Source organism: Bradyrhizobium sp. LA6.8 (assembly GCF_040547935.1).
In the GTDB taxonomy this organism is placed as follows: domain Bacteria; phylum Pseudomonadota; class Alphaproteobacteria; order Rhizobiales; family Xanthobacteraceae; genus Bradyrhizobium; species Bradyrhizobium barranii.
In genome coordinates this window covers 55,219-167,443 of the sequence record NZ_JBEPQQ010000013.1, presented here as the reverse complement: position 1 = coordinate 167,443, position 112,225 = coordinate 55,219, and the positions used below count along the sequence as shown (strand labels likewise).

Annotated in this window: 109 protein-coding genes and 1 tRNA gene (2 of these 110 running past the window's edge); 38 read left to right on the top strand and 72 right to left on the bottom strand. The window is 63.7% G+C overall.

Annotation, left to right across the window (positions count from 1 at the left end):
• From ABIA90_RS41365 to ABIA90_RS41330, 8 genes are all read right to left on the bottom strand, one after another.
• Positions 1–2,297 carry the 5' portion of a formate dehydrogenase subunit alpha gene (locus ABIA90_RS41365; protein ID WP_354121340.1) on the bottom strand. 652 nt of this gene lie to the left of the window's left edge, so the window shows 2,297 of its 2,949 coding nt (coding positions 1–2,297); its start codon is at positions 2,295–2,297; the stop codon falls past the left edge of the window.
• A gap of 12 nt (positions 2,298–2,309) precedes the next feature.
• Positions 2,310–2,519 (bottom strand): twin-arginine translocation signal domain-containing protein, encoded by a 210-nt coding sequence (locus ABIA90_RS41360; RefSeq protein ID WP_063985307.1) that lies wholly within the window; start codon positions 2,517–2,519, stop codon positions 2,310–2,312.
• Between the two features lie 28 nt (positions 2,520–2,547).
• The gene (locus ABIA90_RS41355; protein ID WP_354121339.1) at positions 2,548–3,327 is read right to left on the bottom strand and encodes a molecular chaperone TorD family protein; all 780 of its coding nucleotides are present in this window, start codon (positions 3,325–3,327) and stop codon (positions 2,548–2,550) included.
• Between the two features lie 119 nt (positions 3,328–3,446).
• Positions 3,447–4,100 (bottom strand): DUF3306 domain-containing protein, encoded by a 654-nt coding sequence (locus tag ABIA90_RS41350; protein WP_354121338.1) that lies wholly within the window; start codon positions 4,098–4,100, stop codon positions 3,447–3,449.
• Entirely contained in the window at positions 4,097–4,612 is a 516-nt protein-coding gene (locus ABIA90_RS41345) for a DUF3305 domain-containing protein (protein WP_071916335.1), read from the bottom strand. The genes ABIA90_RS41350 and ABIA90_RS41345 overlap by 4 nt, the downstream gene beginning before the upstream one ends.
• Positions 4,609–5,616 carry a DUF6352 family protein gene (locus ABIA90_RS41340; protein ID WP_259258912.1) on the bottom strand — a complete coding sequence of 336 codons (1,008 nt, stop codon included), beginning with the start codon at positions 5,614–5,616 and terminating at the stop codon, positions 4,609–4,611. The genes ABIA90_RS41345 and ABIA90_RS41340 overlap by 4 nt, the downstream gene beginning before the upstream one ends.
• Positions 5,613–6,152 (bottom strand): DUF6505 family protein, encoded by a 540-nt coding sequence (locus ABIA90_RS41335; protein ID WP_063985312.1) that lies wholly within the window; start codon positions 6,150–6,152, stop codon positions 5,613–5,615. The genes ABIA90_RS41340 and ABIA90_RS41335 overlap by 4 nt, the downstream gene beginning before the upstream one ends.
• Positions 6,149–6,856: a biotin/lipoate--protein ligase family protein gene (locus tag ABIA90_RS41330; protein ID WP_354121359.1), complete on the bottom strand. Its 708-nt coding sequence runs from the start codon at positions 6,854–6,856 to the stop codon at positions 6,149–6,151. The genes ABIA90_RS41335 and ABIA90_RS41330 overlap by 4 nt, the downstream gene beginning before the upstream one ends.
• A 211-nt stretch (positions 6,857–7,067) precedes the next feature.
• Between ABIA90_RS41330 and ABIA90_RS41325 the strand changes: the two genes are divergently transcribed.
• Positions 7,068–9,038, top strand: a complete 1,971-nt coding sequence (locus tag ABIA90_RS41325; protein ID WP_354121358.1) for a 4Fe-4S binding protein — start codon at positions 7,068–7,070, stop codon at positions 9,036–9,038.
• On the opposite strand, the gene ABIA90_RS41320 is transcribed toward ABIA90_RS41325, so the two are convergent.
• A complete protein-coding gene (locus tag ABIA90_RS41320) occupies positions 9,039–10,337 on the bottom strand; it encodes a c-type cytochrome (protein ID WP_354121337.1) in 1,299 nt (432 codons plus the stop codon).
• Positions 10,338–10,550: 213 nt separating this feature from the next.
• Between ABIA90_RS41320 and ABIA90_RS41315 the strand changes: the two genes are divergently transcribed.
• Entirely contained in the window at positions 10,551–10,790 is a 240-nt protein-coding gene (locus tag ABIA90_RS41315; RefSeq protein WP_071916339.1) for a hypothetical protein, read from the top strand.
• Positions 10,791–10,985: 195 nt separating this feature from the next.
• On the opposite strand, the gene ABIA90_RS41310 is transcribed toward ABIA90_RS41315, so the two are convergent.
• The 4 genes from ABIA90_RS41310 to ABIA90_RS41295 all read right to left on the bottom strand — a co-directional run bounded on the left by ABIA90_RS41310 (position 10,986) and on the right by ABIA90_RS41295 (position 13,813).
• A complete protein-coding gene (locus ABIA90_RS41310; RefSeq protein WP_085403297.1) occupies positions 10,986–11,201 on the bottom strand; it encodes a hypothetical protein in 216 nt (71 codons plus the stop codon).
• A gap of 421 nt (positions 11,202–11,622) precedes the next feature.
• The gene (locus tag ABIA90_RS41305; protein WP_354121336.1) at positions 11,623–12,459 is read right to left on the bottom strand and encodes a glycosyltransferase; all 837 of its coding nucleotides are present in this window, start codon (positions 12,457–12,459) and stop codon (positions 11,623–11,625) included.
• 162 nt (positions 12,460–12,621) lie between these two features.
• Complete coding sequence (locus ABIA90_RS41300) at positions 12,622–13,392, bottom strand: amino acid kinase family protein (protein ID WP_354121335.1); 771 nt, start codon at positions 13,390–13,392, stop codon at positions 12,622–12,624.
• A complete protein-coding gene (locus ABIA90_RS41295; RefSeq protein ID WP_354121334.1) occupies positions 13,295–13,813 on the bottom strand; it encodes an amino acid kinase family protein in 519 nt (172 codons plus the stop codon). Before ABIA90_RS41295 ends, ABIA90_RS41300 begins: the two co-directional genes overlap by 98 nt.
• Positions 13,814–14,615: 802 nt before the next feature.
• Here ABIA90_RS41295 and ABIA90_RS41290 point away from each other — a divergent pair.
• On the top strand, positions 14,616–15,893 hold the full coding sequence (locus ABIA90_RS41290) for a complex I NDUFA9 subunit family protein (RefSeq protein WP_354121333.1): 1,278 nt from the start codon (positions 14,616–14,618) through the stop codon (positions 15,891–15,893).
• Positions 15,894–16,323: 430 nt separating this feature from the next.
• Complete coding sequence (locus tag ABIA90_RS41285; RefSeq protein ID WP_354121332.1) at positions 16,324–16,542, top strand: hypothetical protein; 219 nt, start codon at positions 16,324–16,326, stop codon at positions 16,540–16,542.
• Positions 16,543–16,692: 150 nt separating this feature from the next.
• On the opposite strand, the gene ABIA90_RS41280 is transcribed toward ABIA90_RS41285, so the two are convergent.
• Complete coding sequence (locus tag ABIA90_RS41280; RefSeq protein ID WP_354121331.1) at positions 16,693–17,013, bottom strand: ABC transporter substrate binding protein; 321 nt, start codon at positions 17,011–17,013, stop codon at positions 16,693–16,695.
• A gap of 895 nt (positions 17,014–17,908) precedes the next feature.
• Positions 17,909–17,993: transfer RNA gene (locus tag ABIA90_RS41275), tRNA-Glu, on the bottom strand.
• Between the two features lie 486 nt (positions 17,994–18,479).
• Between ABIA90_RS41275 and ABIA90_RS41270 the strand changes: the two genes are divergently transcribed.
• On the top strand, positions 18,480–20,249 hold the full coding sequence (locus ABIA90_RS41270) for an amidohydrolase (RefSeq protein ID WP_354121330.1): 1,770 nt from the start codon (positions 18,480–18,482) through the stop codon (positions 20,247–20,249).
• A gap of 153 nt (positions 20,250–20,402) precedes the next feature.
• Here ABIA90_RS41270 and ABIA90_RS41265 read toward each other — a convergent pair whose 3' ends face one another.
• The 6 genes from ABIA90_RS41265 to ABIA90_RS41240 all read right to left on the bottom strand — a co-directional run bounded on the left by ABIA90_RS41265 (position 20,403) and on the right by ABIA90_RS41240 (position 27,060).
• Positions 20,403–21,350, bottom strand: a complete 948-nt coding sequence (locus tag ABIA90_RS41265) for an ABC transporter substrate-binding protein (protein WP_354121329.1) — start codon at positions 21,348–21,350, stop codon at positions 20,403–20,405.
• A 233-nt stretch (positions 21,351–21,583) separates the two neighbouring features.
• Positions 21,584–22,597, bottom strand: a complete 1,014-nt coding sequence (locus ABIA90_RS41260) for an ABC transporter substrate-binding protein (protein WP_354121328.1) — start codon at positions 22,595–22,597, stop codon at positions 21,584–21,586.
• A 582-nt stretch (positions 22,598–23,179) separates the two neighbouring features.
• Positions 23,180–24,022, bottom strand: a complete 843-nt coding sequence (locus ABIA90_RS41255; protein ID WP_354121327.1) for an enoyl-CoA hydratase-related protein — start codon at positions 24,020–24,022, stop codon at positions 23,180–23,182.
• A gap of 569 nt (positions 24,023–24,591) precedes the next feature.
• A complete protein-coding gene (locus ABIA90_RS41250) occupies positions 24,592–25,707 on the bottom strand; it encodes a DUF2336 domain-containing protein (protein WP_354121326.1) in 1,116 nt (371 codons plus the stop codon).
• Between the two features lie 388 nt (positions 25,708–26,095).
• Positions 26,096–26,824, bottom strand: coding sequence for a sulfite exporter TauE/SafE family protein (locus tag ABIA90_RS41245; RefSeq protein WP_354121325.1), 729 nt, complete (start codon positions 26,822–26,824; stop codon positions 26,096–26,098).
• A 47-nt stretch (positions 26,825–26,871) separates the two neighbouring features.
• A complete protein-coding gene (locus ABIA90_RS41240; RefSeq protein ID WP_354098148.1) occupies positions 26,872–27,060 on the bottom strand; it encodes a hypothetical protein in 189 nt (62 codons plus the stop codon).
• A 464-nt stretch (positions 27,061–27,524) separates the two neighbouring features.
• Between ABIA90_RS41240 and ABIA90_RS41235 the strand changes: the two genes are divergently transcribed.
• The 3 genes from ABIA90_RS41235 to ABIA90_RS41225 all read left to right on the top strand — a co-directional run bounded on the left by ABIA90_RS41235 (position 27,525) and on the right by ABIA90_RS41225 (position 32,078).
• Positions 27,525–30,629, top strand: a complete 3,105-nt coding sequence (locus tag ABIA90_RS41235) for an ATP-binding protein (protein WP_354121324.1) — start codon at positions 27,525–27,527, stop codon at positions 30,627–30,629.
• A gap of 763 nt (positions 30,630–31,392) precedes the next feature.
• Entirely contained in the window at positions 31,393–31,854 is a 462-nt protein-coding gene (locus ABIA90_RS41230) for a universal stress protein (protein WP_085403286.1), read from the top strand.
• A gap of 95 nt (positions 31,855–31,949) precedes the next feature.
• Positions 31,950–32,078, top strand: a complete 129-nt coding sequence (locus ABIA90_RS41225; protein ID WP_256376431.1) for a hypothetical protein — start codon at positions 31,950–31,952, stop codon at positions 32,076–32,078.
• A gap of 66 nt (positions 32,079–32,144) precedes the next feature.
• Here ABIA90_RS41225 and ABIA90_RS41220 read toward each other — a convergent pair whose 3' ends face one another.
• The 6 genes from ABIA90_RS41220 to ABIA90_RS41195 all read right to left on the bottom strand — a co-directional run bounded on the left by ABIA90_RS41220 (position 32,145) and on the right by ABIA90_RS41195 (position 35,804).
• Positions 32,145–32,711: a DUF1697 domain-containing protein gene (locus ABIA90_RS41220; protein WP_354121323.1), complete on the bottom strand. Its 567-nt coding sequence runs from the start codon at positions 32,709–32,711 to the stop codon at positions 32,145–32,147.
• A gap of 170 nt (positions 32,712–32,881) precedes the next feature.
• Positions 32,882–33,154 (bottom strand): hypothetical protein, encoded by a 273-nt coding sequence (locus tag ABIA90_RS41215; RefSeq protein ID WP_354121322.1) that lies wholly within the window; start codon positions 33,152–33,154, stop codon positions 32,882–32,884.
• Between the two features lie 244 nt (positions 33,155–33,398).
• Positions 33,399–33,665 (bottom strand): DUF3551 domain-containing protein, encoded by a 267-nt coding sequence (locus ABIA90_RS41210; RefSeq protein WP_071916356.1) that lies wholly within the window; start codon positions 33,663–33,665, stop codon positions 33,399–33,401.
• A 250-nt stretch (positions 33,666–33,915) separates the two neighbouring features.
• Entirely contained in the window at positions 33,916–34,584 is a 669-nt protein-coding gene (locus tag ABIA90_RS41205; protein ID WP_354121321.1) for a DUF2867 domain-containing protein, read from the bottom strand.
• Positions 34,585–35,475, bottom strand: a complete 891-nt coding sequence (locus ABIA90_RS41200; RefSeq protein ID WP_354121320.1) for a sigma-70 family RNA polymerase sigma factor — start codon at positions 35,473–35,475, stop codon at positions 34,585–34,587.
• Positions 35,476–35,495: 20 nt separating this feature from the next.
• Positions 35,496–35,804 (bottom strand): Rossmann-fold NAD(P)-binding domain-containing protein, encoded by a 309-nt coding sequence (locus ABIA90_RS41195; protein ID WP_038936396.1) that lies wholly within the window; start codon positions 35,802–35,804, stop codon positions 35,496–35,498.
• Positions 35,805–36,068: 264 nt separating this feature from the next.
• Between ABIA90_RS41195 and ABIA90_RS41190 the strand changes: the two genes are divergently transcribed.
• The 3 genes from ABIA90_RS41190 to ABIA90_RS41180 all read left to right on the top strand — a co-directional run bounded on the left by ABIA90_RS41190 (position 36,069) and on the right by ABIA90_RS41180 (position 38,913).
• Positions 36,069–37,481: a DHA2 family efflux MFS transporter permease subunit gene (locus tag ABIA90_RS41190; protein ID WP_354121319.1), complete on the top strand. Its 1,413-nt coding sequence runs from the start codon at positions 36,069–36,071 to the stop codon at positions 37,479–37,481.
• A 170-nt stretch (positions 37,482–37,651) separates the two neighbouring features.
• On the top strand, positions 37,652–38,389 hold the full coding sequence (locus tag ABIA90_RS41185) for an SDR family oxidoreductase (protein ID WP_354121318.1): 738 nt from the start codon (positions 37,652–37,654) through the stop codon (positions 38,387–38,389).
• Positions 38,390–38,415: 26 nt separating this feature from the next.
• Entirely contained in the window at positions 38,416–38,913 is a 498-nt protein-coding gene (locus ABIA90_RS41180) for a DoxX family protein (RefSeq protein ID WP_167768142.1), read from the top strand.
• A gap of 43 nt (positions 38,914–38,956) precedes the next feature.
• On the opposite strand, the gene ABIA90_RS41175 is transcribed toward ABIA90_RS41180, so the two are convergent.
• Positions 38,957–39,640 carry a TetR/AcrR family transcriptional regulator gene (locus ABIA90_RS41175; RefSeq protein ID WP_085403281.1) on the bottom strand — a complete coding sequence of 228 codons (684 nt, stop codon included), beginning with the start codon at positions 39,638–39,640 and terminating at the stop codon, positions 38,957–38,959.
• A gap of 211 nt (positions 39,641–39,851) precedes the next feature.
• Between ABIA90_RS41175 and ABIA90_RS41170 the strand changes: the two genes are divergently transcribed.
• The 6 genes from ABIA90_RS41170 (at position 39,852) to ABIA90_RS41145 (ending at position 44,848) form a co-directional block, all read left to right on the top strand.
• Entirely contained in the window at positions 39,852–40,685 is an 834-nt protein-coding gene (locus tag ABIA90_RS41170) for a sugar phosphate isomerase/epimerase family protein (protein ID WP_354121317.1), read from the top strand.
• 19 nt (positions 40,686–40,704) lie between these two features.
• Complete coding sequence (locus ABIA90_RS41165; RefSeq protein WP_354121316.1) at positions 40,705–41,778, top strand: Gfo/Idh/MocA family protein; 1,074 nt, start codon at positions 40,705–40,707, stop codon at positions 41,776–41,778.
• Between the two features lie 100 nt (positions 41,779–41,878).
• Positions 41,879–42,547: an amino acid ABC transporter permease gene (locus ABIA90_RS41160; RefSeq protein WP_354121315.1), complete on the top strand. Its 669-nt coding sequence runs from the start codon at positions 41,879–41,881 to the stop codon at positions 42,545–42,547.
• Positions 42,548–42,556: 9 nt separating this feature from the next.
• Positions 42,557–43,198 carry an amino acid ABC transporter permease gene (locus ABIA90_RS41155; RefSeq protein ID WP_354121314.1) on the top strand — a complete coding sequence of 214 codons (642 nt, stop codon included), beginning with the start codon at positions 42,557–42,559 and terminating at the stop codon, positions 43,196–43,198.
• 22 nt (positions 43,199–43,220) lie between these two features.
• Positions 43,221–44,063, top strand: a complete 843-nt coding sequence (locus ABIA90_RS41150) for a transporter substrate-binding domain-containing protein (protein ID WP_354121313.1) — start codon at positions 43,221–43,223, stop codon at positions 44,061–44,063.
• 26 nt (positions 44,064–44,089) lie between these two features.
• A complete protein-coding gene (locus ABIA90_RS41145; RefSeq protein WP_354121357.1) occupies positions 44,090–44,848 on the top strand; it encodes an amino acid ABC transporter ATP-binding protein in 759 nt (252 codons plus the stop codon).
• A gap of 53 nt (positions 44,849–44,901) precedes the next feature.
• On the opposite strand, the gene ABIA90_RS41140 is transcribed toward ABIA90_RS41145, so the two are convergent.
• From ABIA90_RS41140 to ABIA90_RS41105, 8 genes are all read right to left on the bottom strand, one after another.
• On the bottom strand, positions 44,902–45,699 hold the full coding sequence (locus ABIA90_RS41140; protein WP_354121312.1) for an adenylate/guanylate cyclase domain-containing protein: 798 nt from the start codon (positions 45,697–45,699) through the stop codon (positions 44,902–44,904).
• An 89-nt stretch (positions 45,700–45,788) separates the two neighbouring features.
• Entirely contained in the window at positions 45,789–46,001 is a 213-nt protein-coding gene (locus tag ABIA90_RS41135; protein ID WP_014497603.1) for a hypothetical protein, read from the bottom strand.
• 1 nt (position 46,002) lies between these two features.
• Positions 46,003–46,188: a hypothetical protein gene (locus ABIA90_RS41130; protein ID WP_354121311.1), complete on the bottom strand. Its 186-nt coding sequence runs from the start codon at positions 46,186–46,188 to the stop codon at positions 46,003–46,005.
• Positions 46,189–46,267: 79 nt separating this feature from the next.
• On the bottom strand, positions 46,268–46,480 hold the full coding sequence (locus ABIA90_RS41125; protein WP_063985337.1) for a hypothetical protein: 213 nt from the start codon (positions 46,478–46,480) through the stop codon (positions 46,268–46,270).
• Positions 46,481–46,546: 66 nt separating this feature from the next.
• Complete coding sequence (locus ABIA90_RS41120) at positions 46,547–46,819, bottom strand: hypothetical protein (RefSeq protein ID WP_354121310.1); 273 nt, start codon at positions 46,817–46,819, stop codon at positions 46,547–46,549.
• 368 nt (positions 46,820–47,187) lie between these two features.
• Positions 47,188–48,381: an adenylate/guanylate cyclase domain-containing protein gene (locus ABIA90_RS41115; protein WP_063986667.1), complete on the bottom strand. Its 1,194-nt coding sequence runs from the start codon at positions 48,379–48,381 to the stop codon at positions 47,188–47,190.
• A 126-nt stretch (positions 48,382–48,507) separates the two neighbouring features.
• Positions 48,508–49,092 carry a HutD/Ves family protein gene (locus tag ABIA90_RS41110; protein ID WP_354121309.1) on the bottom strand — a complete coding sequence of 195 codons (585 nt, stop codon included), beginning with the start codon at positions 49,090–49,092 and terminating at the stop codon, positions 48,508–48,510.
• A gap of 101 nt (positions 49,093–49,193) precedes the next feature.
• Positions 49,194–49,715, bottom strand: a complete 522-nt coding sequence (locus tag ABIA90_RS41105) for a hypothetical protein (protein ID WP_354121308.1) — start codon at positions 49,713–49,715, stop codon at positions 49,194–49,196.
• Between the two features lie 691 nt (positions 49,716–50,406).
• Between ABIA90_RS41105 and ABIA90_RS41100 the strand changes: the two genes are divergently transcribed.
• Positions 50,407–50,706, top strand: a complete 300-nt coding sequence (locus ABIA90_RS41100) for a hypothetical protein (RefSeq protein ID WP_354121307.1) — start codon at positions 50,407–50,409, stop codon at positions 50,704–50,706.
• Positions 50,707–50,766: 60 nt separating this feature from the next.
• Here ABIA90_RS41100 and ABIA90_RS41095 read toward each other — a convergent pair whose 3' ends face one another.
• Genes ABIA90_RS41095 through ABIA90_RS41085 form a run of 3 tightly spaced genes read right to left on the bottom strand, consistent with a single transcriptional unit; the run spans position 50,767 to position 52,850 of the window.
• Positions 50,767–51,612, bottom strand: a complete 846-nt coding sequence (locus ABIA90_RS41095) for an SDR family NAD(P)-dependent oxidoreductase (protein WP_354121306.1) — start codon at positions 51,610–51,612, stop codon at positions 50,767–50,769.
• Between the two features lie 10 nt (positions 51,613–51,622).
• Positions 51,623–52,174 carry a carboxymuconolactone decarboxylase family protein gene (locus ABIA90_RS41090; protein ID WP_354121305.1) on the bottom strand — a complete coding sequence of 184 codons (552 nt, stop codon included), beginning with the start codon at positions 52,172–52,174 and terminating at the stop codon, positions 51,623–51,625.
• A complete protein-coding gene (locus ABIA90_RS41085; protein WP_354121304.1) occupies positions 52,152–52,850 on the bottom strand; it encodes a TetR/AcrR family transcriptional regulator in 699 nt (232 codons plus the stop codon). Before ABIA90_RS41085 ends, ABIA90_RS41090 begins: the two co-directional genes overlap by 23 nt.
• A 168-nt stretch (positions 52,851–53,018) precedes the next feature.
• On the opposite strand from ABIA90_RS41085, the gene ABIA90_RS41080 reads away from it, so the two are divergent.
• From ABIA90_RS41080 to ABIA90_RS41060, 5 genes are all read left to right on the top strand, one after another.
• Positions 53,019–54,230 (top strand): ABC transporter substrate-binding protein, encoded by a 1,212-nt coding sequence (locus ABIA90_RS41080; RefSeq protein WP_354121303.1) that lies wholly within the window; start codon positions 53,019–53,021, stop codon positions 54,228–54,230.
• A 4-nt stretch (positions 54,231–54,234) separates the two neighbouring features.
• Positions 54,235–55,128, top strand: coding sequence for an MBL fold metallo-hydrolase (locus ABIA90_RS41075; protein WP_354121302.1), 894 nt, complete (start codon positions 54,235–54,237; stop codon positions 55,126–55,128).
• A gap of 11 nt (positions 55,129–55,139) precedes the next feature.
• The gene (locus tag ABIA90_RS41070; RefSeq protein WP_354121301.1) at positions 55,140–56,108 is read left to right on the top strand and encodes a Bug family tripartite tricarboxylate transporter substrate binding protein; all 969 of its coding nucleotides are present in this window, start codon (positions 55,140–55,142) and stop codon (positions 56,106–56,108) included.
• A gap of 31 nt (positions 56,109–56,139) precedes the next feature.
• Positions 56,140–56,679 carry a VOC family protein gene (locus tag ABIA90_RS41065; RefSeq protein ID WP_354121300.1) on the top strand — a complete coding sequence of 180 codons (540 nt, stop codon included), beginning with the start codon at positions 56,140–56,142 and terminating at the stop codon, positions 56,677–56,679.
• A 99-nt stretch (positions 56,680–56,778) separates the two neighbouring features.
• Positions 56,779–57,591: a class I SAM-dependent methyltransferase gene (locus ABIA90_RS41060; protein WP_354121299.1), complete on the top strand. Its 813-nt coding sequence runs from the start codon at positions 56,779–56,781 to the stop codon at positions 57,589–57,591.
• 10 nt (positions 57,592–57,601) lie between these two features.
• Here the strand turns inward: ABIA90_RS41060 and ABIA90_RS41055 are convergent, their stop codons facing one another.
• Complete coding sequence (locus ABIA90_RS41055; protein WP_354121298.1) at positions 57,602–58,567, bottom strand: GlxA family transcriptional regulator; 966 nt, start codon at positions 58,565–58,567, stop codon at positions 57,602–57,604.
• Positions 58,568–58,754: 187 nt separating this feature from the next.
• Here ABIA90_RS41055 and ABIA90_RS41050 point away from each other — a divergent pair, with 187 nt between their 5' ends.
• Both ABIA90_RS41050 and ABIA90_RS41045 read left to right on the top strand, forming a co-directional pair.
• Entirely contained in the window at positions 58,755–59,126 is a 372-nt protein-coding gene (locus tag ABIA90_RS41050; RefSeq protein WP_354121297.1) for a hypothetical protein, read from the top strand.
• A gap of 153 nt (positions 59,127–59,279) precedes the next feature.
• Positions 59,280–59,684 (top strand): hypothetical protein, encoded by a 405-nt coding sequence (locus ABIA90_RS41045; RefSeq protein WP_354121296.1) that lies wholly within the window; start codon positions 59,280–59,282, stop codon positions 59,682–59,684.
• Positions 59,685–59,777: 93 nt separating this feature from the next.
• Here the strand turns inward: ABIA90_RS41045 and ABIA90_RS41040 are convergent, their stop codons facing one another.
• The 17 genes from ABIA90_RS41040 to ABIA90_RS40960 all read right to left on the bottom strand — a co-directional run bounded on the left by ABIA90_RS41040 (position 59,778) and on the right by ABIA90_RS40960 (position 78,206).
• The gene (locus ABIA90_RS41040) at positions 59,778–61,340 is read right to left on the bottom strand and encodes a L,D-transpeptidase (protein WP_354121295.1); all 1,563 of its coding nucleotides are present in this window, start codon (positions 61,338–61,340) and stop codon (positions 59,778–59,780) included.
• A gap of 221 nt (positions 61,341–61,561) precedes the next feature.
• Complete coding sequence (locus tag ABIA90_RS41035; protein WP_071916378.1) at positions 61,562–61,780, bottom strand: hypothetical protein; 219 nt, start codon at positions 61,778–61,780, stop codon at positions 61,562–61,564.
• Between the two features lie 102 nt (positions 61,781–61,882).
• Entirely contained in the window at positions 61,883–63,076 is a 1,194-nt protein-coding gene (locus ABIA90_RS41030) for a CaiB/BaiF CoA transferase family protein (protein ID WP_354121294.1), read from the bottom strand.
• Positions 63,077–63,165: 89 nt separating this feature from the next.
• Positions 63,166–64,380, bottom strand: coding sequence for an ABC transporter substrate-binding protein (locus tag ABIA90_RS41025; RefSeq protein ID WP_038958996.1), 1,215 nt, complete (start codon positions 64,378–64,380; stop codon positions 63,166–63,168).
• A gap of 216 nt (positions 64,381–64,596) precedes the next feature.
• Positions 64,597–65,292 (bottom strand): ABC transporter ATP-binding protein, encoded by a 696-nt coding sequence (locus ABIA90_RS41020; protein ID WP_063985355.1) that lies wholly within the window; start codon positions 65,290–65,292, stop codon positions 64,597–64,599.
• Positions 65,292–66,044: an ABC transporter ATP-binding protein gene (locus ABIA90_RS41015; protein ID WP_028149572.1), complete on the bottom strand. Its 753-nt coding sequence runs from the start codon at positions 66,042–66,044 to the stop codon at positions 65,292–65,294. Before ABIA90_RS41015 ends, ABIA90_RS41020 begins: the two co-directional genes overlap by 1 nt.
• Positions 66,041–67,321, bottom strand: a complete 1,281-nt coding sequence (locus ABIA90_RS41010; protein WP_354121293.1) for a branched-chain amino acid ABC transporter permease — start codon at positions 67,319–67,321, stop codon at positions 66,041–66,043. The genes ABIA90_RS41015 and ABIA90_RS41010 overlap by 4 nt, the downstream gene beginning before the upstream one ends.
• Positions 67,318–68,265 (bottom strand): branched-chain amino acid ABC transporter permease, encoded by a 948-nt coding sequence (locus ABIA90_RS41005; protein ID WP_038936438.1) that lies wholly within the window; start codon positions 68,263–68,265, stop codon positions 67,318–67,320. The genes ABIA90_RS41010 and ABIA90_RS41005 overlap by 4 nt, the downstream gene beginning before the upstream one ends.
• Positions 68,266–68,384: 119 nt before the next feature.
• Positions 68,385–69,617, bottom strand: coding sequence for a branched-chain amino acid ABC transporter substrate-binding protein (locus ABIA90_RS41000; protein WP_208084893.1), 1,233 nt, complete (start codon positions 69,615–69,617; stop codon positions 68,385–68,387).
• A gap of 247 nt (positions 69,618–69,864) precedes the next feature.
• Entirely contained in the window at positions 69,865–70,992 is a 1,128-nt protein-coding gene (locus tag ABIA90_RS40995; protein WP_354121292.1) for a mandelate racemase/muconate lactonizing enzyme family protein, read from the bottom strand.
• Positions 70,993–71,040: 48 nt separating this feature from the next.
• Positions 71,041–72,078 (bottom strand): tagatose 1,6-diphosphate aldolase, encoded by a 1,038-nt coding sequence (locus ABIA90_RS40990; protein WP_354121291.1) that lies wholly within the window; start codon positions 72,076–72,078, stop codon positions 71,041–71,043.
• Positions 72,075–73,034, bottom strand: coding sequence for a sugar kinase (locus ABIA90_RS40985; RefSeq protein ID WP_354121290.1), 960 nt, complete (start codon positions 73,032–73,034; stop codon positions 72,075–72,077). Before ABIA90_RS40985 ends, ABIA90_RS40990 begins: the two co-directional genes overlap by 4 nt.
• Positions 73,031–74,104 (bottom strand): ABC transporter ATP-binding protein, encoded by a 1,074-nt coding sequence (locus tag ABIA90_RS40980; protein ID WP_354121289.1) that lies wholly within the window; start codon positions 74,102–74,104, stop codon positions 73,031–73,033. The genes ABIA90_RS40985 and ABIA90_RS40980 overlap by 4 nt, the downstream gene beginning before the upstream one ends.
• 6 nt (positions 74,105–74,110) lie before the next feature.
• Entirely contained in the window at positions 74,111–75,115 is a 1,005-nt protein-coding gene (locus ABIA90_RS40975) for a zinc-dependent alcohol dehydrogenase family protein (protein ID WP_354121288.1), read from the bottom strand.
• 8 nt (positions 75,116–75,123) lie between these two features.
• Positions 75,124–75,951, bottom strand: a complete 828-nt coding sequence (locus ABIA90_RS40970; protein WP_354121287.1) for a carbohydrate ABC transporter permease — start codon at positions 75,949–75,951, stop codon at positions 75,124–75,126.
• A gap of 4 nt (positions 75,952–75,955) precedes the next feature.
• The gene (locus ABIA90_RS40965; RefSeq protein WP_063986668.1) at positions 75,956–76,843 is read right to left on the bottom strand and encodes a carbohydrate ABC transporter permease; all 888 of its coding nucleotides are present in this window, start codon (positions 76,841–76,843) and stop codon (positions 75,956–75,958) included.
• Positions 76,844–76,904: 61 nt separating this feature from the next.
• Positions 76,905–78,206 carry an ABC transporter substrate-binding protein gene (locus tag ABIA90_RS40960; protein WP_354121286.1) on the bottom strand — a complete coding sequence of 434 codons (1,302 nt, stop codon included), beginning with the start codon at positions 78,204–78,206 and terminating at the stop codon, positions 76,905–76,907.
• A 192-nt stretch (positions 78,207–78,398) separates the two neighbouring features.
• On the opposite strand from ABIA90_RS40960, the gene ABIA90_RS40955 reads away from it, so the two are divergent.
• A complete protein-coding gene (locus ABIA90_RS40955) occupies positions 78,399–79,439 on the top strand; it encodes a LacI family DNA-binding transcriptional regulator (RefSeq protein ID WP_354121285.1) in 1,041 nt (346 codons plus the stop codon).
• A gap of 10 nt (positions 79,440–79,449) precedes the next feature.
• A complete protein-coding gene (locus ABIA90_RS40950; RefSeq protein ID WP_354121284.1) occupies positions 79,450–80,184 on the top strand; it encodes an SDR family NAD(P)-dependent oxidoreductase in 735 nt (244 codons plus the stop codon).
• Positions 80,185–80,194: 10 nt separating this feature from the next.
• Here ABIA90_RS40950 and ABIA90_RS40945 read toward each other — a convergent pair whose 3' ends face one another.
• Positions 80,195–81,631 (bottom strand): lipopolysaccharide biosynthesis protein, encoded by a 1,437-nt coding sequence (locus tag ABIA90_RS40945; RefSeq protein ID WP_354121283.1) that lies wholly within the window; start codon positions 81,629–81,631, stop codon positions 80,195–80,197.
• A gap of 353 nt (positions 81,632–81,984) precedes the next feature.
• Between ABIA90_RS40945 and ABIA90_RS40940 the strand changes: the two genes are divergently transcribed.
• Complete coding sequence (locus ABIA90_RS40940; protein WP_354121282.1) at positions 81,985–83,052, top strand: endo-1,4-beta-xylanase; 1,068 nt, start codon at positions 81,985–81,987, stop codon at positions 83,050–83,052.
• Positions 83,053–83,061: 9 nt separating this feature from the next.
• Here the strand turns inward: ABIA90_RS40940 and ABIA90_RS40935 are convergent, their stop codons facing one another.
• The 3 genes from ABIA90_RS40935 to ABIA90_RS40925 form a co-directional block, all read right to left on the bottom strand.
• Positions 83,062–84,015, bottom strand: coding sequence for a DUF6492 family protein (locus tag ABIA90_RS40935; RefSeq protein ID WP_354121281.1), 954 nt, complete (start codon positions 84,013–84,015; stop codon positions 83,062–83,064).
• A 95-nt stretch (positions 84,016–84,110) separates the two neighbouring features.
• Entirely contained in the window at positions 84,111–84,905 is a 795-nt protein-coding gene (locus ABIA90_RS40930) for a protein-L-isoaspartate O-methyltransferase family protein (protein WP_354121280.1), read from the bottom strand.
• Positions 84,902–88,372, bottom strand: a complete 3,471-nt coding sequence (locus ABIA90_RS40925; protein WP_354121279.1) for an ATP-binding protein — start codon at positions 88,370–88,372, stop codon at positions 84,902–84,904. The genes ABIA90_RS40930 and ABIA90_RS40925 overlap by 4 nt, the downstream gene beginning before the upstream one ends.
• 135 nt (positions 88,373–88,507) lie before the next feature.
• Between ABIA90_RS40925 and ABIA90_RS40920 the strand changes: the two genes are divergently transcribed.
• The 4 genes from ABIA90_RS40920 to ABIA90_RS40905 all read left to right on the top strand — a co-directional run bounded on the left by ABIA90_RS40920 (position 88,508) and on the right by ABIA90_RS40905 (position 97,206).
• Entirely contained in the window at positions 88,508–94,951 is a 6,444-nt protein-coding gene (locus tag ABIA90_RS40920; RefSeq protein ID WP_354121278.1) for a non-ribosomal peptide synthetase, read from the top strand.
• A gap of 142 nt (positions 94,952–95,093) precedes the next feature.
• Positions 95,094–95,264 (top strand): hypothetical protein, encoded by a 171-nt coding sequence (locus ABIA90_RS40915; protein WP_014497648.1) that lies wholly within the window; start codon positions 95,094–95,096, stop codon positions 95,262–95,264.
• 233 nt (positions 95,265–95,497) lie between these two features.
• The gene (locus ABIA90_RS40910; protein WP_354121277.1) at positions 95,498–96,229 is read left to right on the top strand and encodes a 4'-phosphopantetheinyl transferase family protein; all 732 of its coding nucleotides are present in this window, start codon (positions 95,498–95,500) and stop codon (positions 96,227–96,229) included.
• A complete protein-coding gene (locus ABIA90_RS40905; RefSeq protein WP_354121276.1) occupies positions 96,226–97,206 on the top strand; it encodes an LLM class flavin-dependent oxidoreductase in 981 nt (326 codons plus the stop codon). The genes ABIA90_RS40910 and ABIA90_RS40905 overlap by 4 nt, the downstream gene beginning before the upstream one ends.
• Here ABIA90_RS40905 and ABIA90_RS40900 read toward each other — a convergent pair.
• From ABIA90_RS40900 to ABIA90_RS40890, 3 genes are read right to left on the bottom strand one after another with little or no spacing between them, the layout of a single operon-like run.
• Positions 97,203–98,042, bottom strand: coding sequence for an ABC transporter ATP-binding protein (locus ABIA90_RS40900; protein ID WP_354121275.1), 840 nt, complete (start codon positions 98,040–98,042; stop codon positions 97,203–97,205). The two genes, ABIA90_RS40905 and ABIA90_RS40900, sit on opposite strands and share 4 nt — an antisense overlap.
• A complete protein-coding gene (locus ABIA90_RS40895) occupies positions 98,039–98,839 on the bottom strand; it encodes an ABC transporter permease (RefSeq protein WP_354121274.1) in 801 nt (266 codons plus the stop codon). Before ABIA90_RS40895 ends, ABIA90_RS40900 begins: the two co-directional genes overlap by 4 nt.
• Positions 98,840–98,843: 4 nt before the next feature.
• Positions 98,844–100,208, bottom strand: coding sequence for an ABC transporter substrate-binding protein (locus ABIA90_RS40890; protein WP_354121356.1), 1,365 nt, complete (start codon positions 100,206–100,208; stop codon positions 98,844–98,846).
• A gap of 83 nt (positions 100,209–100,291) precedes the next feature.
• Between ABIA90_RS40890 and ABIA90_RS40885 the strand changes: the two genes are divergently transcribed.
• Together ABIA90_RS40885 and ABIA90_RS40880 are read left to right on the top strand one after the other, a co-directional pair.
• Positions 100,292–100,486, top strand: coding sequence for a hypothetical protein (locus ABIA90_RS40885; RefSeq protein WP_354121273.1), 195 nt, complete (start codon positions 100,292–100,294; stop codon positions 100,484–100,486).
• Between the two features lie 83 nt (positions 100,487–100,569).
• Positions 100,570–101,409, top strand: coding sequence for a Crp/Fnr family transcriptional regulator (locus ABIA90_RS40880; protein ID WP_354121272.1), 840 nt, complete (start codon positions 100,570–100,572; stop codon positions 101,407–101,409).
• A gap of 188 nt (positions 101,410–101,597) precedes the next feature.
• Here ABIA90_RS40880 and ABIA90_RS40875 read toward each other — a convergent pair whose 3' ends face one another.
• The 3 genes from ABIA90_RS40875 to ABIA90_RS40865 all read right to left on the bottom strand — a co-directional run bounded on the left by ABIA90_RS40875 (position 101,598) and on the right by ABIA90_RS40865 (position 105,716).
• Positions 101,598–102,623, bottom strand: a complete 1,026-nt coding sequence (locus ABIA90_RS40875) for a histone deacetylase family protein (RefSeq protein WP_354121271.1) — start codon at positions 102,621–102,623, stop codon at positions 101,598–101,600.
• 128 nt (positions 102,624–102,751) lie between these two features.
• Positions 102,752–103,693 (bottom strand): SMP-30/gluconolactonase/LRE family protein, encoded by a 942-nt coding sequence (locus tag ABIA90_RS40870; RefSeq protein WP_354121270.1) that lies wholly within the window; start codon positions 103,691–103,693, stop codon positions 102,752–102,754.
• Positions 103,650–105,716 carry a PQQ-dependent sugar dehydrogenase gene (locus ABIA90_RS40865; RefSeq protein ID WP_354121269.1) on the bottom strand — a complete coding sequence of 689 codons (2,067 nt, stop codon included), beginning with the start codon at positions 105,714–105,716 and terminating at the stop codon, positions 103,650–103,652. The genes ABIA90_RS40870 and ABIA90_RS40865 overlap by 44 nt, the downstream gene beginning before the upstream one ends.
• Before the next feature lie 207 nt (positions 105,717–105,923).
• Between ABIA90_RS40865 and ABIA90_RS40860 the strand changes: the two genes are divergently transcribed.
• Both ABIA90_RS40860 and ABIA90_RS40855 read left to right on the top strand, forming a co-directional pair.
• Entirely contained in the window at positions 105,924–106,157 is a 234-nt protein-coding gene (locus ABIA90_RS40860; RefSeq protein WP_014497658.1) for a DUF6894 family protein, read from the top strand.
• Between the two features lie 9 nt (positions 106,158–106,166).
• A complete protein-coding gene (locus ABIA90_RS40855) occupies positions 106,167–106,343 on the top strand; it encodes a hypothetical protein (RefSeq protein ID WP_354121268.1) in 177 nt (58 codons plus the stop codon).
• 21 nt (positions 106,344–106,364) lie between these two features.
• Here the strand turns inward: ABIA90_RS40855 and ABIA90_RS40850 are convergent, their stop codons facing one another.
• Entirely contained in the window at positions 106,365–107,138 is a 774-nt protein-coding gene (locus ABIA90_RS40850) for an enoyl-CoA hydratase-related protein (RefSeq protein ID WP_354121267.1), read from the bottom strand.
• A gap of 128 nt (positions 107,139–107,266) precedes the next feature.
• Here ABIA90_RS40850 and ABIA90_RS40845 point away from each other — a divergent pair, with 128 nt between their 5' ends.
• Together ABIA90_RS40845 and ABIA90_RS40840 are read left to right on the top strand one after the other, a co-directional pair.
• Positions 107,267–108,856, top strand: coding sequence for a gamma-glutamyltransferase family protein (locus ABIA90_RS40845; RefSeq protein ID WP_354121266.1), 1,590 nt, complete (start codon positions 107,267–107,269; stop codon positions 108,854–108,856).
• Between the two features lie 91 nt (positions 108,857–108,947).
• Positions 108,948–109,184 carry a hypothetical protein gene (locus tag ABIA90_RS40840; RefSeq protein WP_071916403.1) on the top strand — a complete coding sequence of 79 codons (237 nt, stop codon included), beginning with the start codon at positions 108,948–108,950 and terminating at the stop codon, positions 109,182–109,184.
• Positions 109,185–109,240: 56 nt separating this feature from the next.
• On the opposite strand, the gene ABIA90_RS40835 is transcribed toward ABIA90_RS40840, so the two are convergent.
• The 4 genes in view from ABIA90_RS40835 to ABIA90_RS40820 are tightly spaced (at most 26 nt apart) and all read right to left on the bottom strand, a layout consistent with a single transcriptional unit that may run on beyond the window.
• Positions 109,241–110,527 (bottom strand): NAD(P)/FAD-dependent oxidoreductase, encoded by a 1,287-nt coding sequence (locus ABIA90_RS40835; protein ID WP_354121265.1) that lies wholly within the window; start codon positions 110,525–110,527, stop codon positions 109,241–109,243.
• 12 nt (positions 110,528–110,539) lie between these two features.
• Positions 110,540–111,271, bottom strand: a complete 732-nt coding sequence (locus ABIA90_RS40830; RefSeq protein WP_063985380.1) for an amino acid ABC transporter ATP-binding protein — start codon at positions 111,269–111,271, stop codon at positions 110,540–110,542.
• Entirely contained in the window at positions 111,268–111,921 is a 654-nt protein-coding gene (locus tag ABIA90_RS40825; protein WP_354121264.1) for an amino acid ABC transporter permease, read from the bottom strand. Before ABIA90_RS40825 ends, ABIA90_RS40830 begins: the two co-directional genes overlap by 4 nt.
• 26 nt (positions 111,922–111,947) lie before the next feature.
• A protein-coding gene (locus ABIA90_RS40820; RefSeq protein WP_354121263.1) for an ABC transporter substrate-binding protein crosses the window boundary here: on the bottom strand, positions 111,948–112,225 show its end. It continues 481 nt past the right edge of the window; the window shows 278 of its 759 coding nt (coding positions 482–759); the start codon falls outside the window, past its right edge — the gene reads right to left on this strand; it ends in the stop codon at positions 111,948–111,950.

Sequence of the window (112,225 nt, the reverse complement as noted above, 5' to 3'; positions counted from 1 at the left end):
CCCGACAGGTCGAGCGACCACGACACCACGTCTGGCTTGGTCGGGTTGATCTTGTTGATAACAGCCATTTCGGCTTCCGTGAGCTCCGTGTCCCAGCCGAGCTTCTTCAGGCTCGCCAGCGTGAATTCCGGATAGCCGTCCTCGATCGCCGAACCCTTCGAGTACGAGCCGTCCGCGAGCAGGCTGACCTTGCGCGTGGTGCCGTCGGGCAGCTTCTCTTCGCGCTCGACGCCAAAGCGCGGACGGAACGTGCCGCCACCGTCCATCACGTGCAGATTGGTGTTGTAGAGCAGCGGCGTGCCCGGATGCTTGACTTCAGGTGATCCCCAGCACGGCCAAGGCAGACCGTAATAGTCGCCGCCGACCTCGGGATCGTCCTTGGGCGCCCGCATCGTCAGCATGTCGAACTTCGCCTGGTTCTTCATATGCGCCTTGAGGCGCTCTGGCGATTGCCCGCAATAGCCGGTCGACCAGCTGCCGCGGTTCATCTCACGCAGCACATCCTCCGCCTCGGGCAGATTGTTCTCGACCTTGATGTTCTTGAACATCTTGTCGGCGAAGCCGAACTTCTTCGCCAGGAGATAGATGATCTCGAGGTCGTCCTTCGATTCGAAGATCGGCTTCACGACCTGCTCGCCCCATTGCAACGAGCGGTTCGAGGCAACGCGCGAACCCTTGCACTCGAATTGCGTGGCAACCGGGAGAATGTAGACTCCATCCTTGCGTCCCGCCTCGACCGAGAGCGAGGCCCAGGTCGTCGGATGCGGGTCGGCGATGACGAGCAGCTCGAGCGCCTTCAGGCCATTAAGGGATTCAGGAATGCGGGTGATGCTGTTGCTGGCGTGCCCCTGCACGAACACGGCCCGCACATTGTCCCTCTGCGCGATCCGATCTTTCGGCAGCGTCACCGCTTCGAACCAGCGGGTCAGCGGGATGCCGGGCGTTTCCATGATCTGCTTGGAGTCGAAGCGCGACTTCAGGAACTCATGGTCGACTTCCCAAACCCGCGACCAGTGCTTCCACGCGCCTTCGGCGAGCCCGTAGTAGAACGGCAGCGTGACGATATCGAGCCCGACATCGGTCGCGCCTTGCACGTTGTCATGGCCACGGAAGATGTTGGCGCCCATGCCCGCTCCACCGACATTGCCGGTCATCAGCAGTGCGATGCAACTGGCCCGCACGTTGGCGGTGCCAACGGTCTTCTGGGTCTGGCCCATGGCCCAGATCAGCGTTGCCGGCTTCTCGGTAGCAAACATCTTGGCGACGCGCTTGAGCTGCTCGCCGGGAATGCCGGTGACACGCTCGACTTCTGCCGGATTCCACTTCTCCACTTCTTTCCGGAGATCATCGAATCCATAGACCCGCTGTCGGATGAACTCCTTGTCTTCCCACCCGTTCTGGAGGATGTGCCACATCATGCCGTACAGCACCGGGATGTCGGTGCCCGGCCGCATCCGAACATATTCGGTCGCGTGTGCCGCGGTTCGCGTCAGGCGCGGGTCGATGACGACAAAGTTGGCCTTTTGAAGCTCCTTGCCCTCAAGCAGATGCTGCAACGATACAGGGTGCGCCTCGGCTGGATTGCCGCCCATGATGACCTGGGTCTTGGCATTGCGGATATCGTTGAAGCTGTTGGTCATCGCGCCGTAGCCCCAGGTGTTGGCCACGCCGGTAACGGTCGTTGAATGGCAGATGCGCGCCTGATGATCGGTGTTGTTGGTTCCCCAGAACGCGCCGAGCTTGCGGAACAGATAGGCGCCTTCGTTCGTCATTTTGGCCGAGCCGAGCCAATAGATGGAATCGGGCCCAGATTTCTCGCGGACTTCCAGGAGCTTGTCGCCGATCTCGTTGATCGCCGTATCCCAGGAGACACGCGTCCACTGCCCGCCCACAAGCTTCATCGGATAGCGCAGCCGCCGCTCGCTGTGCACGAGCTCGCGCACAGAAGCGCCCTTGGCACAATGTGATCCGCGATTGATCGGGGACTCCCAGCTCGGCTCCTGGCCGATCCACACCCCGTTCAGCACCTCCGCCGTCACGGTGCATCCAACCGAACAATGCGTGCAGACGCTCTTGCGAACGGTTGCTCCCGATGTGAGGGGACCTGCCACTGCTGCTTTCGCCTTGCGAACGCCGCCGACCGGCAGCGTGCTCACTGCGGCGAGAGCGCCGCCACCAAGGCCGGACCGGAGCAGGAAGGTGCGGCGGTCGAGACCATTGGTTTGCCCGGACAAACCTCCCGCGATTGATCCGCGTGAAGCGGATTCGGAACGCTGTTGTGTTCTCCTGATCAGCACGGCCGCCTCCTCTCAACCCGGATAGCGATTGACACGGTAGTACGCCTTCACATGATCGGTCTCCTTGTAGCGCGCCTTGCGTTTCTCATCGTCGGTCTCGCTGTCCGCCTGAGCAGGCGTGATCAAGGGCGTTGCCAGCGTCGCGCCCGCACCGACCGTGCCGATGCCGACCTTGCGAAGGAAATCGCGGCGTCCGACTGTCGTTCTCTGCTCGTCCCTCATCGCATCTCTCCTGGACCAGCGGCGCTGGTCAGTTGACGAACGTGAAAGCCTCGGATTCGATTTCCAGAAAATTTCGTCCAAGTGTTCCGACCGACCGGTAGAATTTGGCGTTTTCCGCCTTCTCCATGTCGTCAAACAAACGTCCCATCCAGCGGGACACATGCTTCTCGAAGAATGTGCGCTGTGCTTCCGTTGGCACCGGAAAGCGTGCCACCGCAAGGCCCGCCATGATCTCGCACAGCGTCGCCGCGTGATCCTCGGGCTCAAAATTGCTCTCGACCCGCTCAATGCCGAGCGCGGCGAGATCGTCGCGCAGGCGCGACAGCGGACGTTCGTGGAGAAAGCCCGTCAAGTAATAGGATGCGTAAGGCAGCAACTCGCCGCGACCCAGACCGACGAAGAGGTCAAAATATTCGCGCTCGACCTCGGATACGGCCGCTACCGATGCAGCTTCTGCAAGGGTTGCGTGGGCGCGTCCAAGCGGCGTCGCATCGCCATGCAGTTGCGCGATCTGCTCGAGCAATGCGGCCGACGGCGCGGACGAGAGCAAGGTTGCAAGCAGCGCGTATTCCTGCGCGCGCGCGGCATCGGTCGGATCAACCGCGTCGTCCGGCGCGGCCGGCTCGCTATAGAGATCGGGACGAAGCACTTTGCGCGACACACCCGTTGCGCCTTCGACCGCAATCACACGTTGCGCGGGCACCCTGTTCCAGTTCGACACCGAGGGCTGGGCAATACCGATTTTTCGGGCAAGCTCGGCAACGCCGCCCGCCGCATCGATGGCTCGTTCAAGGCCCGCATCGCGCATGCCGACCTCCCATCCAGGGGGCCAAGCGCTTGATTGCGTTTGCGTAACAAAGACTAGCCGCGTGTCCGGGAGCGGTCAATTGATAGCCATAGCCTGAGGCTATCGCATTTAGTCGCAGTCTACCGGGGCAACGCCCCGCCATGTGTGCGGTGCCGAAGGGGAGTCTCTTCATTCGCAGCTACGGGTTGCGATGCAGTAGAATTCGACGGCAGTTCCGCGGCTGCGAACTCGCCGAGCGGTCGAGGTTCCGTGATCGCCTTCACCGGATTTGATGATTGCTCGAAACCGGCCTCCGCGGGAGCCGATCGCGCGGCGTCTTCGGCAGCCTCGCGCGGATTGGGGAGGCCCTCGGCGGCCTCTACCACGCCCCCGACGACGCGGCGGACGAGAGCGTCAATTTGCTCGGCCGAATAGTCCAGCGGACCGAAGCCAGCCATGGCGTTCGGGTCGTTGAAGTCCCAGGCGTTTTCCGCCAACCCCACGAAATCGCGGATGGTGGGATCGGCGCTCCAGGCGCGACGGAGCGCCGCCCGGCTCAACTCCTGCGGGATGCCTTTGCGCAGGAAAGCCGTGATGTCGGTGGCAGCATCGATCGATTCAATCGGGGGCAAGTTCGACAGCTCCGTCTCCGGGGGAGCCGGCTCTGCCGCGGCCCGGTTGGACAGCGCCGGCCCATGCGCCTCAGCGGCTTCTTCAGGGGCTGGTTCAGCGTGACCGGCCTTCGCCTCTCGCTTGCGGCGCGCCCAGCGCGCCAGGAATTGCTCGTCGCTCATTCGTGCTCACCGTCGTGGTGACGCCGCGCAAGCGCCTCAGGATCGGCGCGGCGTCGCTCGCGCTTGACGAATTCCCTCTCGACGTGGTGCTCGGCGATGAAATTTTCAATCGCCTTATGCAGTATCTCAGGCATTGGCACCGCTTCGACCAGATTGGCACCTGCTTCCGTGAATGCCTCGCCTTCCGCTGGATCTGCGGTGACGGCCGAAACGGCATAGGGCCAGGCGCCCTCGGAGGGAGTCAATACGATCCAGATGCGGGGAGCGCCCGTGGCAAGATTGTCGCGGTAGCGCTCGGTTTCCGAGCGATAGAGATCGACCATGGCGTTCCCGGCATAAAAGAGCGTCAATCCCTCCTGCGCCCGTAGGACAGTCCACGGCATCATCTCCGACTCATCCGGCAAGACGCCGATGCCGCGCCAGACAAAATCAATCCATGGGGAATCCGCCTTGCGGCGCTCGACGACAACGCCGACTGGAATGCGCAACAATGGCAGCGCGCCGGGGCTCACGTTGCAGCCTCCAGGTGCTTGATCGGCAACCCCGTCAACAGATTCTGCGGCTTCATCTGCACCAGCTGATCGGAGGTCGTTGCAAGGATCAGGTAGACCGGCTCGCGCCCGACCGCATCAACGACCAGGCTGGAATCTGGAAAAGTGAGCCGGAACAGCGCCAGCACACGGCTTGCGGTGCGGTCGTCCAGCGCCTCTCCATGCCAAAGCTGGTCGCCCATCCGGGTGGCTTCAGCATCGAGCCCAACATACCAGGTGAGCTTCGCATCGCGCAGGGCGGTGAGCGGCTCAATTCCGACGGCAAATCCAAGCAAATGAGTAATCCAGCGCCCCATGGCCTCTGCCAGCGCAGCGGGGCCCCGCGTTCCGCCGGTGAAATCGAGCGCAAGATCGAACTGATCGCTGCGCTGCCAGTAGCTGTCGGCATTCCCCTCGCTGAGGACGTCGATCTCCGCGCCGGTTGTTGCCCCCAACATAGACATCAGCGACAACACGGGCGTTTGGCTTGGCCCGCCAATGATTTCCTCGTCGCCCAACAGCAGCAAGTGTTCGTGCGGCACGATACGCTGCGGCCGGAAGAACAGTTCGGCCGCGCGCAGCACGAACGGGTCCTCGCAGCCGTCAAGCGCATTTCGCAGGATCACGTGAACAAGGTGGTTCACAAACAGCGGCGGCAGGTTGACGTGACGTGAGCGAACCAATGCAAGATAGGCCGCTTCCAACGTGGGTTCGCGCAGCAGAAGCTTCCGAAATGCCAGTACGAATTGCCAGTTCTCCCGCGCATCCGCATCGGCGATCGCAGCTACCTCCTCCGCAGCGACTGCCCGGCCCGGGTCGGCGAGCAGCTCCTGGTGCAACCTGCGTTCGACCGCGCAAGCGTCGTCCGGCGGCATCAGTTCGGGGCGCACGAAGTAGGCCTTCAGGAACTCATCCGTGACCACGAGCCCGCCGCTCGCATTGTGATCGAGCAGATGGTGGCCGCAGGCGATCCAGAAATCCCTCATCGGCGCGACGGCTCCTCGCTCATATTCGCAAGATTGAGATCCTTGTCGGGCTCGGTGTCATCCTCCACTTCCATGAACGAGAACGCCTTGCCGTGACGCTGGCCCTCGCGCAGTTGCAATCTGCGGAATGACTCGCGGACCTCGCCATTGCTCGCCGAGCGGTGGACCGCGATCAGCGCGCTGATGGGATGCGTGCAGAGTGATTGCGCAAAGGCGACTTCCTCTTCAGCGGCAAGGCGCGCGGTTGCAAGGTCCGGCGCCCCGAACCGTTCGACCAGTTGTTTCGCAAGGAGCTCCACCAACGTCCGGCGATCGCCTTCAGTCGCGGGGACGATTTGCACCAGTGTCGACCAGCCCCAGGATTGCACGCCGAGGAAACCGCTTCGAAACGCCGAACGGTCCTTGCCGCTCAGCTTCGCTGCATCCCGATTACAAAAGCGGAAGGCGCCCGACACTGCCCAATCGCCGGGCTGCGCCGGCACGTCGAACACGAACGTGTCGGATGGATCGAGCGCGATGGTGCGCAAGAGCTTCACAGACGCGGTCCTCCGAGTATTGAATCGAACCATGACGGCGATAGCAAGCCCTTCTTCAGGTCGTGCCGATCGGTCCTGTTCGTCCCAATCCGGCGGGCAATAAGGTCACCGTTGTCAGCGATCACATATGTGGTTTGCCGCGCACGCGGCAACCGACTTAGAAACTCGCGTGCGATGCCGTCGAATCCATCGGCTTGCCAGGCGTCGAGAGCGCGCATCAGATGCCGCACAAAGCTCTCCGTCACCTGAATCGCGCCGGCCTCACCAAAACCCTCCTGATCCAGGGCGGAAGCGAGCGGATAAACGCCGGCTTCCCTGTCGCTCATCGCAACCGTCCGGATCATGGCACCGAACACCAGCCAGCGCGGCGGCTCGTCCTCCTTTGCGGACGAAGGCCAGCCGAGCCGCCCGCCACCAACGAGGCCGCCGTCAACACGGATCGCGTCCGGCCAGTCGATCGCGATCTCCTTGTTCGGCGGCGCATACACGCGCAGGGCGTCGGTCAGCGCCACCATCCCCGCATAGAAAGCGCGGCGCGCGGTACGCAACGGCTCGCCAGGTTCAAGGACGACTGCGAACTCGGCAAGATCGAACCGCCCCACGTAGGTCAGCGTACCTGCCCCACTCTCTTCGGCGATATGCATGGCATGGGCGAAAGAGTCACGACTTTCGCGCAGCCTCACCAGCGTGAATGGCGGAGGCAGATTGATTGGCTCCGTGACCGATGAGTGCCCAGGGGCTGTCGATGTCAGGCGGACCTCCAGCTTTCTTTTCTTCTCTTGTGAGAATAACTTAATCGACCAGGAGGGGCGACGCGAGTCCGCTCGCCATCGTTCCCGGACCTCTTCAGGAGGTGAAGGGCTGCGCATGCCTGATCCGCCGAACACGATCCTGATCTGCTCGTGCGAAGACACGATGCGCCTCGATACGGCCGCCGTGAAGCGAGGATGCCGCAAAAGCGAAATCGCCGAGTTCCGCCAGCTCTGCAGGGCCGAGCTCGATCATTTTCGCAACGCGGCGAAGGCGGAAGGACCGCTCATCGTCGGCTGCACCCAGGAGGCCCCACTGTTTGGCGACGAGGCGAAGGGGCGTTCGGGGAAACTGGATTTCATCAACCTTCGCGAGACGGCCGGCTGGTCGGTGGAGGGAACCAAGGCAGGCCCAAAAATGGCAGCACTGCTCGCCGCTGTGTCCGAGGCTGCGCCTGCTTTTCCATTTGTCACCCTATCGAGCGAAGGGGTGATCCTGATCTATGGTCGCGACGAACTTGCGGTCGAAGCTGGTCGATTGCTTGCCGATCATCTCGACGTGACGATCATGATCACAAAGCCGTCACAGATTCTGCCGCCGGCGACGACATCCTTTCCGATCGTCCAAGGAACGATCCGTAACGCCAAGGGCCATTTGGGGGCCTTCGAGTTGACGGTCGACGACTATGCGGCCCCCCGCCCCTCCTCGCGCGATACGCTCGTCTTCGAGGCTCCGTGCGACGGCCTGACTTCGCGCTGCGACATCGTCCTTGATCTCTCCGGCGGGAAACCGCTTTTTCCCGCGCATGACTTGCGCGACGGCTATCTCCGCGCGGATCCGCGGGACCCGGCCGCGATGCTGCGTGCGGTGCTCAGGGCACGCGACCTCGTCGGCAACTTCGACAAGCCGAAATACGTCAATTTCACCGCAGAGATCTGCGTCCATTCGCGCTCGAGGCTGACGGGTTGCCATCGCTGTCTCGATCTCTGCCCGACCGGAGCGATCACGCCACATGGCGATCACGTCAAGATCAACGCCGAGGTCTGCGCCGGATGCGGCCAGTGCGCCGCGGCCTGTCCGACGGGTGCAGCAACCTATGCCCTTCCGCCGCCCGATGCGCTGCTGCACAAATTGCGCGCAATGCTTTTGACCTACCGCGAAGCCGGCGGCTCCGGTGCGGTCGTGCTGCTGCACGACACCCAACATGGCAGCACGCTGATCGATGCGCTCGCCCGCCACGGCGACGGGCTTCCCGCCAATGTGCTGCCGTTCCCCGTCAACGAGGTGACACAGGTTGGATTGGAAGCGGTCGTGGCATCCTTCGCCTATGGCGCAGCGGGGATACGCTTTCTCCTCCGCGCAAGACCTCTGCACGACATCTCCGGGCTTTCTCAAACCATAACGATGGCTGATGCCATTGTTTCCGGATTAGGTTTTTCGGGGCGCCGGGTTGCGACTATCGAAACGGACGACCCGGACGTGCTGGGCGAAGTGCTGCGGTCGATTGAACCCGCGCCGGCCGTGGAGCGTCCCGCAACCTTCAAGACGGTAGGCAAGCGGCGCGACCTGCTTCGCTTCGCTCTTCACGAACTGCACCGCGTTGCGCCTGTGCCGACCGACGTCATTGCGCTGTCCCAGGGCGCGCCGCTTGGTACGGTTACCGTCAATACGGACGGATGCACTTTGTGCCTGGCCTGCGTGTCGGCCTGTCCCACCGGGGCTCTCCGCGACGATCCCGAACGTCCCGTGCTTAAATTCGTCGAAGATGCGTGCGTGCAGTGCGGATTATGCCAGAGCACCTGCCCGGAAAAGGTGATCACTCTGAAGCCGCAGATCGATTTCCGGGCCTCAAGGGCTCCGGCACGGATCATCAAGGAGGAAGAGCCGGCGCTTTGCATCCGCTGCAATAAGCCCTTTGGGGTAAAGAGCACGATCGAGAAGATCGCTGCGAAACTCGAGGGCCGACACTGGATGTATCCTGCGGGCGACAAGCGGCTGGACGTGGTCAGAATGTGCGCGGACTGCCGCGTCACCGCCATGAGTGAACAACAGTTCGACCCGTTCGCCGGCGTGCCCGAACGCGCTTCGCCTCGCACGACCGATGATTATCTCCGTGAGCGTGAGACCAAACGTTAGCTACTTGGCGGTGGCGCGCGCCAGGAAATCCGTAAGCGCCTTGCGATCCTTCGCGGATCCAATCCGCTGCTCCGGCATTTTTGTGCCAGGCGTATAGGCGTTCGGACCGAGTTCGAACAATTTTGACACGGTCTCGGGCGTCCACACGATGTCCATCGCTTTGAGCGCGTCGGAGAAGCGATAACCAGGCAGCGACGCGATCCTGCGGCCGTATAAGCCCGCAAGCGTGGGGCCGGCGCGCTGCGCGTCCTGCTCGGACAGGGTATGACAGGCAACGCACGCCCTGAACACCTCGGCCCCGTGATCTCCCGTATAGGCTGCAAGCGGATCGCGCGGCGTAGCTTGCAACGATGAGCCGATGGGGGCGCCGGTCAGCGCGTTCCAGCGCCGGATCCTGCCGTCGACGCCGCCCGTCAACAATGTTGCGTTGTCCGGCAGGAAAGCGACCGACCACACGGGCGAACCTGTATCGACCAGGCTTCGCGCGATGCTTCGCGCCTTTCGGTCGATGACCGCCACGACACCGCCAATTCCTGCAGCAGCGACCGACGTGCCGTCTGGAGAGATCGACAACGCGACAATCGGCGTCTGGCCAGCTTGCACCTCGCCGCTTTCCCGGCCCTCCGACGTCAGAAAGCGTAGCTTGCCATCAGCACCACCCGTTACGATCTCGCCGTCAGGCGCGACTGCCACGGCATTAAGGGGTGAGCCCAGCGTAATGACATTTGGGGTGCCACCCGCCAATGGCCAGATCCTCAGTTCACGATCGTAACCCACGCTCACCAGCGATCGTCCATCCGGCGTGAATGCGACGCCGTTGACGTTCTGCGCATGCCCTTCCAGCACCTGCTGCGCGCCATCGCCGAGCGACCAGATACGAACTGTATGGTCCCAGGAGGCAGAAGCCACTCTTGCGCCATCCGGCGAGACTGCAAGTGAAGCGATCGGCGCGCCATGGCCCTCGAAAACCTGATCCGGCTGCTGCCGGCCAGGCGTCCAGATCGCTACCTTCGCATCCGCTCCGGCAGTCACCATCCGCCCATCCTTCAGGAAGGCCACCGCGTTCACCGCATCGGAGTGAAAGCGAAGGACCTGCTCGGCGGATTCGGTCTTGAGCGACCATCGGATGGCGGCGGTGTCGAAGCTGCCCGACAGAACATTGTTGCCATCACTGGAAATCGCAATCGCCCGCACGGGCCCACCGTGACCTGTCAACTGCGCTGGCGCCGGCGCTGAATGCATCGCCAACAGAGCGGCAACGATGCAGAGACTGGTGCTGAGACGTGGGACCCAATTCATCTGCGGCTTACAGGTCGTTCGGGCATGTCGTCGGTGTTGACACGGCGTACGTGCACTCGCTCGGTCTCGTCAATGATTGAAGCCGTTATCCGGTTTCCATGCTGCACCGCAGGACGGGCATGGCTCCGCTACTCAATGCCGCAACGGCTGTTGTCGGCTTGAACCGGGTATAGCCTGAACCTATGCTTGATCTGACACGTCGAGGACGACGTCATGCAAATACGACCTAAAACGTATCTGCATTTCATTTCGTTGTGGCGATCACTTCGCGATGCGATACCGCCACACCATGACGATGTGCCCGCTGAAACGTCACCGTTCCTCATCTATACCGCGGCCGTGCTGATGCTTCTCTTGGCCATTCTGGAACTGGACGCTCATCGAGGCGAACTGGAATTGCTCGGCCTTTTGGGGAACGACTACCCGATTCCGCCCGCTTTCCTGGGCCCGTAGCCCCGCCTCTCGACCACGCTTTCGTTCGACCTCGCAGGCTCAAGCGCATCTATTTGCGAGCCTTGGCTGAACGGCCTGCTGCGCGGCCTTCTGCCTAAAGCGCGATGAGATTGGGATGAATCGTCATCGCGCTTTAGGTTGTTGTTTGAGCATGATCTTTTCGGAAAACCGCTGCGCACTTCTCCGGATCATGCCTTAGCGCTTGGAATCCCGCGGAAAGACCAATGACCGATCGTCAAAATCGTCGACCGGCAGCTTGTCTGCGCTTCGACCGCTTTGCATGCCCTGCAATGTCGACGTGCTTGATGTTCCGGCGCGCCCGACCGTTGCGTTCGAGTGTGATCGCGGGATGCCGGTCACAGCAGCAAGCAGACCAACAGCGGCGATGGAACAAATGATCAAAGGCTTCATGCGAAATCTCCTGTCCGCCAGAAATCCCCGCAGCGATCTGATTAGCGCGAAGCCTGACGTGGGGGTGTGAGCCGCCCCACACATCCCGGGATTCTTGCGCTCAGCGCCTGTCAGGTTCCTAGTTTGGAACCGTCAGAGCCGGCTTCATCCCCGGAGCGAGGTTCGTCGACCGCGCGGGGCGGCAAGGCTTGTTGGGCGCGATTTGTTTGGCGCGCTGGTCACGAACAATCTTCGGGAGGCGTTGCGAAACAGCACGTCAGGCACGAAAATCTCAGACCATCTATCGCACCAGTTTCGCACCAGAAACGATCTCACCGGAACACAACGAACACGACCGAACGCAGACCAAAACGCGTCCAGATCAACGAAGCCGACTTCGAAGCGGCCGCATTGGCACGGGGGCGGCTCAGTTTTCGGACAATCACATCTTGATCGCATTCGCGAAGAGCCTGTCACCCCACTCGTACAACGGCCGCATGAAGTCCGACTGGGTGTGGATTGCTCGACCTTTGCGCTCGCGCCATTTTCGTCCGTAGGTATCGAACGGAAAGTGTCGCATGTAGTAGTCGCAGGTTTCTTCCCAATGGTCGACAGACAACGATTTGCCGTAGTGTTGGCAATAGAGGCCAGTCGCCACGCGCTCAACGCCACCCGGCTCGCGCGCATGGTGCTCTGCGAAGGTGACCTCCAACCGGTTTCGCCACAACATCAGAATGTCTCGCCGTTCCGGACCGAAGAAACGACGAAAGTCCAACAGTTCGCAATCGGCCTGATAGGGTGCATCATCCCCAGGAGTCATATAGGCGTCGAACAGTTGAACCCGCACGCCGTCGCATTCGCTAGAATGCGTTCCTTCTATGAATCCGCGTAAATCCCCGGTAACGCGCTCATCCGCATCGAAGCAAAACATCCAGTCGAACTGCAAATGCTCGCGCGCCGTCTGCAACAAGAGGCCGCGATGCCGACCCTCAGCAATCCGGCGCGCCTCGATGTCAGCTTCCCACGACCGATTTGTCACAATCAGAGCGACTTTCGGATGTTCGCATAGAATCTCCAGCGTACGATCCGTGCTCGCGTCATCATAAGCGACAATCGCATCGACCTGCTTGCCCACGTAATCCAGTGTGTCTCTGAGAATAAGCGCTTCGTTACGAACGCGGGTAGCGCCGATTAGAAGGTGCTTGTCACCCAATAGACCTGTGTTGCAAGCAATGATTCGTTCGCCCTCGCGAAGTAGCCAACCAATGGTGCCCGGCATGATCGACGCCTCCCGACTATAAAAAATTGACACCAACGATGGCGGACGGGCGCGTATCAGCAAGATTAAGAACTCTCGTTGTCGCCGCATCGAGCCGGCGAGCCGCCCCTCTTGACCATCCCTCCCCATACGCGATTTCGTGATATCTTCTCAAAGAGGTTGTTAGATCAGCGAATGCAAGGCCGTGACCGCGGCCTCGCGGGTCGCCACAGGAACGAACAAATTTATCGAATGTGGTGATAGAACGTACTTTTCAACGACAATCCCGTGGGATTGCAGAATTTGCATCGCCTGAAATGGCAAGTCTGAAGAAACGCCGCCGAAGCAAGTGAGGCTCACCGAACTCAAAGTCTCACGCCCTTTGCGCAAGTCCTTGCTCCTTTCCAGCGTGCGCAGCAGAGTGTCGAGCGTTTCCGACTCGCAAGTCATCATGATGCGCGTTTTTCCGGCCGTGAAAGCCGAGACGAGGACTTGCGGCCAAGATAGGCCGTTTTGCTTGAGATGCTGCGCAAATTTCTCAAAACCGTGACTGAGATTCGTCGAAGCGATCTCCACATGCTCAATACGAGCCATCGAGTTGACGGCCAAGACTTTTCCGCTTTCCATTCCGATAACCTCTTTCATCACTCGCGTGCTGTGTTCGGAATTGCCCCATTTTCGCAAAAACAAAGGGATATTTTGGCTTTGTGCCAGCTCCACGCTGCGAAAATGCAAAACCTTGGCGCCCCAAAAACACATTTCGGATAAGGATGCAAAATCCAGCCGGCGCAATGGCTTTGCGTTCGCCACGACGCGCGGATCGGCCGAGCAAATTCCGTCGACCTCTTTGATAATTTCACAGCGCTCGGCCTTTAGCGCCGCAGCCATGGCGACTGCAGTGGTGTCGCTGCCGCCCCTGCCTAGTGTGGTGATCTCTTTGGTTCGCGGATTCACGCCTTGAAAGCCCGCTAAAACCACTGCGTCCGCGACCGAGTTCTTCGAGCACGCGCGCAGGCCGCACATCTAAAATTCGCGCGGAAGAATGAGATTCGTCTGTCATTACACCGGCCTGACTCCCGGTAAAACTAATGGCTGGCGCACCGAGATCAGACAGGGCCATGCTCATCAACGACATGCTGATGCGCTCACCGGTCGTTAGCAACATATCCAGTTCGCGGCGGTTGGGATGCGGGCTTACTTGATAAGCCGCCTTAATTAATTCGTCGGTCGTCTTACCCATCGCTGAAACGATCGCCACGACGCGATGACCACGGCTGTGCAAATCGGCGAGGCTCCTCGCAACCGCGCGGATTTTTTCCGGGGTTTCTAGACAGACGCCGCCGTATTTTTGCACGATGGTCGGATTGTTGCGCATTTACGTGCGACGGCAGCTGTATGAGCGGTGGCCTGATGTTCGCTTCGCTCCGCCGGATAGTTTCATGCATCTAGCTCCAGAACTGCTTGCGGTCCGCGCAAAGATTGGATCACCCCTATCGAATTTCGCGACGTTTTTTCCGCGCGCCAGCGCGTCTCTGAGGTTCAGAGAATAGGCCAGTGCACGCGGTTGCCCACGTACCTCTCCGCTCATCGCCTTTCACAGCTCTCCAAGTATTCGATACAAGAATCGTTTTTCTTGGCGGAAGATTGGCGGTCACGACAAGATCGGCTGGGTAACGCTAAAGGTTCTGCCGACCCGAAAAATAATCCCTGAATGAAAGTGTCGTACCGGTTTCGCCGGGAAATGGCCACACGCACGTCCTCGGACCAGCGGTGCCGCCGACCCGTCTCCACCGCTTCAAGCCGTTCGACTTGGGCACTGAGCCCATCACCGTCCATCAGGACAGTTCTCAATACCGCGCCTCTTTCGGCAAGGCGGCCCCGCCGGATGTGTCCTAACAGAGTGGCCCGACGTCGTGTTTTCTAGGACGTACCAAGACTTGTCAGCCTTGCACTCCCCAAAGGCCTTGCCCAAGGCAGCTAACGAAAATTTGGGTCCAGATGCTGGACATAATCGATGTGGATCAAATATCATCCACCATTGCGCGCGATTGTTCCAAGCTCCGAGAGCTTGGCGGCCGGGCCCTGTCGGCTGAGACAACAACTGACGCCCCCCGAGCCCGTGCCTACTTTCGCTTGGTTGCCCTGAGTTAGTGCGTCGCTACCAGCAACGTTGCGCTATGCTGAAACACTTGCTCATTGAAGTCATTGGTCACGTTTCCGGTCTCAGCGACGCGCAGCTTGAACAAATTGAGCGGTCATTGCCCGCGACCAAGGCGCTGATCGATCTTCTCAGTAAGGCACATCCGATCATCGAACAGGCGGAAACGCTCTATAATGAGGCGCAGCCGCTAATCGATCAAGCTAGGAAAGAGTGGCAAACGGTCGGCCCTGCAGCGCAAATTCTGATTGATGTGATCTCACATCATCTCAACAAAGGCAGTTCGCCGGCGGAGGCCACTGAGGCAGTGCGCGCGGCGCTCGGCGGGTCAATACAGAACGTTGCGCAGGATCGTGGGATGGACCGGGGAATGAACCGCGTGACCGTGTTTGGGGGGACCGGCTTCGTTGGTTGTCGCGTTGTACGCCATTTGAGCGTCTCCACCGTTACGGTGCGTATAGCCTCACGGCATCCTGCGCGGGCCGAGGTCGACAACGCGGAACAGGTCATCGCTGATGCCCATGACGAGCGCTCTGTAGAGGCCGCCGTTATGGGTGCCGACGGCGTCGTCAACGCGATCAGCCTTTACACCGAGCGTGGAGGCGACACATTTCATTCGGTGCACGTCGAAGCGGCCGCCAGGATCGCTGGAGTGGCACGGCGGGCCGGGGTCAAACGGTTTGTGCACCTATCAGGCATAGGCGCTGACCCCACATCGCCGTCGCCCTATATTCGCAATCGCGGCGAGGGCGAGGTGGCTGTGCAAGCGGCATTCCCTGGCGCAGTCGTTATCCGCCCGGCGGTAATGTTCGCGCCGGACGACGCCTTTCTCACGACAATTCTTGGGCTGCTTCGGACCCTGCCGGCTTATCCGCTATTCGGCGACGGCAGGACGAGGCTTCAGCCGGTGTACGTGGACGACGTCGCCGCGGCGATCGCACAGGTCCTCCGGCAAACACAAAGACCGTTTCCAATCTACGAACTGGCCGGCCCGCGCGTTTACTCATACGGCGAGCTGTTGCGGACCATTGCGCGCACCGCCGGATTGCGGCCAATGCTGGTGCGAGTACCCTTTGCTTTCTGGAATGCCGCCGCCGGCCTCGCTGAGATCCTGCCGCACCCGCCGCTCACGCGCAATCAGGTTGAGCTTATGCAGATCGACACGATGGTCTCGGGCAGCCGGCCGGGATTCGGTTCACTCGGAATTTCGCCGCGATCGCTCGAAGAAGAACTCAAAGCGATGCTCGAGCATACAAACGAGGAAACTCAAAACACAAATAGGGGTCGAGCCAGGTAGGGTTGAGACTTCGTTACCGTGTCACGATGTGACTACTGATGTCGGGAAGCGGCTTACCTCCGAGGTCGCGCACTAGGCCCGATAGATCGATGGTCGCAGCTCAGGGGTCAGTTCATCCGCCAAAGTTTTTACAAGAGCCGAAGGGGAATGACCCTCCCGAGTGAACCCTTAGCGTGCGGCCAGCCGCCTGGAGCTGTCCGAATTAGGACAATCGATCTGTCACATTAGGATACCCAACGGAGTGCTCCTTTTGCGCAGTCACCTCTTCACTTTGACCGGGAATAAATTGAGTTGGCCGGCTCGACTCATCCAGCCCAAGTCCGGACGGCAGGCGGCCCTACCACGCGACTCGCGAGGCGGGGTCGCTGCGTGTAGGGCTATCAGAAGTGCTACCAGTTGGGTCGCAAGATGGTAGCGGGAAAAGCAGATCATGACTGACGATCAGGTCAATCTCGTGGTTCGGCACCTTTGCGAGCAATTGCACTTGACGCTCCGATTGAAGGGCAGCGAGGCACATCCACCAAACGCCAAGGATATTGGTTTCGATCCTGCCTCTGTAAGAACTGTGTTGCTGACAGGTCTGCGTTCGGCGGGCTTCACAATCGACCACGAGGCAATCGGGGCGAGCGAAGAGCCGCCGTGGTCCTAACGAAAAGCCCAGGACAGAAGTCCCGCGCCAATGTCCGGGTCGTACGCACCGGTCTACCTTTGAGCCGGTGACTTCCGGTCTACTCGCGTGAATGGAATTTGCCAGACCAACGCGACTGGTCGGGCTCGTGCCAATAGACGTCTTTTGCGTCTACTCAATTATTTGGTCAGCTTGTGCGAGTAGTGTCGTCGGAACTACGAGCTTGAGCGCTTTTGCAGTTCTAACGTTGATCCATAACTCGACCCGCGTCGGCTGTTCGACGGGCAAGTCGCTGGCTCGTGCACCCCCAAGGATTCTTTTGACGTAGTAATCTGATCGAATAAAAAGACGCCGTCTCGACGCACCGTAAGCGAGTAGACCACCTTCCCCGACGAAATCCGGCGATGTCGCGAAGCTCGGAATGCGGTGCATCAACGCCAACGCGGCGATGCGGCTTCGATACGCGAAACGAGGACACGTTCGCGACTCCATCGACCATCGGCCCCGGACCCGGCGAGCGCAAGAGCGCACCCGCGTTAGTATTACTTGGGCCGCTTAACGATACCAGATCGCTTCGCAGATGGCCTCCGGGTGACGATCGTTTCAATACCTTGCAGCGTCCGCGCGAATTCTGACCGCAGGTGCTGCGCGTGTGCTGCATCCTTCGGCTCAGATAAAAATGCAATCTTCACGAAGAAGCGGTTCAATCGCGATGTGACGAGAAGATTGTCAGAGTGTTGCGAGCGTAAGTTCGTGATCTGTCGTCGCATCTCAACGAGATCGAACCGGTCATCGTCGGGCTTATTCGCCAAATGAAGCTCATACCGTTGCGGTAGATAAACGAAGCCGCCGCGCCGAATATCTTGGCGCGACGACCTCGCCATGGTGAACCCGGACGGGGCAATGTCCGGTGCAGAGAGGTTAGCGCTCCGCAGCTCGGGTGCAATCGAAGACGCGGATTAAGCTTGATGTCGTCGCGGAAAGTTAAATCTGGAACAAGCGCTACTGTGGTCTACAGCACGCCCGCGCGTCCAGTTAAGCGCTCCTTCTCCAGCGACGTCCCGGCCACGCGATCAAGGTCGGAGCCTAGCGCTTTGGCGCGGGTTACGTCGCGCTCAATCGATCGCTCGGACTTGCCAGATTTTGCCGCCGTGTCCTTAGCGAAACTGTCCATAAGGCCGTCAAGCCGCCTTTCGCTTGGAGATCGGCTTTCGCCCGTTGCGCCGACGTCAGGTCGCGGCGGATCAGGTTTTCGTCGATTTCCATATCCAACCAAATTCAACTTCACGAAGCACTCGCCCGGCGAGCGTGGCGGCCCCGCTAATTGCCGCTATCGAATGCCGCTAGCGCCGCTATTTGTTGATGTAAGTGACTGAAAAACACTTGCTGGCGCTCCCTAGGGGAATCGAACCCCTGTTTCAGCCTTGAGAGGGCTGAGCAGCAAGAGTGAGTTCGCCGCCGGAGTTGTGGCTAGGATCAAGAGCCGAGCCCCTGGTTCAGGCGGAGTTCCATCCATCAAGGACTAGGTGGTTGGCGCGAGCTTTTGTCAGAATTCGCGGCCTAGTTCACGAGTCGCGACCCGCTAGTTGCTGCTTTTGACGAGACTTCGACCTACGACATTTAGCGGGCAACGCGAACTCAGAACTCAATATCGAGCGCGCTTCCCCTATCGACTCACGAGTTTTGGCTTTTGGTGAAAATCGACTCATGATTCTTGGGTTTCTCGACTCGCGAATTTTTGGCAGGCCACGATAAATCAATGGGTTAAGCGACTCGCTTTTGATTGGTCCCGACACGCTTCGCGAGCTTCGGCTCGGCGAGCCAGCGCCACAAATGGCAAGCGAAGCGGGCGAAGGCTGCCGCGCCGAAGCCCGACGGGCGAAGGCGGGCTGCGAAATCAATGATTTGGGCCTTGACCGAATTTTCCGGTGGACCGGCTGATTTTGTTGGAGCCAGACATGATCAAGATCGCGACACTCCCCGTTGCGACACGCGATACCCGCGAGCGCATCCAGCGGTGGATGTGTGGCGCCGTTCCTGCCTCTCTCATTCCTGCCTCTCTCATTCCGGGACTGAACATGCGCAAGCTTCTGGCGATTTTGGTGATCTCGTGCTGGGCCACTTCGGCTTACGCACAAAAGGCCGACCTCATTGTCACGAACGCAAAGATCGTGACGCTGGGTCCCGCATCGACGATCGCGCAGGCGCTCGCCGTCCGCGACGGCAAGATCGTTGCAGTTGGCGGCAACGATGCCATGGAAGGCCTGATCGGGCCCGCGACACGCCGCGTCGACGCCGGCGGACGCACCATCATTCCGGGCTTGATCGATTCCCATATTCACGCCGTGCGCGCCGGGCTCACCTACGCCACCGAGGTCAACTGGATCGGCGCAAAGACCATTGGCGAGGCCATGGAACGCTTGCGTCAGGCGGCCAAAGCGCGCCCGGCGTCCTGGATCATCGTGGCCGGTGGCTGGAGCGAGTTGCAATTTGCGGAGAAGCGGCGGCCGACGCTCGCCGAGGTGATGTCGGCCGTGCCTGACAATCCGGCCTACATCCAGCTGTTCTATTCGGCGCTGCTGATGACGCCGAAGGCGCAGCAAGCCCTCGGGATCTCCGCGGATCAGTTGCCGGCCGGGATCACGGCCGAGCGCGCCACATCGGGCGAAACCACGGGCTGGTTCAACGGCTCCATCGTCAGTATCTCCGCGCTGTTCGATCGCCTGCCGAGGCCGAATTTCGAGGACAATGTCGCCGGGACCCGGCAGTTCTTCACGGAGCTCAATCGTCTCGGAATTACCGGGATCGTGGACCCCGGCGGCTTCAGCATCTATCCCAGCCACTACGCCGCCCTGCAAAGGCTATGGCGCGAGAAATCACTGTCGGTGCGGGTCGCCTACAGCCTGTTCGCCCAGAATGTCGGCGCGGAATTCGAGGAGTACAAGAACCTCACGCCGTTCCTGCCGATGGGATTCGGCGACGACATGCTGCGATTCAACGGAATCGGCGAGCGGATCACCGGCGCCATGTACAACAACAACGCGCCCGACGCGGCGGCGAAGGACAAGTTCCTTGAGATCATTCGCTGGGCGGCAAAACAAGGGCTGACGGTCACCATCCATTGGCAGGAAGACAAATCCGTCCATCAGCTCCTCGACCTCTATGAAGAGGTCAACAAGGAGACGCCGATCGCGCCGTTGCGCTGGTCCATCGCCCATCTCGACAACACCTCGCCCGAAACGCTGGCGCGGATGAAGGCCCTTGGTGTGGGCTGGACCATGCAGGACGCCATGTACCTCGGAGGCGACCGTATCGTGGCGCAGGCCGGCGAAGCTGCGCGCCAGATGCCGCCCATCGTCACGGCGTTGCGGACGGGCGTCCATGTCGGGGCCGGCACGGATGCGCATCGGGTCGCATCCTACAATCCGTTCGTGGCGCTGCAATGGATGCTCGACGGCAAGACCGTCGGCGGACACTCGACGCGCGGCCCGGACGAAACACCCAGCCGCGAAGAGGCCTTGCGCCTCTACACCGTGGGAAGCGCCTGGTTCTGCTTCGACGAGACGCGGCGCGGCACGCTCGAAAACGGCAAGCTCGCCGACTTTGCGATTCTCGACCGGGATTTCATGTCCGTCCCCGTCGAGCAAATTGGCGCCACGGCGTCTCTGCTGACGGTCGTGAGTGGCAAGGTCGTCTACGCAGCGGATGTATTCGCAAACGCAAAATAAGAGCTGGAGGCCCGCCGTGCCGCTCTCGCGAAATCTCGGCCTGTTGTCCAATGCAGCGATATTTGCTCTCGTCTCACACCATGCAGCTCGGGCCGACATACGTTCCAGCCAGTTCCTGGGCGGCGTCCCTTGGTGGCTGCCCGGCAGCCGCGCTCATTCAACCACCTCGTCGGCGCGTAACAGGAATGACTCCGGTACTTTCAGATCGAGTGCCCGGGCGGTCTTCAGATTGATGACGAGGTCGAACTTGGTCGGCTGTTGGACTGGCAAGTCGGCGGGCTTCGCCCCGCGCAAAATCCTGTCGACAAAAGTCGCGGCGAGCCGCCATAGGTGGGTTGCGTCCACGCCGTAGGACATCAGCCCGCCCGCCTCGACGAACTCTCGGTATTCAAACATCGTTGGAATTCGCGCGGTCAGCGCTCGGGTCGCAATGGCGAAGGTGAGTGGGACGCCGACGGCATAGAGTGCGTCCGCGCGGTCCCTGAGGGCCTCGAAAGCCGATGCAACGTCCTCTGCGCGCCGGATTTCCAATATCGTCGCCTCGAGGCCGAGCGCGGAGGCCGCCGCCTGCACCTCATCCATCCTGTTTTTGAAACCGGGGCTATTGGCATTGACCATAACGGACAAGCGGCGGAAACCTGGGACAACCTCGCGCAACAGCTCGAGGCGCTTGCCGGCAAGACTGATAGGGTTGAGCGCCAGGCCGGTCGCATTGCCGTCCGGTCGGGCCAAACTTGCGACGAGGTCGCTGCCAACAGGGTCGCCAGAAATGGAGACAATTGGGATGAGCGATGTCGCGCGTTTTACCGCGAGAGTCGGAGATCCCCCCACCGTGACGATGACATTCACCTTGAGCCGGACAAACTCGGTCGCAATTTCCTTGGAGCGTTCGGTATGTCCCTCCGCAGAGCGATACTCGATCGCAACGGTCCGCCCCGCGATCCAACCGAGTTCGCGCAACTGATCCTCGAAATCCTGGGCCGACCAGGCCGGGCCCAAGAATCCGATGATGGGTAGCTTTTTCGTCTGCTCCGCCCGCGCCGGGCTCGGGCCCATAACCGCGGCAACGCCGACGAGCGTGATGAACTCGCGCCGCCTCATTGAGTTACTCGTTTGAAGCGCCCGACTGAGGCATACAGCCTAGCATTTTTCAACCGGGAGCCGAGCGAGAAAAGGGCTGGCAGCCCGCCCTAACCGTGCGACGCAATGTCCGCAACGGGTCAAAAACGGCGCTTGGGAAGTCGGCCGGTCACTTCCGGTCCGCCCCGATAAGCGGACCACTTCGCAGTTCGCTTGCACTTCGCATTGGGGCCATCAGTAGAAGTAAGCCGTCCTCACTCGATCACTTCGTCGGTGCGGGCGAGGAGCCCTGGCGGTACAGCCACGTCGAGAGCCTTTGCCGTTTTGAGGTTGACTGCCAACCACAGCTTGCTTGGAAATTCGATGGGAAGATCGCCCGGGTGTGCCCCCCTAAGGATCTTGTCCACGAAATAGCCGGCGCGACGATAGCACCAGCGCAAGTCAACGCCATAGCTCACAAGGCCGCCGTGGACAACGTGCTCGCGATATCCGAAGACGGTCGGCAGCAGCTTTTCAAGGGCGATAGCACCGATCTGCTCGCTCATGTTGAGCAGCAGGTTCGTCTGAAGGACAACGGTGACATCGACCCCTTCGTTCGCCAGCGCAGCGAGCGCATTCGGAATGTCCTGCGCCGTACTGGCATCGGCTTCGACCACGCTGAGGCTCAAAGCCCCACAAGCTGCCCTCAAATCCCCGACTTGAGGCGGACCCTTGGGATCGTTCATGTTGATGAGCAGTCCGACGCGCCTTGCCTTCGGCACGATTTCTCGCGCGAGTTCAATTTGCTTGGTCGGCAAACCCGCGATGTAGGGCTCAATGCCCGTTACATTTCCTCCTGGGCGAGCTTCGCTGGCAATCAAGCCGAGATGGACCGCATCGGCAAGCGCGGGACAGACAATCGGTATTGTCGATGTTGCCTTTCGGGCAGCGACGGCTTCCAGTGTTGCTGGCACAGCGATGATATCGGGTTTGAGCAGAGCCACCATCTCCTCAATCGATGGTACCCGGTCCCGGAAGATGTCCGTTCGCCGAATGATATCGATGTTACGGCCTTGCTCGTAGCCGAACTCCGAGAGCCCCTTAACGAAATTGCCGAACGCCAAGTCCACCATGAATTGGGGCAACGTCACCCCCGGAGGTGCAGCTCCTGCCCATGCGATGAGCGGACGTTTTCGCGCGGGCTGCGCTCTTGAGCCTTGACCAAACAATGTCGATCCTGCTGCAGCGCCAAAAACGCCGAGATATTCGATGAACTCCCGCCGTCGCATGCGTCCCCCCTGTACGGGCCACGCTATTGGCTGGTGAGGTTAGCACCTTGCAGCGGTCTGTGCGGCAATTTAGCGAGCCCGTTGCCCAACCGGCATTCGCCGGGGGATGGTCGAGATGGGTCAAAGGCTGCCCTCGGCGGCTCTATGGCGCTATTCCGCTTAGCCCTCTGAAGTGGACCGTGCGACGCTTGGCCCCGCCCTTCCCGCTTCGCCCTTTCGTCAACCAGCGAAACAACCAATTCTGAGATTACGGTGACAGTGCACTCAATGACTCCGGCCGCTTTCGCGGGTTCGATGGCTCATGAAACTGTCACCGTAATCGTGCCGAGTCGATCGCAGGGAATCTGGGGCCAAAAGGGGTCCACGTCGCCTATGTCCTGATCGACGCGGTGATTGACCTCGAAAGGACGCGCGCTCGCCGTCCCGATGCACTCAACGACTTCTTCATCCAGCCCGCAGGCATCCCAATGAGGCGTGGCACGTCGCCCACCAGTCGAAGAGCGCCTGCCCTTCGGCGAGACTTGGTAGAACCAAATACGCTGGCGATACGCGAACGCAACACGACCGTTCGCGAGCTTGTTGTCACCGTCCCTCGTAAACGGGTGGACGCTTTTGTGCCTCGGCATCACGGCCTTCCTGGAAATCCCTGGTCGTGAGCAGCGCACGATATTGGTCGCCGAGCTTAGCGAGCGCCGTCTGAGAGTCTTCGAGCGCCATATGGGAGGAGGCCAGGGACGTCTTAATCCCGAGAGGGCCGCATGCGGCGATCTTGTTGGCGATCTCGACAGCCTTCGCGAGAGCCGCATCTCGGTTTGGGGCCACTTCCTGAACCGTTCCCATCCGGAGGGCTTCCTTCGCACCCCAATGATCGCCTGTTAGAATGAACCGCATGGCATTTCCCCATCCGGCTTCTCTGGGGAAACGAACCGTTGCACCGCCTCCGGGAAAACGGCCGTGCGTGTTCTCATCCTGACCGAACTCCGTGTCTTCCGACGCTACGCGTATGTCCGCGACAAGGAAAAGCTCGTGCGCCATATTCCAGGTGTCGCCATGCACCGCGACAACCAGAGGCTTCGTGAGCGCTGGCCTGGTCCGCCCTAGAGGGTCGATGAAGCCGGGCCCATCCATCATCTTTTTTCCAGACTGAGCGAATGCCTTGTAGGCATCGACATCGACACCTCTGGAGAAGCGGTCGCCATAGCCGAACAGAACCGCCGCACGGAGCGAGGGGTCCCGATCATACTCGTAGTATGCTCTCGCCACGCTTTCTGTCGCATCCGGATCCAGCCGGTTGTCGATGTAAGGCCGATTGATGCCAATCAGTATAATTTGGCCTCTGCGCTCGATGGTGATCTTCGTCTGCTGATCGTACGGAATGTCCGCCATAAGCCTGGACTGCGCGGCCTCGTCGGTTTGTGATGTCATCGACTTGTCTCCCGATTTTTGGGCCTGCAACGCAACCGTCCCGGAAAGAACGGCCACTACTCACCGCGATCGGTGCTGAAAGCTGTGGTGTTGAGCAACGCCAGGCATTGCCCCATAAGCCCTGTTGGCCCCATACCAGGGAGCCGCGCCGCCAGGGAGTTCGAGGCCCATTCTGCCCGCTGGCGTTAACTCGCAGTCGTTCAATATATCCCTATTGGGATATTGCGCCTGAAACGAAGCTGGATTTTGAGTCGCCCACGTCGGGCACTGGGCACTTGCAGAGCTTATCGCGCCAATCGACATCATCGCTGCAATAATGGAAGTCCTGAATCCAATCATAATCATACTCCGAACGGTTGTTGTTTTCGTGCGGAGCGTTCGCGCTGGCTAGAATCGGCTGCTCTGTTGAAAGCGTTTCCTGCGATTTTTTTTGACAAGGATTAGTTAGGTATGCGGTTGGGAAAAGACACGCCGTGGAAAATCACAGCTGCGCGAACGGCACATCAGCACGCTCACCGTTGCGTGAGCCGCACCCGCATCCACGCATGTCTGACGTCGGGATTGCGGTCCTAGATCATGCGTCGAGGCTGTTGAAAGGAGCCGCCGAAAACCTCTTCCTTTCGCGTTCGGTAGATGGTGACGACCTCCCGGCACGCTTTGACATTCAACCGGTGGAAATCGATCTTCAATTGATCCAGCTCGCCAACGGTTATCCGGTAGTTGGCCGCGCCCAGGAACAGCAGCGCCATCGTGGTGGGCCATGAGAAATCGAGAGACTTGGCCAGGATCAACACCGGCTCACGATCCTTCTGGATCAATGCCCGTTCCGCGACGTCTATTGGAAGCCCACAGAGCAACGACAGGGCAACGGTGGTCTCGTTGAACTTGAGAGAGTGAGCAAGTTCGAAGACCTTGTCTTCCGTCAATTCGCCTCTCTCGTGCAGTTTTGCCACCGTGCGTTTCGCCGTGAAGTAATCCTTCGACGCCGGGCCAAACCTGGCGTGAATGGCCCCGGTGACATCGACGACGACGCGATGGACCTGACGTTCGATATCCGGACGCTCCCTCTTCAGCTTTTGCCGCACCTCCTCAGAGGCTTTGGCGATCAACTGGTGGAAGAGATGTCGGGGAATATCCTTTCGAAGTCCCACCGACTCGGCGAGGATCGAATCCCCTTCCGACCGCCGCACCAGGTGCAGAAATCCGGCTTTGGAGAGGTTCGCCCCGGCATTTGAAGCGACCGAGGTTACGACCTCGGGAGATCCCCGCACCACCAGGACATCGGTGACCGCTTCCGGGACCGTTTGTCGCTTGGAGATTGCAAGCAAATGTTGCTGGCTCTTGTTCTTGGCACACGCAATCAATGTCTCGGTGTCAAGGCGCTCCGACTGACTGAGAACCGGCCATGCGACATCGATGCAGTCGTCGCTTGCCATCTGCCGGGTCAACGCATAGGGCGCGTTTGAGCTGCATGCGAGCTTTCCTGCAAGCTTCGCCCGCGCGCCCGCTTCAATCTCCTGCGCGAGACGACCGATGACCTCACCGAACGTCCAGATCTGCTCCTCGGAATAAGTGCCGGCGATCAGGATGTCTGCCGCATGCCAGAGGGCCCGCAGACAACTCTCGGGATTTCCTCTCGCAACTGCTTCGTCCAACTCGGCCAGGAATGACGTGATAGCAGCCATTGATGCGCTCGCAGTTTGAAAATAATCGAACGACAAAAGCGGATTTCAAAGCAATGGGCGATGACACCACCCAGACCTGAACACGCGGTAAAATCATTCCCGCCGCCTTGGATCGGGCATAAGATCCGCCTAATCAGATCGATCGAATTTTAGGTATTGCCTGACCTGGAGGGAGCGGACGCCGTCGACAACCCGCCCAACGTAGTGCACCCGCGAGATCGCGCACCTTGACCAGCAGCAGCCTCTGGCAAGCGAAAGATGACCTCGGCTGGGGCAGCAGCACGGCCCACCGAATGGTTCGGCTCACGCTCAAGGGATTACGGCGGCAGTGCTACTGCGCGCCGTACTCGAATGGCTGCCATTGTAACTGGAGGCGCGACCGGCGTAACTACAATACCAGCAACAGTCCCGAAACCAGCAAGATGCTGAGAATAATTCGCCGGAACAGCGCGTCATTGACGCAGCGAAAGACGTAAATCCCGAGCGCCGTTCCTGCAACGAGCGCCGGGATGCCGACGGCGAAGTCAGCCAGGACCTTTGTCGACAGATCTCCTCGGATCAGCATGAGACCAAGTGCGAATATCTGCATCGCGGCGATGAAGGGTTGAACCATTCCGCGCTGTTCGGTTTTCGGCACGCCGTGGATGTCACACCATATGGTCGGTATTGCACCCGGCATTGCCGTCAACCCGCCGACAAAGCCTCCACCGAAGCCGATCAATGCATTACGTCCCGCATTCATCTGCAAGCGATGAGAGAGCACCGGCCGGAATAACGTGTAGGCCGCGTAGCAGGCGACGGCGAGACCAAAGCTCTCCCTGAAGATCCGGGCGTCTGCAGCTTGCAGCAACCACACGGCGATCGGAACGCCGAGCAATCCGCCGACGACCAGTCCCGAGCTCTGCTTCCAGCAGATGCTTTTTCTCAGCGCCCAAAGACCCGCGGCTTGCACGGTGATGCTGCAGGCCATCATCAGCGGGACCGCCTCCCGTGGTGGGAGAACGTGAAGGAGAATCGCGCCGGCCACCGCCGAAAAGGCAAAGCCCGCGAGGCCCGAGACGAAAGCGCCGCAAAACACGGCAATGCTGAGCAGGCAAAACGACGCCATGTCGCCCATGAGCTAACCCTTCCTGTCTGTCAAATCCTGGAATAGCGAGCTGGCGATCAGTCTCCGGACGACAGTCCGGGCGGCTCGGGCGGTGCCCCGGCATCGCCCTGGCGGGTCGACGTCAACATCGTGGCCGCAAGGATGTGAAAAATGACAACGCAGATGGCGATCGTTGCGAGCAGCGTATTCTCGCCCGGCGCCGAAATCCGAAGCTTGCGTTCGGGCGACTTTTCACCGACCGGCATTGTCTCGCCCTCCAACGTCTGACCGAGAGGCAAACTGGGGCCACCCATTGTCGGTCAGGTGACGATTCTGTCGAAGGGTGCGCTCTGCCTGCAGCCGTCGCGAATGGTGGAGCGCTTGAAGGAGGCGCCCGAACCAGCCCTCCTTTCGGGAAGACCCCGTGGAGGCGACAAACGAACTCGCTGAAATTGACGCATCGCCTCTGGGTGAAGCTCTGCCGTTAAACAATGGTACGGAGGATGCCACGAGCGACTGAAACATCTTGTGAAGCAACAACCCATAGAACACGCGGGTGAGACGCCGTGCCTTATCTTCCAAGCGCATGACACGAACACCTTGTGTGAGTGACCGGATACGGCTGGAAGTATCGAGCGGGACGCGGGGCCACGCTTTAAGGCGAGCTTAGTTTGTTCTTATCGTTTCCTTGATTCTGAAGGGTGTGCTTGCTTTCGGGCCCGCGTACCGGTTGAATATCCGCCTTGTGCACACCTCCGAAGGCATTGTTTTGCTGTACCTATTTGACGAGCTCGTCCTCGACACCGACCGGCGGGAATTGCGCCGTGACGGACGTACGATCCCGTTGCAGCCCCAGGTTTTTGACATCCTCGAATATCTGATCCGCCACCGCACCCGGGTGGTGACCAAGGACGATCTGATCGGTGCAATTTGGGGCGGGCGCATCGTCTCGGAGTCAGCGCTCACCACCCGCATCAACGCAGCCCGTACCGGAATAGGCGATTCCGGCGAGGCGCAGCGGCTGATCAAGACTTTGCCGCGCAAAGGCGTCCGCTTTATCGGCACGGTGCGGGAAGCGGCCAGGGAGGCCGAGAACGCCGTCGTACCTCTGAAAACCGAAATCTCCACCCTGGTGGTCGGCCGGACCCCCTCCTTCGCGACGATCGACCGGATGACGCGGCACGTCTTGTCCGGCAAACGGCAGACCGCTTTTGTCACCGGAGAAGCGGGGATCGGCAAGACGGCCTTCATCGCCAAGGCGATCGAGCAGCTGACGGAACAGGGCTTCGATCAGCTCTATGGGCGCTGCACCGAACGATTCGGAACAGACGAGGTCTTTCTTCCACTCATCGACGCACTGGTGAGCCGTTATCGCGCAAACGGTCCGGAGTTGATTTCGGCAGTTCGCGCCCACGCACCCACCTGGATCCTGCAATTGCCAGGCGTCATCGACGCATCGGAACGCGCGGCTTTCCAGGACGAAGTGTTCGGCGCGACGCGCGAGCGGATGCTGCGCGAATTCTGCGATCTTCTGGAAGCGCTGAGCATCGACCGCCCCTGGGTTCTTGTTCTCGAAGACCTGCACTGGAGCGACTTCGCGACACTCGACGTACTGTCTCGCTTCGCGCGCGGGAACGGCAAGGCACGCGTGCTGGTCCTCTGCTCCTATCGTCCGGCCGACAGTTCCGTCGGCGGGCATCCCATCCCTCGCCTGCACCGGGATCTCGAGATTCATGGATATTGCAGCGAATTGCGCCTCGATCGGTTGTTGCGTCCGGAGGTCGAGCGTTACCTGGCATTGCGCTTCGGCGACGAGGAACTTGCCTCCAGCCTGTCAAAGCCGGTATTCGAGCGAACGCTGGGACATCCCCTGTTTGTTGCCACGCTGCTCAAGCACTTGATCGACCAGGAGTCGATCATCGAGATGGACGACGGATGGCGCCTGTCCTCACAGGCGGCATTTGCGCAGGACCGCATTCCGGACAGCCTCGTGAACATGATCGGCCACGAGCTCGATCGCCTCACCGACAACGAGCGGCGTCTGCTCGACGTCGCCAGCGTTGCCGGCGAGGAATTTTCTGCGGCCCTCGTTGCGGCCGGTCTGTCCGACGATGCGATCGACGTCGAAAGGGACATCGAAGCGTCGATCCGGAAGGATCAAATCCTCGCTCGGTCAGGGGTTTCCGAGTGGCCCGATGGCACATATTCGGGCGCCTACGCTTTCCGCCACATTCTCTATCAGAACATCATTTATCAGAATCTGCCGCCCGGGCGCCGCGCACAAACGCACAAGCGCCTGGGCAAGAGGCTGGAGGAGGCCTATGCCGGCCGCACCCCTGAAATAGCGCCCGCGCTCGCGCTTCACTTTGAGCAGGGTCGCGACTTTCCGAGCGCGTTGCGTTACCTCCGGGAAGCGGCAAAGAACTCGACGAAACGCCTCGGCCACGCGGAGGCCGCAAGCTATCTCACCCGCGCGCTTGGCATACTCGATCGTTTCGATGCTGCCGACAAATTCTCGACCCGCGTCGCTCTTCTGCGGGAGCGAAGCTGGGCTCTTCGCTCGTGCGGCGACCTCGCCGGCTCCATCCGTGATCTGCGAGACATGATTGCCTGCGCCGAACAAGCGGGCGAGATCAAGCAACAGCTCAACGGCCTTACGGCTGTGAGCAGCCTCTGCTTGCGCGTGGATCGCCACGCCTGCCTTGAGGCCGCTGAAGATGTGCTGTCGCGCAGCCAGGCGCTGGCGGACGACACATTCAAGGCTCTGGTCCAGGGCAGCAGCGCGAGCGTCAACCTGTTCCTCAACGGCTGGCGCAAACAGGACGCCACGCTCTGCGACAGGGCGATCGAGCTGAGCGCGAATGCCACGAATTATGGCATCCTGATCAGGCGCAATGGAATATCCGGTATCGTTGATTGCTGGAGGTCGCGGTACCAGGAGTGCCGCCGCGCCGGCACTGAAGGCAAGCGGTTGGCCCGTCTGGCCGGCGACGTTTACACTTTTGTTCTGTTCAACGTTCTTGAGTCGATCGCGCTTATTCATCTGGGCGAATGGCGCGAATTGCGACTTGAAATCACGGCCGGCCTCGAACTGGCCGTCAGGAACGCGAACGGCCCCAGCAGCGCATTGTGCCGGCTGACGCTTGCGTGGTTGCACGTCGAAGCGATGGACTTTGATGGAGCCCGCGAGCTCTGCGAAAGCGTCGACGATAGTCTGCTGGTCGGCGATCAGTCGACCTACTTCCACAAGCGGGCCGTCCTTGCCAAGGCCTATGTCGGGCTGAACGACCCGTCGGGAGCTCGCAGGCAATTTGATGACATCGAGCGCCGCAGGCATGAAGAAGGCATCGACATCGAATTTACCGCCGCGACGCAGGTGTATCATTGTCTCGGCGAATATTACTTGCAGGTTGACGACTTTACGCAGGCTGAGAGCTGTGCGCGCCAGCTCCACGATTATGTGGCCACGGCTCCGGATCTCAATCACCTGGCCCAGGCCCACGGACTGCTCGCCCGTACTGCGCTTGCCATGGGCAATTCAGCGGAGGCCCGGTTGCAGCTGTCCCGCGCGCTGGAGATCGTCGACAGCGCCGACTTCCCGATTGCTTCCTGGCGGGTGTACCGCACGGCCGCCGAGATCTTCGCGAGGTACGGCGACGTCGACAGGGCGGCGGCGTATCGCATGCGATTTGTCGAGACCGTCCGAAGGCTCGCGCAAAACTTCGAACCCGGGGATCGGCTGCACAAGAGCTTGCTCGCTATGCTGGCAACGCGAACAGCTCAACTGGAAGCAATGACCTCTCTGCCTTCGCGGCCCGACAGTGCACGCCATTGACCCGATCCGCCTCGACACGCATGGCGGCCAGGTCTGCAATCTGCCGATCAGTCGGCCGAAATGGCGTTAAACTGTGCGGCAAGTTGCGATGAAAATGGCCAAGCTACTTTGAGCTTCGCGCCGCGCGCCAATCCTTGCGAACGCCGGCGAGGTCCGCTGTTCAGCATATCATGGGGTTATCCCCGTGATCGCAAACTCCACCCGGTTGATCCGAGGGCACTGGCGCAAATGCGTGGTAGGCTGGCGCAGCGATCGATCGCTCGCCCTCGAAGCGAGAGCTCGCCCCCACGCCCTGTTCGGTGTGCCGATCGCCGGTGCGGTGCTCACGCGCCCGGAGCGGCGTACTGAAGATTGCGGTGACGACCAGTCCGGTCAACAACGCCTTGGACAGGACTGATCCGACGAGATTTTTGAATGGTGTCATCGTGGTGGTTCCTTTCGTTTGGGGGATCCCCGCGAGGCAAGAGATCCGATCCACCACCCTTAGACGTGCGTTGTCGCGCGCTTATTCCCAAGTCACAAAGTAGTTTCCGAGGCGCGTACAATCTTCTCGGACACGAGACAGAGCTCCACGCCGGATTCGGTTGCCTGCATCGAACGTGAATAAAGGTTTAATTAGCCGAGAACCGGACGCGTCCACGCGGTGCGAGGCGAGCCTTGTTGAGGCTGTGACGGCGAGACCGAAAACGCGCATGGACCCACGGCGCGTATAAGACCATATTACCCAGGCATCACTTTGTTCTACGCGCAAAGGAGCCATCGAATGTACGCCAACATTCTCTTGAGCACGGACGGATCGGACGTTGCGCGAAAAGGCGTTGAGCATGGCATTGCCCTGGCGAAGGCGTTGAACGCCAGGCTGACGATCATCACGGTGACGGAAGCGCTGCCGGTCGACTATGGGAGCGGACACGCCTCGGGATGGATTCCGACGCAGGAGGAGGTTGACAGCTATGACGCAGCCTGCAAAGCCCGTGCAGGCAAAGTGCTCGATGAAGCGCGCGCCATGTCGGAGCAGATCGGCACGCCTGCGGAACTCCTGCACGTTCCGAATGCGCACCCGGCGACTGCGATCATTGAAACAGCAGAGTCGAGAGGCTGCGACTTGATCGTCATGGCCTCTCACGGGCGTCGCGGCCTCAGGAAGCTGTTTCTGGGCAGCCAGACATCCGAGGTCCTGGTGTACGGAAGCGTGCCGGTGCTGGTCGTGCCAAAACCGGCATAGTGCAGGGCTTACCCCACGCCACTCGGCTGTTCTGCTGGGCGAGCCCAACCAAAACAAGGCGCCAATCGACCGCTCTCACGCGGCAGGAGAATTTTATGGTCAGTGAAAAAGGCCCGAACATCAAAAAGAAGCAGAAATGCAAAAATTGTGAAGGCAAAGGCTTGCTCAAGAAGGGCGAGAAGGTGGTGAAGTGCCAGCGCTGCAAGGGCACGGGGGTGCGGTGATGTTGAGTTGATGACCGCTCTATTCCCGGGGGATTGCGATGACAGTGCACTTCCCAGCAATCGATTTTATTTTTGATCAGCCCGGCTGGATCGGGCCGAAGTCACGGCATCACCGATTCGCCTTAGCGTATTCGTGTTGCGCAACGTGCCGACGCCCTTCAGGCGCCCCGCGCCTAACGCCGAAAGCAAACGCGATCGCGCTGGATCTCCCGTAAAATGGATCCAGAGATCGCCACCGGCGACGGCTATTCGTTCATCGCTGATATAGCGTGCCAGGGCGCTTTCGCCGTCCTTCGGGATTGGACTGCGCATCACGCGAACGGCGACCCTTTGCGGATCGGCGGTCGCTTCGGTACGAAACGGGTTTGCGCGCAGCAGGCGTCGCCACGCGTCAGCATTGCGAACGATGATTGCGACATGCTTGCCGAACCGCACGTTGAAGGCGGCTTCGAGATTTTCTTCCAACTCGGAAATCGACGCCTTGTCGCTGTCAAACGTCAGATTTCCCGTCGCGCCGATGGTTCTGGGGTCGTGGAGGCCGAGGCCTTGCGCCATGGCACGCAGCTCGGCCATCGCCAATCGCCGGCCGAACGGGAGAACCACACTGTAAAGCAGGGCCACATAGGTCGTCATCGTTGGATGGCTCTCGTTCTCGGTCGGCTATCCTGACCAGCGTTATCTTTCACAAGGTCAAATATCTTTCGGGGTGCAGTCAAGCACTGTCACCGTAATAGCCCGCACCATGAAGCCACTGGTATTCCGGCCGGCAACATCAAGCTTCGTGCAGTATTCTGGGCGATCCATCACAGAAAGGTCGTGAGCTCATAAGCCAGCACGGCTCCGCCAAGACAGCGCCGCCATGGGTTCACCCCGCGGAAAATCTCGTCGAGGGCCCAAATGATGAGGCCGCCTTTGAACACGGTGTCCAGGGCAATAGCGGCAGTGCCCGGCGGCTGCCAGATCCAGCGCAGGGCACCGGCCACGATGACGACCCAGAGAGCGAGGTTGGGGGCCTGGGCGATCGTGATGTCACCGGTTTCGCGATTCCGAAAGAACCATTGCAGGAACCTGGACATGATCGCGCTCGCCTCTCCGATCGCGAAGATACTCGAATACTCCGGTCGCCGCGATTGCGGCCGTCCCGATGCCTGCGATCGAGGGCCGCATCAGGTCTTTCGCGATTTCGGGAGATGACGACGGCAGCGCTGGATGGCTCGCCATCGACGGGCCGCCCGTGCGTCCCGACGCATTGCGGCTGCTTCGGTGGAGCAGCCACATCGAACAAGGGCGCCGTCGCCGGCGCCCTTCATCGCTTGCCGCTCAATCCCGGCTGCGATGCAGCACGTGCCGTTGCTGCTGCGGCGCGTAGGCCCGCATCGGGTTGATACCGCAGCTCTCGTTGGTGCCGCTCGCGGTGGCGCGGCACTGCTCATAGGTGGAAAATTCGCAATTGCCGGGGTAGCCCGATTGGCGGCCCTGCAGGCAATAATTGTCCTGCACCTCGGTTGCGGACACGGCGGTAGAGGATGCCGCGACGGTCAGGGTGGAAACCGCCGCAAGGACGGCGATGGCAAGATGACGATGCATGAAGGAACTCCTGTGTAGCGCTCGCCGGATGCGAGAACTCTCGTGAGCTAACGTTTCAGATCTCGAATACTTCGCAGCCGGAGAGATTAATTCGCTGTTATGTGCCACAGGGGCGGCACGTCCGTGCTCCGCTCCACCGCGCACTCGGCACCATCGACAACGCAGGGCGCGTGACGAAAATCCCTGATGGTGGCGGGCTTGTCGCCGACCCAGCACGTACCGAATTTGGTCCAGCCGGGGGCGCGCGACCTCACAGCTCAGGCGGCCAGCCCGATCGCTCGGCTCGACGCAAAGACGACTTTACGATCAGGCGATGGAAGGGCGCGATTCCCGCGATATAGGCTCGCCCTCCCAAATGATTGAAGGTCACGACCGTTGTGGCGACAAGTCGGCGGCACAAGGCGGACTCTTCAACCAAAACGGACAAACGGAAGTCGAGATGGCGATCGTCCTCGCCAAGAATAATCTCATGACGACGCCGATCGTAGACCCGAAAGAAATCGATCCTGTCGGTCGCAACGTCACCGCGCAATTCAGACGATGTCTTAAGACCAAACCCCGCGACCAAAGTGTCCCTTAGAGCCACTAGCCAGCCGACCCACCGCGCCTGACCCATAAGCATATGGGTGGCGAGACGCTCGGCGTCGCCCGTCGCATGGCTCGGCAGATCGATCGCGAATGCGTCAGCGAAGCCCGCTTTGGCGTAGAGCGGCTTGAGCACCGAACGTTGCGGCAAATCCACTCGAGCAACGCGCGCCATAGATGTTCCGCCCGGACTGAATGGAAGCGAAGAGGTGGTGGAGACCAGTAGCACCAGCGGGGCTCTCCAACAAGCGGCGAGGCCGCCGGGCAGGTCGGCCCCTTCCCGCTCAGCGGTCATTGAAACTGAAGCGCAGACCACGCTGTCGGCCACGCCCACTCACCCTCCATCCACCACGCACTCCGCACCATCGATAACGTAGGCTGCGTGACGAAAATCCCTGATGGTGGCGAGCTTGTCGGCGGACCAGTTCAGCAACATGAAATATTTCGGCTGCCCGCTCGGCTCATTCGGATCGAACACCAGGATCGCGGGACGTCCGTCGACCTGCCCCGTCACCAGGTGCCAGTCGCTGATCTTCGAATAATTGCCGAAATAGCGCGACACCTCGGCCTTGCCGTTCAGCCTGGTGCGGTTGACGAGCTCGAGCCTGACGTCATCGGCGATCATGGCGCGGATCGCGTCGAAGTCGCGGGCATTGAAATGACCGACATAGGCGTTGAGCCGCGTGCGATCGGCCTCCGACAGGCCCGGCTGCGGCGCGTCGTCCGGCTCCCCGGCGAACTCACGCAGCTGCGTGCGCCCGCGATGCAGCGCGGCCTTCACCGCCGGCAGGCTGAAATCCATGATGTCGCAGACCTCGGCAAGCGAGCAGCCGAGCACGTCCATCAGGATCACGCTGGACCGCTGCGCCACCGGCAGCCGCATGAAGGTGCGCAGGCTGGTCGCAGCGATCTGGCGGCTTTCCACATCATCGAGCTGGTCGGCAATCATCTCCACCTCCTCAGCCGAATGCAGCGCCTCCTGCCGGTTGCGGCGGCGCAGGAAATCCAGCGCGGTGTTGTGCGCGATGCGGAACAGCCAGCCCTCCGTATTGACGACGGGCGTGACCGATTGCAGCGCTCCCATCGCCTTGATCAGCGCATCCTGCAGCACGTCCTCACCGTCGATGACCGAGCCGACCATGCGCGCGCAGTAGCGATGCAGCTTCGGCCGCAACCGCGCCAGCAGCGCCTCGATATCGATGGTGGCCAGTGGCTCTGGCGCCATTGCTCCTCCGCCTCGCCTAGTCAGGACTCGTCCAGCATACGGTAGTTGCCGACGATCCTCACATCACGAACCAGCGGCGGCTCGGCGCAGCGGTCGCGAATGCCGTCCTGGAACGCCTGAAACGCCCTGAGTTTCGGGATCGGGCTCGAGCCGTCCTCGGCCGTAGCCTCGACCAGATGGATGAAGGTATCGTCCTCCAGCCGCAGCGTCAGATAGCGCACGCCGTCCGGCCCGGCCGCCTTCAATTCGGCAAATACGGCCGAAACCAGCTCGGCGTTCCTGTCGGCCAGCTCCGGCTTGGCCTTGTACCTGATCAACGTCCTTTTCATCGCGCTCTCCTTGCTCATGTCGCCACCTGGCTCGCCCATCGCGCGCCATCTTTCCATTTTGGCATGACCTTCCCGGAAAACCGGTGCTCCGCTTTCCGGATCAAGCTCGCGTCAATGGCCGCGTCATCCCCAAGGACGTTTGGCGGCCGGCAAAGGATGCGGCCCGGGAAAAATTATTTTCCGGGCGCATCCTTTGCCCCTCCGGCCTCGTCTAGCCCGCAGAACGCGCCGCGACAGGGCGGCTCGACACACGGAGAGAGGGCGATGCAGACTCCGACCAATCGCGCCGAGAAGAACTGGGTGCTTGGCGTCACCGCGCTGGCATCCTTCATGATGGCGCTGGACGCCATGATCATTACGACGGCATTCGCGACCATCCGCGCCGAATTCGGCAGCCCGGTCGAGACGCTGCAATGGACCGTCAACGCCTTCAACCTGACCTTTGCCGTGCTGCTCCTGACCGGCGCCGCGCTCGGCGACCGCTTCGGTCGCCGTCGCATGTTCGCGGCCGGGATCGCCCTGTTCGTCGTTGCGTCGGCGGCCTGTGCGCTCGCCGGCAACGCCCCCGCGCTGATCGCCGCCCGCGCGCTGCAGGGCTCCGGCGCCGCATTGGTGATGCCGCTGGCGATGGCGATCCTGAGCGGCACGTTCGGCCGCGAGGAACGCGCCCGCGCGCTCGGCATTTTCGCCAGCATCACCGGCTGCGCGCTGATCATCGGCCCGGCCATCGGCGGCTTCATCACCGAACATTTCGGCTGGCGCTGGGTGTTCTGGATCAACCTGCCGATCGGCCTGATCGTGATCACCCTGGTGCTGGCACGCTTGCGCGAAAGCTTCGGACCGGCTGCCGCATTGGACATCCCGGGACTGTCGCTCGTCGCCCTCGCGGCGCTGGCGCTGGTCTGGAGCCTGTTGCGCGGCAACGCAGTGGGATGGGCGAGCGCTGAGGTCATGGGCACGCTGATGTCAGGCCTGGTGTTCACAGCCGGCTTCGTGCTCTGGGAATTGCGCGCGGCCGCGCCGATGGTGCCGATGCGGCTGTTTGCATCACGCGCCCTCGCCTCCGGCATGTCCGCAAGCGTCCTGTTCTACGCCGCGATGTATGGCGTCTTGTTCCTGCTGCCGCAGTTCCTGCAGACCGCGCTGGGCTTCGACGCCTTCGGCGCCGGACTTCGCCTGCTGCCCTGGACCGCAACGCTGTTCGTCACCGCCCCGATCGCCGGCGCGGTCGTCAACAGGTTCGGCGAGCGGCCGCTGGTGGTGACGGGATTGCTGATGCAGGCGATCGGCCTTGGCTGGGTCGCGGAGATCGTGAGCCCCGCGGTTGCCTACTCCGCTCTGGTCGCGCCGCTGGTGCTGGCCGGCGTCGGCGTCTCGATGGCGATGCCGGCAGCGCAGAACGCGATCCTGAGCTCGGTCGCGGTGGCCGAAATGGGCAAGGTGTCCGGCATCTTCAACATGGGCCGCTTCCTCGGCGGCATGTTCGGCGTCGCTGCACTCGTGGCGAGCTTCTCGGCCCATGGCGGGGTCGATTCGGCCGCGCATTTCGAGCGCGGATTTGCCGCGGCGATGAGCCTCGCCGCAATGCTGTCGTTGGCCGGCGCGATTGCGGGGCTTTTCCTGCCGGTACGGCGACGGACCGCCAGCGCAACCGCGCCACAGGATGCGTGGCGGTGATGTTGAGGTGATGACCTCCCTCATGCCAAGATAAGGGCCGCCAAGCTGTCAGCGGCGGATACCGGCACCATTCACTGTTCGCCCCATCCGAACAGTGAAGCCAATTCTAGCGAGATTATCCAGCCAACCCGCCCGCCTATTATCTCCCCATCAAACAGGGAGATCCCACCATGACCACCCAGCACCCACGCACAGCCATCGTCACCGGCAGCTCGAAGGGCATCGGCGCGGCGGTCGCCGAGCGGCTGGCGCGGGACGGCCTCGCCGTCGTCGTCAACTATGCGAGCGGCGCGGCGCCGGCCGAGGCGCTGGTGGCGAAGATCAAGGCCGCCGGCGGAGCGGCGATTGCGGTCAAAGCCGACATCAGCAAGCTGGCTGACGTGCGCGCGCTGTTCGACGCGGCCGAGACGGCGTTCGGCGGCGTCGACGTGCTCGTCAACAATGCCGGGATCATGAAGGTCGCCCCACTGGCCCAGACCACCGACGAGGTGTGGGACCAGACCATCGCGATCAACCTCACCGGCACCTTCTATGCGCTGCGCGAAGCGGCGAAGCGGCTGCGCGAAGGCGGCCGGATCGTCAATTTCTCGACCAGCGTGGTCGGGCTTTATCAGCCGACCTATGCGGCTTACGCCGCGACCAAGGCCGGCATCGAGGCGATCACCCACATCCTCTCGAAGGAGCTGGGATCGAAGCGGATCACGGTCAACGCGATCGCGCCGGGCCCTGTCAACACCGAGCTGTTCCACAACGCCAACCAGCACGACATCTCGCCGATCATCGACCGCACGCCTCTCCATCGTCTCGGCGAACCCGACGACATCGCGCGCGCGATCTCGTTCCTGGTCGGGCCCGACGGCGGCTGGATCAACGGCCAGATCCTGCGCGCCAATGGCGGCATCATCTGAAGCCGCATCGTCTGGAGATCATGACCATGAGCGATGCGATCACGGGCGGGGCGCCACGGCACAGCCCCGCGTCCCTGCTGTTGCCTGGCTTGCGAAATTTCTACGAGATCGCCAATCCCGTTTCCTATGCGTTTCTGCGCGTTGCCTTCGGATTGATCCTGTTCACGCACGGCTTGCCGAAACTGCTCGGCGAGTCCCACGGCGCCATGGCCAATCCGTTCGCGAGCTCCATCAATTTCATCACCAATTCATTGCATTTTCCGGCCCCGGTGGCGTTCGGCTATTTCGTGATGCTGCTGGAAACCATCGGGGCCATCATGCTCGCCGCGGGGCTGTTCACCCGCCTCGTCGCGCCGATGGTCGCCGTGCAGATGGCGATGATCTGCCTGATCCATTATCCCAAATGGGCCTGGATCGATCGCGGCATGGAGTACCCGTTCCTGATGGGCCTCGTTGCCCTGCACATGTCGTTTCGGGGCGGCGGACGATTTTCCGCGGACCGCTTGATTGGACGGGAGCTTTGAAGGCGCGCCGGGCGGCCCTGCCCGCTCCGGCCGCGCGAGGTCTTCACACCGCCGCCGTTCGATCCCCCCGCACACAACGCCACAGCAGATCGGCGATCTCGGCGCGGCGCTGCGCCCTCGCCTTTGGCGAGGACATGTCGAAGGCGAATTGCGCCTCGAACGTGTGACGGTTGGCGACCGCGAAGAAGCTCAGCGCATTCAGCGTCATATGCAGTTCGACCGGATCGATTCCGGGCCGGATCGCGCCGCAGGCCGCGCCGCGCTCCAGCACCTTGGCAATCTGGCTGATGCTCGGCTGCGTCATCTCCTTGAGCCTGCGGCTGATGGCCATGTGCCGTCCGCGATGGATGTTCTCGATGCTGACGAGGCGGACGAATTGCGGATGGGCCTGGTGGAAATCGAAGGTGAATTCGGCAAGACGGCGGATCGCGGCCTCCGGCTCCAGCGCCTCGAGATGCAGATCCTCCTCGGCGGCGCGCATCTCCGCATAGGCCATCTCCAGCACCGCGGTGAACAGCTCTTCCTTCGAGTTGAAATAGTAGAAGATCAGCCGCTTGGTGATGTTGGCGCGGGCGGCGATGGCGTCGGTGTTGCCGCCGGACAAGCCGTTCTCGGCGAACTCCTCGAAGGCGATGTCGAGGATCTCCTGCCGCGTCCGCTCGCGGTCGCGCCGCTTGATCGGCACCGGCTTCGCCGCCCGCACGGGCTGCTTCTTCACACCTGGCATCTGGCCCTTCGGTCGTTCGCGGCGGCTGGTCGCGGCCTCGCCCTCCCTCCATAGCGCAATCGCGGGCACTTGACATCAATTATCCCATTGGATAATTATCAATTAACTCATGGATTAATTAAGGGAGGAGACACATGCGCCTGATCGGCGACCGCCGCGCCAGCTCCCGACCACTGCGACTGCCGGGATTGCCTGTGCAGGCGAGCAGGCCATGACCGCGCTCGGCCTTGCCCATCTCACCGCGTTGGAGCTTGCGCCCACGGCGCTGGTTGCCGAGGCGGCGCGGGCCGGGTTTGCCGCCGTCGCGCTACGCTTCATCCCGGCAACCAGCGACGGGCCGGCCTATCCGACGCAGGTCGGCACCGAGGCCCACCGAGCGCTGAAGCGCGTGCTTGGCGGCGAGGGCGTGCGGGTCAGCGACATCGAGCTGGTCCAGCTCAAGCCCGCCATCGACATCTCCTCGCTCGCAGGCTGTCTCGAAGCCGGCGCCGATCTCGGCGCCACAGCGATCATCGCTTCGGGCGACGACCCGGATCGGTCCCGGCTCACCGCGCGTTTCGCCGAGCTCTGCCAGCTCGCCGCGTCGTTCGGACTGCGCGTCGACCTCGAATTCATGCGCTGGCGCGCGATCGGCACCCTGGCACAGGCCGCGGCGGTCATCCGCGACGCAGGCCAGACCAACGGCTCCATCCTGGTCGACGCGTTGCACCTGGCGCGCTCCGGCGGCCGGGCCGCCGACCTGATCCCGCTTCCCGACCATTGGCTTCGCGCCGCGCAACTCTGCGATGCCGCCGCCGAAGCGCCGGCAACGGACGCGGCGATCATCGCCGAGGCGCGCGCGGGACGGCTACCGCCCGGCGACGGCGCTCTGCCGCTCGGCGCACTGCTGGAGGCGCTGCCCACTGATGCCGCCCTCAGCGTCGAGATGCCGTTGCCGGCGCTCGACGCGAGAGAGCGGATCGCCACGGCGTTCAACGCGACCAGGAACTTGCTCGAAGGCCAGGCCCGCGGCGCCAGACGCCGCGACTGCCACGGCTGGGCCTAAACCCAACGGAATGCACGCGATGACAAAAATCAGGATTGGCGTGATCGGCGCAGGATTGATCGGGCGCAAACATCTGCGCAAGCTGGCCGAGCATGGCGACTACGAGCTCGCCGGCATCGCCGACGTCAACGCCGAGCAGGTCGCGGCCGAGCAGCCCGGCGCACGCGTCTTCGCGGATTACCGGAAGCTGCTCGACGAGGCTCGGCCCGAGGCCGTGATCATCGCATCGCCCAATCAGCTCCACGCCGAGAACGGCATCGCATGCGCGCGGGCCGGCATCCATATCCTGATCGAAAAGCCGGTCACCGATACGCTGGAGACCGCCGCCGGCCTGATCGCGGAGGTCCGCAAGGCCGGCATCCGGTCGCTGGTCGGGCATCACCGCCGCCATCATAGGCAGGTGAAGGCGCTCAAGGCGCTGCTTGGCCAGGGCCGTATCGGCGATGTCGTCGGCGTCTCGGCGATCTGGGCCACGCACAAGCCGGCCGACTATTTCAAGGCGGCGCCCTGGCGGTCGCAAGCCGGTGGCGGGCCGATCCTGATCAATCTGATCCACGAGATCGACTTCCTGCGCTTTGCGGTCGGCGAGATCGTTGCCGTGGAGGCCATCGCCGCGAACCGGCAGCGCGGCTTCGCGGTCGAGGATACCGCCGCCGCGCTGCTCGAGTTCGAGAACGGCGCGCTCGGCACGTTTTTCCTCAGCGACTGCGCGGTGACGCCCTGGACGATGGAGCAAGGTCTCGGCGAGGCGCCGGAGTTTCCGTTCAGCGGCCAGAGCAGCTACCGCCTGATGGGCCGCCGCGGCGCGATCGAATTTCCAAGTCTCGATCAATGGACGCAGGAAGGCGGCGCGCAGGACTGGAACAGGCCGATCCAGGCGCAGGCCAATCATGCGGCGTCGATCGATCCTTACGTCGCGCAGCTCGATCATTTCCGCGACGTGGTCCGGGACGTGACGCCGTCGCTGCAACCGGTCGAGGACGGCGCGCGAAGCCTGCTGGTGACGCTCGCGATCGCAGAGGCCGCGACGGCGCGACGGCGCATCGACCTGCGCGAGCGCTACGCGGAGCTCGGTGAGCAGGCAACGACCTAGAGCACGGCTTTCACCGCCGTCGGACAGACGCGAACGGGCCAAGCCACGCCAAGAGGGCGGCCCGGCCACGCCAAGAGGGCGGCCCGGAGGGAGGAGCGAGGTGAACTACAAGTTCGATTTCGGACCCGTGATCGAGGGCCTGCCGGAGCTGCTGTGGGGCTGTGCCGGCACGCTCGGCCTGGCGCTGTCGGGCATGGTGCTGGCGCTGATCATCGGGATCGGGGGCGTGCTGCTGCGCGATTCCCGGTTCGCGCCGGTGCGCTGGCTCGTCATCGCGTTCGTCGAGGCGATCCGCAACACGCCGTTCCTCGGCCAGATCTACTTCGTCTTCTTCGCGCTGCCGATGGTCGGCATCCGCCTCGATCCCACGCTGACCGCGATCATCGCGCTCGGCGTCAACGGCGGCGCCTATGCGATCGAGATTATCCGCGGCGGCGTGCAGTCGATCAACAAGGGGCAGGTCGAGGCGGGACTGGCGCTCGGCCTGAGCCGGACGCTGATCTTCCGCCTGATCGTCCTGAAGCCGGCGCTGCGCGCGATTTTCCCGTCGCTGACCAGCCAGTTCATCATGCTGACGCTGACGACGAGCATCGCATCGGCGATCTCGGCCTACGAGCTGACCTCGGTCGGACAGGCGATCGAGACCAACACGTTCCGCAGCTTCGAGGTCTATGGCGTCGTCACGCTGCTCTATCTCGCGATGTCGTGGATGCTGATGCAGATGTTCGCGCGCATCAACGCGCGCTTCCTGCTCTATCCCGTGAAGTGAGGACGGCGCATGGACAAGAACCAGTTCCTGTTCCTGCTCGGCGGCCTGAAATGGACGCTGGCACTGTCCGCGATCGGCTTCGCGCTCGGCTCGGTCGCCGGCCTCGGCGTCGCGCTGGCGCGCACGTCGGGCCGGCGCTGGCTCGAACGCGGCGCGGCCGCCTACATCGCGCTGTTCCAGGGCACGCCGCTGCTGATGCAGCTGTTCGTCGTCTATTACGGCCTCGCGCTCGCCGGGCTGAAGCTCGATCCCTGGGTCTCCGTCTCGATCGGCTTCACCCTGCATGCCGGCGCCTTCCTCGGCGAGATCTGGCGCGGCTCGATCGAAGCGGTGCCGCGCGGCCAGGTCGAGGCCGCCAAGGCGCTCAGCCTCGGCTACCTCGACCGGATGAAGGACGTCGTGCTGCCGCAGGCGATCCGCATCTCGCTGCCCGCGACGATCGGGTTCCTGGTGCAGCTGATCAAGGGCACCTCGCTTGCCGCCATCATCGGCTTCACCGAGCTGATGCGCGCCGGGACCATCGTCTCCAACCAGAACTTCAAGCCGCTGCTCGTGCTCGGCCTGGTCTGCGCGCTCTATTTTGCGCTGTGCTGGCCGCTTTCGCTCTATGGCGCCTGGCTGGAGCGGCGGCTCATCACCGCCGCACGATGATGAATTCAACACAGAGGAGGGAATGATGACCAAAAAGACAATCCAGTTCAATCGCCGCCACATGCTGGCGCTCGGCGCCGCCGCGATCGCCTCGCCGTTCGTGCTGTCGCGCGCCGCCTACGCGGTGACGCCCGCGGAGATCAAGGCGCGCGGCAAGGTGCTGATCGGGATCCAGGGCGACAATCCGCCCTGGGGGTTCGTCAATTCCTCGGGCAAGCAGGAGGGCCTCGATGCCGACCTCTCCGAGCTGTTTGCAAAGGAGCTCGGCGTATCCGCCGAATTCACGCCGCTGGCCGTCGCCAATCGCATCCCGGCGCTGACGTCGGGGCGCGTCGACATCCTGTTTGCGACCATGGCGATGCTGCCGGAGCGCGCCAAGGCGGTGCAATTCTCAAAGCCCTATGGCGCCAACATCATCACCTTCATCGCGCCGAAGGAGATGGAGATCAAATCGCCGGCCGACATGGGCAAATATGTCATCGGCGTCGCGCGCGGCAGCGTGCAGGACACCGACGTCACCAAAGCGGCGGCGCCCGGCACCACCATCCGCCGCTTCGACGGCGATGCGCCGACCATGCAGGCGCTGCTGTCCGGGCAGGTGCAGGCGGTGGGCGGCAACATCTTCTACGTTCCGCGCCTCAACGAATCCAAACCCGGCGCTTACGAGAACAAGCTCGAATTCACCAAGCTGTATAACGGCGCCTGCACGCGGCTCGGCGAGAAGGAGATCAACGCCTTCGTCAATGGCTTCATCGACAAGATCATCGCCAGCGGCGAATGGGCCAGGATCTATCCGAAATGGATGAACAACCCGCTGCCGGCCTTCCCCGACAGCATTCCCGGCATCCCCTTCACCGTCAGCTGAGGGAGAGTGCCATGTCGGTCACAGCCATGCCGGTCGCAGCCACGGCGGACACGATGATCGCGATGCGCGGTGTCAACAAATGGTACGGCACCTACCAGGTGCTGACCGACATCAACCTGGCGGTCCGTGCGAGCGAGAAGATCGTCCTATGCGGGCCGTCCGGATCGGGCAAATCGACCCTGATCCGCTGCATCAATGCGCTGGAGAACTACCAGAAGGGCGAGATCGTCGTCGACGGCGTGCATCTCGGCAGCCAAGGCAAGGCCATCGATGCGGTGCGCCGCGAGGTCGGCATGGTGTTCCAGCAATTCAACCTGTTCCCGCACATGACGGTGCTGGAGAACTGCACGCTGGCGCCGATCCGCTCTCGCGGCATTCCGCGCCCGGCGGCCGAGGAGACCGCGCGGCGGCTGCTCGACCGCGTCAAAATCCTCAACCAGGCGGACAAATACCCGGCGCAATTGTCCGGCGGTCAGCAGCAGCGCGCGGCGATCGCGCGGGCGCTCTGCATGGAACCGAAGGTGATGCTGTTCGACGAGCCAACCTCGGCGCTCGACCCGGAAATGGTCAAGGAGGTGCTCGACACCATGATCGGGCTTGCGACCGACGGCATGACGATGATCTGCGTCACCCATGAAATGGGCTTCGCCCGGCAGGTCGCCGACCGCGTGATCTTCATGGCGGAGGGGCGGATCGTCGAGGAGGCGGAGCCGGAAATCTTCTTCAGGGCCCCGCAGCACGAGCGCACCAAAAAATTCCTCGGCGAAATTCTGCCGCATCGTTGAAGCCGTGCCGGCGCAGCGCGAAGGCGGTCCGGTGTCCACCCTTGCGAGCCCCCTCACGCCTCCACCCGATACAGCCTCCACCGCTCCGGCACGCCCTTGAGCTGGTGCATGCCGTGATCCCTGAAGCTGATCGTCGATGGTGCCTTCAGCAAATCCTTGACCGCGCTCGAGACCAAGACTTCGCCGGCCCGCGCTTTCGCTGCGACGCGGGTGCCGATGTGGAAGGCGAGACCGACCATTTCGCCGCCGCTGATCGTATACTCGCCCGCATGCAGGCCGACCCTGATCTCTAGCCCCAGCGTGCGCACCGCCTTCTGGATCGCGGTCGCGCAACTGATCCCGGCAGCCGGCGCCTTGAACGTCGCTAGCACGCCGTCGCCCGTCGTCACGACTTCCTTTCCGCGCGAGCTCTTCAGCTCCTTGCGGACGGCTGCGTAATAATGGCCCATCACCTTGGTCCAGCGCGCATCGCCGAGCTTCGCGGCCTTGGCGGTGGAGCCGACGATATCGACGATCAGGATGGTGGCGAGCGCCCGCTTGAGATCGGTGCCGCGCTCGGCGGGGGGGCGCCGGAGCGCGATAGCTCCGACCAGCGGCTCATAGCGATGGCTGCGACGCCGCGCGATCGCGGCCTTTGCGTAATCCTGGGCACGCTGCGCCGTGCCGCACCGAACTGTCTTCTCCTGCGGCGAGCGCGTCCAGTAGACCTTGCGCCCGGCACCGGTGCCTTGGACCTCCACGCCGCCCCACTTCAGGAAAACCGCCGAGCCGACGCGCCTGACACACCACGCCTTCGACGTGTATCCCGATACGTTCGACTGATGGACTCCGATGCGAAGGAATTTTGGCATGAACGCGCGGCCAGTCGAAGGAACGTTTGGGCGGACCTGCGACCAACGTATTCGCACATTCCTGCATTGGCAACAGGGCTCCTCGCACCCTACGCTCCCCTGCGAGCCTCCTGCTTGCCGATCGAGCAGCGCCACGCCGCGAGACGTTCGGCTGGATGCTGCGCCATCCATTCGGCAAGTTGCGGCGCTCCCATCAGACAGGACTGCATCGTCACGTCAGCGAAATCCGAGGTCGTGACAATCTGCTCGTGGCAATCTGTCGGCGACGAGAGGCTGCAGAGCACGGCAATGATCTTGATCATGTCACGAGAGCTCCTTCGACGTGCTCGGGCTGTGCGTCGCCGCCCGAGTGGTCGACCGCGGCTCGACGGGCCGCTCGCCGTCGGGATCGGCCCGCGGAAACACGGCGTAATAGTTAGCGCGCGCTTCGCGGATCAGCCGCGCACGCTCGCGCTCGGCTCTTGTGACCAGTCGAACAACTTCGCCCATATCGGCTCCACGGGGTGGCAAGAGAGGAAACTGACCAGACGGCCCTGGTTGGGCGACCGGCTCACCGCGCAACCCGCAATCACGGGTACGATTCGTATCGCGTGCCGGCCGAACGCGCCGATGACCTCGCCGCATCGACGCTTGATGCCTTTTCGGCGCGCCGCTGATAGTCATTGGCCAGCATCTCAAGCCGGGTCGCGACCACGATGTCCGTCATGGTCCGGGCCGCGCGCAGCAGGCTCTGCGCCGTCTCGAGATATTCCTTTCCTCGTCGTGACATCTGCATGGTCATAGGCGCCTCGCGCGGCTTTCTGAAAACATGTCGACAACCGATGGAAATCGACCGAACCAGTCGCGCTCACCCTGCCGGCGCGCCGCCAAACGTTCGACGCACTTTTTCGAGCAAAGGGGCTTTCGCCAAGAGTAGTAGCGGACCAGACCAAACTTGCCGTCGCACGCGGCACAGCGAGCGGTTCGACTTCCAGAAACTTGGGAACAGTTTGGCATTGTCGTCTCCTCTTGTGGTCGCGTCCGATGTGTCGATCACCTTTTCTGTTGCATCGAGGCAGCCGCATCGACTGTCCTCGACCAAATCTTGCGGCACCAATCGCAACGCCGCCAGTGAAGCCAACCTAGGTGTCCTGCGCGAACATATCTTTCAACAACGCGTCCGATATTGCCCATAAGCACGACTTCCGTCGCGCGCAGGGGACGTACCCCGACAACTGCGCGTTTGCGCGATCGCCCGATTCCGGAACTGGATCGACGTCACAGCGACGCACGCATGCACCGTTAGTCACGGCACATCGAGGCCATGATGGGCGGCGATAGCGACCGTCGTTCGGAGATGCCGGGGTGTGCGGGACGATGGCAAGCTGGCCGTGGTCGATGAGGATCAGGATTTCTCCGCCGTGCCGCGCAATCGGTGGCGCGCGGGCCATCGGCAATCCTGCGTCAGCGAGATTTCAACCGGACGGCTGCGGCGAGCATGCCGCCGCCTCAGCCGTGAAACGCAAACAGCTCGATCGGATCGCTGAAGCCGCGCACCTCGTATTTGCCGACATGCTCGAGCTCGAACTCCCGCTCGACCAGCTCGGCGAAGGCGCGCGAGAGCAGCACCGGTCGTCCCAGCTGCTTGGTCAAGGCTTCGAGACGGGAGGCCATGTTGACGGCGGGACCGATGACGGTGAAGTCGAGCCGGCTGGACGATCCGATATTGCCGTACATGACGTCGCCGACGTGGACGCCGATGCCGTAGTTCAGCGGCGCGCGGCCGGTCCCGTTGTTCCGTTCGTTCAGCGCGGCCATAGCCTGCCGGGCTTCAGTCACGGCGCGCAGCAGGTTTGCGCAGGCGCCGGGCCCGCTGAGCGGGAAAATGGCGAGCAGGCCGTCGCCGATGAATTTCAGGATTTCGCCGCCGTGCCGCGCGATCGGCTCCGACATCGCGTCGAAATAGTCGTTGAGGAGATCGATGACGTCGTCGCGCGGCCAGTTGTCCGAGATCTTCGTGAAGTCACGGAGGTCGCAGATCATGATCGCGGCACGCACCGTCGTGCCGGTGCCGCGCCGCGTGGCCCCGGCCAGGATGAGCTCGCCGGCATGGGAGCCGACATAGGTCTCGAGCAGCGTTCGCGCCAGGCGGTTCTTGACGCGGATCTCGCTGACCAGCGCCAGCACCGGCAGCACGTTCTTGAGCGCAACCAGATGCGCGTCGTCGAAGCCGCCGGGGCGATCGGTCGCGAAGGTGACGAGATGGCGCTTGCCGAGTGTGTGGTGGAGCGGCCAGGCGACGTAGTCGGTCAGACCTTTCGCGCGCATCTCGTCATAGACCGCGTGCCTGCGGCCGAGCGACGGATCGCCTTCGAGATTCTCGCGGAGTTCGCTCGCACCGTCCAGCATTTCGCTGACAGGGCTGCCGATGAACTCGGATCGCTCGAGCACATCGAAGTCGACCCGCGAGATCTTCGCCTCGCGCATGCCATCCAACCACATGAAGGCGGCGCCGAGCCATTGCGGATGCTGGATCCGGACGTGCATCGTCGACCGCTTGAGCGGAATGCCCGCCTGCTGGAGGCGGATGCACATCTCGGCAAAGATGTTGTCGACGAAGCGCTCGCCGCTCGTGCCGTTGGTCAGCCAGTCGACGACGCCGTCGGATAGCGTGGTGGGGCGATTTTGGTCTGGCGCGGTCATATCCTGCCCGTTCATATCGTGGCTTGCGCGGCGGTCCGCATGATCAGGGCAGATATCGTGTTCCGGCGCCGCGGCGTCAACCTAGCCATGTGCATGGATTGTGCGCATCCGCCGGGCGATTGCCATCTAGCCGACGAGCTGAATCGAGCCCAGTACCGCCAGCCCTGAGACGAGTCCCAATCTGGACGCCTGGGTCTGCTCGACCTTCAGCGTGCTGCCGTCGGGGATGACAATATCCTCGCCATTGAGACGAATGCTGCAATCGCCGGAAACCGCGTAAACCAGGTGCGTGCCGGCGGACAATGGCCGCTCGCCGGGTTCCCTGAGTGCCAGCAGCTCGATCTCCGCCGCGCCGCGCCGGGCCATCAGGTTGACGACCTCGACGGGACCCGCCTCGAGCGCGGTCACGACCTCCATCTCGCCGGTGAAGCGCACCGTCGTAAAAGGTTCACGCTCGTCGAAGTCCTGGCTGGGCGACTTCAGCACCAGCCCGCGCCCACCGACGACCATTTGCAGGCGGTCGATGCCGGGCATGTAGGAGAAGGGCCCGGGCGCCACGATCGGCGTCGAGGCAAAGCGCCAGAGCAGGCTATCCCAATCCTTCGCCGGCGCGTCGGCGCGATGGGCATCCGCGATATCGGTGAAGATGCCGCCACCGTTCTTCCAGGGCGAACGGGCGTAGTCTTCGGACTTCAGCAGCGTGGTTTTCATGTCTTGAATTTATCCGGGAAAGCGTGTGGCCGAGCTCGCCCGCGCATCATGCGCGGGTTGGGCCGGCTTTGCCAACCGGTTTCACCAGCGATGAATTGCCGTCACGCCTTGGCGTCGAGGTTCAGCCTGGTGCTCAGCTCGTTGACGAGCGAATCCACGAACTGGTTCTGATAGGCCGAGATGCCGTTGAAATAGACCGGGCCGCCGGACTGCACCAGCAGGCCGCCGCCGGACACTTCGGCATCCTTGGCACCGCTCTCGGATTGGGTATCGAGCTTGCCCATGGCGTCGTCGAGCTGCGCGGCGGTCTTGTCGTCCATTTCGCCATTGGCCTGAAGCGTGGCGAGCAGCGCCTGGTAGGCACTGCCGAGATCGGCTCCCGTCCCTGTCTCGGCCGTCGCCGAGAACGTGCCGTTGGTCTTGCCGCTGTAGCTCTTGTAGGTCAGCGTCTCCGTGGTGGTGCCGTCACTGTTGGTTCGATTGTCGAGCAACAGTTCGAACGCGTTGCCATAGGCGCCCGTCGTCAGCATGTTCGGATCGTTCGGATTCTTGTTCTTGCTCGCGCCTGTCTTGTCGGAGCCTGCGGTCCAGTTCGGCGGGACGGTGTAGCTGACGTTGGTCACGGCTTCATTCCTGTGATCATTGCGCGGAAACATTCAGCAATTTTTGTGCCAGCGAAAGCGCAGTTGATTCCTGTCGGCTTTCCTTGTCGTAGCGCGTGGAATTCGCACAACGCTGCAAAAATTGCCCGGCAGTTTCATCCGTCGCGCGATTGTGCGGAGCTTGCGCCTCAGTTCGTAGCCCGGATGAAGCGCAACGCAGTGCCGGGGCAGCTCGCGCGATGAGGCTGTGCTCCCGGATGACGGAAGCTGGCCTCGGCCAGCTGAGCGGCCGCTTCCCCTTGCCCCCGCCGGCGGCAATTTAGGTCAGAAATCTACCCCTTTTGGGTACCTTGCACGAAGCTTGAAGCGCCGCATAATACAGACACTTATCCAAAGGTAACCCGCTCGCGCTTCGGCCAGGCAATTGCGTAACGCGCTCCTCTCAGTGGGAGAATTGCAATGCCCGTGTTGGACTTGCCGTACTGGTTGATCATTGCAGGCTCCGCGTTGGTATTGGGCGGGCTCATTGGCTTAGGGGTCAGCCGCAACAGGCGGGTTGAGCGCGATCCCATTCTGCTCCCGGGCGATTTGACGGCATGGAGAGACGAGGGATCAGAGACCTCGGACCTTGCGGCTATCCGGGATTCGCACAGGTAGGCACTGGCGGCTTGCGCCCGTGGCCCATTCTGCGGAGCAAACTCTGGAGAGAGACATGACCCTGCACTTTACGCGCGTCGAGACTCCGGTGCATGAACTCGAAATCTGGATGGCGTGCAGCGGCGGATTTTCGTTTGTGATCAGTAACGAAAGCCGCACCGGCCCTGGTCTTCACGGAAAGCCGGGCCTGGTTGCCTCATGGCGCCCCGTCGAAGAAAACAAGTCCGCAATCAAGCTTGGCGGCTCCCCCTTCAGTACCTTCGCCGAAGCCGAGAAGGCCTGCGAAGCCGTATTGGAAGCACTCGAACAGATGAGCGCATCGCAAACTCCGACGATTGCAGAGTCGCCGCAATAAAGAGAAACCTCGGCTTCGTGGGGGTATCGAATTCGGTGGCGCCGGATTGCCGCCGGCGTCTCACATCCCGCTCAGGCCGCTATCGACCGCGAGCGTCTGTGCGGTGACATAGACGCTTTCGTCCGACAGGAAGAACAACACGGGGTAGGCAATTTCCCATGCGGTCGCCTGGCGGCCGAAGGGGACGTGGCCCTTGCCGCGGTTGGGGCGGCCGGCGCCGGCTTCGCGGCCGTTGGGAGTGTCGACGAGGCCGGGATAGACGAGATTGGCGCGGATGCCGCGGCGCGATCCGAGATGGGCGATGTTGCGCATCAGGCCGCCGAGCGCAGCTTTTGAAGAGTCATACACCGCCATCTGCGAGCCGGCTTTCAGCGCGGCAATCGAGGAGATGAAGACGATGGCGCCGCCATTGTCGAATTTCGGCATCGCCGCGCGACAACAGAGCATGGGACCGCGAACGTTGACGTCGTAGATCCTGTTCCACTCCTCGGGACTGACGGCATCGAGCCCCGTCTTGCCGAAAGTGCCGATGTTCAGCACCATGCCGTCAAGGCCGCCCATCGCGCGATGCGCCTCCTCGATCATGCGCTGGACCTCAGGCTCCGACGTGACGTCGGCAGTGATGGCAAAACCCTCGCCGCCTTCATCGGTGATGTGCTTGACGGTCTGCTGTGCGGAGGTCCGGTTGAGATCTGCCACCGCCACCTTCGCGCCCTCACGTGCGCACAAAATGCTCATGGCGCGGCCATTGCCGATTGGATCGGTGGCGGCGTCGAACACGCGCTGGCCGCCGCCGACGATCAGGATACGGTGTCCCTTCAGGCGTCCCCTGCCCGGCGCTTCGCCCAATGACTCCGCGCTTGGTGGACGGACGTAACGCTCCGGCTTGCTATCGATTTCCGCCATCTCAGCCGCCCTACTTCTTGCCGCCGTCATAGACCTTCATGCCGGCCGCGGGATCGAGATCGGTTTCGGTTGCCTCGGTCAGGCGCGCCATCATCATATAGAAGCCGAGCGCAACGATAGCTTCGACGATCTCCTGATCGCTGAAGTGTTTTCGCGCGGCAGCGAAGGTCGCCTCGGGCACGCGGACGTTCTCCACGATTTCGCGGCCGAATTTCAGCAAGGCTCGCTCCGCGTCGCTCAATGCGGCAGAGTCGTATTCGGTGCGTTCCACCGCATCGATCTGTCCTTGCGTGCAGCCGACCCCGAGCGCGATCGGCACGTGCTGGCGCCATTCATAGGCGCCGCCCTCGAGCTGGGCGGCCTGCAAGATCAAAAGCTCGCGGTTGACGGCTGAGAGCTTCTGCTTGTGCAGGATCGAATTGCCGAGCCGCATCGCCGGGATCATGTTGGCCTCGGCATGGGCCATCATGCGGAAGATGTTGAGCTTGACCGGCATGCGGTCGAACGAGGCGCGGATATCGCCGCTCGTCGTCTCCGGATCAATCAGGGGCAGCCTTGCCACGCGTTTCTCCCTTGGGTTTTCGTTTCTTGTTGTCTTCGCCATTGCCTGCCGCGATCAGCGACAGGAAAAAGGCGAGATAGCGGTCGATCGCCTCGATCACCTTCGGCCGCGGCGAAGGTGCTGCGCCCATCACGTAATGCTCGAGGCGGATGTAGATCAGGCCGGCCGCGAACAGCCGCGCGGTCTCGCGCGGATCGGGTGTCGAGACCAGGCCGGCGAGCGCAAAACCGCGAAAGTAATCCGTCATCATGCTCTGCTCGCGCGCATAGAAATGGTCGGCGAATTTGGCGCGGATGCCGGGCACGCGGTTACGCTCGGCGGTGATGACCTTCTGGAACTGATGCTCCCGCGGATCGGACCATTGCTCGACGAGGTCCAATGCGAACTGCCGGCAGAACGCGGCGGGCTGGCGCGCCAGCTGCCTGTAGCGCGGCTCTTCCAACCGGCTCGCCGAACTGGCGGGGCCGTGCTCGGCCACGATCGCTTCGAGGATCGCGGCCTTGCCGGAGAAATGGTTGTAGAGGCTGCTTTCGCGAATGCCGACGCGGCGCGCAAGCTCGCGCATCGAGGCGCCGCCATAGCCGCTCTGCGCGAACAGATTGAGCGCTTCGGAGAGGATGCGCTCGCGGGTCGTGGGCGCAGCCACTTCCGCCGCGCTGGAGGTGTGAACAGCCATGTGGCTTGACTAACGAACGATCGTTCGCTAGTCAACCGTACGAACGATCGTTCGTTTCGCCAATCTGGCGGCAGCAGTCGCGGCCCCGCAAGTCCGCTTCGGGCGCTGTTCTCGCGTTTCAACTCCGCTCCAATGAGAGGCGGAGAGCAATTTTGGGGAGACGACCTCATGGCGCGCTTTGCCCGCCTTCGCCTTCGTGCGGCCTGCATCCTGTTGCCGCTGCTCGCAGCCAGTGCCGTTCAGGCCCAAAGCGCGAAATACGATCCCGGCGCCGACGACAAGACCATCAAGATCGGCACCACCGCGCCTTTGAGCGGGCCAGTGTCCGCCTTCGCGCAGATCGCGAAATCGGCGGAGGCCTATTTCCGCAAGGTGAACGACGACGGCGGCGTCAACGGCCGGCGCATCCAGATGATCATCGCCGATGATGCCTACAGCCCGCCGAAGACGGTGGAGCAGACCCGGCGGCTGGTCGAGAGCGAGGAGGTGCTGCTGATCTTCGGCGGCGTCGGCACGCCGACCAACAGCGCCGTGCACAAATATCTCAACGACCGCAAGGTGCCGCAGCTCTTCCTGGGCTCTGGCGCCGCGAAGTGGGACGATCCCAAGAACTTTCCGTGGACCGTCGGCTGGCAGCCGACCTATCGCGACGAGGCGATCGCCTACGCGAAGTACATCAAGGCGAGCCATGCCAACGCGAAGATCGGCGTGCTCTACCAGAACGACGATCTCGGCAAGGATTATCTGAAGGCGTTGGAGGAAGGGCTCGGCAGCGGCGAGGCCATTGTCGCGCGCGCGGCCTATGAGACCTCGGCTCCGACCGTCGACACGCAGATCCTGCAGCTCAAGACCGCAGGCGCAGAAATCGTGCTGGTGGCGGCAACGCCAAAATTCGCGGCGCAGGCGATCCGCAAGATCGGGGAGATCGGGTGGAAGCCCACGACCATCATCTCCAACGTCTCGGCCTCGATCAGCGGCGTGCTGGAGCCGGCCGGCAAGGACAATTCCACCGGCGTCATCTCCAGCCAGTATCTGAAGGATGCGACCGACCCGGCCTCGAAGGACGACGCGGGCTATAAGGAATGGCTGGCGTTCATGGACAAGTACCTGCCGGACGCCAACAAGAGCGACTGGCTCAACGTCTACGGCTACACCATCGCGCAGACGCTGGTGACGGTGCTGAAGGCATCCGGAAACGACCTCACCCGCGCCAATGTGATGAAGCAGGCAACGACCATGAAGGACGTGCGTCTGCCGATGCTGATCAACGGCACCGCGGTGAACAATTCGCCCGAGCATTACACGCCGATGACAAGCCTTCAGCTCATCCGCTTCGACGGCACGCGCTGGGTGCCGTTCGGCGACCTCCTGAAGAACTGAGCCCATGCGGCAAGTCAGGATCGGCAGCATGCGGGTCGATCTCGTCAGCGAGATCCCTTCGCTTGCCTTCGAGAAGACCTGGCTGTTCGCCAACGTCACCGACGCGGTGATCGCGGAGAACCGGAGCTGGCTCGATCACCGCTATATCGAACCGGAGACCGGCCGCTTCATCCTCAGCCACCACTCTTATCTCGTCCGCACGCCGCGCTGGACCGCCGTCGTCGATACCTGCTGCGGCAATCACAAGCATCGGCCGCGCGTGCCGGTGTGGGACAACCTCAACCGGTCTTATCTCGACAACATGCAGGCGCTGGGCGTTGCCCCTGAAGAGGTCGACTTCGTGATGTGCACGCATCTGCATGTCGACCACGTCGGCTGGAACACGCGCCTCGTGGACGGCCGCTGGGTGCCGACCTTCCCCAATGCGCGCTATCTGATGGGGCGCGCCGAATATCGACACTTCGAAGCCGCGCACAATGCGGCGCCGAAGAACCCCGTGAACCACGGCTCGTTCGAGGATTCCGTGCTGCCGGTGGTCGCGGCGGGCCTCGCCGAGTTCGTCGAGACCGATCATCGCCTGTTCGCCGATCGCGACGCAGGCTTACGCTTCGCGCCTGCGCCGGGCCACACCGCCGGCAACATGCAGATCCACCTCAATGGCGGCCACGATCACGCGGTGATGTCCGGCGACGTCATCCACCATCCCATCCAGTGCGCGGCGCCGTGGTTGTCGAACGCCGCCGACGTCGATCCGGCCGCCGCGGTCGCAACACGGATGGCGCTGCTGGAAGAACTTGCGGACACGCCGAGCTATCTGCTCACCGGCCATTTTCCGGCACCGACTGCGGGCCGCGTGATCCGGCATGGCGAGGCCTACAGATTTCGTTTCGAGGATTAGGGGGAACCATCATGAAGCTGCGCACCGTCACCCTGTCGTTGCTCGCATTGCTGTCGGCGGCGCTGCCGGCACGCGCCGAGGATCCTGCCGCCTACCCCACCCACAAGATCAAAATGCTTCTGCCCTATGCGGCCGGCGGCGGCGGCGACGTGATCGGCCGCTTGCTCGCCGACAAGATGGGCAAAACGCTTGGACAGAGCGTCTATATCGAGAACCACACGGGTGCTGCCGGCACACTCGGCACGCAGATGGTCGCGGCGTCGCCGAACGACGGCTACACCATCACCGTCGGCGGCATGACCACGCATGTGCTGGCGCCGGCGATCTATCCAAAACTGCCCTACGATTCGATCAAGGATTTTACGACGATCGGACGCATCGGGACGTCCTCGATCATGCTGGTGGCGACCAGGGATTTTCCCGCCAATGACATCAAGAGCCTGATCGCGCTTTCCAAGAAGGGCGAGCCGATCCAGTACGGAAGCTGGGGCGTCGGCTCGACCGGACAATTCTGTGCGGAAATCCTGATGCAGCAGACCGGCATCAAGATGGATCACGTGCCGTTCAACGGCATCGCCAAACTCGCGGGCGACCTGCTTGGCGGCCACATCTCGCTTGCAACGCTGGACATGGCAACCGCAACGCCGCTGGTGAAGGACGGCTCTATCAAGGCGCTGGCCGCCTGCGGCGAGCGCTCGCCGAGCCTGCCTGACGTCGCAACCTACAAGGAACAGGGCGTGCCGTTCGACCGCAGCCTATCCTGGGCGATGTATGGTCCCGCCGGCCTCGCTCCCCCGATCGCACAGAAATTGTCGGCGGCGTTGAAGGACGCGCTGGGCGATGCCGAGGTGAAGGAGAAGCTTTTGGGGCTCGGCATCACGCCGCAATACGTGCCGGGCGACGAGCAGCGCGACATCAACGCCCGCGACATCGCGGCCTGGAAGCAGGTTGCCAGGGACGCAGGCATCGAGGTCAAGTGACGATCGCGAGCGATCAGAAGGGAGCGCGGGCATGAGCCGCATTTTCGGCGCGGTGCGTCAGAACGGATACGTCGTGCGGGACATCCAGGCCGCGATGAAGCACTGGATCGAGGTGATGGGCGTCGGTCCCTGGTACTACATGGACCGCGTCAAGACGGACTGGTTCCGCCACCGTGGCCAGGACTCCGCGGTCGAGATGAGCATTGCGCTGGCCAATTCCGGCGATCTCCAGATCGAGCTGATCCAGCAGCGAAACGATGCGCCCTCGCTGTACAAGGAATTCCTCGACGCCGGCCACGAGGGCCTCCAGCACATGTCCTACTGGAGCCACGACTATCAGGCGCTCTACGACAAGGCACTCGGGCTCGGCTACAGGATAGGCCATGAAGGCCAGATCGGCGGAGACAAGGGACGCTTTGCCTATTTCGACACGCAGGCCCATCCAGGAACCATCATCGAAATCTCCGACATCAGCGGCACCAAGGGGCCGTTCTTCGATAAGGTCCGGCAGGCGGCGATGACCTGGGACGGAACGCGGGCGATCCGCGAGGTCGGCGGAGCGAAACCTTAAAATCCGACCGCCGGATTGCGACCGGAAGAAGCCACTGGTGCGGTACGACCGCGATCCATGGTAGCATGAACCTCGTGTCCGAACCTTCAGCGAGGAAGCATGTCCAACACTGACAAGGTTTTCGCCGGCTCGATTCCGAAAATCTACGACGAGTATCTCGTCCCGCTGATCTTTGCCCACTACGCCGCCGACATCGCGAAGCGTATCGCGGCTCTTTCCCCGTCGACGATACTGGAAACCGCGGCAGGTACCGGCGCCGTTACGCGGGCCGTGACCGCGGCGCTGCCTCCCGGCATCCGCTACGTCGCAACCGATCTCAACGAGCCGATGCTCGCGATCGCGGCGCAGCGCCAGGGTGAGGACCCGCGCATGACATGGCGTCAGGCGGATGCCACCGCCCTGCCCTTTGACGAAGCCGCGTTCGACGCGGTCTGCTGCCAGTTCGGCGTCATGTTCTTTCCCGACCGCGTCAAAGGCTATGCCGAGGCAAAGCGGGTGTTGCGACCGGAAGGCGCGTTCGTATTCAACGTCTGGGACCGCATCGAGGAGAACGTGTTCGCTGACGACGCCACCGCCGCGCTCGGACAAATGTTTCCCGATGATCCGCCCCGTTTCATGGTGCGGACGCCGCATGGCTATCACGACAAGGCCATTATCAGAGCCGACCTGGAACAAGCGGGCTTCCGCCACATCTCGATCCAAACGCTTGCTGCGGTGAGCCGCGCGCCGTCGGCCGAGTATGTCGCGATCGCGCTCTGCCAGGGTACGCCGCTGCGGAGCGAGATCGAGGCCAGGGATGCCAGCAAGCTTCAGGCTGCGACCGACCTCGTCGCCGAGGCACTCCGATCGCGCCATGGGTCCGGAGCGGTCGAAGGCAAGATTCAGGCGATCGTGATCGAGGCTCGGCCATAGGTGCGGACCCTCAGCGCAGGTTTGCGCGAAGCTCGCGCACGCCGCGTCCGAGCCGTTCCCGCAAGAGCGTCCGGAGCGTCGCGCCGTCCTCATAGCCGACCTCGGCGGCGATCGCATCGACGTCGAGACCGCTGCCATGCAGCAGCGACTGTGCGCGCTCGACTCGCAGATCCTGAAAGTAGGAGAGCGGAGACTTACCGAGCACCGACTCGCACCGGCGCTGCAAGGTGCGTGCGCTCGTCGCGAGCGCACTGGCGGCCTCCTGCAGCGAAAACCCTTGCTTGAGATGTTCGCGCGCCCAGCGCTCGAAACGCTGGATGAGCGGATCGGCCTGCGCGAGGTGATTGGGAATGATGAAGGGCGCCTGCAGGGAGCGCAGGTCGGCGAGCAGATAGCGCGACACGACGGCCGCGAGTTCGGGGCTCGCCTGGCGTATGAACCACAGCGCAAGATCGAGATGCCCCATCGCAGCGCCCGCCGTGACGACGCGGTCCGATGTCACCAGCATGCGTGTCTCATCGAGACGAACATTGGGGTAGCGTTGGCGAAACAAGGGTGACAGCCACCACGTGGTGGTCGCGTCCCGTCCATCGAGCAGCCCCGCCTCCGCCAGCACGAAGGTACCGATGCAGGACGCGGCGATGCGCGCGCCCTCGGCGTACCAGGACTGGAGCTGTTTCACTGCCTCTCTGACATCGCGCCGGTCGAGCGCCGGAATCAGCTGTTCCGGCCGGCTCGTATTCAACGCCGGCACGATGACCCAGTCCGGCTTCAGATCGGACGTTACCGATTTGACGGGGATCGCAAAGCCCTGCCCGGATCGGACTTTCTTCCGCACGCCGACAATTGAGACATCGAAATGGGGCGCTCCGCCCGGTTGAGCGGCTGCGAAATTGTTGGCGATCGTGAACGCATCGAGCGTCACGGTCAGCCCGGTGTCCCAAAATCCCTCCAGGGCGAGCAATTGAATGCGCATGGCGGAAACGCTCTCAAAGTTGTCGTTTACGACAATACCGTTCGAACGGAAGCAAGCCTAGCTTGCGATGCAACGGCAACCGGAACGAAGGCCTTCATCGCGATCGATAGATAAGAGCAATCATCTGAACCAACAACGCTATTCCAGATGTTCGCTCGAGGAATCGATGGCGTAAACGCATCTAAAAATGGCGTTTTTGCCAGCATTGCAGGAGGCCCTTGATCCGATGCCGTCCACTGACAAGCAGCAATCCAAAGGAGCCCACATGAAAGTCATCGCCATCGGTAACATCGGCAAGGCACCGACACCCGAGCAGCGGCAGCAGATCATGCCGAGGGAAGTGCCGGCCACGCTCAGGCTGTATCTCGACGGGAAGATCGAGCAGTTCTGGTTTCGCCAGGACAAGCCAGGCGTGGTCTTCCTGATGAACGTCGAATCCCTCGAACAGGCCAAGGCGACCGTCGACGCACTGCCGCTCGTCACCGACGGCTTCGCCACTTACGAGTTGATGCAAGTCGGTCCGCTCGCGCCGCTGGGCATGCTCATCCAGGGCAAGTGACCGCGCGTCGGACCGACACGCGACGCTTCCACCAACCTTCCGAACCGGCCCGCATCGCCGCCGTTCCACGGCGGCGATGCAACGTGCGGCAATCGCTGCCGGCGAAGCATGACTAAATGAAGAGCGTAAACCTCGTAACATGGAGGATTTCAAATGAAGCTTACACTCGCTGCCGGTCTCCTGGCATTCGCCCTGTGCCTGACCTCCGCCGTCCCCGGACGCGCGCAGTCACCCACGCCACCGACACCGACCACCCGAATTCTCGCGATCGGCACGGTGAACCCCGGCGCCGATGTCGCCGCTGCGCGCGCCATCCTGCCGACGGAAGTGCGCGAGACGGTGAAGCTCTATCTCGATGGCAAAATCGACCAGTGGTACTCGCTGCAAAATCGTGTCGGCGTCGCGTTCATCCTGAACGTCACGGATATCGCGGCCGCTCATGACATGCTCGAAAAGCTGCCCCTGGGGCAGGCTCATCTCATGAGCTTCGAGCTGATCCCGCTTGGCCCGCTCAATCCGCTTCGGCAGTTGCAGGGCATGTCGACGGGTCCACAGTAGACAGCCGGTATGCCCGTCGTCGGCGCCGCTGCGGTCGCCGACGACAGATATCTTCAGCTCAGGCGACGACGCGGCCCAGCGCGGCGCGCCGTCCTACCAGAAGCCCCGCTGCATCGGCTGCGCCGGCTGATAATACTGATACTGGCCGCGGCGGCGCGGATTGACGGGCTGCGGGTTCGGCTGCTGCTGGAAGAAGAAGCCGAAGCCGTTGCCGCCATTGCCCCAGCTGTCATCGCTTGCCATTTCCATCGGCGGCGGCGCGGTCGGCTTGCGGGTGATGAAGCCGCCCTGCGGATGATTGCTCAGCACCGCGACGAACTCGGTGCGGTAGTTGGTCTCGGCGCTCAGCGGCTCGTCCGAAATCACGATCGACGAACGCGGCAATGCCGTCGGCCCGATGCGATCCCAGACGTCCTGCGGAATGGTGATGCGATCGAGCGCGTCCTTGGCGTCGTCGCCGTTCTCGATCGTGACCACGCTCCAGCGCAGCCCCGTATCGTTCTTCGCCATCGCCGTGAAGATATGCGTGCCGAGCGGCTGGTCGGGATTGCGGATGGTGACGGGAACCTCGATGCTGGTGTCGAACACTTCGCCGCCGCCATCCGGCGCCGGCTTGTGCGTGTTCCGCCGCACGTAGAGCTTCTGCGTCGCGCGGCTGATGTAAACGGACACCGGCTCAAGCGCGAGCTTGGCGTCGGTCGCAGCCGTCACGGCATCGGCCTTCCTGGTTGCCGCGACCTTTGCCGCCTCCTTGGTGGCGGCAACGGCGTCGCGCTTCGGCTGCGCGGCGGCCTTGGCGGCCTCGAGCGCCGACGCAGCGTCGGCGGCCTTGGTCGCAACCTTCTGCTTCAGCTCCTCGGCCTGCGCCCGCGCCTGATCGGTCTTGGCAGCCGCGATCTTCTTGTCGGCGAAGGCGAGCTCGGCGTCGGCCTTGGCCTTCTGCTGTTCCAGCTTGCGCAGCGATGCGGGAAGCGACGCGGCCTCCTTCGCGGCCGCGGCCGCAGCCTTCTTGGCCTCGGCGGCAGCCTGGATCGCCTCCTCGGCTTCAGCGGAGAGCTTGTCGGACCGGTTCGGCACGGCCGCGATGGCCTCGCGCTTCGGCACGAACAGCGAGGGATGAGTGAAATCGATCGGGGCCGCGTCGTTCGGCGAGATGATCACGCGCATGCCGATGTTGGTTTTGTCGAACAGGCCCTCGGCAAAGCCGAAGGGCATCCGCACGCAGCCGTGCGAAGCGGCATAGCCCGGCAGCGGCCCGCCATGCAGCGCGATGCCGTTCCAGGTGATGCGCTGCATGTTGGGCATCCAGGCATCGTCATACATGGTCGAACGGTGGTCCTTGTCCTTCTCGACGATGGCGAAGACGCCGGCCGGCGTCTCGCGCCCGGTGGTGCCGGTGGACACCGGCGCGCGCAGGATCCAGCCGTCGGAATCGTAGAAAGTCACTTGCTGGCTCTTGATCGACACGATCGCCATGATCGGCTCGCCGGCCTCGCGCGGCGCCACCGCCTCGGCCGGCTGGCGGGCCTGCTTGGCCGCCTCGGCGCTTCCGCTCAGCGCCGTCAGGGCAACGGCCGTTGCGAGCGCAACAAGTCCGGGGGGCCGCCAACGCCGCATCGCCGTGGTGGATTGCGCCGTCGTCATCAGGTCTTTCATGCCATTCCCCGGTCCAAGTACCAGTCCGCGCCTTACGTCGATCACGTCAGATTGCGATCTTTGAATTAAGAATTCGCAGCCACCTTGCGTTCCGTATCCGGCAATATTCGGACCTATCAGGCGGCAAATCTCTCATATACGAGGGCTCGCGCGGGCGGAAGGTGGGCTGGGGCCGGAGCTGGCCCGGGGCTGGTCACGAATCGCTGCGGCACAATGTCCGGTTAGTGGGTACGGCGCCCGATCAGCCGGGTCATTGCAGCGCCGAACAGGCCGAACAGCGCATACACCATGAGCGGCAGAGCGTGCGCGGCAGCCTGCCCGACCGGTTCGTGCTCCACGATTAGCAGGACCGCGAACACGGTCAGGCTCAGGAGGACGCAGATGAGGGCGGCAGCAAGGCCCAGCCTGCGCAGAACGAAGGCAAAGTCGGTGGTGGTCATGACCGCATCCGGGGCGAAGATGAACAGACCTACGCTAGACCCGCCCGCGCCAGCAGGATGTGACCGTCATCACAGAGATGCGGTTCCCGAACTCCGGCCGGCTCAGGACGCGACCCCGACCGCCTTGCTATCCACCGCCGCCTGGATTTCCGCCTCGCTCAGGCCCGCCTCGCGCAACACCTCACGCGAATGCTCGCCGAGGCGCGGCGCCATGCGATGGATGCCGGCCGGGCTTTCCGAGAATTTCGTCGCGGGCCGCGCCTGCCGGATTCGGCCTTCGGTCGGATGCTCGATATCCGCAAACAGTGCGACGGCGGCGAGATGCGGCTGCTCGCCGATCTCGGTGAGCCGGGCGAAGGCGGTGTGCGGCACGTCCAGCCGCAGCAAAAGCTCCTCCCATTCCGCCGTGGTGCGGGTCGGCCCGATCTCGCTCATGCGGTCATAGACCTTGTCGATGTTCTGGGAACGAAGCACGGGGTCGCGCACCCCGAGCTCCTCGATCAGCTCGGGGCGGCCGACAGCCTCGAAGAACGCGCACCAATTGTCTCCGGAGTAAGGCAGCATCGTCAGCCAGCCATCCTTGGTCTGCACCGGGCGCCGGTTCTTCATCCGCTTGTAGCCGGTCGGGCCGATCGGCGGATCGAACGCGTGCCCGCCCAGCATCTCGATACTGTTGAAGCCGGCGATGGTTTCCAGCATCGGGACTTCGACCATCTGGCCCTGCCCGGTGCGCTCGCGCCGGAACAGAGCCGCGGACACCGCGCCGACCATCGCCATCGCGCAGATCTTGTCGCCGATCAGGCTCGGAACGAATTCCGGCTCCTCGTCCGACCCGATCGATGACGCCAAACCCGACGCGGCTTGGATGATTTCGTCGAATGCGGGGCGCGCTGCCCACGGCCCGTCCTGGCCGAAGCCGGTCGCCGCGGCATAGATCAGGCGCGGATTGAGCTTTGCGCAGGCCTCGTAACCGAAGCCGAGCCGCGCCATCGCCGCAGGTCGCACATTGGTGACGAGCGCATCGACCGTCGGGATCAATCGCGCCAGCGCCGCCTTGCCGTCCGGATGCTTCAGATCGAGCGCGAGGCTGCGCTTGTTGCGGTTGACGGCCATGAACTGGCCGCTCATCCCGCGGTTCCGGAACACGCCGGTGTAGCGCCAGGTATCGCCCGCGGGCGGCTCGACCTTGATGACATCGGCGCCCCAGTCGCCGAGCATCTGCGCGGCGTAGGGGCCGAACAGCACGCTCGTCAAATCGAGAACGCGGATACCGCTGAGGGGGCCGGTCGGTGTCATCGTCGTTTCACTGTCGTTGGAGAAAGCAACTGTGGGATAAGACAGGCGGGCCAGGCTGATGCCAGCCCGCCCGTCACACTGCGTCGATCCTATTCGCCGATCACGTCGCCGAACAGCTCCCAGGACTTGCCGTTGAAGCGCGCCATCTGTAACTGCCGGATCGGCGTCACCTGCTCGGCCGAGGTGTTGAGCTTGATGCCCGGCAGCAGCATCGGCAATTCGACGTCCTTGAACGACTGCGTCTGCTTCATCAAATTGGCGCGGGTGAGGTCGTTGCCGGCGCGCTGCAGCACCAGCTCCATGATCTGCGCCATGGTGTAGCCGGTGACGTTGAAGACGTCGGCCGGATCGGCGCCCGAATTGTACGTCTTCATCCACTCGCGCCAGGCTTTCATGCCGGAATCATTCTCCCAGCGCGGATCACCGGGATCCTTCTGGAAAGCACCGGTGACGATGCCGACGGAATTGTCGAGCCCGGCCGGCACCAGCACGGAGCCGACGGAGTTGGAAACGGCGGGAAGGATGATCTGCGGCTTCCAGCCGAGCTCGGCGATTTTCTTGATCGCTTGCGCCGCGAATTTCGGCGTGCACTCGTTGAAAACAACGTCGGCGCCGGCGGCCTTGAACTTGACGATCTGGGAGTCCACGGTCGGATCCGATGTCTCGTAGGTGGCCTCGGACACGATCTGGTTGGCGTGCTCCCCTAACCCTTCCTTGAAGCCGGCGAGATAGTCGCGCCCGGGATCCTCGTTCGGCGTGATGACGGCGATTTTGGCATTCGGCTTGTTCGCAAGAATCCACTTCGCATAGATGCGGCCTTCCGTCCGGTAGGTCGGCTGCGAACCGGTGGTCCAGGGAAAATGCTGCGGATCGTTCCAGCGGCTGGCGCCGCTCGACGGGAACAGCTGCGGGATCTTCTTGGCGTTGAGGTATTTCTGCGCGGCGATGTTGGGACCGGTGCCGAGCATCGAGAACATCGCCAGCACCTCGTCGCTCTCGGCGAGGCGGCGAACCTGCTCGACCGTCTTCGACGGCGAATAACCGTCGTCCATGCTGAGCAGCTCGACCTTGCGGCCGTTGATGCCGCCCTTGTCGTTGAGCATCTTGAAATAGGCGATCTCGGCGCGGCCAATCGCGGAATAGGCGGAGGCCGGTCCCGAGTAGGGCATGGTCTGCCCGAGCTTGATCGACGTGTCGGTCGCGCCGGTGTCGTAGTTTCCGGCCGTCGCGGCCGAAGCGGCGCCCAGCGCCGCAAGCAGAGCAACGACTCCGCGGACCAGTTGTCTTCCCGGCATGCTCGGCATCTCCTTCCCAGGCAAGACGCATCGACGCGCGAGCTCACAGGCTGCCGCCGGCGCCCTCCACTTTCTTCTTGGTTATCATCGGCCGCATCGATTGCGATGCCGGCGAGCGCGACGATACAAGGATTATGAAGCGTGAGATGTAGCGAAGAATTCAGATGCGTATGCGCATCGCGCAGCCGTTCTATTTTGCGCGCGCGTTACACGGCAATGTGAGCGTCAGACCTCAAGCCATTCCTGCCGCACGGCGGCATTGGCCTTGAGCTCGTCCGGCGTGCCCTCGAACACGACGCGGCCGTGGCCCATGATGTAGACGCGCTTCGAGATCCGCATCGCGATCGAGAGCTTCTGCTCGACCAGCAGGATTGCGACGCCGGCCTGCGCGATGCGCGCGATGAGATCGCCAACCTGCTGCACGATCAGCGGCGCCAGACCTTCGGTCGGCTCGTCGATCATGATCAGGTCCGGATCGCCCATCAGCGTCCGGCACGTCGTGAGCATCTGCTTTTCACCGCCCGACAGCACGCCCGCGGCCGTATCGGCACGCGCGGCGAGATTGGGGAACATCTCGAGCATATCCTCAAGCCGCCATTTGCCGGGGCGGCGCGTGTCCTTGACGCCGAGCAGCAGGTTCTGGCGAACCGTCAGGCTCGGGAAGATATCGCGATGTTCAGGGACATAGCCGAGGCCGAGGTGCGCGATCTTGTAGCTGGGAAGGCCGGCGATGTCCTTGCCCTTGAAGCGGATCGTGCCTTGCGGCGCGACCTCGCCCATGATCGCCTTGACCGTGGTGGAGCGGCCGACACCGTTGCGGCCGAGCAGGCTCACGACCTCGCCTGCGGCGACATCGAGGTCGACGCCCTGGAGGATGTGGCTCTTGCCGTAATAGGCGTGGAGATCCCTGACCTCGAGCATCAGTGCGCTTCCTCGCCGAGATAGGCTTCCTTGACCTTCGGATCGCGCCGGATCTCTTCCGGCGTGCCCGACGCGATGATGTGGCCGTAGACCAGCACGGAGATGCGGTCGGCAAGGCCGAATACGACGCTCATGTCGTGCTCGACGATGACCAGGGTCTTGCCTTCGGTCAGCCGCCGGATCAGCGACACCGCGCGGTCGGTTTCGGCGTGGCTCATGCCGGCGGTCGGCTCGTCGAGCATGACGACCGTGGCCCCGCTCGCGATGGTGATGCCGATCTCGAGCTCGCGCTGCTCGGCGTAGGTCAGAAGCCCCGCCGGAACATCGCGCCGATGGGTGAGATGGATGTCGTCCAGGATCTGGGCCGTGCGCTCGCGCACTTCCGGCAGGCTGTCGACGTTCTTCCAGAAGGCGTAGCGGTGCCCCGTCGCCCACAGCACGGCACAGCGGACATTCTCCCAGACCGACATGCGGGCGAACACGTTGGTGACCTGGAACGAGCGCGACAGGCCGCGCCGGTTGATCTCGAACGGCCGCAGGCCGGAGATCACATCGCCGTTCAGCTTCACCTCGCCCGAGGTCGGCTTGATGTGGCCGCTGATCAGATTGAACGTCGTGGATTTTCCTGCGCCGTTCGGGCCGATGACGGCGTGACGCTCGCCTTTCGCGACGCTGAGGTTGAGGTCGCGGATGATGCCGACATTGCCGAAGCGTTTTTCGACGGCGCGGACTTCGATGGCTGCTGCGCTCATGCCAGATACCCCCGGTCACGGGCGACCGTCGCAGCCCTGTCCCACGCGTCCGCGATCCTCCGCCAGCTCAGCCGCGCGACGAACGCACCGCCGACGACGAGAACTGCCGCGGAAATCCACGTCACCGGGGATTTCGCATTGAACGGAATGCCAAACAGGTTGATCGGGTCGCCGCCGGAATAGCGCGCGACCGTCTCGATGGTGAGGATGACGCCGCAGGCGAGCGCCAGGGTCGGCACGACAGCGACGAGATAGGACGGGATCACCGTCCACAGCGTTCCGGCGCGAACCAGCGGCCGGTGCATCATCAACAGGCCGGCGATGCCGCCCGGCGCGAACATCACGATGCCGATGAAGATGATGCCGAAATAGAGCTGCCAGACGCTGGTGAGGCCTGTCAGCCCGAGCTGGAGATAGGTGACGAGGATCGCGCCAAGGATCGGCCCGAAGAAATAGGCGATGCCGCCGATGAAGGTGGAGAACAGCACCAGGCCGGACTGGATCGCACCGAGCAGCGCGGAGTTCGCGATCTCGAAATTGATCGCGGTCAGGCCGCCGGCGACGCCCGCGAAGAACCCGGCAAAGCAATAGGCGAGATAGCGAACGACGTGAGGATCGTAGCCGATGAACTGGACACGCTCGGGATTGTCGCGGACGGCATTGCTGATCCGTCCCAGGGGCGTCCGGGTCAGCGCGTACATCACGATGGCCGACAGCACCAGCCAGAACGCGATGAGGTAATAGACCTGAAGCTGCGGCCCGAACGACCAGCCGAACATCTTGGGCAGCGCGGTGCGATCCGTGGTGATGCCGGCTTCGCCGCCGAACACCGAGCGCAGGATCAGCGAGGACGACGCCACCAATTCGCCGATGCCGAGCGAGATCATCGCGAACACGGTGCCGGCGCGCTTGGTCATGACCCAGCCGATGATGACAGCGAAGACGAGACCACCGATCCCGCCGAACAGCGGAATGAACGGCAGCGGGATCGGCCAGCCATGCGACACCACCGCATTCATCATGTGACAGGCCGCGAAGCCGCCGAGGCCGTAATGCACGGCATGACCGAACGACAGCAGGCCGGTCTGGCCGAGCAGGATGTTGTAGGAGAGCGCGAAGACGATCGCGATGCCGATCAGGCTGAAGGACGTCAGCGAGCCGCCGGAGGAGAAGATCAGCGGCAGGACGATCAGCGCGGCAATGCCGATCAGCCAGACGCCGTAGAAGCGCAGGCCGTCGCCGGCGGGCTTCGATGTCGAAATCGGTTTGGCGGTCATGACTCGCGCGTCCCCATCAGGCCCATGGGGCGAACGATCAGAATGAGCACCAGCAGCATATAGGGAACGATCGGCGCGACCTGCGCGATTGTGACGTTCCAGATGTCGGTGAGGACCGACGGTCCCGTCGACGGATCGAGCGGTCCGAACGCACTCGCCAGCGAGCCGTTCAGCGCCACCGCAAAGGTCTGCACCAGTCCGATGACGAGCGAGGCGATGAAAGCACCGGGCAAGGAGCCGAGGCCACCGAACACGATGACGACGAACAGGATGGGCCCGAGCGCCGCGGCCATGTCCGACTGCGTGACCAGGGCCGGACCGGCGATGACGCCGGCAATGCCGGCGAGCGCGCTGCCGACGCCGAACACCACCATGAACACGCGCCCGACATTGTGGCCGAGATGCCCGACCATGTGCGGATGCGTCAGCGCCGCCTGCACGATCAGGCCGACGCGGGTGCGCTTGAGCACGACCAGCAGCGCCACGAAGATCACGACCGACACGGCCAGCATGAAGATCTTGTAGGCGGGATAGTTGGTCGAGAAGATCGTGAAGGCCGGGAAGTCGAGCAGCGCCGGCACGCGATAGTCGACCGGGCTCTTGCCCCAGATCATCGACACGATCTCTTCGATCGCAAAAGCCAGACCGAACGTCAGCAGCAATTCCGCGACATGACCGTGCTTGTGGGTGTTGCGTAGGCCATAGCGCTCCACCGCCATGCCGATGGCCCCGACCAGCAGCGGCGCCAGCACCAGCGCCGGCCAGAAGCCGATCCACTTGGTGAGCTGGAAGCCGAAGAAGGCGCCGAGCATGTAGAAGCTGGCATGCGCGAAGTTGAGCACGCCCATCATGCTGAAGATGACGGTCAGCCCGCTCGACAGCAGAAAGAGCAGCATGCCGAACAGCACGCCGTTCAGGGTCGAAATGACAATGAGTTCAAGCACAGCGCACTCGTCTCTGTCCGGGGCCTGATGGCCCCGGTGAACATCGCCCAATCAAGAATAGTCCGGCCACCGCCTTCCCGCGACCGATGCCTGCCGCGGGAAAACGACGGATGTCGTGATTACGGCCGCGCCATCTTGCAGGTCGTGGGGACCATGGCCTGCGCCGTGTCGACCTTGGAGACGAGGTGCCAGCCCCAGCCGGTGTTTTCCTCGTCGAACGGCTCATTCTCGGTCAGCTTGCCGAAGGAGGAAATGTAGATCGGCTGAAGGAACTGGTGGTCGTCCTTGCGCATGATGCCGGAGCCGCCGTCCAGGACCTCGAACTTCAGGTCCTCGAGCGCCGCCGCCACCTTCACGGGATCGATCGAGTTGGCCTTCTCGGCAGCCGCCTTGAACATGCGCATCTCGTTGACCGCACGCGGGTACCAGAGCGACAAATTGACCTTGGCGCGGAACGCCTTCTCGTAATCCATCGCGGTCTTGTTGCCGGAATTCGCAAAGCCTTCGGTGATCTGGAAGACCTGATGATCGAGACCGGTCTGCTTGACTGCAGTGGGGCCGCCGGCGCCGCCGGCATAATAGGTGTACCAGTTGACCTTCAGGCCGGCGTCAGCGGCAGCCTTGAGCAGCAGCGCGAAGTCCTGGCCCCAGTTGCCGGTGACGACGCTGTCGGCGCCGGACGCCTTGATCTTGGCGATATAGGGCGAGAAATCGGTGACCTTCAGCAGCGGATGCAGTTCGTCGCCGACGATCTGGATGTCGGGCCGCTTGGCGCCGAGCATCTTGCGCGCGTCGGAGCGGACGGACTGACCGAACGAATAGTCCTGGTTGATCAGGTACACCTTTTTGATCGAGGCGGTGTCCTTCATGTAGTTGGTGAGCGCCTCCATCTTGATGTCGGAGCTCGCATCCCAGCGGAAATGCCAGTAGCTGCACTTCTCGTTGGTCAGGCTGGGATCGACGGCGGCGTAGTTGAAGTACAGCACTTCCTTGCCGGGATTGCGCGTGTTGTTCTTGGTGACGAAATCCGACAGCGCCGCGCCGACGGACGAGCCGTTGCCTTGCGTGATGTAGTGGACCCCGGCGTCGATCGCCTTCTGGGCCTGCACCAGGCTTTCCTGCGGATTGGTCTTGTTGTCGAGCGGCACGATCTCGATCTTGTGGCCGAGAATGCCGCCCTTGGCGTTGAGCTCGTCGGCCAGATACTGGAATGTCTTCAGACCACCCTCGCCGACGCTGGCACCACCGCCGGAGAGCGGATCGATGTAGCCGATCTTGAGGGTGTCCTCAGCCGACGCGGCATGACCGAGCATCGGGGCGATCACGGCAATGGCCAAAGTGAGCTTGCGCATTTTTTCGTTTCCTCGCTGGCTATCGACTTTAGTCGATGGGCTTTTTGCGCATGTTGCAGCGCAATTGCAGATCCCTAATGAGCAGAACGAACTTTGATTTTCAAGCTCGGCGAGACATGGCTCCGGCCATCGTTATGAAATGTGAAGGCGGCTACCCGTCTCGCCGGCAGCTTTCCGCGACGAGGAATAGAACGCAAGGGGAAACTGGCCTGCGCGGCGCGCCCGACGACGCAGGTGTCGCAGCCGTCTACAGGCTGCGATAGTCCGCGATTCCCGACAGGTCCGGCGTGAATCCGAGCCCCGGTTCCTCGCCGAGGACGATCGTACCATCAGTGACATTGGCAACGGCACCGCAGAACCGGTCGCGCAGCGGATTGTCGTTGGCATCGACCTCGAGCCAGCCGTCGCCGCCGATGCCCGCCAGCAGATGCGCCGAGGCGAGCAGTCCGATGCCGCCGCCGAGATAATGCGGGCAGAACGTCTTGCCCGCCTTCAGAATGTCGCGCGCGACGCCAGCGCATGCGCTCAGCCCGCCCCATTTCGCGATGTCGGGCTGAACGACGCCGAGCACGTCTTCGGCCAGGACGTCCTTGAATCCCTCGACGCTCGAAATGTTCTCGCCCGCGGCAATCGGCATTTTCGCGGCTGCCCGCAGCCTGCGCCATTCCTCGCGCGGCCGGTCGGCGCGGATGGGCTCCTCCAGCCATCGCAGATCGAACGCGGCCAACCGCGGCACCATCTCCAGCGCCTGATCGACCGACCAGCCCTGATTGGCATCGGCAGCGAGCATGCCCGCACCGACGATCGCGCGCAGCGCGGCCAGATTGGCGAGGTCGGTCTCGGCACCGAAGCCGACCTTCAGCTTCAACGCGCGATGGCCACGCGCGAGCGCGGCTTCGGCCGCCTGCGCGGCGCCGCCCGGATTGATGCCGCTGGCATAGACCTTGATCCTGCGCGACTGCCCACCGAGAAGCCGCCACAGCGGCAAGCGCTGCCGGCGCGCGGAGAGATCCCACAGCGCGAGATCGATGCCCGAAATCGCCTGCGCGAACGGACCGGGCTCGCCGCATTGAAGCGCCAGCACTTCGGTACCCTTCGTCAGGACCTCGAAAGCCTGGGCGGGGCCGTAGAACCTGCGCCCGACAAGGCCCGGAGCCAGCACTTCGTTGACAAGCCGGGCACGGTGCTCGGCGCCCGGTGCAGGAAAGTTGGACCAGGCTTCGCCCCATCCCTCGACACCGTCCTCGTCGACTGCGCGAACGAAGACGGCCGGTCGGTTGAGCATCTTGCCGAACGACGTCACCACCGGCGTCGCCAAGGGATAGCGATAGCAGAACGCCTCGATCGAGCGGATCGTGAAGCTGTCAGTCGTCATATTGCAGGTCCTGCGACCGAGGTGAGACCACGCGGGACCGTTACCATCTCAGTAGGCGCGCGCGAAGTCACCTTCCTGCTTGATATCAGCGAACACCGGGAAGCGCGCCTTCCACGGCGTGCCCTTGGCCGTGGTCAGTTGATTGAGCCGTTCCAGCACCCCGAGGCCATCCTTGCGCAGGCTGGCCGACACCGCTGCGCGGTCCGGAAAGTTCTTCAGAACGGCATCCAGCCAGATGGTGCGGCCCGCCAGGAAACCGCTTGCGCCTGCGGCATAGGAGTAGTCGAGCACGCGCTCGAACTTTTCAGGCGCAGCACCGCCCGACAGCAACACCCAGGGGATGCCGCGTTCACGGCAGATGTCACCGATCGCATCGAACTCCTTCTGCGCGGCCTTTGCTTCCGTGCTGCCGTCACGCGCTGGCAGGCTGTTGGCTGCAAGCGGGCTCTCCAGCTTGAGAAGATCGACGCCGTATTCAGGCTTTGCGAATTCGCGCACGCTGTCGATGACGAGGCCCGGGAGCTTGCCGGGCGATTCCACGTAATCGGCCGTGTGATTGGCGCTGCCGAGGAACGGGTAGACCAGCAACTCGAGCACGTACGGGATATCGTGACGGGCGCAGTCTTCGCCGATTTCGCGCACGAAACGCTTCTGGTGCTCGTTCACCGCCGCATCGGCGTCCGGCCGGTACCAGGCCAGCACCTTGACGGCGTCGCCGCCCATGGCGCGGATCTTTTCCACGCTCCAATTGGTGATCGCACGCGACTTGCGGCCGCCCGCGGTTTCCTCAACGCGGTGCTCTTCCAGCGTCATGATCAGGCCGCAGCGCGGCGGCAGCAGGTCGATCGCGGCAGGCACTGCGAAGTTCGGGTCGAACAGCATCGAGCTGCAATGCGGCGCGAGGTTCTCGACCAGGAGGCGCTTGGCCGCCGTGACGTCGGAATATTCGACCTGATCCCGCGTGATCCCCTTCGCCTTTGCAATGGCGTCGAACAATGGCGGCCGCTGATCCAGCGCGACCATGCGAAAATGGCCATCCGCGTCAGCAAGCCGTGCCAGGCCGCGGTTCTTTCCAATCGTTCTCATGGCTTCGTCCTCATGAATACAAGACACTCGTTGATATCGGGGATTCCGTTCCGGCCGCCGGCGTGGCGGCATTTCATGGCGGCCGTCGCCGCCGAAAACGCCATGGCGGCGCGCACATCGAGGCCGGCGCCGATCGCGAGCGCATAGGCGCCGTGGAAGACGTCGCCCGCGCCTGTGGTGTCGACGACGTCGACGGCGTAGGCGGCCTGCCGGTGCGGCTGGCCGTTCTCGTACCAGCTCACGCCGCCCTCGCCGCGCGTGACGGCGATGACGCGACAGCCGAAGCGCGCAAGGGCTGCGAGAGATTTATCTTCGGCCGAGCCGGCAAAGGCGGCGAGCGCGGGCTCGGAGAAGATGGCGTGATCGGTCAAGGGCAGCAGCCGTTCGAATAGCTCGGCATCGGCCATGTCGCCGTCGAGCACCGTCGGAATGCCGCGCGATCGCGCTTCCCGAAACAACGTCGCGGCGCCTTCGACCCAGCGCGGATCGGCCAGCACGGAGGATGCGCGCGCGACGGCTTCGAGCGGAAGCCAGTCTGCGGTTTCCGGGTAAAGGCCACGGAAATTCACGATCTGCCGCTCGCCGCGGCTATCGACGATAATCCCGGAGACCGACGAGCGACCATCGGGAAACAGCCGGAAATTCTCGACATCGACGCCTTCAGCGGTGAAGGCCGATTTCATCTCATGGCCGGCGGCATCATTCCCTGCCCGCCCCCAGAACGCGACGGACGCGCCGAGCTTCGCCACGGCCACGCTCGCATTGGCGGCCATGCCGCCGCCGAGCGTGCCGTACTCGACGGCCTTGATCTTCTCGCTTCCACCCGCGAACGGCCGATCGACGCGCCAGACCTGGTCGAGCGCGGACAGGCCGAGGCAGATCACGTGCACGGGCTTCGTGCCGGACGCGAGGTCGGCCAGCGCCGAGAGATCGCCGATGTTTGCCGACGCACTCACCGCAAGACCTGTCCGTTGGATGCAGCGAACAAATGCGTCTTGCCCGACTGTGGGCGCAGATTGATGCGATCACCAACCTTCGGCCGCAGCGCCGGATCGACCCGCGCGATGGCAGAGCCGCCGGCGAGATCGAAATGGATCAGCGTGTCCGAGCCGAGCGGCTCGACCAGCTTGACGTTGATGGCGATGCCAACGGCGGCATCAGTGGCGATGGCAAAGTGTTCGGGGCGAATGCCCAGCACGGCGTTGCCGGCCTTGCTCAGGCAGCCGGCGGTCTCGCCGTCCAGCGGCACCACCGTTCCGCCTTGCGACAGGATCGCGCGCTCCTGACGCCATTCGACCGGGAAGAAATTCATCGCGGGCGAGCCGATGAAGCCGGCGACGAACTGGTTGGCGGGCCGCTCGTAAACCGTCTCCGGTGTATCGTATTGCTGGATCGTGCCGCTCTGGAGCACGACGATCCGGTCGGCCATGGTCATGGCCTCGATCTGGTCATGTGTCACGAAGACCATGGTGGTCTTCAGCTCCTGCGACAGCGCCTTGATCTCCGCCCGCACCTGCCCGCGCAGCTTCGCATCGAGATTGGAGAGCGGCTCGTCGAACAAGAAGGCCTTGGGATTGCGCACGATGGCGCGGCCCATGGCGACGCGCTGGCGCTGGCCGCCAGACAACTCCTTCGGCTTGCGGTCGAGATAGGGCTCGATGTGCAGCAGTGCGGCCGCACGCCTCACGCGGGCGTCGATCTCGGCCTTCGGTGTGCCTCTCAGCTCCAGCGCAAACGACATATTGTCGTAGACCCGCATGTGCGGGTAGAGCGCGTAATCCTGGAACACCATCGCGATATCGCGCTGCGCAGCCTGGACGCCGTTCACGCGCTTGTCGCCGATGTAGAGATCGCCGGACGAAATCGGCTCGAGGCCGGCGATGATGCGCAGCAAGGTCGACTTGCCGCAGCCGGACGGGCCGACGAACACGACGAATTCGTGGTCCGCAATCTCCAGATTGAGATCGGGGATCACGGTAAAATTGCCGTAGCGCTTGGTGAGGTTGCGGATCGAGATCGAGGCCATGATCGCTCAGTCCAGCGCCAGCACGGGCTTGATCAGTTCGCCTTTGGCGAAGCGAGCGAAATTCTCAGGCAGAGCCGACAGGCCGAACTCGCCATCGACCAGGACGCGGTATTCGTCCTTGTACTTGCGCAGCAGTTCGACATTCGGCTCGAAATCCGAGACCGGGAAGTAGAAGGTCCGGATCATGTAAAAATCCTTGCGGCGGAAGACCTTGCCTTCCTCGATGGTCCAGGGCGCGGCGTTCTCGCCGACCAGCACCAGTGCGCCGCGCGGCAGGACGAGCTCGATGCCGAGGTTGCGCGCCGCATGCGCGCCCGAGCATTCCATGATGAGGGCGAAGCGCTTCGAGGTATCTCCGACCGGGTGCGCCTTAGCGCCAAAGGACTGTGCGATCTTCAGGCGTGTGGCGTTGGGATCGGCGACGTAGATGTCGTCGTAGCCGAGCGCGCGGAGCGCCAGCACGACGCCAAGGCCGACGGGCCCCGCACCCATCACGAGGACCGGCCCCGCCTCATTCGGCGGCACGACGCGGCTGACGAAGCGCACGGCGTGACCCGACGTGCCGATGGTGTCGAGCAGCAGCGGCGCGAGGCGGTCCTCGATATCGTCGGGCACCGGCAGCAGGCAGTTCTCCGGCACCGGCACATATTCGGCATAGCCGCCCGGTCTGTTCCAGCCGATCAGGCTGGAGACTTCCAGGCACATCTGGGTATCGCCGCGCTTGCAAGCGGCGCAGTGACCGCAGTGCAAGGGGATGTAGACGGCGCAGCGGCGGCCGTGCAGGCGATGACCGGGCTGCTCGACCACGCCAAAGATCTCATGGCCCGCAGTGAACTCGGCGCCCTTGTGCCAGAGCTTGAAGTCGGAGCCACACAGCGCTGTGCGCGAGACGCGGACGAGCACTTCGCCTGTGCCGACATCAGGCATCGCGACGCGCTCGATGGTGATGCGGTCATTGCCGTGGAAGACCGCGGCCTGCATGATCGAATTCGGACGGGGCGACACGTTCATTTCGATACCTAGCCTTTCACCGCACCGAGCGTCAGCCCGGACACCAGCCAGCGCTGAACCAGGGCCGCCAGCACCAGCGGCGGCAACGCGATCAGCGTTGCAGCCGCCATGAGGGCGCCCCATTGCGTCGAGCCTTCGCCGATGAAGTTGAAGGCCGCCGCGATCAGCGTCTTGGTGTCGCCGTTGGAGAGCACCAGCGCAAACAGGAAGTAGTTCCACGAAAACACGAAGGCGAGGATCGCCGAGACGGCGACGCCTGATGCCACCAGCGGCAGCGCGATGCGCCAGAGGATGCGCGTGACGCTGCACCCATCCACTTGCGCCGCCTCGAACACGCTACGCGGAATGCCGTCGAAGGACGGCAGTAAAACCCAGATCACGATCGGCAGCGTGATGACGGCGTGGCTGAGGATCAGCGCGGTGTAGGAGCCGATCATGCCGATTTGCCGGAACATCACGTACCACGGCAGCAGGAACAACGTGCCCGGCGCCATGCGCGCGGCGAGCGTCAGGATGGCCGGCCACGAAATCCGCGTCCAGGAGACGGCGAAGGCAGCAGGAATTCCAAACAGCAGACCGAGCGCGGTCGACCCCACGGTGACGATGAGACTGTTGAGCGCGTAGCTGAGGAACGGCGTGGTCCTGGTCAGCTCGACATAATTTTCCAGCGTCGGCGAGAAGCTCAGCGTTGGCGGATAGGCGGTGACCTCGAACGACGGCTTGAACGAGGACAGCACCATCCAGACCGTCGGCGCCATGATGAGCACGCCGGCGAGCACGAGCTGTACCGTGTTGAGCCAGCGGATCCAGCGGTCGGTGTTGGCGGCATCGCTCATGACATCACCAGGCCACTGCGCCGCGCAGGCGGTTGAAGGCGAGCACGGCACCGAACACGATCGCCGTCAGCGTCAGCATCAGGGCGCTGGCATAGCCGATGTTGAAGAATTCGAAGCCGACCCTGAAGCCGTAGATGTTGAGCGTGTTCGAGGCGTTGCCCGGGCCGCCCTGGGTCGTGATGTAGATGATGTCGAAGAAGCGCAGCAGATCGACGCTGCGCAGGATCGCCGCGGTGACGATGGTCGGCAGCAGCAGCGGCAGCGTGATGCGCTGGAAAGTCCTGAATGGAGATGCGCCGTCGATCTGCGCCGCCTCGTAGACGCTCGGCGGCAGGGATTGCAGGCCGCCCAGCACGATCAGGGCGACATAAGGCGTCCACTGCCAGCTGTCGATCAGAGCCACGGTCGGAATGACCCAGGTCGGCGAGGCCAGCCAGTCCGACGGCGGCAGGCCGAACGACTGGAGGATATAGTTGGCAGCACCGAGCGACGGATCGAGGATCACCAGCCACATCATGCCCGCCACCACCGGCGGCATCATGAAGGGCGAAATGAACAACGAGCGCACGATGCCCGGCAGCCGCTTGGCGTGGAACAGCACCAGCGCAAGCCAGACGCCGAAGACGAGTTGCAGCACCAGCGACAGCACGAACAGCGCAATGGTGATCCACAGCCCGTGCCAGAATTCGTAATCCGAGATCAGCTTCGAGTAATTGGCGAGGCCCGCGAAGGACTGCTTGCCCGTCGAGGAAAACGTCTGGAAGCCGAGCCAGATCGTGTAGACGACCGGAAACGCGATCATCGCGACCGTGAAGACCACGGCCGGCGCCGAGAGGGCCGCCATCTCCAGCTTCTGCCGGTCCTGCGTGAGTGTCGCAGCCGTATCAGACATGCGTTCGTATCCTCGATCGAGTTGGGTGCCGGCAGGCAGCAAGCCTGCCGGCATGAGGCGGTTAGTTCAGCGCGATCAGCGCATCCAGCGCCTTGTCGGCATCCGCGCAAGCCTGATCGACGGTCTTCTGCTTCAGGATCAGATCCTGTACCGCCTGCCCGATGAACTCGCGCGATTGCGGATTGGCGACGATGGGATAGCCGACCTCGGACGAGCCCTTGGTAGCGAGCACGTCGAGCGCGGCCTGCCATTCCTTCCGCACCGGCTCCTCGTCGATCCACTTGCGATATTCGGGATCCTTGGCGACCGACGGACGCGGCGGGGCAATGCCCTGAAGCGCCATCTTCTTCTGCACCTCTGGGCTGGTCGCCCATTGCACGAAGTACCAGGCCGCATCCGGCTGCTTGCTGTGCGAGGACACTGCCATGCCCCAGCCGATCGTGGTCGGCACCTGGCCGGCATCGCCCGCCGGGAACGGCAGCAGGCCGGTGTCCTTCAGGCGCGCGCCGCCTTCCATCACGGTGCGCAATTCATTCGACGACTCAAACGCCATCGCGGCGCGGCCGCCGCGGTAGAGCGCCGAAATCTGCTGAAAGCTGTAATTGACGACGCCAGGCGGTCCGAAATCGCGCAGCAGCCGGCTATAGGTGTCGAGCGCTTCCTTGCCCTTGGCTGAGCAGAGGTTCGACTTGCCGTTTGCGATATAGCTGCCGCCGACATTGTGCAGCATGTTGCTGAAGGTATAGGCAATCGCGGGCTTGAGGCCGCGCGAGACGAACGGCGTCACGGTGCTATCGCAGCTTTTGATCTTCTCGGCAGCGGCCTCGACGTCCTTGATCGTCTTCGGCGCCTCGAGGCCGCACTTTTTGAAGATGTCGGTGCGGTAATAGAAGATCGGGCCTTCGATGTTCATGGGCATGCTGGTCAGCTTGCCGCCGAAGGTCGCGGCCTTCAGCAGGGCCTGGCTCAATCCGCTGGGGTCGTATTCCCCGGCCACCTCGTTCTTGGCCATCGCGGTGAGATCGCCGTACCAGCCGGCGGCGGCGAACTGCTCGCCCTCGCGCGAGGGCAGCGTCATGAACACGTCCACCTCGTCGCTGTTCGCATTCATGACGGTCACCAGACGCTGGCGCATCTGCTGTTCCTGATAGCCGTCGACCTTGAGGGTCATGCCGGTCAGCTTCTCGAAATCGGCCTTGTAAGTCAGCAGCGCCTGCGACACCGGATTGTTGTTGGCGAGAAAGGTGACGGTCTTGCCCTTGAACTTCATCCAGTCGAAATCGACGGCGTGCGCCTGCGCGGTCGCCGCAGCAATCGCGAGAACGGGCAACGCGACGTGGGTCGCGAGCATCCTGGCCTTCATCGAACTCTCCTCCCGGCTGGCCGCCTTAAGCTGGCGGACCATTTTGAACACGTTAGAGCGGCACTTGAAAACGGTTACAAAATAGACCTCGCATCCGCCGTGTCAAGCGATGGACAAGCCGCGCAATCTGCGGCAGATTCGCGACATTGCCGCTACCATGCGGTTCGCTACGCCCGATGTAACGTTACATCTATGAGACCGATCAACGCCAAGTCTGTGAAGCAGGGTATCCGCGCCGTGGCAGCCCGCGCCGGCGTCTCGACGGCATCGGTCTCGCGCGCCCTCAACAACCCCGACGCGGTGAGCCCTTCCTTGCGGGCGCGCATCGAGCAGGCCATCGACGCGCTCGGCTACATCCCGCACGCGCCGGCGCGCATCCTGTCGTCACGCCGCTCGCGCACGCTTGGCGCAATCGTACCGACGATCGACAACACGATGTTCGCACGCGGCATCGCCTCGCTGCAGCAATACCTGTCGTCGGTCGGATACATGCTGTTTCTCACCACGAGCGGCTACGATCTCGACGTCGAATTGCAGCAGGCGCGCAATCTGATCAGCCGCGGTGTCGACGGCCTGGTGCTGCGCGGCGATTGCCATCACGACGGATTGCGCAAGCTGCTGGCGGACAATGCCGTACCGTTCATCAATGTCGGCATCTACCAGCCCGACCGGCCCTATCCTTGCGTCGGCACCGACAACGAAGCCGCCGCCCATCGCGCCGCCGCGCATGTCATCGAGCTCGGCCACCGCCGCATCGGGATTGTCTCGGCGCTCCAGCGCAACAACGACCGCGCCAGCGCGCGCGTCGCCGGCTTTCGCCGCGCGCTGACGGAGAACGGGCTCGAATTGCCTTCGCAATGGCATGTCGAGGTGCCCTATACGCTGGACGACGCGCGCGAGGCGGCGCGCTATCTGCTGGGCCTCGAGGACCGCCCGACAGCCGTGGTGTGCGGCAACGACGTCATCGCCTATGGCGTGCTGCTCGAAGCCGAGCGCAGCGGCTTTTCGGTGCCGCGTGACCTGTCGGTGGTCGGCTTCGACGACCTCGACTGGAGCCGGCATTTGCGGCCGAGCCTAACCACGATCCACGTACCGACCGGAGAAACCTGGCAGCGCGCCGGCGAATATCTGGTGCGCAGCCTCGCCGGCGAGCAAACCATCATGCATCGCGAGATCGACTTCTCGCTGGTCGTCCGCGAGTCGACGGCTGCGCCTCCGAAATCCCTGAAGTGAGACACTCCCGATGAATCCGAACTTTTCCCTCGCCCCCGGCTTCCATGCCGTCGTGATTGGCGGCGCCGGCGACATTGGTGCCGCCATCAGCAATCAATTCTGCGATCTGGGTGCAACAGTGACAGCAACGGGTGCGAACGAGGCGGACCTCTCGCGCACGCTGCTCAAACCGCGCGCGGGCCTCACGCTCGCGACGCTCGATGTCACCGATGATGCGGCCGTCACCTCCTTCGCCCGGAAACACAGGCGCGTCGACGCGCTGATCAATTGCGCCGGCATTCTCGCGCGCGACAAGGAATTCGAGATCGAGACCTTCATGAAGGTGCTCGACGTCAATCTCACCGGCACGTTCCGCACCTGCATGGCCTTTCACTCCCTGCTCGCGGAGCAGACGGGATCGATCGTCAACATCGCTTCGATGAACGCGACGCTGGCGCTGCCGCGGATTCCCGCCTATTGCGCCAGCAAGGGCGGCGTCGTGATGCTGACCAAGGCGCTGGCTTTGAAGTGGGCCGAAGAAGGCATCCGCGTCAACGCGGTCGCGCCCGGCTATATCGAAACCGCGATCAACGCCGCCGGCCGCGGCGACTTTGCGCATTATCAGCGCATCGCCGATCGCACCGCCTTCAAGCGCTGGGGACAGCCGGAGGACATTGCCGGCGCCGTTGCCTTCCTCTGCATGCCGGCTTCGCAATATGCGACCGGCACCGTGGTTGCCGTGGATGGCGGCTTTCTGGCGGGGTAGCGCGCGGGTTCTATACGCCCAGCGCCTTGCGGTTGAACGTCCGCAGGAAGCGCAGCGATAACGTCCGTACGTTCGCGACGTTGAGCAGCCAGGCCGCAGTGGCGTAAGCAACCCCGCCCGCGGAGCTGACGACCATCAACGCCACGATACCGGTACCGCCGACTTGCGTCCGCGCAATGAGGATAGCGCCCGCCATCGCCGCAGCCGAAGCCGCGACGCCGGCGAGGCGGTTGGCGTCGAACGGCACGGGGTGGGCGCGGCGCATCAGGGCGACGGCGACGACGAAGCCGAGCGCTTCGGTGGCGAGCGTGGCCAGCGCCGCGCCGTAAAGGCCGTAGCCGGCCACCAGCGCGAACATCAGTGCCACGCTCAGAACGAGCGTGAGGAACGACTGTGCCGCCAGCATGAACGGCCGTTCGGCGAGCTGGAAGCTGATCTGCACATAGAATTGATTGGCTATGCCGAAGAAGCGCGCGAGCACCAGCGTCGGCAGCAGCGCAGACACGCCGGCGCGGAAATCGACGCCGACGAGCGTGCCCGCGACCTGGTCGGCCGCGAGCGCGAGCCAGACGGCGACGGGTGCGACGACGACGAGCAGCAACTCGAGGCTCTCGCTCAGCCGTTCCCGCGTCGTCTCGTTGTTTTTCTCCGACAGCGACCGGAACACCAGCGGCACGGTCGCCGCGGCGACGCTGGAGGCGATCATGACCATGAACTGGCGCGGCAGATCGGCGGCGACGCCGAAAATGCCGGCGGCGTCCTTGCCGAGCAGATGAGCGACGATGAGCCGATCGCAGGCCGAATAGACCGCAACGGACAATCCGGCCAGCGTCAGCGGCAGGCCGTAGCGCGCCAGCTGCATGAACTGGCTGCGCTGGAAGCGCGCGATCTTCGTGCGGTCGCCGACGAGATTGAGAATGATGCCGGTGAGCGAGCCCAGGCCGAACGCGGCGAGCAATCCCAAGCCACCCCAGCCGAGCGAGATGCCGAGTAGGCCAAAGCCGACGCTGGACACGCCGCGGACGATCGAGATCGCTGCGAACCTGTAGGGGCGCAATTTGGCGCGCTCGAATTCCTGGCCGACATCGACGGCATTGGCCATGATCGCCACGAACATGCTGGCGAGCAGCAGCTCGACGCTGAGGTCGCTGCGGAACAGAATGACCAGCGGCGTGGTGGCGCAGAGGACCGCGGCCGTCAGCCCGAAGGCGACCATCGCCGTGCCGCGAAAATCCACCTCCGCCGACATCGCCTGATAGCGGGACACCGACAGCTTGATCCAGGCGAAGAAGATCGCGCCCAATATGCCGGCAAGGCTGATGCCGACGACATAAACGCCGTACTCGGCCGGCGTCAGCAGCCGCGTGTAGGCCGTGACCGCGAAGAAGCCCACCGCTGCGGGCAGGATGTAGGCGACGAGATAAATCGAGAAATGGCGGTTCAACATGCGAGCACGGGACCGGCAACGGTGTTGCGATGGTGACGGCCGTTAATCAATGACCTTGGCGGGGCGAACGAACTGCGCCGCAGCATCTCTCAAGAGTGTCACATAAGTCTGCAGATCGGTCGGCGAATGAGGCTGGAAGGCCGCTTTCGCGCGTTAGCGTTAAATTTGCCCTTTCCCTGGAGCGGTTGCTGCGATCACGACACGAAACCCTGATCCAGACTGGAACAGCGATGCAGCGCCACGCGCGTTGCGCACCGGACATCCGCAAAGGTTAACCCAACGACAGGAAACTCCGGCGTCGCAAGGCGCCGCTTGGTACGATGGCGCATTGGTTCCAAAAGAAACGTCCCACCGTGACCAGGCTCGACAGACGCGAATTTCTCCTCGGCGGCGCCGCAGCACTCGCGGCGGGGGCATCGGCGTCCGCCGCGCCGGCATCAAAACTCGCGCAGCGCCGTCCGGGCTTTGGCGCTGCGGCGACGCTCTGGGACCTGCAAGCCGATCCCAGGCTCGGCGAAGCCATCAGCACCTATTGCACCCAGGTGGTGCCGGTGCTCGAGCTGAAATGGCCGATGCTGCGGCCGAACGCGCACACGTTCAACTTCGAGCGCGCCGACGCGATCCTGGATTTCGCGCGGGAGAACGATCTGACGATGCGCGGCCACGCGCTCGCCTGGTATCACGACATTCCGGACTGGACCAAGCAGATCAAGGATTCCAAGGGCGTCGAGCGCGCCTATGTCGACCACATCGGTACCGTCGTGTCCTATTACAAGGACAAGCTGACGTCATGGGACGTCGTCAACGAGCCGATCCCGGACAATCCGAAGAAGGTCACCGACCGGCGCGACACGTTCTGGACGCAGCATCTGGGCAACCGCTGGATTCCGCTGGCCTTCCGCACGGCGGCCGCGGCCGATCCCTTCGTCAAGCTCGCGATCAACGAATATGACATCGAGTCGGCGAAGGACTCGTTCATTGCCAAGCGCGCGGCGTACCGCAACCTGATCATGGACCTGCTCGACCAGGGCGTGCCACTGCACGCCGTAGGCCTGCAATCGCATCTGCATGCCGAGCTCGAGATCGACACGCATGGGCTCGCCGAGTTCGTCACCGAGTTGCGCTCCTGGGGCCTCGATGTGCTCGTCACCGAGCTCGATGTCGACGACCAGAAGCTGACAGGCAATCCGGCAGAGCGCGACGCCATCGTCGCCAAGCGCGTCGACGACCTCCTAACCGCGATCTCGACCAGCGGCCCGGTGCGCTCGATCCTGACCTGGGGCCTCTCGGATCGCTATAGCTGGATCAACGGCACCTTCGCCCGCGCGGACAAGCAGCCGAACCGCCCCTTGCCGCTCGACGGCGAGTTCAAGCCGAAGCCGTTCATGGACGTCATCAGCAAGTTCACGAGAGACGCTTGAGACGCGGCCTTAGCGCGTCTTCGCCGGCACTTCGAATTCGGCCGCATCACCCATATCTTCAGGAGACAGGCTCGGGCTGCGTCGATCCCGCGAGCTAAGGCGGAACACGTCGCGGATGTCGTCGACCGAGGTCGACGAATAGGACTGGATGCAGAGCGCGACCTGCTCGGGCGAAGCGGCGCGCATCATCGCTTCGATGGCGGGACGGTCGAGCGGCGTGTCGTCCCAATGCGAGACCGCAATGCTGTCTTCGGTGACCCGATGGGTGGCCAGATGCGCGGGCGACTTCGCAACGAAGTGTCCGTACATCAGATACTCCGAGAACTTCTTCTTCCGGCACAGCGCCAGAACCCAGTTCAAGCCCGTCGCCGCCTTGATGGCGTCGGTCATCGCGCGTGCGGTGTCCTTGTCCCAGACCAGCGCGTTGCCGACATAGTCGTCGGCCGGGAACGAGCGCTCCTTGATACCGAGAAGCTGATCGACGGTGCGCAGCCACAGCCCATGCAGCGGATGGTCGGCGCCGATGTCCTTCGGGGTGACGAACAGCGGCGTCTTCTCAGCGCCGGCATATTGGCCGACGTCGAATTCGCGGAAGAACAGATTGTCCGAATCCAGGATGCAGACGCGTTGCTCCGGCGCGTTGAGGACGCCGGCGATCTTGAGGATCTGCTGGATGTGCCAGCCATGCACCGGCGACGACAGCAGCGACAGCCAGACGCGGCGCTTGCTGAAGAACTGAAGCGCCGGCGGCAGCGCCCACAGCCATTTCGGCAGATAATTCGAGGCCGGAACGATGACGCGCTTGTCGGACGCGAACCGCTCGAACAGCGGTACGTCCTCATCGTTAACGAGAACATAATGCCGCGTGTATCCCGAGAGCCAGGTGTCGATGCTCTCGCTGAGCAGCGAAAAGCGTTCGATATCCTTGGCGTAGCTGGCGGTCAGCAGGGCAACGGAATGCATGGAGCGCGCTCGAATGGCTATCAAGCCGCACTCATAGCCGCACCGCGAGATGCTGGAAACTCACAACCGGAATCAAGGTAAAACGAAACCAAGCATTAGCCATCCGACGGCAGCCCCTGCTCGATGGCGCGAAAACGCAGTGGCGCCAGCGCGGAGGCGCGCTGCCACCAGTCGGCGACGCGGTCGTCGAGCGCGGTCACACCGCGACCCTGGCCGGGGAAGATCCGGATCTGCTGCACCGCCTCGGCCTCGAACCCCCTGGCCTTGCGCGTGATCTTGAGGGCGGCGCCCTCGCGGTCGCGCTGCGTCAGCGGCGCCAGGAGACGGCCGCGCGGACGGAGCGACTGAAGCCAGAGCGGATGCGGGTGCGGGAAGCCGGCATGCACGATGATCACGTCGGCCGGTTCGCCGATCTCCTCGCATCCGTCGCCGTGCACGACCTCGACATTGCGATAGGGGCGAAGGTAGTTCGCGGCACGCGCCGCAAGCCGCCCGTCGCATTCGATTGCATGCACCCTGCCCTTGGGCCCCACGATCTTCGACAACACCGCCGAAAAATAGCCGAGACCGCAGCCGATCTGGACCACGCGGTCCTTCTCCCCGACGTCGAGCAGATCGATGAAGTGCGCCCACAGGCTCGGCAGCCCGGTGTCGAGCTTGCGGCGCGCATCGATCGCGACCAGCACATTGTCGTAGAGATGAACGGGATCGGCATCCGGCGTCAGCCGGTAGCCGCGCGCCGCCTCGCTCTTGATACGCCAGGGTCCCTTCGCCAGAAAATCCTCGCGCGGGATGGCGGCGAGCGCTTTGAGCAGGCGTGGTGAGGCGATCCGCTCTCGCTTCGCAATCAACTCGACGTAGCGCGCACGCGCGGCGGCAAGATCGCTCATTTCATCGCATCGGCCTGTTCAAGGACGGGCACGTCTCCGCCGAGCTCGCTGAGGAGCTGCATCGCCTGCTTCAGGTCCGGAGTATAAAAGCCCTCGCTGAACTTGCCGACGATCGGCAAAAGCAGAAGACTTGCGTGCTCCCGCTTGCCGGCTTGGTGCGACAGGCGCGCAAGGCTGACGGCGGTCCGAAGCTCCCAAGACAGCGCGCCCTGCTTGCGCGCCGTGTCCAGCGACAGGGCGAACAGGTCCTCGGCCTCCTGCACCGATGCCGGATCACCGTCCGACATCGTGATCTCGCCCTGCAGCCGATAGACCTCGGCGAGATAGGAGTGATCGCCGGTCCGTCTCGCGGTCGCGAGCGCGCCGTCCAGCGCGCGCAAGGCGGCATCGCGCATCCCGACCTTGGCATAGGCTTCCGCAAGCAGGCAGCGGAACCAGCAGCCGGCGAGCCAGGAATCCATCGCCTCGTATTCGTCGAGGCCGAGGCGCATCTGGCTGAGACCTTCGTCGGCCTCGCCGAGCTGGGCCAGCGCCCAGCCGCGCAGGATCGCCGCCTGCTGCTTCCAGTGCAGGAAATTGTGCTCGGTGGCGATGATCATGGCGCGGTTGGCGTGGTCGCGCGTGCCCTCGACGTCGCGCAAATGCTGGCACAGATAGGCGCCGAACACGAGCGCGAAGGCGAGCGTGAAGGGATGGCGGATCTTCTCGGCATTCGCGATCGCCTGTTCGCTGTGCTGGCGCGCCGCGTCGGGCCGGCCGAGGAACCAGAGGAGATAGCCGAGATAGGACAGCGAAACGACGCCGGGATCGGTACCGTGCCGCTCCATCAGATCGGAGTGCAGATCGGGACTGTAGAGGTTGATGCAGCGGTGCAGATGGTGCTGGGAAGCGGCAAAACGGCCGCGATAGAGCATCGTCATCGCGATCGAGCGGTGCGCCTCGATCAGATATCCGGTCTGCTGCGCCGGCTGCGTGCGCTCGTTCAGCCGCTCGCGCTTGGCAAACTTCAACAGCTCGACACTGAGATCGTGCGCGCGGCTGAGATCGGCACGGATGAAATGGCAGACCCAGAGCCCACGCGTGGCGGCGAAGGCCTTCTCGTCGTCGTCGAGCTGCTGACCGAGCTCGAGCGCGCGGATGTAGTTCTCCTCGACCTCCTGCACAGCGTAGCCCTTGGCGGCAATCAATGCGTTGCCGAGCGCGATGCGCAGCTCCAGCTCCATCTCGTCGGCGCCCTGCATGCGCGCATTGGCCTGCACGACGCTCAAGCCCCGGCGCAAATGCCCGATCGCCTCCAGATTGGCGCCGCTCTTGGCCGCCTGCTTGCCGGCCTTGAGCCAGAAGCTGGCGGCGCCCTCGCTCTGGCCGGATTCGGTGAGGTGATGGGCCAGCAGCTCCGGTTCGCGCTCGGTCTTCTCCGGATACATCTCGGCGAGCACCTGCGCGATCCGCGAATGCAGCTTGCGCCGCTCACTGTGCAGCAGGCTGTCGTGCGCGGCGTTCTGGATCATCACGTGCTTGAAGGAGTAGAGCGCGCCCGGCGGATGGCCGCGGCGCATGATCAACCCGGCCTCCTCCAGATGATTGAGCGCGGCCTCGATCTGCTCCGCCGGCGTGTTGGCGACCGCGTGCAGCGTCTCGTAGGAGAACTCGCGACCGATGGTGGCGCCGATCTGCGCGATGCGCTTGAACGGCCCCATCCGGTCCAGCCGCGCCATCAGCGAGTCGGTGAGGGTCGCCGGGATCGCGAGCTGCCGCCATGGGCCCGACAGCACGTAGCGCCCGTGCCGCTCGGTCAGGAGGTTGGATTCGAGAACGGTCTTGGTCAGCTCTTCCAGGAACAGCGGCACGCCGTCGGTCTTGACGATGATCTCCTCGACCACCTCCTTGGGAAGCTCGCGGCCCGCGACGCGCTCGACCAGCGTCGTGCGCAGCTGCCGGCTCAGGCGGTTCAGCACCAGCGTGGTGATGTGCGAATGCGCGTTCCAGCTCGGCTGGAATTCGGAGCGCGCGGTGATGATGACAAGGACCGGCTGGTTCTGCACCCGGGCGACGAGGAGGTCGATCACCTCGCGGGAGGTCGGGTCGATCCAGTGCAGATCCTCAAGCGCGATCACAAGCGGCATGTCGCGCGCAAGGCCGAGGAAATGATTGACCAGCGCCGCGACGGTCGCGTCCTTCTGCTGCTGCGGCGACAGGTCGAGCGGCGGATAGCGGTCTCCGGTCGGGATCGACAGCAGCGCGGCAAACAGCGGCGTGACCTGCTCGATGTCGCCATGGGCGGCCGCGATCGCGGTCTCCAGACCCGCCAGCGACGTCGCGGATGGATCCTCGCGGTCGAGGCCGAGCGAGAATTTGAGCTGCTCGGAGAATGGATAGAACGCCGTGGAGGTGTAATAGGGCGAGCACTGGAACGAGACGTGTCCATGGCGGTCGCCCGCGATCCGGTCGAAGATCTCCTGGATGATGCGCGACTTGCCGATGCCGGGCTCGCCGAACTTGACCACAACCTGGCCGTCGCCGTCCTTGACCTGCTGCCAGCGTCCCATCAGCAGCGCGATCTCCTCCTCGCGGTTGACGAGCGGTGTCAACCGCCCGCCCATGGCAGCGGCGAAGCGGGTCTCCGCTCGCGAGGCGCGCACCACGTGCCAGGCCTGCGTCTTCTCCGAGATGCCTTTCAGCGCATGGACACCGAGATTGCGGTAGTCGAACTTTCCCTTCAGCAGCGACTGTGTCGAGGACGAGATCACGACGCCGTTGGGCGGCGCCAGACCCTGCAGGCGTGCGGCGAGATTGACGGTTTCTCCGACCGCGGAGTCGCGCTCCTCGGTGCCCTGGCCAACGAGGTCGCCGACCACGACGAGACCGGTTGCGATCCCGATGCGGACCGCGGGGGCGTGGCTCAGCGCACCGCGCGGCTCGATCGCGCGCGCAGTCGACAGCACCCGCACGATCTCGAGCCCGGCGCGCACCGATCGCTCGGCATCGTCCTCATGCGCGGTCGGATAGCCGAAATAGACAAGGATACCGTCGCCGACGAAGCGCGCGGCAAACCCCTCGTAATGTTTCACCACCCGGACACAGGTCTCGCGAAAGCTCGCGATCATGTCGCGCACGTCTTCCGGGTCGAACTGCACCGACAGCGAGGTGGAATCCACCATGTCGCAGAACATGGTGGTGAGCTGACGCCGTTCGGCACCGACTTCCGTCCGGACCTGCGGGCGCGCCGCCACATCGGGCTTCTCTGCGGTCTCAGCCTGGAATAGCGCCGACATCGCGCGCTGAAGCCGCTTGCGATCGCCGAGCGGCAATCCGAGCTCGACCAGGTCGGATTCCGTCAGGTCCCCCATCACATCGAGATCGAGGCGGTGCTGCGCGAAGAGGTCGGTGTAATGTCCAAGACCGACGCCTTCGAGCCAGCGCTTCAACCCGCCTTCAGTCCCCGTAACAGGCTCATTCTCCAGCATGGTGATTCTGCCCGACCTTCACTCCGTCGAAGGGCTTTAGGCCCCTCAACCACAGATTTTGGGGCCCGAACTTCACCTCAGACTGGACGCGCTCCCTAAGTCTTGGGAAGAATAGCTCAATCAGATCAAAAGGGAATGGCATTGTCCCACATTGCATCCGTGGCGGGAGAGGATTCGGACAGCGCAGGCGCCGAAACCAGGACGTTTGCCGATATCGGCGGCCTTCTCGACTTTTATGCGCGCAAGACGCCGGCGGCACCGGCTCTCCTCGCACCGGGCCGGCCGGCCCTCACCTACGGCAAGCTGGGTGAGTTGATCCAGCAACTGGTCCGCACCCTGCGGGGGCTCGGCATTGCCCCTGCCGACCGGATTGCCGTTGCGCTGCCGCGCGGCGCCGACAGCGCGCTGGCGCTGATCGCGGTCGCCTCGGCCGGCGCCTGCGTCCCAGTCAATCCCGATCTGACGGCCGACGAGCTGCAGCGCTATTTCAGCGAATTGAAGCTGACCGCGCTCGTCACCCGGGCCGACATGAATTCACCAAGTCGTGACGTTGCCAAGGCGCTCGATATCGCGGTGATCGATTTCGTGCCGGGACCGAACGACAATCTCGGCGGCTGCGCGTTCATCGGCCCGGCAGTCGGGCCGGCCAGCACGAGCGGCGCCTCGCGCGGCGACGATGACGCCTTCATCCTGTTGACGTCAGGCACGGCGGCGAGGCCGAAAATGGTGCCGCTGACGCAGCGCAATGTGTGCCTGTCCGCATACAATGCCGGCCGCGTGCTGTCGCTCGCAGCCCACGACCGCCTGCTCAATGCCCTGCCGCTGTTTCACGCCCATGGCCTGATCTCCGGCCTGCTGACGGCGCTGGCCGCGGGCTCCAGCGTGATCTGCACCAACGGTTTCGACGCATTGTCCTTCTTCGGCTGGATGCGGGAGCTGCGACCGACCTGGTACACGGCGGTGCCGACCATCCATCGCGCGCTGCTGACGGCGGCCGAGGCCGACCCTGACCGCGCCCGGTCGTCGTCGCTGCGCGTGATCCGCTCGGCCTCATCCTCGCTCGCGCCCGCGATCCTGAACGGGCTGGAGGCGATGTTCGGCGTTCCCGTGCTCGAGACCTATGGCATGACGGAAGCGGCGTCGCAGATCTCCGCCAATCCGTTCGAGCTGCGCAAGGTCGGATCGGTCGGCCGCGCTGCGGGCCCCGAGATCGCAATCATGGACGGGGCGGGCCGCACGCTTGCGAGCGGCGAGCATGGCGAGATCATGCTGCGCGGGCCGAACATGAGCCGCGGCTATTATAATGACGAGGCGGCGACACGGGCCGCCTTCCGCAACGGCTGGTTCCGGACCGGCGACCTCGGCTATCTCGACGCCGACGGCTATCTCTTCATCGTCGGCCGCATCAAGGACGTCATCAACCGCGGCGGGCAGAAGATCTCGCCCCTGGAGGTCGAAGAGGTCCTGCTGAGCCATCCGGCGGTGCTGGAGGCCGGCGTGTTCGCCGTCCCGCACCAGAAGCTCGGCGAAAACGTCGCCGCCGTCGTGGTGCTGCGCCCGAATTCCGAAGCAACTCCGGACCAGCTTCGGCAGTTCGCGCGCAAACGTCTTGCGGCCTACAAGGTGCCGAGCCTGATCCGCGGCGTGGCCGCACTTCCGAAAGGCGCGAGCGGCAAGGTCAAGCGCAACGCGCTGGCCGATCTGATCGCAACCGCGGAGCATGGCGTCGAAGCGCAATTGCCGCGCAACGCGCTGGAGACCCAGCTCGCGGGGATCTGGGCTGGTCTGTTGGAGCTGCCGCAGGTCGGCATCGACCAGGATGTCTTTGCGCTCGGCGCGGACTCGCTCGCGGCGACGCAGATGCGCTCGCGCTTGCGCGAACGCTTCAATGTCGACTTCTCCTTCGAGGACATCTTCGATTGCGCCACGGTCTCGGCGCTTGCGGCCCGGATCGAGGCCGCCACAACCCATCGCGAGACGATGCTGCCCGCATGGCGCCAGGCGGCGGCAGCCGACGCACCGCTGTCGTTCCAGCAGCAGCGGATGTATGTGCTCTCGCGGCTCGATCCGACCCGCTACAATTACAACGTCGTCGAGGTCGCCGTTCTCAAGGGCGTGGTCGACGTCGCCGCGCTTTCTGCGAGCCTCGCCTCGATCTGCGCGCGCCACGAGGCGCTGCGCTCGGTCTTCATCGAACGCGAGGGCGAGCCGGCGCAGCGGGTGCTGCAATCACCTCCGCGATTCGAGCAGATCAAGCTCAAGCCCTGCGCCGCGGACAAGCAGGGCGCAATCATCCGGCGCGAGGCGCTCGAGCTCGCGCAATATCCGTTCGACCTGGCGCGCGAGCCGCCGCTGAAGGTCACCCTGCTGTCGTTCGACAAATCCAGCCACGCGCTGGTGGTCAACGTCCATCACCTCGTCACCGACGGCTGGTCGCAGCGGCTGTTCTGGGAGGAGCTTGCCGCCCATTATTCCGCTGCACGCAAGGCAAGCGCGGTGACATTGCCCTCGCCCGCCTTCCAGTATCGCGACTTTGCGCTGTGGCAGCAGAGCTGGGCTCAGGCGCCGGCGGCGAAGGAGCAGCTCGATTACTGGCGGACCCAGCTCGACGGCGTCACCACGCTGCCGCTGCGGACCGACCGGCCACGGCCGGAGGTCTGGAGCGGTCACGGCGCCCGTCACTATCTCGAATTCTCCAAGGCACTGTCGGCCGATCTGCGCGCGCTCAGCCAGGACCAGGGCGTCACGCCTTTCATGACGCTGCTCGCGGCTTTCCAGTGCCTGCTGTTCCGCCACACCGGACACGAGGATGTCGCGACGGGATCGCTGATCGCCAACCGCAACCAGATCGAGAGCGAGCGATTGATCGGGCTGTTCGCCAACACCCTGATCCTGCGCAACGATTTTGGCGGCGATCCGAGCTTTGGCGAGATGTTGCGGCGGGTACGGCAGGTCACGCTGGATGCCTACCGCAACCAGGACCTCCCGATCGAGGAAGTGCTGCGCGCGCTCCAGATCGCGCGCCGGAGCGACGGCAATCCGCTGTTCCGGATCATGTTCATCCTCCAGAACGCCTCGATCGAGGCGGCACGTTTCCCCGGCCTGTCGACGCGGCGGCTTGAGGTCGACCCGAAAGTCGCGCGCTTCGACATCACGCTCGAACTGGTCGAGGCCGACGGCCGCTTCACCGGCTTCTTCGAATACGCCACGGATCTGTTCGACGCGGCGACCATCGAAGGCATGGCCGCTCAGTTCAAGACCCTGCTCAAGGCCGTGATCGCCAATCCGGAGCAGCGCATCTCGCGCCTGCCGCTCCTGACGGAGGCCGAACGCCGGCAGTTGCTGGCGAAAGGCCAGGGCGTGGTGGCCAATTTCACCACGCGCGGCAATCTTTGCGAACGCCTCGAGCGCCAGGCGAAGAAGACACCAAACGCGATCGCCGTCTCCGACGGCCGCACCTCCCTGACTTATCGCGAGCTGGCGCGCCGCAGCCAGGCGGCCGCACGCTGGCTCGCGCGCGAAGGTGTCGGCGCCGAGAGCGTTGTCGCCTTGCTTGCGGATCGCGGGCCCGACCTGCTCGCCGCGATGATCGCCGCGCAGCGCGTGGGCGCGGCCTTCCTCAATCTCGATCCCGACCAGCCGCCGGCGCGGCTTGCGACCATCCTCGGATCGAGCTGCGCCCGCATGCTGCTGACCGGGCGCGCCCAGTCGGCCATGGTCGAGGCGCTGCTCGAACCGCTGGTCGAGCGCATCCATGTCGCCGAGCTCGAGGACGCGATTGCACCCGGATCGACCAGGCCGGCCCGCGCCGCACGGCGCGCAGCCGCGAGCCTCGCCTATCTCATCTACACATCCGGCTCCTCCGGCGCGCCGAAGGGCGTCATGATCGAGCAGCGCGGGCTGTCGAACCATCTGGCGTCGCTCATTTCCGAGCTTGGCCTTACGGCCAGGGACGTGATCGCCCAGACCGCGCCGCAGAGCTTTGTCATCTCGGTCTGGCAGTTCCTTGCCGGTCCCATGGTCGGCGCCCGCGTCCATGTCTGCGCCAACGCAATCGTGCAGGACCCGATCCTGCTCGCGCGGGAAATCGAGCGTGAAGGCATCAGCGTGCTCGAGATCGTCCCGTCGCTGCTGCGGGTGATCCTCGACCGCATGGACGACGCGCAAGTCCAGCGCGCCTTTGCGGAATTGCGGCTCCTGATCTCGACCGGCGAGCCGCTGCCCGTCGATCTCTGCCGCGCCTGGTTCGCCCGCTGCCCGAAGGTGCCGCTGATCAACGCCTATGGCGCGTCGGAATGTTCCGACGACGTCTCGCTGCATCGCCTGACCAAGGCGCCGGCGGCGACGACGAGCAACGTCCCGGTCGGCGCGCCGCTGCCCAACACCCAGCTCCATGTGCTCGATCAAAACCTCCAGCCGCTGCCGGTCGGCGTGACCGGCGAGCTCTGCATCGGCGGCGCCGGTGTCGGCCGCGGCTACATCAATGATCCCGCGCAGAGCCGGCAGCGTTTCCTGCCCGATCCGTTCGCGCGCCAGGAAGGCGCGCGGCTGTACCGGACCGGCGACCTCGCACGCCGCCGCGCCGACGGCACCATCGAATGCCTCGGCCGCGCCGACCATCAGGTCAAGGTCCGAGGCTACCGTATCGAGCTCAAGGAGATCGAGAACGCGCTTGCCGACCATCCTGCGGTGCGCGCCGGCATCGTCGAGCCGCGCCGCGAGGCGAGCGGCGATGTCAGGCTGATCGCCCATATCGTCGCAAGGGCCGGCAGCCAGAGCAGCGCCAGCGAGCTGCGCGACTTCCTGAAGAGCCGGTTGCCGGGCCATGCCATCCCGTCCGCATTCCTGTTCCTGGACCAGATGCCGCTCAATGCCCATGGCAAGATCGACCGGTCGGCGCTGCTGGCGCCCGCGCAGCAGGACGTCTCCGCACCGGACGCCGCCGTGCCGGCGCGGCACTTCACCGAAAAAGTGCTCTCGGACATCTGGGTCGACCTGCTGAAGGTCGAGAGCCTCGGCGTGACCGATAATTTCTTCGATCTCGGCGGCCATTCGCTGCTGGCGGGCCAGGCGATGGCGCGCGTCGCCCGTGCGCTCGGGGTGTCGCTGCCGATCAAGACCATCTTCGAGGCTCCGACGATCGAAGAGCTCGCCCGGCGGGTTGACGAGGCCGTGGCAGCAAAGCCGCGTAAGCCGGCGACAGGCATGCTGCGGCCTACTGAAAGCGGGCTCCCAACGCTCTCGATCGCACAGGACCAGATGATGCGGATCGAGCAGAACCTGCCGGGCCTGCCGCTGTTCAACCTGCCCTTTGCCTTCCGCCTCCAGGGCCCGCTCGATCCGACCACCCTCGCGCAGGCGTTCGGCGACATCGTGCGCCGCCACGAATCGCTGCGGACCGGATTCGGCCGGAGCGGCGAAGAGCCCGTCAGTCGCATCGCAACCCCCGGCGAACTCGGACCGGCCCTCACGATCGAGGTCATCGGCGACGGACGTCCCCATGACAACAAGCGGCGCAAAGCCCTCGAACTCAGGAAGATCGATCTCCTGATCGAGCAGGAGACCTACGCTCCGTTCGACACCGCGCGGCCGCCGTTGTTGCGGGCGCGGCTGTTGCGGCTCCATGCCGACGATCATGTGCTGCTGCTGACGCTGCATCATGCCATTGCCGACGGCTGGTCGATCGGCGTGCTGTTCGAGGAGCTGTCCAATCGCTATGCGGCGCTGGCCGGACGTCCGTCCGTGCCGCTGCCGAAACTGCCGCTCGCCTTTTCGGACGTCGCCCGCTGGCAGCGCTGGTGGTGCGGCACCGACGCCGCACGCCGCCAGGCCGCCGACTGGACGGAGAATCTGCGCGGCGCGGCCCCCGTCTTCGACGGTGAAGCAAGCCCCGGCGCGTCCACCGGGCATCACCCTGTCAGCCTCGAGCGCGAGCTGATCGGCCGGCTCACGGCGTTCGCCGGCCGGCATAACAGCACGCTCTTCATGTGCCTTCTCACCGGCCTGAAAGCCCTGCTGCTGGCGCAGAGCGGCCGCAACGACATTTCGGTCGCCACCGCCATGGCCAATCGCGCCCAGCCGGATACCGACCGGGTCGTCGGTCCGTTCGAGAACACGGTGATCGTCCGTACCCGAATCACGCCGGAGCTGTCGTTCGCGCAAGCCCTGGCCCGGGTGCGCCAGAGCGTGCTCGACGCGCATGCGCGCCAGGAGCTGCCGTTCAACATCCTGGCCGACCATCTGGAGCAGGAGGGGATCGATCCGGCCTCGCTGCTGCAGGTCTATTTCACCCTGCAAAATCCGCTGCGCCAGCCGCTCGATCTGGCTGACGTCACGATCGAATCGATCGGCAACGTCGCGCGCGAAGGCCAGCCGGTGCTGCCGATCGACCAGACCTGGCTGTCGCTGATGCTCAAGGAGCGCCCCACCGGAATCACCGGCTCATGCAATTACAAGGGCGAGCTGCTCGATGGCCGCAGGGTCGGTGAGTGGATGGCGAATCTCGTCGCGCTGCTGGATGCGGCCGTCGCCCACCCCAACGCGCCGCTCGGCCGATTACTCGCTCGCAGGGCGGCATGACCGGCTGTGCGGGCCGGGAGAACACAGGTTCACTCGCCAAAGCTGTGAATGACCAAGTTGCATCTTGATTATTTGGCGCCAGCGCGCAAGATTATTCCCTCGATTTGATTTGGACGATTATTTTCAACCGGGGGAGTATGTTATGGGTTTCATCAAATTTACCAAGGGTACCTCGTTGAGCGACAAGGACCGCAAGGCCCTGCAAAAGTTGCTGGGCGCCGAGAAGAAGAAGCTCCAGTCCGCGCTCAAAGATGTCGACGCCAGCCTTTCGATGCTGGGCGGAGCGAAGAAAGCCAAGAAGAAGAAGAAGTAAGGATCGTCGGCCGGGACGCCGCACGAATCCTCAGGCTTCACTTTCCGGATATGGGCCGCTCGCTCGTCGAGTTGGGGTCTCGCACAAGCTTGCGCCTGTAAACCGGCCTGCAAATCGACAAGAAATTGCCCGGGTGGACCGTTAGAAGCGGTCCGCTCAGTTGATTCTTGCTCAGTTGATTCTTCCGTCAGGGCCGGAGACTTGGCCTCCGCCTGACGCCATGGGCCTTATTGATGGCAGACGACAGAATTGAACTGTTTGTCGGACTGATCGAGACCATTGACGCTCCGGGCGCAGTCGATGCGTGCCGACGCCTGCTTTCGGTCGACGAACGGATCCGCGCCGACCGCTTCATGTTCGAGCGGCATCGGCGGCAATATATCTTCGCGCACGCGATGCTGCGCCTGGCGCTGTCGCAGGCCGCACCGAACGTCGCCCCCACCGATTGGTCCTTCGGGGCCGGCCGATACGGGCGTCCGTTTGTCGCGGCGCCCGCGACCTCGACCGCGCTGCATTTCAGCCTGTCCCATGCCGATGGCTGCGTTGCCTGCGTCGTCTCCCGGCATGAGACCGTCGGCGTCGACGTCGAAACCGTGTCACGGCGGGTCGCGCCACTGTCCACCGCGCTTCGCTTCTTTGCGCCGGAGGAGGTCGAAACGTTGCGCGGACTGCCGGAGCCCGCCGCGATCGAGCGCTTTTTCGACTATTGGACGCTCAAGGAGGCCTATCTGAAGGCAAGGGGGTTTGGGCTCAATCTGCCGCTCGACGCTTTCGCGATGCAGGTGTCCCGGGAGGCCATCGAGATCAGCTTCAAGCCCGATATCGCCGACGATCCGCATGCATGGCGCTTCTCGCTGTGCTCGCCGTCGCCCTCGCATCGCCTCGCGATCGCCGACGGCTCCCGTGCGCACGGCGGCCTTCCCATCACCCGCAATTCCTGGCCGTTCCAGGAAGCGGCTGAATGACGCCCCCGCGGCTGCGCGTCTTTCCCGCGATCTCGCGCAACCGCGATCCCAAGAAATATGTCGGCGAGCTGATGCGGGTGGCACAGTTCGCCGACCGCAACGGCTTCGAAGGCATCCTGCTGTTCGAAGGCAACGACGTGTTCGTCGAGCCCTGGGCGATGGCCCAGCACATCATGGGTGAGACCACGCGAAGCTCGCCGCTGATCGCGGTCAATCCCGTCTACATGCACCCGTTCACCGCGGCAAAATTCGTCTCGTCCTTTGCGCAGCTCCACGGCCGCAAAGTCTATCTCAACATGATCACGGGGACCGCGGTCAGCGATTTGCAGGGGCTGGGCGACGAGCAGTCGCATGCCGACCGCTACGTCAGGCTCGGCGAATTCGTCGCGCTGATGCGCCAATTGCTGGAAAGCCCTCGCCCGGTGAATTTCGACGGCCGGTTCTACCGCGCAAGCAATCTGCAACTTCGCCCGCGCCTGCCGGCGGAGCTGATGCCGGAATTCCTGGTCGCGGGCCAGTCGGAGGCGGCGCAGCGCGTGGCGAAGGAGACCGGCTGCATCAAGATGCAGATGCTGCCGCCCGATCTCGATCGCGGCCTCGATGCGCCCGGAATGAACTTTGGCATCTTCGCCCGCGAGGGACGCGACGAGGCACGGCAAGCCGCGAAGGCACGCTTCCGCGACAATCCCGATGATCGCGAGCTGCTCGCGCTCACCGTGGAGAACAGCGATTCCGTGTGGAAGCGGCGGCTGTATGAAGGCCAGAGCGGCGAGCTCGCGGACAATGGCTACTGGCTGCTGCCGTTCCTGACCTTCCAGGCCGACTGCCCCTATCTCGTCGGCAGCTACACCGAGATCGGCGCAAAGCTGAGGAATTTTGCGGCGAAGGGCCTGACCACGATCATGCTCGACATGGTCGCCGACGAGGCCGAGATGCAGCACGTCCGCAAGGCGCTCGCGGCGAGCGGGATGTTCTAGGACGTCACGCCGAGCGGACTGAGCCGTGCCAGCGGCTCGCTGCCTTCCGGCCGTCGCAAAAGCTGCATGACATGCCGCTTCAGGCGCACGAATTCGGGTTCGGTGACGAGATCGTGGCTTCGCGGTCGCGCAAACGGCAGCACGATGTCCTCGATCACCCGGCCGGGTCTTGCGCTCATCACGACGATACGATCGGCGAGGAACAATGCCTCGTCGATGTCGTGGGTGACGAAGACCGTGGTGGTCGGGATCTTGCTCCAGATGTCGAGCAGAACCTCCTGCATCATGCCGCGCGTCTGCGCGTCGAGCGCGCTGAAGGGCTCGTCCATCAGCAGCACCCGCGGCTGGTTGATCAGGACCCGCGCGATTTCCACGCGCTGCTGCATACCGCCCGACAATTGCGCGGGATAGAACGCCTCGAAGCCGGAAAGGCCGACCAGCTTCAGGATCGCGTCGGCGGCACGGTTGCGCTCCCTCCTCCCGAGACCCCGCATCTTCGGGCCGAAGGCGACATTGTCACGCACCCGCTTCCAGGGAAACAGCGTGTGCTGCTGAAACACCATACCCCGGTCCGGGCTCGGGCTCTGGACCTGCTGGCCGTCGACCGTGAGACGGCCAGCCGTGATCGGCAAATGCCCGGCCAGCGCGCCGAGCAGCGTGGATTTGCCACAGCCGGAGGGACCGAGGATGCAGACGAACTCGCCCGGCGCAATCGCGACATCGAGACCGCTGACCGCTACGAATGCATCGCCGCCCGATCCGAGTGAAATCGAGACATCGGCGAAGTCGATCCGACCGACGCTGTTCGTGCCGATATCCGCGACCCGGATGTTCATCGCGCCACCCTCGGGCTACGCCAGGGCATCAGAAGCCGCCCGGCCGTCGTCAGCAGCCAGCTCGAACCCATGCCGAGCAGGCCGATGATCAGCATGCCGACGATGATGTCGGCGTAGTTCTGCAGCGTGTAGGCTTCCCAGGTGTAATAGCCGATGCCGAACTGGCCCGAGATCATCTCCGCGGTGACGAGGCAGAACCACGAGGTGCCCATGCCGATTGCAAGCCCGGTGACGATGCTGGGCGCGGCGTCCGGCAGCACGACTTCGCTCAGGATCGCCAACTCCCCCGCGCCGAGGCTGCGGGCCGAGGCAACCAGCCGGCGGTCGACATTCGCGACACCGTGGACCGTGTTCAGCACGATCGGAAATAGGGCACCGATGAAGGTGATGTAGATCATCGACAGCTCGGACGACGGAAACATCAAGATCGACAGCGGTATCCACGCCACGGCCGGAATCGGCCGCAGCAATTCCAGTGGCGGCAGCAAAAGATCGCTCGCGGCGCGTGACCGGCCGATGGCAAAACCAAGGATCACGCCGATCACCACCGCCGCCCCGTAGCCCGCGAACACGCGCCAGAGGCTGCTGGTGACGTGTGCCGTCAGTTTCGGCGAACGAAACAGGGCGAGCGCGGATTGAACGACCTCGACCGGCGGCGGCACGTTGCGGAAGGTCACGATCCCCAGATTGAGATGCGTTGTCGAAGCGACCTGCCACAGGGCAATGCAGGCCAGGATCGAAAGGCCGCGGACCATCCAGCGGATGCCCGCAGGCCGCGCCTTGATAGCGGTGGCCATCGCCTCACCGGCTCGCGACGAGGGACTCGCGCGCGGCCGCGAAGTCGAGCACCGCGCCCCCGTTTTTCTTCGACCAGCCCTCGGCCGCCTGCTTGAGCAGGAACGCGCTCAGCTCGCCCCTGGAGGACCGCACGAACCAGGCCTGGTTTGCGAACAGCTTGATGCCGCTTTCGCGATCCTGAGCGTAGACGACGCGGATGGTCTTGCCGTCCTTCTCGAGGCCGGCGAGCGCCTTCAGCGCGTTCTCGGGCGACGCGTAGTGACGCACATGGGCCTCGTCTTTGACCCAGATCTGCGCGACGCGGCTGAAGTCGCTGATCTCGGCGCCCGTTGCAGCGTCCCTGGCGCGAAGCGGAAGCTGCGCATAGTTCTTCAGTTCGGAGTCGTAGTCGCGCCCCGCCTGCGCTGCCGCGATACGGATGAACTTGTCGGTGACGAACTGGTTGATATCGAGATCGCTGTCCGCGCGCTTGAGCAGCTTCAGCGTCTTGATCGAGGTTGCGACCGCCTGGCGGTACTCCGGCTTCCAGGTCACATCACGGGTCTGAAGACCGAGCGGCCCGTGAAAGAGGTAGTCGACCTCCGCCTCGATGCCGGTCACCTTCGCGATCAGCTCGCTGTACTTCTCCGGCTCTTCAGCGATCAGGCGATCCGCTTCCAGCGCTGCGCGCAGATAAGCGACGACGATCTCGGGATATTTCTCGGCGTATTCCGCGTCGACCAACCCACCGTGGAATGTCGGGGCATTGGCCTGCGCGCCGTCAAAGATCTTGCGCGCGAAGCCGCGCCACGGGAACAGTTCGGCGAACGGAACGAAGTCGGCATGCGCCTCGATCTTGCCGGCCTGCAAGGCCGGCCCCGCAACCTCCGGCGCCTGCGTGATGATGTTGACGTCGGTCTCGGGATTCCAGCCCTTGGCCTCGATCGCGCGGAGCAGCATGCCGTGCGAGGTCGAGGCGAAGGGAACCGAGATGGTCTTGCCTTTGAGCTCATCAAGCGATTGCACCGGCGAGCTCGACGGCACCACGATGCCGTTGCCACTGCCCTTGGTGCTGCCGGACAGCACGCTGATGAAGAGGCTGCGGCGTCCGGCCTTCTGGAACGCCACGCCGTTGAGCGAGCCCGGAAAGTCAGCCATCGCGCCGAAATCGAGCTTGCCTGCGACCATCTCGTTGGTAAGCGGCGCGCCGCTCGTAAAATTCTTCCACTGGATGTCGTAGGTGACATCCTTGTACTTGCCGTCATGGGGCAGAAATTTCTCAAGCAGCTTGAGCTCGCGAATGAGGAGTCCCCCGGTCGCGCAATTGATCGTCGTGTCCTGCGTCCCGACTGCCACACGGATCGTCTCCGCCTGGGCCGGCGCGAACATCGCAACGGTGATGGCCACAATGGCCACACTGAGTCTCAAAGAGCCGAATTCGATCATCGAACTGTCCTCGGGAGGCCGGGCGCGTGCCGGCGACAACGCTGGCCGGCACTATCGAAGGCGCGGCGCAACGCTTGAAGCAATTACTTGCGTTGCTGTCGCAGGACGTTCGCGTCATGATTCCGTCGCGCAACGACGCAAAGGATTTTCTCAGGACGAAGCCGTGGACAGAGGAATCGTTTCGCGGCCGGTCGCCGCACACATCAAGCTTTGCTAAGTGATTTGGAACGATCGCAAAGAGATGGACATCGCACCACCGCCGCACTTACCTATTCGCAAGCCCCTGGAGAGCTGACGGATTGCGATGACCATACTCAAGGAAGCTGCCGCGACCGAGCCTGCCGCTTTTGGCGACCGGCCTCATGCAGGCGTTCCGTTCGACTGGACCGACCACAAGAAGACGCGGCGGGTCCGCAGCACGCGTGCAAGGCCCGCAAGCTCGGCGCTGTTCATGAGCGAGACGATCGACGGGCTGAATGCCGGCGCGCATTTCCTCGACCGTTTGTCCGCGTCGGAGCAGGCGCGCGTGCACGCGGCCGGCCGCATCATCTCGGTGCCGCAGGGCGAAATGGTATTCAGCCAGGGCGATGGCCACGACGGCATCTTCATCATCCGCCGCGGACAGGTGCGGGTCTATTACACCGCGCCGTCGGGCCGCGAGATCACGCTCGCCTATTGGACGCCGGGACATTTCATCGGAGGCCCCGAGATATCCGGCGGTGGCATTCACATGTGGTCGGGCATCGCCATCGAGGCCTGCGAGATCGCGGCACTCTCCGGCCCGGCGCTCGAGAAGCTGTTGACCGGCATGCCGAGCTTCGCGCTGGCGCTGATCGACGGTCTCATCGCCAAGGGCAAATGCTACTCCTCGATGGCACAGATCCTCGGCACGCGCTCGGTGATCGAGCGGCTGGCGCAGTTCCTGCTCACGCTGTCGGAGTTGCACGGCACGGCCGACGGCGACACCATCGTCATCAACCGTAAGATCACCCATGACCAGATCGCCGCCATGGTCGGCTCGACCCGGCAATGGGTGACGATGATGCTGAAGCGTTTCCAGAACCGCCGCATCATCGCCATCGACGGCAGCACCATCCAGATCAGGCGGATCGACCTGCTGGAGCAGATCCTTTTCAAGGACTGAGGTTCGCCTCTCCAGCGCTAGCGCTTTGGGCGTTGAAGCACCCTCAGCGTCATGGCCGGGCTTGTCCCGGCCATCCACGTCTCACCCCTCGGCGCAAAGAACGTGGATGCCCGGGACAAGCCCGGGCATGACGACCTCTCGTAAACGTTCACAGACGATCGCCGGCCGCACGTGGGGAGAGGCGAAGATCACCGCGCCTCTTCAAACCCCGCCAGCACCGACGTCAAATTCGCGCCCAGAATATCCGAGAGATAGCCGCCCTCCTGCACGAACACGGTCGGCAGGCCCAGCTTCGCGATCGCCTGGCCGATGCGGCGGAAGCCCGGCGTGGTGACGGCGAGGCCCTTCAGTGGATCATGCTCGGAGGCATCTAAGCCGAGTGCGATGACGAGGGCACCGGGTGCAAAGGATTCGATCGCCTTGCGCGCGACATCCATCGCCTGGATGTAGCCGTCGTCGCCGGTGCCGATGGCCAGGGGGATGTTGAGATTGGCGCCGAGGCCGGGTCCTTCGCCACGCTCATGCGCGTAGCCCCACACATAAGGATAGTACGCGATGGGATCGGCGTGGATCGACACCGTGTAGACGTCAGGGCGTGCGTAGAAGATTCCTTGCGTGCCGTTGCCGTGATGGACGTCGACGTCGAGGATCACGACGCGCTCATGCTTCAATCGCAGATGCGCGGCTGCGATCGCGCTGTTGTTGAGGAAACAGAAGCCGCCGGCCATGTCGCGGTAGGCGTGATGACCGGGCGGGCGGCAGAGCGCATAGGTCGCATCCTCGCCGTCCATCACCATCTGCGCTGCCGTGACCGCAACGTCGGTGGCGGCGCAGGCCGCGGCCCAGGTGCCGGGACCGATCGGCGCCGCGGTATCGGCGGTGTGCCAGCCAAGGCGGCCTACGATGTGGGTGGGATAGGTCGCGGCATGGCGAACGGGATGGATGTTGCCGATCATTTCCGGGCCGGAATCGCCGAGCGCGGTCCAGGCGTCCCAGGCTTCGCTGAGGAACGACAGATATTCCGGGCTGTGAATCCGCGCACGCGGCCCCTGCCCGAATGTCGTCGGTTCGACCAGCTGATGCTTGCCGTCCTTCAACCCCTTGAGCAGGCGATCGGCGCGCTCGGGCTGCTCCGTGGTGCGCTTGACGACACCGCGAACCAGGAAGAATTGCGGATCGTGGCTGCGATGCAGTTCGGTATGGACGGCTTTCACTCAAACACTCCGTGGTCGCGTTGACGGTGCCCACAGATGTCTAAATGCCTGCGGCGGCCAGATGCAAGCAAGAAGAATGCCGCCGCTTTGGTGCTGCTCTGCGCCGGAGGCAGACCGCCGGTGACGCTCTAGCAGCGCCCGCGCTGGAGGCAGTGCTCGCGGCCCTGCTGGTCGGTGCGGAAGGACTCGACGAAGCCGCCCTGACGCTGGGTGACGAAGACGGTCTTGCCGTCGCTGCCGCCGAAGGCGAGATTGGTCGGCTCCTTGCCCTTCAGCGCGACCTCGCGCTCGACCGCACCATTGGGCTTCATCAGCGCGATGGTGCCCTTGAGGATGCGCGCGACATAGAGACGGCCGGCGACGTCGGTGCGAAGCCCGTCGACGGTGTCGGACTGAAAGGCTTTGACGAGTTTTGCGCCGGTGAGCTCGTTACCGCGGACGGTGTAGGACCAGATTTCGCCGCTGCTGGATTCCCCGACATAGAGCGTCTTGCCGTCAGGGCTGAGGTCGATGCCGTTGGTGGTGCCCATCGCGCGCGGCGCCGACATCACCTGCCCCTGCACCGTGCCGTCCGCGGATTTGGCGATGCGCCAGATGTGGCCTTCCCTGCCCTTCCAGTTCGGATCGCTCGCATAGATCGTGCCGTCGCGCGCGATGGTGATGTCGTTGGGCTGGTTCATCTCGTCGGAATGAAACCAGACGACGGGCTCGCTCGCGCCCTTCGGGATCGCGAAGATGTTGTGCTTCTTGTAGTCGGCGATGAACATGGTGCCGTCACGCGCAAAGCGGATGGCATTGCCGACGCTGCCCGCGGGCAGTGCCGTGAATTGCTCCGAAGCCGCGCCGCCCGCCGGCAGCTTGCCGATGGTGCCGGGCTTGCCAAAGTTGACCACGAAGAGATTGCCGTCGAGATCGGCCGCCGGCCCTTCGATGCCGAAGGTGTATTCGCCCGGCGGCGTCACCTGCACGCTTTCGAACAGCTTTGTTTCCGCATGGGCCGGCGATGCCGCGATGACGAGAAGGACGCTACTGCACAGGCACCAGAAATTCCTGCCGGATGTAATAGCCATCGTCGTCGCTGCACTCGCCATTCAGATAGGGATCGGCAGGCCGGAAGAATCGGCTGAAGCCGGGTTTGTCTACAGCGCTCCTTTGTGTCACGACAACGACCTTGGCGGCCGGTATTTCGCCGCATTCCTTGTTGGTCTTGCCAAAGAACTTGCGCTGCGGCGGGCCGGACTTGATCCGCATCCGCGTGCCCGGAACCATTTTCGCAACCAGCAGGTCCGCGGTATCGAGCACGCGCGTGTAGCCAGGTTCGGTCCTGGGCAGGCTTTCGCCGCCCGGCGGCATCAGCTTCTCGGCGCCGATACCGCGCAGCCGCGTGCGCAGCTTGCCGGAGCCTGGATCGCCCGGATAGATCCAGCCGTCCTGCGACAGCATGAAGCGTAGCACCGTCGCGTCCTTTTCCGCATCCGATTGCCCTGCCTTCAGGCCGAAATCCGAATGACAGCCGACGCAGTGCTTTTCGACGAGCCCCTTACGCAGCGTGGTGAGCCGGATGCTGTTCTGCGCGTCTTTTGCGACGAAGGCGGCAAGCTGATCGATCAGCGCCTGGCTGCGCATGTCGCAAGGCAGCGGCGGCGGATCGCCAGCAGCGCGATCGATGCGGATTACCGTCTGGTTCTTGTCCTCGACCAGCCAGATTGCGCCGTCCTCCGCGACCGTCATGCCGACAGGCGCGCCTTGCGGCCGCGCGCCGTTGACGCGGTGCCAGCCTGCGATCAGCTCGTCGAATGGCGCGGCGGCGACGTCGCCGGCGTCGGCCTGAAAGCTGTGGGTCGGATCGGCGGCGCAACTGACGTGGTAGCGCACCGGCGCCGGGGCAGGCTTCGGGAAGCCATGGTCGTCGACGTCATGGACGAGGACGCGGCTGCCGGTCGGACGATAGCCGTGCAGGCCAACCAGCAGCTTGCCTTCCAGCTCCGGGAATTTCGCGCCGTGATAATACAGCATCGCGAGCGGCGCGCCGTGCGGCGGCATCAGCGAGAACGGTGCCTTGTAGAGCGCATTGGCCGTGCAGAGCGACTTGTAGACCCCGGATTGCAGCACGAGCTTGAATTCGGGGCTCGGCGTCGACAGGTCGTAGCAATAGGGCCAGCCATAATGCCTGCCCTGCTCGATCGCGTTGATCTCCTCGTTCGGCTTGAAGATGTCGGGCAGGTCGCGGCCGTTCTCGCCTTGCAGGAAGGCGTAGCCGGCATCGGGAAAATTCGGATGCAGCGCCAGCGCCATCGAGTTGCGCAGGCCGCGCGCATAGACGGTGTGCGGCGGGTCCGGATCGGCCGGCTTCAGCGCCGGGAAGGTCCCGCCTGCGGGCGGTGTGAACAGCCAGATCGAGGCCATCGCGGACGCGCCCTCGGCCGCCGCGCATGGCCTTGTGATCGGCGCCGGCGTGATGCAGTCGTCGCTATGCGAGCCGACATTGACGAACAGCCGCCCGTTCCTGTCAAAGACGAACTGCTTGAGCGGATGCGCGCTCTCGTCGAGCCTGGTGCCGTCAGGCAATGTGATCCGGCGGCCAGGCATATGACGGATGATGGTCTCGACCGTGCTGCGGGGATTGTCGGCGAGCGGATCGAACCGGAAGATCGTCTCCGCGGTCGAGGCGTACAACTTTTTGTCCGGGCCAACCACGAGGCCGAACGGATATTCGATGGCGGTCAGCAGCTCCTTGAACCGCTGCCCCTGGGGCGCATGCGGATCGAGCAGCAGCAACCGTCCATCGGTGTGGCCCCAGCCCCCCATGTCGGCGACCACGAACAGGTCACGGCCTGGCACCTGGATGATCGAGCGCGGAAATTTCAGGCGATCCTCTTCGCTGGCGACGAGACCGGCGCAGAATCCCGCCTTCATGTCGATCTGGATTCTGGGAAAGGCGAGATCGCCGCTGCCACAGGTTTCCGTGCCGATCGCGTAGCCGCTTTTCCTCACCGGCTCGGAGGAGGCTCCCGGGGCAAGACCGAACAGCGCTCCGGCGACGATCGCCGCAAACAAGCTTCGGCGTTCATGCCAGAATGTGAGCTGGTTCACGGCGGTCCCCCGGACTTTCGGTCCAAAGTTGTTCCATGCCATGGGAACGCCGTCCAGTTGATCATCACCCCCCTGTGATCAAACCCGCTCGGGCCTTCGCAGCGACCAATCTCCGTAGATTCCCTTACCGGGCTCGCCCCGAATGTTTCGCAAAGGCCTCGGGTGGTATCGATTTGCCATCCCAGTCGCTCCCGACAGGAGACGCATATGGTCCAGGTCTATTTTCACTGCTCCAACACCGAAGGCACGCTGATCGATCGCAGCGGCACCGCGGTGGCCAGCCTGACCGAGGCGCGTGACCGTGCGGCCCAGATCATGCACTCGATGATCTACACCCCGGGTGCCGAAGACTGGCGCGACTGGGTGATCCATGTCAGCGGCTCCGACGGCGAGGAGATCTTCGACCTTCCCTTCACCGCCATGCTCGGCAAGCCGCATTGAGGTGATGCCGTGCTGTTCGCTTCATTAACCCTGCTCCGCCAGCCCCTCAACTTCGTCGCCACCAAGTGGCAGAAGCTGGTGCGGATCGCAGGCAACCCCTACCGCCCCGAGCTTCACTACATGCGTGGGCCTGGCCCGAAATGGCACGCCAAATATCAGGCCAGCCGGCTGGACCGCGGGCTCTGAGCGCAGTCCGCGGCTGCACCCCTACCTCCCCGTAAACTTCGCCTTGCGCTTCTCGACGAAGGCGGTGCGGCCTTCGATGGCGTCGGCGCTCTTGCGGATCGTGGCCTGAACCTCGATCTCGCGGCGGAACTGCGCCTCGTAAGCCGCATGCTCGCTCTCCTCAACAAGCGCACGCGTTGCGACCAAAGCGCGCGTCGGGCCGTCCGCCAGACGGCGCGCCAGGGCCAGCGCCTCGTCCATCAGCTTCGCGTCGTCGACGACCTGCCGCACCAGGCCGATCTCCTGCGCGCGTTCGGCCGTCAGGGGCTCGTTCAGCAGCATCAGCTCGAGCGCGCGCTGCCGGCCGACCAGCCGCGGCAGCAGCCAAGTCGAACCGAGATCAGGCACCAGGGCGATGCGGCTGAACACCTGGATGAAGCTCGCCGACCGCGCCGCAACAATCATGTCGCCGGCCATCGCAAGGCTGAAGCCGCCGCCGGCCGCGACGCCGTTGACGGCGACCACGACAGGCACGCGGCATTCGCGCAACGCCTTGAACGCCGGCCAGTAGAAGCGCATCACGCCGGCGGCGATGTCCTCGCCCAGCGCTTCCGATGCCTTTAAATTCTGTCCTGAGCAAAAACCGCGTCCCGCGCCGGTGAGAACCAGTGCGCGAATGCCCTCATCCCCGGTCATCTCGGCGACGGCGGCGGCGAGCGCGCCGAGCAGGTCCGGCGTCATCGCGTTCAGGCTCGCCGGCTCGTCGAGGGTCAGAATTCCGACGGCGCCATCCCGCGCCTGTTTCACACCTGCCATGCCGCGTCTCCCTTTGGATTTTCTCGTTGGCGGCAATGTGCCATCCTTCGCGCGCCCCGCCAATGCTGCAGCTTCCGCGTCAGCGCAACGAAGCCAGAACAACCGAATCCAGAGATCAAGACGACATCATGCCTCATCAGTTCAGCCTCGCCCAAGCCGTCCGCAAACCCGCCGTCACATCCAAGGGCGGCATCGTCGCCTCGCAATCGCGACGGGCGGCCGAAGTGGGCGCGCAGGTGCTGGCGGCGGGCGGCGACTGCGTGGACGCGATCGTCGCGACCACCTTTGCGCTGAACGTGCTGGAGCCCTGGAACAGCGGCATCGGCGGCGGCGGCGCCATGGTGCTCTACCGCGCCAAGGAAAATCGCACCGAGGTGATCGACTACGGCATGTGCGCGCCACAGAGCCTGCGCACCACCGACTACCGGCTCAGCGGCGAAGGCGCGGCCTCCGATCTGTTTCCGTGGCCGCGGGTAAAGGACGATCGTAACATCCACGGCCCCGGCTCGGTCGCCGTGCCCGGCGTCGTCGCCGGCATGGAGGAGGCGCATCGCCGCTACGCCAAAATGCCGTGGAAAGATCTGGTCGCGCCGGCCGCCGCGCTCGCCGGCGAAGGCCTGCTGGTCGATTGGTGGACCACGCTGACGATCGCGGCATCGGCAGCCGATCTCAAGCGCTATCCCGCGAGCGCGGCCACCTTCCTGAAGGATGGCCTGCCGCCGAGCGCGCCGTGGGGCATCAAGTCCGAGACGCGGCTGCCGTTGGCCACGTTGAAGGCGACGTTGTCGCACCTCGCCGCTGCCGGTCCGCGCGATTTCTACCAGGGCGATCTCGCCAAAAGCATCGCATCCGACATCAAGGCCGACGGCGGCTCGCTGTCGGTGGAGGATCTCACCGCGTTTCGCGCCCATCTGCGCGAGCCGTTGGCGATCCCCTATCGCGACGGCAAGGTGTATGCGACGCCGGAGCTCACGGCCGGACCGACAATGGCGTATGCGCTGCGGCTGTTGCAGCAGAGTCTGAAGCCGGGAAGCGCACCCGACGCGACCACCTACAGCGAATATGCGCTCGCCTTGCAAGCGGCCTTCCGCGAGCGGCTCAAGGACATGGGCGATGCCGACGGCAAGCGCTCGCTCGGCGCCGAATATCTGGCGCCCGCCTGCACCACGCATTTCTCCGTGGTCGACCGCCACGGCAATATCGCGGCGGTGACGCAGACGCTGCTCTCGTCCTTCGGCTCGAAATACGTGACGCCGCACACCGGCATCGCCATGAACAACGGCATCATGTGGTTCGACCCGACGCCGGGCACCACCAACTCGCTCGCACCCGGGAAGCGCTGCCTCTGCAACTACACGCCCGTCATCGCCGAAACGAAGGACGGTAGGCGTCTCGCGGTCGGCGCCTCCGGCGGCCGCCGCATCCTGCCGTCGGTGATGCAGCTCGTGTCCTTTGCGATGGATTTCGGCATGGACCTCGATACGGCCATCCACCAGCCGCGTATCGACGCCAGCGAAGGCGCGGTCGTGATCGGCGACATCAGACTGCCGGCGGACGTACGCAAAACACTTTCCGCACGCTTCGATTATGAAGAGACGCAAGTGCAGGCCCTGCCGCAGAAGTTCGCCTGCCCCAGCGTGGTGATGCGCGAGGGCGATACGAATTCAGGCGCGGTCGAGATCTTCCAGCCCTGGGCCGACGCTGTCGCCGAATCCTGAGCGTCACGACTCCTCCGCATTTGCACGCAACACCGCGATCGATGTTCGTTCGCCGAACGGACAGATGCGTGCCTAACAGGAGAGATTTCGGATGAAGAAACTTGCGCTCGCCGCGACACTGATCATCGCGGCCGGCTTCACCATGCCAAACGCCGCATTCGCCAGAGGCGGACACGGACATGGTCACGGCCATGGCCACGGTCACGGCCATCATGGCGGATACCATGGACACCGCCATGCCACTCCTCCCGGATGGCATCACGGGCGCAAGGTCGGCTGGCGCGGCAGGGGCTGCCCGCCCGGCCTGTGGAAACAGGGCCGCTGCTGACGCCCTATCTGCAAGTCATGCAAGGCGTCGCTCCTGACGGGGCGGCGCCTTCTTCTTCAAACGCCCAGCCGATCCCGCACCCGGCCCGCGATCACAGCAGTCGTAACCCCCAAGGGCCAGAACGCGTGCATCGGGATCGGCTTGATGCCTGTGACGGGCATGTCGATCTCGGCCTTGGCACCGCCGATCAGCCGGCGCGCGAGCTGCGCGCCCATCGCGGTCGAGAGCGCGACGCCGCGGCCGTTGCAGCCGAGCGAGATTAGGATGTTTTCCGCCGGCTCGTGCACATGCGGATAATGATCCTTGGTGATGGCGAGCCGGCTGTTCCAGCCATGCGACCACGCGGCGCCCTTGAGCTGCGGCCATAGCCGCTCGGCATAACGCATGAGATAGGCGACGTCGTTGGGCGACTTGATCCAGCGCATCGGGCCGCGACCGCCCATCAAGAGGCGGTTGTGCTGATCGATCCGGTAATAGACCGTGATGTGGCCGCTCTCGTAGAGCACCGGCCTTGTCGGCATGATCGAACGGGCGACCGCGTCGGAGAGCGGCGCGGTGGCGGCAATCGAGGAGAATACCGGCACGATGGTACGGCGGAGCGCCGGCCAGAGATCGTCGGTGAAGCCGTTGGTGGCGAGCAGGACCTTGTCGGCATGCACCACCGCGCGCGGCGTCTCGATGCGCCAGCGCGCGCCGTCGCGACGGAGCGACAGCGCCGGCGTCTCGCCATGGACCTTCGCGCCCGCGGAGATCGCAGCGCGCGCAAGACCGCGGGCGTAGCTGAGCGGATGCAGATCGCCGCCGCGCGTGTCCAGCATCGCGCCGATGTAGCGGTCGGTGCCGGTCATCTCGCGCAGCTGCTCGCGGTTCAGATATGTCACCGGCATGCCGCGGCGGATGCATTGCTGCGCCGTCTTCTCGATCGCGGCGGCGCTGGCCTCGTTGTAGGCCGCGCGCAGCGTGCCATTCTGCCGCGCTTCGCAGGGGATCTGGTAGCGGCGGATCAGGTCGTGCGTGAAATTGGTCGTGCCGTAGGAGAAGTCGATCATGCGGCGGCCGAGCTCGGCGCCGAAATCAGCCTCGATCTGATCGGGGTCATGCTTCAAGCCGGGATTGGTGTGACCACCATTATTGCCCGATGCGCCCCAACCAGGTTCCTGCGCCTCCAGCACCAGCGCCTCGACACCTTGCTCCGCCAGATGCAAAGCCGTGGACAGCCCGGTGTAGCCGCCGCCGACGATAGCAACGGAGACGGTCTTGTCGACATCGAGCGGCGGCGTGGCAACCGGCGCGACGGCGGTGTCGGCATAGAGCGAGGGCGGCAGAGGCAGGCGCATAGTCATGACGAGAACCGATCAGAGCGGATGCAGCACGCGGCGTAAAAAGTCCTGCGTGCGCGGGTGCTGGGGTTGATTGAGGACGGCCTTCGCCGCGCCCTGCTCGACGATGACGCCGCCGTCGATGAAGAGCACGCGGTCGGCGACGTCGCGGGCAAAGCCCATCTCGTGGGTGACGACGACCATGGTCATGCCGTCATCGGCGAGCTTGCGCATCACGCCGAGCACGTCACCGACCAGCTCGGGATCGAGCGCCGAAGTCGGTTCGTCGAACAGGATCGCCTTTGGCTGCATCGCGAGTGCGCGCGCGATCGCGACGCGCTGCTGCTGGCCGCCGGAGAGCTGCGGCGGATGCGCATCGGCCTTTTCGGCGAGGCCCACCTGACCGAGCAGCGCGCGGCCGCGCTCGAGCACCTGCGCACGCGGCTCCTTCTTTACAAAGAGCGGGCCTTCGACGACGTTTTCCAGCACGGTGCGATGCGGGAATAGGTTGAAGCGCTGGAACACCATCGAGACCTGGGTGCGGACTTTCACGATGGAGGACGCATCGCGGTCGACCTTCAGTCCCTCGACGTTGATCTCGCCGCGGTCGTAGCTTTCCAGCCCATTGATACAGCGCAGGATCGTCGACTTGCCGGAGCCCGAGGGGCCAATGATGCAGACCACCTCGCCCTTCTGGACGGAGGCCGTGATGCCCTTGAGCACCTCGTTCTGGCCGAAGCTCTTGTGGACGTCTGTGAGCTCGATCATTTCTTGCCCGCCCGCTTCTCGAAGTGACGGACCAACAGGATCAGCGGGATGCTCATGGTGAGGTACATCAGCGCCACAAGCGTGAACACGTTGGTGTTCTTGAAGGTCGAGGACGCGATCAGCTTGCCTTGTAGCGCGAGCTCGGCGACCGTGATGGTCGAGGCCTGCGACGAGTCCTTCAGCATCATGATCATGACGTTGCCGTAGGGCGGCAGCACGATGCGCACCGCCTGCGGCAACACCACGCGGCGCATGGTCAGCCACCAGCCCATGCCGATCGACTGCGCCGCCTCGATCTGGCCCTTGTCGATCGCCTCGATGCCCGCGCGGAAATTCTCGGCCTGATAGGCCGAATACGCGATGCCGAGCCCGAGGATCGCGGCCTGCAAGGCCGACAGCGTGACGCCGAGATCCGGCATCACGAAGTAGAGATAGAACAGCAGCACGATGATCGGGATGCCGCGGATCACGTTGATCAGGCTGGCACTGAGCATCGACAGGACGCGAATGCCCGAGACCCGCATCATCGCCCAGATCAGACCCAGCACCGTCGAGAGCAGCAGCGAGCCGATGGTGACGACGATCGTCAGCACGACACCGCTCATCAGGATCGGGAAGAACTCGACGGCGTCGTGCCAGAAGCCTTTCATCGGACAGCCTTACCAGCCTCTGTCGATCAACCCTGCGCCTTCTGACCCCACTTCTCGAGGATCTTGTCGATGGTGCCGTTGGCCTTCAGCTTCGCCAACGAGGCGTTGATCTTGCCGAGCAGCGCGGCCTCGCCCTTGCGGACGCCGATGCCGACCGAACCGACCGTGACGGGCTTGTAGCCATCGACGAGACGCACCTCGGGGAAACCGCCCTGCTTCAGATTGTAGGCGAGGATCGGATAGTCGGCGTAGCCGGCCTTGAGGCGACCGGTGTTGACGTCGCGCAGGATGTCCGGGATGTTGT

Excerpts from the sequence above, each read along its gene's own strand:
- ABIA90_RS40915 (WP_014497648.1), top strand. The coding sequence starts at position 95,094 with ATGGGTTTCATCAAATTTACCAAGGGTACCTCGTTGAGCGACAAGGAC.
- ABIA90_RS41095 (WP_354121306.1), bottom strand. The coding sequence starts at position 51,612 with ATGGCGGAAATCGATAGCAAGCCGGAGCGTTACGTCCGTCCACCAAGC.
- ABIA90_RS41020 (WP_063985355.1), bottom strand. The coding sequence starts at position 65,292 with ATGCTCGAGGTCAGGGATCTCCACGCCTATTACGGCAAGAGCCACATC.
- ABIA90_RS41190 (WP_354121319.1), top strand. The coding sequence starts at position 36,069 with ATGCAGACTCCGACCAATCGCGCCGAGAAGAACTGGGTGCTTGGCGTC.
- ABIA90_RS41165 (WP_354121316.1), top strand. The coding sequence starts at position 40,705 with ATGACAAAAATCAGGATTGGCGTGATCGGCGCAGGATTGATCGGGCGC.
- ABIA90_RS40955 (WP_354121285.1), top strand. The coding sequence starts at position 78,399 with ATGAGACCGATCAACGCCAAGTCTGTGAAGCAGGGTATCCGCGCCGTG.
- ABIA90_RS41155 (WP_354121314.1), top strand. The coding sequence starts at position 42,557 with ATGGACAAGAACCAGTTCCTGTTCCTGCTCGGCGGCCTGAAATGGACG.
- ABIA90_RS40905 (WP_354121276.1), top strand. The coding sequence starts at position 96,226 with ATGACGCCCCCGCGGCTGCGCGTCTTTCCCGCGATCTCGCGCAACCGC.
- ABIA90_RS41195 (WP_038936396.1), bottom strand. The coding sequence starts at position 35,804 with ATGAAAAGGACGTTGATCAGGTACAAGGCCAAGCCGGAGCTGGCCGAC.
- ABIA90_RS41245 (WP_354121325.1), bottom strand. The coding sequence starts at position 26,824 with ATGGGCGACATGGCGTCGTTTTGCCTGCTCAGCATTGCCGTGTTTTGC.
- ABIA90_RS40920 (WP_354121278.1), top strand. The coding sequence starts at position 88,508 with ATGGCATTGTCCCACATTGCATCCGTGGCGGGAGAGGATTCGGACAGC.
- ABIA90_RS41310 (WP_085403297.1), bottom strand. The coding sequence starts at position 11,201 with ATGAAGCCTTTGATCATTTGTTCCATCGCCGCTGTTGGTCTGCTTGCT.
- ABIA90_RS40935 (WP_354121281.1), bottom strand. The coding sequence starts at position 84,015 with ATGCATTCCGTTGCCCTGCTGACCGCCAGCTACGCCAAGGATATCGAA.
- ABIA90_RS40990 (WP_354121291.1), bottom strand. The coding sequence starts at position 72,078 with ATGAGAACGATTGGAAAGAACCGCGGCCTGGCACGGCTTGCTGACGCG.
- ABIA90_RS40825 (WP_354121264.1), bottom strand. The coding sequence starts at position 111,921 with ATGAAAGGCTTCTGGCACGACGCCGTCGAGTTCTTCCCGATCCTGATG.
- ABIA90_RS41225 (WP_256376431.1), top strand. The coding sequence starts at position 31,950 with ATGGTCAGTGAAAAAGGCCCGAACATCAAAAAGAAGCAGAAATGCAAA.
- ABIA90_RS41265 (WP_354121329.1), bottom strand. The coding sequence starts at position 21,350 with ATGAGGCGGCGCGAGTTCATCACGCTCGTCGGCGTTGCCGCGGTTATG.
- ABIA90_RS41070 (WP_354121301.1), top strand. The coding sequence starts at position 55,140 with ATGAAGCTGCGCACCGTCACCCTGTCGTTGCTCGCATTGCTGTCGGCG.
- ABIA90_RS41215 (WP_354121322.1), bottom strand. The coding sequence starts at position 33,154 with ATGTCCAGGTTCCTGCAATGGTTCTTTCGGAATCGCGAAACCGGTGAC.
- ABIA90_RS41045 (WP_354121296.1), top strand. The coding sequence starts at position 59,280 with ATGAAGCTTACACTCGCTGCCGGTCTCCTGGCATTCGCCCTGTGCCTG.
- ABIA90_RS41130 (WP_354121311.1), bottom strand. The coding sequence starts at position 46,188 with ATGGGCGAAGTTGTTCGACTGGTCACAAGAGCCGAGCGCGAGCGTGCG.
- ABIA90_RS40975 (WP_354121288.1), bottom strand. The coding sequence starts at position 75,115 with ATGAACGTGTCGCCCCGTCCGAATTCGATCATGCAGGCCGCGGTCTTC.
- ABIA90_RS41050 (WP_354121297.1), top strand. The coding sequence starts at position 58,755 with ATGGCGTTTTTGCCAGCATTGCAGGAGGCCCTTGATCCGATGCCGTCC.
- ABIA90_RS41010 (WP_354121293.1), bottom strand. The coding sequence starts at position 67,321 with ATGACCGCCAAACCGATTTCGACATCGAAGCCCGCCGGCGACGGCCTG.
- ABIA90_RS41030 (WP_354121294.1), bottom strand. The coding sequence starts at position 63,076 with ATGACACCGACCGGCCCCCTCAGCGGTATCCGCGTTCTCGATTTGACG.
- ABIA90_RS41285 (WP_354121332.1), top strand. The coding sequence starts at position 16,324 with ATGACTGACGATCAGGTCAATCTCGTGGTTCGGCACCTTTGCGAGCAA.
- ABIA90_RS40970 (WP_354121287.1), bottom strand. The coding sequence starts at position 75,951 with ATGAGCGATGCCGCCAACACCGACCGCTGGATCCGCTGGCTCAACACG.
- ABIA90_RS40860 (WP_014497658.1), top strand. The coding sequence starts at position 105,924 with ATGGTCCAGGTCTATTTTCACTGCTCCAACACCGAAGGCACGCTGATC.
- ABIA90_RS41170 (WP_354121317.1), top strand. The coding sequence starts at position 39,852 with ATGACCGCGCTCGGCCTTGCCCATCTCACCGCGTTGGAGCTTGCGCCC.
- ABIA90_RS40980 (WP_354121289.1), bottom strand. The coding sequence starts at position 74,104 with ATGGCCTCGATCTCGATCCGCAACCTCACCAAGCGCTACGGCAATTTT.
- ABIA90_RS41340 (WP_259258912.1), bottom strand. The coding sequence starts at position 5,616 with ATGAGGGATTTCTGGATCGCCTGCGGCCACCATCTGCTCGATCACAAT.
- ABIA90_RS41360 (WP_063985307.1), bottom strand. The coding sequence starts at position 2,519 with ATGAGGGACGAGCAGAGAACGACAGTCGGACGCCGCGATTTCCTTCGC.
- ABIA90_RS41185 (WP_354121318.1), top strand. The coding sequence starts at position 37,652 with ATGACCACCCAGCACCCACGCACAGCCATCGTCACCGGCAGCTCGAAG.
- ABIA90_RS41270 (WP_354121330.1), top strand. The coding sequence starts at position 18,480 with ATGATCAAGATCGCGACACTCCCCGTTGCGACACGCGATACCCGCGAG.
- ABIA90_RS41140 (WP_354121312.1), bottom strand. The coding sequence starts at position 45,699 with ATGCCAAAATTCCTTCGCATCGGAGTCCATCAGTCGAACGTATCGGGA.
- ABIA90_RS40840 (WP_071916403.1), top strand. The coding sequence starts at position 108,948 with ATGAAGAAACTTGCGCTCGCCGCGACACTGATCATCGCGGCCGGCTTC.
- ABIA90_RS41240 (WP_354098148.1), bottom strand. The coding sequence starts at position 27,060 with ATGCCGGTCGGTGAAAAGTCGCCCGAACGCAAGCTTCGGATTTCGGCG.
- ABIA90_RS41085 (WP_354121304.1), bottom strand. The coding sequence starts at position 52,850 with ATGGCTGTTCACACCTCCAGCGCGGCGGAAGTGGCTGCGCCCACGACC.
- ABIA90_RS41025 (WP_038958996.1), bottom strand. The coding sequence starts at position 64,380 with ATGCCGAGCATGCCGGGAAGACAACTGGTCCGCGGAGTCGTTGCTCTG.
- ABIA90_RS41115 (WP_063986667.1), bottom strand. The coding sequence starts at position 48,381 with ATGACCGCGCCAGACCAAAATCGCCCCACCACGCTATCCGACGGCGTC.
- ABIA90_RS41355 (WP_354121339.1), bottom strand. The coding sequence starts at position 3,327 with ATGCGCGATGCGGGCCTTGAACGAGCCATCGATGCGGCGGGCGGCGTT.
- ABIA90_RS40890 (WP_354121356.1), bottom strand. The coding sequence starts at position 100,208 with ATGTTCGCGCCGGCCCAGGCGGAGACGATCCGTGTGGCAGTCGGGACG.
- ABIA90_RS40830 (WP_063985380.1), bottom strand. The coding sequence starts at position 111,271 with ATGATCGAGCTCACAGACGTCCACAAGAGCTTCGGCCAGAACGAGGTG.
- ABIA90_RS41255 (WP_354121327.1), bottom strand. The coding sequence starts at position 24,022 with ATGACATCACAAACCGACGAGGCCGCGCAGTCCAGGCTTATGGCGGAC.
- ABIA90_RS41035 (WP_071916378.1), bottom strand. The coding sequence starts at position 61,780 with ATGACCACCACCGACTTTGCCTTCGTTCTGCGCAGGCTGGGCCTTGCT.
- ABIA90_RS41220 (WP_354121323.1), bottom strand. The coding sequence starts at position 32,711 with ATGACGACCTATGTGGCCCTGCTTTACAGTGTGGTTCTCCCGTTCGGC.
- ABIA90_RS41175 (WP_085403281.1), bottom strand. The coding sequence starts at position 39,640 with ATGCCAGGTGTGAAGAAGCAGCCCGTGCGGGCGGCGAAGCCGGTGCCG.
- ABIA90_RS41325 (WP_354121358.1), top strand. The coding sequence starts at position 7,068 with ATGCGCCTCGATACGGCCGCCGTGAAGCGAGGATGCCGCAAAAGCGAA.
- ABIA90_RS41290 (WP_354121333.1), top strand. The coding sequence starts at position 14,616 with ATGCTGAAACACTTGCTCATTGAAGTCATTGGTCACGTTTCCGGTCTC.
- ABIA90_RS41145 (WP_354121357.1), top strand. The coding sequence starts at position 44,090 with ATGCCGGTCGCAGCCACGGCGGACACGATGATCGCGATGCGCGGTGTC.
- ABIA90_RS40850 (WP_354121267.1), bottom strand. The coding sequence starts at position 107,138 with ATGGCAGGTGTGAAACAGGCGCGGGATGGCGCCGTCGGAATTCTGACC.
- ABIA90_RS41210 (WP_071916356.1), bottom strand. The coding sequence starts at position 33,665 with ATGCATCGTCATCTTGCCATCGCCGTCCTTGCGGCGGTTTCCACCCTG.
- ABIA90_RS40880 (WP_354121272.1), top strand. The coding sequence starts at position 100,570 with ATGACCATACTCAAGGAAGCTGCCGCGACCGAGCCTGCCGCTTTTGGC.
- ABIA90_RS40960 (WP_354121286.1), bottom strand. The coding sequence starts at position 78,206 with ATGAAGGCCAGGATGCTCGCGACCCACGTCGCGTTGCCCGTTCTCGCG.
- ABIA90_RS40835 (WP_354121265.1), bottom strand. The coding sequence starts at position 110,527 with ATGACTATGCGCCTGCCTCTGCCGCCCTCGCTCTATGCCGACACCGCC.
- ABIA90_RS41000 (WP_208084893.1), bottom strand. The coding sequence starts at position 69,617 with ATGCGCAAGCTCACTTTGGCCATTGCCGTGATCGCCCCGATGCTCGGT.
- ABIA90_RS41200 (WP_354121320.1), bottom strand. The coding sequence starts at position 35,475 with ATGGCGCCAGAGCCACTGGCCACCATCGATATCGAGGCGCTGCTGGCG.
- ABIA90_RS41100 (WP_354121307.1), top strand. The coding sequence starts at position 50,407 with ATGACCCTGCACTTTACGCGCGTCGAGACTCCGGTGCATGAACTCGAA.
- ABIA90_RS40930 (WP_354121280.1), bottom strand. The coding sequence starts at position 84,905 with ATGAGCGATCTTGCCGCCGCGCGTGCGCGCTACGTCGAGTTGATTGCG.
- ABIA90_RS41250 (WP_354121326.1), bottom strand. The coding sequence starts at position 25,707 with ATGGCTGCTATCACGTCATTCCTGGCCGAGTTGGACGAAGCAGTTGCG.
- ABIA90_RS40910 (WP_354121277.1), top strand. The coding sequence starts at position 95,498 with ATGGCAGACGACAGAATTGAACTGTTTGTCGGACTGATCGAGACCATT.
- ABIA90_RS41315 (WP_071916339.1), top strand. The coding sequence starts at position 10,551 with ATGCAAATACGACCTAAAACGTATCTGCATTTCATTTCGTTGTGGCGA.
- ABIA90_RS40965 (WP_063986668.1), bottom strand. The coding sequence starts at position 76,843 with ATGTCTGATACGGCTGCGACACTCACGCAGGACCGGCAGAAGCTGGAG.
- ABIA90_RS41320 (WP_354121337.1), bottom strand. The coding sequence starts at position 10,337 with ATGAATTGGGTCCCACGTCTCAGCACCAGTCTCTGCATCGTTGCCGCT.
- ABIA90_RS40900 (WP_354121275.1), bottom strand. The coding sequence starts at position 98,042 with ATGAACATCCGGGTCGCGGATATCGGCACGAACAGCGTCGGTCGGATC.
- ABIA90_RS40925 (WP_354121279.1), bottom strand. The coding sequence starts at position 88,372 with ATGCTGGAGAATGAGCCTGTTACGGGGACTGAAGGCGGGTTGAAGCGC.
- ABIA90_RS40845 (WP_354121266.1), top strand. The coding sequence starts at position 107,267 with ATGCCTCATCAGTTCAGCCTCGCCCAAGCCGTCCGCAAACCCGCCGTC.
- ABIA90_RS41135 (WP_014497603.1), bottom strand. The coding sequence starts at position 46,001 with ATGATCAAGATCATTGCCGTGCTCTGCAGCCTCTCGTCGCCGACAGAT.
- ABIA90_RS41055 (WP_354121298.1), bottom strand. The coding sequence starts at position 58,567 with ATGCGCATTCAATTGCTCGCCCTGGAGGGATTTTGGGACACCGGGCTG.
- ABIA90_RS41295 (WP_354121334.1), bottom strand. The coding sequence starts at position 13,813 with ATGCGCAACAATCCGACCATCGTGCAAAAATACGGCGGCGTCTGTCTA.
- ABIA90_RS41040 (WP_354121295.1), bottom strand. The coding sequence starts at position 61,340 with ATGAAAGACCTGATGACGACGGCGCAATCCACCACGGCGATGCGGCGT.
- ABIA90_RS41110 (WP_354121309.1), bottom strand. The coding sequence starts at position 49,092 with ATGAAAACCACGCTGCTGAAGTCCGAAGACTACGCCCGTTCGCCCTGG.
- ABIA90_RS41180 (WP_167768142.1), top strand. The coding sequence starts at position 38,416 with ATGAGCGATGCGATCACGGGCGGGGCGCCACGGCACAGCCCCGCGTCC.
- ABIA90_RS41280 (WP_354121331.1), bottom strand. The coding sequence starts at position 17,013 with ATGGAGTCGCGAACGTGTCCTCGTTTCGCGTATCGAAGCCGCATCGCC.
- ABIA90_RS40895 (WP_354121274.1), bottom strand. The coding sequence starts at position 98,839 with ATGGCCACCGCTATCAAGGCGCGGCCTGCGGGCATCCGCTGGATGGTC.
- ABIA90_RS41080 (WP_354121303.1), top strand. The coding sequence starts at position 53,019 with ATGGCGCGCTTTGCCCGCCTTCGCCTTCGTGCGGCCTGCATCCTGTTG.
- ABIA90_RS41015 (WP_028149572.1), bottom strand. The coding sequence starts at position 66,044 with ATGAGCGCAGCAGCCATCGAAGTCCGCGCCGTCGAAAAACGCTTCGGC.
- ABIA90_RS41065 (WP_354121300.1), top strand. The coding sequence starts at position 56,140 with ATGAGCCGCATTTTCGGCGCGGTGCGTCAGAACGGATACGTCGTGCGG.
- ABIA90_RS40995 (WP_354121292.1), bottom strand. The coding sequence starts at position 70,992 with ATGACGACTGACAGCTTCACGATCCGCTCGATCGAGGCGTTCTGCTAT.
- ABIA90_RS41260 (WP_354121328.1), bottom strand. The coding sequence starts at position 22,597 with ATGCGACGGCGGGAGTTCATCGAATATCTCGGCGTTTTTGGCGCTGCA.
- ABIA90_RS41125 (WP_063985337.1), bottom strand. The coding sequence starts at position 46,480 with ATGACCATGCAGATGTCACGACGAGGAAAGGAATATCTCGAGACGGCG.
- ABIA90_RS40870 (WP_354121270.1), bottom strand. The coding sequence starts at position 103,693 with ATGGCTATTACATCCGGCAGGAATTTCTGGTGCCTGTGCAGTAGCGTC.
- ABIA90_RS40950 (WP_354121284.1), top strand. The coding sequence starts at position 79,450 with ATGAATCCGAACTTTTCCCTCGCCCCCGGCTTCCATGCCGTCGTGATT.
- ABIA90_RS41150 (WP_354121313.1), top strand. The coding sequence starts at position 43,221 with ATGATGACCAAAAAGACAATCCAGTTCAATCGCCGCCACATGCTGGCG.
- ABIA90_RS41350 (WP_354121338.1), bottom strand. The coding sequence starts at position 4,100 with ATGAGCGACGAGCAATTCCTGGCGCGCTGGGCGCGCCGCAAGCGAGAG.
- ABIA90_RS41075 (WP_354121302.1), top strand. The coding sequence starts at position 54,235 with ATGCGGCAAGTCAGGATCGGCAGCATGCGGGTCGATCTCGTCAGCGAG.
- ABIA90_RS40945 (WP_354121283.1), bottom strand. The coding sequence starts at position 81,631 with ATGTTGAACCGCCATTTCTCGATTTATCTCGTCGCCTACATCCTGCCC.
- ABIA90_RS41230 (WP_085403286.1), top strand. The coding sequence starts at position 31,393 with ATGTACGCCAACATTCTCTTGAGCACGGACGGATCGGACGTTGCGCGA.
- ABIA90_RS41305 (WP_354121336.1), bottom strand. The coding sequence starts at position 12,459 with ATGCCGGGCACCATTGGTTGGCTACTTCGCGAGGGCGAACGAATCATT.
- ABIA90_RS41060 (WP_354121299.1), top strand. The coding sequence starts at position 56,779 with ATGTCCAACACTGACAAGGTTTTCGCCGGCTCGATTCCGAAAATCTAC.